Genomic DNA, 88,044 nt, shown 5'->3' on the forward strand with positions numbered 1-88,044 from the left:
GATCTCGACGCCGAAGACCCGCTGGGCAACAAAGCCTGAAGATGAGAGCGATACGGCAAAATGCCGGAAGTCGGCGGGAAGGTCTTCCGTGGCGGCAATCGTGATGCGTCTTGCCCCCGCTTCGATGCGGCGGCGGAAGATCACGGGCGCCTCGATCGACATGAAGTCGCCCTCGATCACAACAGCTACATCCACCGCAACCGGCAGCGCGACATCCGTCACCAGCGCCACTTCGCCGCCGGAATAAAATGGACGCTCGAAATGCATCGCGTCGAGAGCGGCTTCCATGGCCGCCGCGACGTCGCCTTTGACGGTCGTGGGCAAGACCTGTTCGGCAGTTGGGCCCCGGAGATAGTCGAGTTGGAAGAAGTAGCGTGCGTCACGCTCGGCGAGATCGTCGAACCAGATGCTGATCTCGTTGGCGCCGGCGACGAGATCGACCTCGAAATCCTGAGAAGCCTCGAGATTGCGCCCGTAGGGCGCCATCCAGCCGGCCTCTATCCCGTTGACGAACAAAACGGCGCCGCCGCAGGTGCGCAGCCGCAGCCGCGCCTGGCCGTCCGAGCCTGCATCGAGCACGGTACTTGCCCAGGTGGCGACCACGGTCGGGCGGAACCAGAAGCCCGACAGGTCGACACGGGGCGAGCCGAACGGAAGCCAAACACGGTCCGGCTCGAACACGCCCTGCGGCTCGGGCCGTTTCCCGCGGCGTTCGGCGGCAAACTCGGTTCGGCAGGGATATTCGTGCGGGATGAAATTCTTGTGCTTGGTCAGGAAGAAGAAGGGATCCATCTCCCCTTGCATCGGCTGATCCGCAACATCGTAGCGCTGCTCGGACGTCGTGCCGACGAGCCAGTAAACGACGGGGCCGCCGAGCGCGAGCGGCCGGCGCAGCGTAAGATCGTGCGTGATCGGTTCCACGGTGTTCATCGCAGCGTCTCAACGGGCACGGGCGACACGTCGTTATAGGCCTGGTTCTCGCCGGTCATACCCCAGACGAAGGCGTAGGGGCCGGTTCCGCTGCCCATATGGATCGACCAGGCCGGCGAGATGACACATTCGCCATTGGCCACGATCAGATGGCGGGTATTGTCCGGCCGTCCCATCAGATGGATTACCCGATCTTCCGCCGCGAGATCGAAATAGAGATAGGCTTCCATGCGCCGCTCATGCAGGTGAGGGGGCATGGTGTTCCAGACGCTGCCCGCAGCGAGATCCGTGATGCCCATCAGCAACAGACAGGAAGGCGCGACTTCCGGATGAATGTACATGCGCAATGTGCGCTTGTTGGCGCGTCGCTCCTCGCCGAGTTCGAGCGGCTTCGCCTCGGATTTCGTGATCAGCCGATGCTTGATGTCTGCGCCGGCCGGAACCGAGTTCATATAGAACCAGGCGGGGTGCGCGGCGCTGTCGCTTTCGAGCGTCACTTGCTTAGCGCCGCGCCCGACATAGAGCACATCGCGGTTGGCGAGCGCGAAGCGCTGCTGGTCGACGCTCACCGTTCCTGCGCCGCCGAGATTGGCGATGCCCATCTCGCGCGCGGTGAACAGATGAGGCGTGCCGACGTCCGCGCCATCGCCGAAACTCAGCGGCTCTCCGGTTGGGCACGCGCCGCCAACGATCATGCGGTCGACATGGGTGTAAGCGAAGGCGATACGGCCGGGCTCGAACAGCCGCTCCACCAGAAACTCGGCGCGCAGCCGCTCCGTTCCGTAGCCATCGATGTCGCCCGGACCGGCGCCGAAGAGAACGCGCATCGTCATGCCGCTGCCTCGTCAGCTTCGGCATGGATCATCCCCTCGGTGAGGCAGAGGATCGCCAGGGCCTGGCCGTAGCCGGTAGGCTGGATCGGGATGTCGCGGTAGAACTGGAGATCATGGCCCATGCGGGTGCCATAGGAAACGTTTCCGAGCACGCCGTTCTCGTCGATGCTGGCCAGCACCGCGTCGAGTGCGCGCCGGCCCGCTGGACCGCACGCCTTGGGCCCGAAGCCCAGGCGCGCAGCTTTCATGAGACCATAGCCGATGCCGGCGGTGGCCGACATCTCCTCATAGGAGGTCGGGTCATCGAGCAAAGTGTGCCATGCTCCCGATGGCGCCTGCAGGCGCAGCAGCGCTTCGATCTGCGCTTCCAGCACGCCGAGCAGATAGGCTTCGACTGGCTTGCCGACACCACCATTTTCGATCAGGTCGAGGATGCCGACCGTGATCCAGGCGTTGCCGCGGGCCCAGAGAGCGCCGGCAAAATTATGTCGGCCGGCAAATGTCCAGCCATGGAACCACAAGCCGGTTTTCGGGTCGGCGAGATAGCGCGCATGGACGAGGAACTGGCGAACAGCCTCGTCGATGCAAGCTTGCCGGCCGGCCGCGCGGCCGTGGAAAGCGAGGAACAGGCCGGCCATGAACAACGTGTCGTCCCACAATTCGTCGTCGTTGATTTTGTCTGAGACATTGTGCTGGAACCCGCCCTCGGGCGTGCGAGGCATGTCGCGAAGCAGCCTTTCGGCCCATTGGCAGAGAGGCGTTTCCCAGCGCTGGTCGCGTGTCTCGCCCCAGAGCAATGCCAGCGCCATCATCGGAGCGGTGGTGTTGATGTTCATCGGCGGCAGGCCCGCCCTTAAATGGCGCTCGTACCAATCTTCGATTGTCTTCAAGAGTTTCGGGTCGCGATTGTGCCGCCAGAGGCAAACGAGGCCGTAGAGGCCTACACCCTGCGGCCATTCCCAGGAATCGAAGCTGATGTAGTCGCCGGCCGTGCCGTCGAGGTTGGGCTCGTCGAAACGGCCGTCATGGCGCAGGCCGGTCATGCCGCGCACGAGCAGGTCGAGCTTTGAGCGCATATCTCTCATGGACGACGCCACCACTCCTCCCAAGTTTGCGCGATGTCGGGCAAATGGGTGCCACAGGAATTTTTATTGCGCAATCTGAAATTTTTTTGCAGCATGAAGGCCTGGTGAGGAAACAGCCTATGGTCGTCAAGGTCGAAAGCGGGAAGCGCGGCACGCCCAGCCGGCGCGTGCGGCTCGAAGACGTCGCCGCGCGCTGTGGCGTATCCGTCAGCACGGCGTCGCGGGCGCTTGCTGGCGGCAAGGGCGTGCGCGGTGACCTTCGGTCGACGATCATCGAAACCGCCAGGAAGTTGAACTACACGATCCCCACGTCGATCGCCGGCCGCAAGGTGATCCTCGCCGCAAGCAACGCTGCGAGGATCGACTATGGCCGCAACCAGTTCACCTTCTATGTGCTCGACGGACTGAACGAGCGCGCAAAAACTCTCGGTGTCGAGCTGGTGTCGCGCTCGATCGCCGACGCCGGTGAGCAGATCGCGCTGCTCAATGAGGCCAGGCAAGACAAGAGCGTCGTCGGTTGCCTGTTTCTGACGCTTGACGACGAGGCGGTGCTGACGCTGACCGGCGGTTTCGGCAAGCCGATCGTGCTCATAAACGGCGACGACCCGGCGATGCACCATTCGAGCCTGACGCCATGCAACCGCTCGGCGGCGCATCTCGCGACGCAGCACCTGCTCGACCTCGGCCACCGGCGCATCCTGTTCCTGATGCGACGCGGGCGGCGCACGATCGAGCGTCGCTTCGAGGGCTGGCAGGATGCACTGCGAGAGTGCGGCCTGGCGGCCGGCGACCTGGCCGTGGAGGTGGCGGATTGGCTGCCGGACCTTGCGGCGGAAGCGATTGCGCGGCGCATCGAGGCGCGTGGCCTCGATTTCACAGCCGTGCTCGCCGCGGGCGACAGTCTCGCTATCGGCGCGATGATGGCGATCCGGAAGTCGGGTTACGAGGTGCCTGCCGACGTGTCGGTCATGGGCATGGATGACCTTCCGCAGGCAGCTTTCCAAAACCCGCCCCTCACGACGATGCATATCCCGATGCGCGAGATCGGCGCGGCGTCGCTCGACCTCCTGCTCGCCGATCTCGGCGGGGACCTGCCGCCGCGCCGTATCGAATTCGCCTGCCATATCGTGCAACGCCAGTCGACCGGCCCGGTTCGCGCCTGAGACGTATGGTTCACACCGCTGTCCGGGCCAGGCCATCGCTACATCGGTGTGGCCACGTTCGAACCGTCTTCGAAGCGTCCGTAACCTCCGCCGAAGAAAAGCAGAGGTTCGCCGTCTCGCAAGGTCGCGGCGGTTACGCGGGCAACGACGATCAAATGGTCGCCGCCCTCATGCCCGGAGATCCGCACGCATTCGAACCGCGACAGGCAGTCACCCAGCAGCGGCACGCCGGCATCGTTCAGGTCGTGCGGGAGGCCGTCAAAGGCTTGACCGGCGCGAGCGAAGCGCTGGCTCAGCTCGATCTGCTCCGCGCCCAAGACATGAACCGCGAAATGCTCGCAACCAGCGAAGGCGGCAAAGCGCCTCGAATGCCGGCCGATCGACCAGAGCACGATCGGCGGGTCGAGGGACACCGATGCAAAGCTGTTCGCGGTGATGCCGACGGGACCATCAGGCGTCATCGTGGTGACGACGGTGATACCGGTCGCAAACCGGCCGAGCGCGTCGCGGAACTCGCGCTTGCGGTCGGGGCCGGGCACGAAGCTTTTCATCGGTTGCTGCTCGGGGTTGAGGAAGTGGTACATCAGGCGCCCTCCTGGCCAAGGGCTGCGGTGGAAGCTTCAATCTCGTTGACGCGCCTTCGCAGCATCATCATCGCCGCTCCCCGGTTCCGAGCGGAGTCGCCGGGGTGATTTCCGGCACCCGGCCATAGACATGCGGCAGCGAGCAGGTGTTGATGTTCGGCAGCACGCGCTTGCCGAAGGACAGGGCCTCGTCGAGATGCGGATAGCCGGAGAAGATGAAGGCGCGGATGCCCATTTTCCGGTATTCCTCGATCTCGCACATGACTTGATCGGTCGAGCCGACGATCGCGGCGCCGCAACCGGAGCGTGCGCGGCCAACGCCGGTCCACAGATGCCGCTCGACATAGCCTTGTGCGTCGGCGCCGGCGCGGTTCTTTGCCTGGTGCGCGACGCCCAGGGATGTCGCGTCCAGTGCGCGGCCGCGGATAACGCTGCCCTGCTCGTCATCGAGTTTCGAAATCAGTTCCTCGGCATATTCGCGGGCTTCGGCTTCGGTGTCGCGCACAATCACGTGGACGCGCAGGCCATAATCCAATGTGCGGCCATGGGCGGCTGCACGCTCGTGAACATCACGCATGCGGTGCGCCAACACGTCCTTCGCCTCCGGCCACATCAGATACACGTCACACTGTGCGCCGCAGAGTTCGAGCGCGTCGGGCGAATAGCCGCCGAAATAGAGTAGCGGCCCGCCATTCTGTTGGTAGGGCTTTGCGGGGTCGGCGGTTACTTTCCCGAATTGGTAGACCTCGCCCTGATGGTTGATTTCATCGCGCGTCCAGGCCTGACGCAGGATCTCGATGACCTCGCGCGAACGCTGATAGCGGAAGCGGCTGTCGGCGAGTTCGCCGGGAAAGTCGGAAGAGATGACGTTTACAGTCAATCTGCCCTTCAGCATGTGGTCGAGCGTTGCGAGCGTGCGCGCCAGCATGATCGGTTGCATTTCGCCGCAACGCACCGCCGCGAGAAGGTTGATCGCCGAGGTTATCGGAGCGCAGCCCGCCACGAAGGACAGAGTATCCTGGCCGACCTGATAGGACGAGGGGCACAGGATATTGCGAAAGGCCAGTCCTTCGGCTGTCTTGACGATATCGGAGCAGTGCTCCCAACTCGACCGCAGCGCGCCATCCGGTACGCCGAGATAGCGGAAATCATCGGAGCACAAAGCGGAAAACCACGACACTTCAGCAGCATCGAGATCTGCGGACGTCACCGGAACGACCGTCAATGTCGGCACTCCTCGTGGTCAGAGACTGGATTTCCCTGTTGCATATCATTCGTGTTTGTGTAGATCAATAGTGTATCAATTTTGCGTTGGAGACAATGTGACCACGTCCAGAAACGCCTATGCGCTTCCGATGCATCAGCAGGTCAGCGAAATGCTGATTCGCGAGATCGCGGCCGGGCGGATGATTGAGGGCGAAAAGCTTCCGCCGGAGCGCGACATGGCTGCGGGGCTCGGAATAGCGGTCGGTACTTTGCGCAAGGCGCTCGGCGATCTCGAGCGCAAGGGCTTGCTCAGTCGCATCCAGGGTTCCGGGAACTACGTACGTTCGCAACCTGACGTGGCCAGTGTCTATTCCATGTTCCGGCTGGAACTCCTGGAGGGAGGCGGGCTGCCGACGGCGCGCGTTCTGTCAGTCGATCGGCTGGCGAAACCGATGGACCTGCCGGTGTTCGGGTCGAGCAGCGAGGCCCATAGAATAAGGCGGCTGCGGAGCCTCAGCGGCAAGCCGGCGGCGCTGGAGGAGATCTGGCTCGACGGTGCCCGTGTGGAGACGGTTGCTATCGAAGAACTGTCGGATTCGCTCTATCTCTACTACCGCAAGGCGCTCGGCTTCTGGATCTTGCGTGCAGAGGACCGCGTCGGGGTCGGCCAGGTGCCGGGATGGGCGCTGCCAGAATTCGGCCTCGCGCCGGGCGCTGCCGCCGGCTTCATCGAGCGTACCGGCTGGATGCAGGACGGCGCCAGCGCGGAGTTTTCCAGGACCTGGTTTGATCATGGCGTCGCGCGCTATGTCGCGCGGCTGCGATAGGGAACGGATATGGCGAAGCACATTTCCTACGGCATCATCGGCTGCGGCATGATGGGGCAGGAGCATCTTCGCAATATCGCGCTGCTGCCCGATGTCGGCGTCGCGGCCATCTTCGAGCCCGACGCGACAATGCGCGCACGCATGGCAGGCCTCACCCCGCAAGCGTCGATCGCCGGCTCGGTCGCGGAGGTGGCGGCCGATCCGCGCGTCGACTGCCTGCTCGTCGCCAGTCCGAACTATGTGCATTTCGCACAGCTCAAGGAAATCGCCGCTATCCGTGCGCTGCCTATCCTGGTCGAGAAGCCGCTTTTCACCGATCCGGTCGACGCAGTCGCGGTGAAGGCGTTCGCCGCGACCTATACCGCACCAGTCTGGGTCGCGATGGAATACCGCTATATGCCGCCGGTCGCTCGATTCATCGAGCAGGCGCAGGACGCCACCGGTGGCATCCGGATGCTGACAATCCGCGAACATCGCTACCCGTTCCTGGACAAGGTGGCCCACTGGAACCGCTTCAACCGTCGATCGGGAGGCACGTTCGTCGAAAAATGCTGCCATTTCTTCGATCTCATGCGGCTAATCCTGAAATCGGAACCGGTAAGAATCATGGCGTCGGCCGGACAGGAAGTGAACCATCTCGACGAAAATTATGATGGCGAAACACCCGATATCTGGGATTGCGGCTACGTGCTGGTCGATTTCGCCAGCGGCGCGCGCGCCATGCTGGAACTGTGCATGTATGCAGAGGGCAGCCGCTATCAGGAGGAGATCAGCGCCGTCGGTGCGCGAGGTAAAGTCGAATGCCTGGTGCCGGGTCCCGGCCGCTTCTGGCCAGCCCATCTCGGCGCGGCGCCGACGCCGCAGTTGATCGTCAGCCCACGCTTTCCGCAGGGACCGTACACCGTCGAGATCCCGGTCGACCCGCAATTGTTGACGGCCGGCGATCACAACGGCTCGACTTTCTATCAACATCAGCGGTTCTGCGCCGCCCTGCGAGGCGAGGGCCCGGTCGAGGTGACGCTGGATGATGGCTGGAAAGCTGTCGCCATGGGTATGGCCGCACAATTGTCGGCAAACCAGGGCACGGCCATTTCCAACCCACTCGATGCCTGCGAGAGCGCAAGATCCACGGCGTGAGCCGCCTAGTGGGATCAGTCAACCCTTGCCTCCGATTGCCGCTATGGTTCTGACCAGCCTGTCCGCGACACAGGTCGATGCTCCAGCCGCCATGAGCATCTGCGGCAGGATCAACCATTCCAGCGTCCAGGCTGCACCGGAGCGCTCTTGCTCATGGATCAGCGCATGATGCATTCCCGACAATTGGACCGCGTTGTAGCGGGCAAGCGTCACCAGCATCTCGGCGTCGACGGGATTGCGCTTGTGCGCCATGGCGGACGACGAACCGCCGCCCGCCCTTTGCAGCTCGTCGCCTGCCTGCGCCATCAGCGCAATGTCCTGCCCGAACTTGCCGAGGCCGCCCGTCACAAGCGACAGCCAGTTGGCCAGCTCAGCGATGCGGTCGCGCTGGCTGTGCCATTGCGGCGCGTCGCCAAGGCTTAGCTGCCGGGCCAGCGCGGCACGGATGGCGGCCCCCTTGTCTGCGAACTTCTCGAGTGTCCCGGCGGCGCCGCCGAACTGGACGACGAGAATCGATCCTCGCACCAATTGAAGCCGCTCGTGGTGGCGCACCAGCGGTTCGCACCAGCTTGTGACGCGGTCGGCTACGGAAATCGGAATCGCTGCCTGCATTCGGGTTCGGGCCATCAGCGGGCGATCGCCAAACCGATGGCCGAGATCGGCGAAGGCGACCACCAGAGCCGAAAGCCGTTCTTCCAACAGGTCGATACAGGCGCGAATTCTCAGGATCATGGCCGTGTCGATCACGTCCTGGCTGGTCGCACCGAAATGCACATGCTCCGAATGCGGCTCTCCGACAGCATGCCTGATCTGCCGCACGAGTTCCGGCACCATGACGCCGTCGCGCGCCGTTGCGTCCCTCAGGGCCTGGATTTCCGGCCGGAAGTTGTCGAGGACGCGCCCGATGGCGCTTGCTGCAGCCGCCGGGACGATGCCGAGCGCACCTTCTGCGTCGGCGAGCGCCTTCTCGAATTGCAGCATCGTCGCAAGTTCGACCTCGACGCCGAGCAGCGTCGCCATCTTCTCATCGCCGAGAAGCCCGGACAGGAGGGGATTGTCGAATGCTGCGATCATATGTCGAAGAAGACCGTCTCGTTGATGCCCTGGAGATGAATGTCGAACTTGTAGATGTCGCCATCGCGCGGCGCGACCAGCGTTGACACGCGCTCTTTCTGCTCAATGCGCATCAGGACGGGATCCTCGGCGTTGGCGGTTTCCTCATCGCCGAAATACATACGGGTGTGAAGGCCAATGTTGATTCCACGCGCGACGATCCAGACCGTCAAATGCGGCGCCATCTTGCGGCCGTCAAAAAACGGCACGCGACCGGGTTTGATGGTTTCGAACAGGCATTCGCCCGTCGTCATGTCGGTGGGCAGCCGGCCCCAGCCGGTAAAGTTCGGGTCGGCGGAGCCGCGCAGATCCGAGGGCGAATTGTAGATGCCGGCGGCGTCCGCCTGCCAGATCTCCACAAGTGCGTCGTTCAGCGGCGAGCCGGCGCCGTCGATCACCCGGATATTGACCCTGATGCGTTCGCCCCTGGTCTTGTCGTTGACCATCGCGGTGCCAAGGTCGCGTTCAAAGACGCCCGAGATACCGGCAAAGTTGGGCGTCAGCCCGATATGGACATAGGGTCCCGCGGTCTGCGAGGCGCTTTCCTTCAGCCGGCCAAGAGCCTGGACCATCAGTTGCCCTCGATGCGGTTTTCGAACAGCGTCGAGCGGCGGCCGCGCAGTACAATGTCGAATTTGTATGCCCGCGCATCCATCGGTATCGTTGCCTCCATGTCGAGTGCGGCGGTGAGGCCTTCAATAGCGCGGCGGTCGTTGATGGTCCGCACGATCGGGCACCTCCAGATCATCGGGTCGCCCTCGAAATACATCTGGGTGATCAGGCGCTGCACGAAGCCGTACCCGAAGATCGAGAAATGGATGTGCGCTGGACGCCAGTCGTTGGGTCCGTTGGGCCAGGGATATGGCCCCGGCTGGATCGTGCGGAAACAATAGGAGCCATCCTCGCCGGTGATGGTGCGGCCGCAGCCGCCGAAGTTCGGGTCGAGTGGCGCGAGATAAGTCTCCTTCCTGTGTCGATAGCGTCCGCCGGCGTTGGCCTGCCATACCTCCAGCAACGCACCGGCGACGCCGATGCCGCGCTCGTCGAGCAGGCGGCCATAGACGAGGATGCGTGGCCCGATCGCGCTTTCGCCCCGCCCGGCAAAATTGTGTACGAGGTCATTGTCCAGTTCACCGAGAATACTTTGGCCGAAGACCGGCCCGGTAAGCTCCGACAGCGTGTTGTCGAGGGAAAGAAGCGGCCGTTGCGGCGAGCGCAGCACGGACGTCTTGTAGGCTGGCGTGAAGGCCGGCGGATGCCAGTTGCGGTCGCGCGGAAAGAAGGCGCCGATTTCCGGCGTGCGGTTGGCGGGAAAGCGCGACTTGGTCATGATTAGCCGGCTTGAGCGTCGATTTCGTCGAACGTCTTCCTGGCGATCTTCATCGCATGATTTGCCGCCGGTACCCCGGCATAGATTGCCACATGCAGCAGCGCCTCGCGTATGTCGTCGCGCGTCGCCCCGGTATTGACGCTGGCGCGGATATGTATCGCAACCTCTTCGTCCTGCTTCAGCGCGGCGAGCAGCGCGATGGTGATCATGGAACGCTCGCGCCTGGTGATGTTCGGCCGCGACCAGACGTGGCTCCATGCAGCCTCCGTGATCAGTTCCTGGAAAGGAATGTCGAATTCGGTCTTGGCCGCCTCTGCCCGGTCGACATGGGCGTCACCCAGCACCGAACGGCGCATCGCCATCCCTTCGACGTATCGGTCGCCGTGTCGTGGCTTGCTCATTTGCGCTCTCTTGGCATGTCGTTCAGGAAGCCACGGATCAGCCCGGCCAGCCTTTCCGGCTGCTCGACGCATGGGATGTGGCCCGCACCGGAGATGACCTCGAATCGTGCGGCGGGGATTGAGCGGGCCAGCGATTCCACCAGTTCAGGCGGCGTCGATCCGTCCTGATCGCCGACAATGCAGAGTGTCGGCACTTTGATCGCGGCGGTCGTCGCGGTGAAATCGGCGTCGCGGATAGCCGCGCAGGCAGCAGCGTAGCCGGCCGGATCCTGGCGCGTCAGCATCGTTTTATAACCCGCCAGTTCCTCGCCGCGATTCTTATGGAAATCCGGCGTGAACCATTTTCGCATCACGTCGTCGGCAAAGCTGGCGATGCCCTCCGACAGGGTCGCGTTGATGCGCTCGTTCCACATCTCGGCCGTACCGATTTTCGCTGCCGTATCGCAAAGGATCAATCCCTCGATCAAATCCGGCCGCGTCTTGTAAAGGCATTGCGCAATGACGCCGCCGATCGAAAGCCCGCAGATCACCGCGCGCTTTACGCCAAGATGGTCGAGCAGCCCTGCAAGGTCCGTCGCATGGGTCTCGATTGTTTGCGGCGCGCCACCCAGTTCGCTCAGGCCGTGTCCGCGCTTGTCGAACGCAACGGATGTACAGTCGTCGGCCAGCCTTCGCTCGACCTCGTTCCAGATGCGCATATCCGTGCCGAGCGAGTTGGCGAAGACGACCGTCGGCCTGCCAGTTTTGGGACGATGCCGGTAGTGGATCGTCGCGCCATTGATGCGAGCAAAGTTCATACTTGTCATAGCTTTGGCATTCCTTTGGGCCGCATCAGCCGTTTTTGCGCGGCGATGCGGAATGGTGCGTTCGGCGCACCATAGCCTGCATACGCGCCGCGCCGTTCAACGAACTCGATAATGAATCCCTCTCCGAATGTCGGCGCATAGAGCTGAAAAAATTCGCCGTTGTCGTCGCGGTCATAAAGGATGTTGTCCGAGCGTAACCGATCGGCGACTTCCGGATCCAGACCGAAGCGCGCTTCTACGTCGTCGTAGTAGTTCATCGATATCTGAAGCGGTTCGAAGCCGTTGGCCTGCAGCTTCGCCGCCGTCGCAAAGATGTCATCCGTCGCGAGTGCCAGATGCTGGACGCCGGAACCAAAGGTTTCGGCGATGAAATGGCCGGCCAGGGTGCGGTGACTCTCGGCGCCGTTCAGCGTGAGGCGGAAGCGCTTGTCCAGACCTTCGATGACCTGGCTGCGCACGAGGCCGGCCGGATCGACGATGTCGACCATCGGGGTCTTGGTCGTCCTGAAGATCGAGACATAGAACAGCAGCCAGCTCGGCATCTCCTCCTGTGCCATGGTCTGCCCGACATGATCGATACGGGTGAGGCCGACGCCATTGCCGGACCTTGCCGACGTGACCGGCGTGAACTCTATGTCCCAGACCTTCGCCAGGTCGGTCTTGGCATCGAGGAAGTAGATCAGTCCGCCGCCGACGCCGCGGATCGCCGGGATCGACAACTCGCCGGGCCCGACCCGCTGGTGAAAGATCTCCGCGCCCAGTGCCTCGGCGCGCGCCACCGTGGCGGCGGCGTCCTCGACCTTCAGGCCCATCGCGTATGCCGACGTGCCATGGACAACAAAGGAAGAATGGGCAAAGCCCTGCCGCTCGGTGTTGATGACGATATTGATCTCGCCCTGGCGGTAGAGCGTGACCTCCTTAGAGACGTGCCGACCGGCCTCGACAAAGCCGAGCATGCGCAACAGCGATCCAAGCTGTCCGGCGTCCTGGCGATCGGCCGCGAACTCGATGAACTCGACCCCTCCGACCCCGATGCGGTCGGGCATTGGCGGGATGGCCATGTCAAGTGCCGGTTCTTCACGCCGCACCTGGTCCATCAACCATACGAGCGAACGCCGTCCGTCGACGGAGATCGCCTTTGCCGACCCGCCACGGAACTGGTCGTTGAAAATCTCGAGCGACAGATAGCCGTCATAACCGGTTGCCGCGACCGCCTGCATGAACTGTCGCACCGGCAGATCGCCTTCGCCTGGCATGTTGCGGAAGTGCCGGCTCCAATAGAGCAAGTCCATGTCGATCAGCGGCGCGTCGGCGAGTTGGACAATGAAGATCTTGTCCGCGGGTATCGAACGGATCGAGCCGAGCTCAATCCTGCGGGCCAGCGTGTGGAAGGAATCGAGAACCAGCCCGACGTTCGGATGGTCGGTCCTGCGCACGATTTCCCAGGCATCGCGATGATCGTTGACGTGACGCCCCCAGGCCAATGCCTCGTAGCCGACGCGCAGACCGCGCCTGGCGGCGCGCTCGCCAAGCTCGCGAAAGTCCATGGCCGCCCGGTCGATCCCGCCAAGCGAGACCGGCGACACCGACGAGCATACGAGCATCAGATCGGTGCCGAGTTCCTGCATGACGTCGAACTTGCGCTCGGCACGATCGAAGGCGCGGTTGCGCTGCGGCTCCGGCAACCCCTCAAAATCCCTGAACGGCTGGAAGAGCGTTATGGTCAGACCTGTGTCACCAGCCATTCGGCCGACGTCGCGCGGCGAGCCGTCAAAGGCGAGGAAATCGTTCTCGAAGATTTCGACACCGTCGAAGCCCGCGGCGGAAATTGCCGCGAATTTCTCCGCCAGGTCACCGGCGATCGACACCGTCGCGATCGACGTCTTCAAACGCGCCTCCTCCCTGGTTTGTCGTGAACGAACCAGTTCGTACATAACTAAGGCAACGCTGGCAGCACCGCAAGTTTCGGCCGCTCAGCGTTCTGCGGGAGCTTCGTCCTTCGCGACAAAACGCAACAGCATCTCCACGCTGTTGCGTTTGAGCCGCTCGAGTTGTGCCGGCGCGCCGAAGTCGCGTCCGAAGATCATCGAAAAGGTGGTGCGATTGGAAACGTTGAAGAAGCACAGCGCGCTTACTTGCCAATGGAGTTCGATCGCGTCGAGTCCCGGCCGGAAGACCCCCTCTTCGACACCGCGTGAATAGATGCGAGAGATGTGGTCGATCGCCGTCACGTTCAGTTCGCGGATCGCATCCGATTGTTGGAGGTATTGGCCGTGATGGATGTTCTCGATCATCACCATGCGGATGAATTCCTCGTGTCGGTGATGGTGGTCGAACGTGAACTCCACGAGGCGCGTCAGTGCCGCCACGGGGGGCAGACCTTCGATATCAAGTTGAGCCTCGCCCTCGCGCACCTGACGATACGCGTTCTCGAGCGCGCGCAGGTAGAGGCCTTCTTTATCGCCAAAATAGTAGTAGATCATGCGCTTGCTGAAGCGTGTGCGCGCCGCAATCTCGTCTATGCGCGCGCCCGACAAACCGTTCAGGGCAAACTCCTTGGAGGCGATCTCCAGGATGTTGCGGCGCGTGCCCTCAGGGTCCTGGATACGCGTCGTGCTCGCGTCCGGCTTCGGCTTTCGTTCTTTCTTGATAACGGCCATGCAGTTTGAGTTCCCGCCCCGGCGCAGCCGGCATTTGACTAAACTAACCAGTTAGTACATCATTCGCAAATCGCGACCGGCTCATTTACCGGCGCGTTTGGCGTGAACACAAGGGCGATCCAGGAATTGCCGCATTTGGGCTGGGAGGCGGCCCGTACAGGGAGGAATTTCGGGAGATGGGCGACGACAGCCTTGTCGACCTCCTTTGCCGTCTTGCCGACGAGCACAAGGGCGCCGCCAGCGGCGACAGCGAAAAGGTCGTGATTGGCCTCGTCGGACGCGGTATTCAGTCCTCGCGCACTCCCGGCATGCACGAGCGTGAAGCCCGGCGCCTTGGCATCGGCTATTCGTACCTTTTGCTCGATTTCGACCGGCTCGGATTTCCGGACGCGGCGATCGGCGACTTGATCGCGGCGGCGGAAATTGCAGGCTTTCACGGCCTCAACGTCACGCATCCGTTTAAACAGGCTGTCATTCCCGTCCTCGATGCGCTGTCGCCGGAAGCGCGCGCGATAGGCGCGGTGAATACGGTCGTCTTTGCTGGCGGACGCAAGGAAGGCCACAACACCGACAGCTGGGGTTTCGCGGAGAGTTTTCGCGAGGCGATGACAGGCGCATCGATGGGCTGTGTCGCAATGTTCGGCGCCGGCGGAGCGGGCGCCGCAGTCGCAAACGCACTGATGGAAATGGGCGTTGGCCGGCTGTTCGTCCTCGACAGCCAACCCGGTCGCGCCTCGGATCTTGCGTCGCGGATGGGCGCCTTGTTCGGCGGTCGCGTCGAGACGTGGCCGGACCCGGCTGCAGCCGTGCGCATGGCAAACGGCATCGTCAACACGACGCCGGTGGGCATGGCGAAGTACCCCGGAACACCGTTCGACACGGCTCTTCTGACATCCGAAAAATGGGTCGCCGACATAATCTACTTTCCGACCGAAACAGAGTTGTTGGTGGCGGCCCGAACGATCGGCTGCAGAACGCTGCCGGGCACCGGCATGGCGATCTATCAGGCCGTCCGCGCGTTCGAACTCTTCACCGGGCGCAAGGCCGACCACCGCGCCATGGCAGATCATTTCGAGGCCGCCGCATGAAGGCAATGACGCCTATAACCATATGAAGACCATAGGGAGGAAATCGACATGAAAGCTGAAATGAACCGACGCCTGTTTATGGCCGCCGCCGGCGCACTCGCTGCCGCGACCGCCGTTCCCGCCTTCGCGCAGGACAAGCCGAAGCTGCGTTTCTCGGCCGTGTTCTCGGAACAGGACATCCGGGCCGAGATGATGAAAATGTTCGCCGACGCCATCAAGGACGACTTTGCCTTCGAGGGTTATTACGGCGGCAACCTGTTCAAGCAGGGCACCGAACTTGTCGCCATCCAGCGCGGCAACCTCGAGATGGGCAACGTCGCCCCGCAGGACATCTCCAAGCAGATTCCGGCATGGTCCATCGTCACCGCCGGCTACCTGTTCCGTGACGCCGCGCACGTGAATGCGTTCTTTGCCAGCGATGCCGGTGCGGAGCTGAAGAGGATGACCGAGGACCAGCTCGGCGTGAGGGTGCTCGGCCCTACCTATTTCGGCCTGCGCCAGGTCGGCCTGAAGCCGGACAAGGAAATCAAGACTCCCGCCGACATGGCAGGCATCAAGCTGCGTATGCCGGGTGGCGACGCCTGGCAATTCCTCGGCCAGGCGCTCGGTGCGAACCCTACGCCAATGGCCTATGCCGAGGTCTATACCGGCCTGCAGACAGGCGCAATCGACGGGCAGGACAATCCGTTGCCCAACGTCGAGAACATGAAATTCTACGAGGTCATGTCGCAGATCGTGCTTACCTCGCACCTTGTCGGCTTCGACCTTCTCAGCATCTCGAAAAAAGTGTGGGACGAGATGGGGGCCGAGAAGCAGGCAAAGGTCCAGGCCGCGGCGGACAAGGCGATCGACTTCTCGACAGAGAAACACCTGACGCGCGAGAAGGAACTCGTTGAAACATTCAAGGGCAAGGGCCTGAAGATCTACGAACCCGATGTCGCAGCATTCCGCAAGCATGTGCAGGAGCAATATCTTGCCTCCGACCTGGCCAAGGAATGGCCTGCCGGGATGGTCGACAAGATCAACGCGCTTTGACGCGACGAACGCGCCGGCCGGTCCGCTTGCGACCGGCTGGCCGGTTTGGCCAGACGCCCGTCAGGGAGGCATCATGAACCCGGGATTGAGAAAGGTGGGCGGCTGGCTCTACCGGCGCGCCGAGAACGCCATCGCCATCGCAATCGGCGCCATGTTCGCCGCGTTTCTGCTGCAGGTTGCTTTTCGCTACCTTCTCAACTGGCCGACCGGCTGGAGCAACGAGCTCACCGTCGTACTCTGGATCTGGGTTGTGCTGTTCGGCGCAGCGTTCGTCGTTCGTGAAGAAGAGGAAATCCGTTTTGATCTCCTCTACGCCACAGTCGGTCCGGACATCAGGCGGGTAATGACGCTTGCCTTCGCAATCGCTCTCGTCGCGCTCTATGGCTGGTCCTTTCCGGCCGTCTTCAGCTACGTGACCTTCATGAAGGTCGAGAGCACCGCCTACCTCAAGATACGCTTCGACTGGCTGTTCTCGATCTATCTCGTCTTCGTGGTCGCCGTGATCGCCCGTTACCTGTGGCTGGCGTGGCGTGCTCTGCGCGGCGAAGCACCGGCGGAATTTGACCCCACGAAAGCGAGTTCGGGCGTATGAATCTCGCGAGTCCGTTTTCGCTGTCAGTCGTTGCGATCACAGCGCTGGCCCTGCTTGGCCTGCCGATCGGTCACTCGGTGATCGCCGGGTCGATTCTCTATCTCTGGCTTGCAGGGCTCGACATGGGCACGTCGGCCGAGCAGCTCCTCAACGGGCTCTACACAAGCTATATTCTGCTTGCCGTACCGATGTTCATTCTCGCCGCGGAGTTGATGAACGCCGGGACAATGACCGACCGGCTGCTGCAATTCTGCAATGCCGTTGTCGGCCGTTTCCGCGGCGGCCTGGCGCAGGTCAACGTGCTGCAGTCGATCATCTTCGCCGGCATGTCCGGCTCGGCCATCGCCGACGCCGCGGGCACCGGCAAGATGATGCAGCAACTCATGACCAAGGATGGCAAGTACCCGGCGAGCTATGCCGCTGCGCTGACAGCCGTCACCTCCGTCATCGGCCCGATCATTCCTCCGTCGATTCCGCTGGTCATCTATGCGCTGATCTCGGATGCATCCATCGGCTACCTCTTCATTGCGGGTATCGTGCCGGGCCTTCTTCTCGCCCTGTCGCAGATGATCATCGTCGCCATCGACGCGCGCCGGAAGAACTTTCCGGTCGAGAAGCCGGTGCCGCTCAGGGAATTTCCGGGGATCACCTTGCGCGCATTTCCGGCGCTGATGCTGCCGGTCGTTCTGCTGGTCGGCATAAGGGGCGGCGTGATGACCCCGACCGAGGCCGCGGCGGTCGCCGCCGGCTACGCGCTGCTCATCTCGGTCGCGATCTATCGCAGCGTGACGCCGGGCCAACTCTACCATGCGCTTCTCAACAGCGCCCGCACCACGGCCTCGATCGGCATGCTCATCGCCGGCGCCCTGGTGTTCAACTACGTTGTCACGGTTGAGAACATTCCGCAGTCCCTGTCGGTGATCCTGAAGTCCTGGGATCTTTCGCCGATGGGTTTCCTGATCCTGGTCAACATCCTGCTGCTGATCCTAGGCTGCGTGCTGGAGGGCACGACTATCCTGCTGGTAATCGTACCGGTGCTGATTCCGACGGCGCAGGCGCTCGGTGTCGACATGGTGCATTTCGGCGTAATGGTCGTCGTCAACATCATGCTCGGGCTCGTCACCCCGCCCTACGGGTTGCTGCTGTTCATCATGACCCGCATCGCAGAGGTGCCGCTGCGCGACCTGGTGCACGATGTAATGCCGTTTCTCTACGCCATGATTGCCGCCCTGATGCTGATCACCTTCTTCCCATCGCTGGTGCTGTGGCTGCCGCGCCTGCTGGGCTATCAAGGATAGGACCATGACCAAGCCAATCTTCGTTCTCAACGGCCCCAATCTCAACCGGCTCGGCATGCGCGAGCCGGAGATCTATGGGCGGACGACACTCGCAGAAATCGAGCGGATGTGCCGTGACGCCGCCGGCGACCATCCGGTCCGTTTTCACCAGTCGAACATTGAGGGCGAAATCGTCAACTGGGTGCATGAGGCGATCGACGACGGCGCGGGCATTCTGATCAATCCCGCGGGTTTGAGTTTTGTTTCGATCCCGGTGCTCGATGCGCTCAAAATGTTTCCGGGCCCGATCGTCGAACTGCATATCTCGAACATCCATCGCCGCGAGGAGATCTATCATCGGTCGCTGGTATCGAAGGTCGCCACCGGCGTGATCGCGGGGCTCGGCGCCGCGGGCTATCCGCTCGCGATCCGCTGGCTCATGGACCAGGTAGACGGATAGTTTATCGCCATGCCTGAACCCTGTATCATCGCTGTTGCGATCACCGGCTCGCTGCCGCGCAAGGAAGACAATCCTGCGGTGCCGATCAGCGTGGCCGAACAGATCGAGTCGACCCAGGAAGCCTTTGAAGCAGGTGCGTCGCTGGTGCACATCCACGTGCGCAATGACGATCAGAGTTCATCGTCTGAACCAACGCGCTTCGCTGCCGTTCAGGCGGGGGTGCGTAGGCACTGCCCCGGCATGATCGTCCAGTTTTCGACCGGCGGGCGCGGTCGTGATCCTGCCGCGCGTGGCTCGGCGCTATATCTGAAGCCGGACATGGCCTCGCTCTCGACCGGTTCGGTCAACTTCCCATCCATCGTCTACGAGAACCATCCCGCCCTGATCGGTGATCTCGCAACCGCGATGAAGGCAAATGGCGTGCTGCCGGAGATCGAGATCTTCGACCTCTCGCACCTTCACGCTGCCAGGCGGCTGGCCGACGCGGAACTTTTGGGTGAGCGACCGCACATCCAGTTTGTCATGGGCGTGCAAAACGCAATGCCTGCGGAGGAGAGATTGCTCGATGTGCTCCTCAGGGAAGCGAAACTCCTGTTTCCACAGTCCACCTGGACAGCGGCCGGAATAGGACGCAACCAGACGATCGTAATGCAATGGGCGTTGGCGCGCGCAGCAGACGCAGTGCGCACCGGACTTGAGGATAATATCAGGATCACCAGGGAACGCCTGGCGCGCAGCAACGCCGAGCTTGTCGAACGCGCGGCGGCCTCAGTCGAGAAGTTTGGCCGGCGCGTGGCCACCGTCAACGAGGCGCGCCAAACGCTTGGTCTGGCGTCAGGATCGTAATTCCTGGGCCGCAACTTCCCCGCCTGGCCGCGTCTTCCCGATTTCACGGCTTTTCGGTTTGCTTGGCAATCCGTTCCAGAAGCGCTTCGCTGCCACCCGCCGCCCAGGTAGCGACATCGGCGGCGCGGCAACGCAAGTCGAGCGATGCCTTCTACACACAGCGAGAGCCGAGCACGGCAAAAAGTCCGCTGTCACCGAAATGCCCTTCACCGAAATACCCTTGCGCCGACACCACGGGATGGCGGCTGACGCTTCGCTCGTCTGCCCTGCCTGGCTCAACGCGGTCGCCGCAGCATCGGGACGAGCGTCGGCGATGAACCGATCTGGATCGCGCCGAGCGGTTCGAAGCCGTGGCGCTGGTAGAACGGAATGTTGCGCGGGTTCGAGGATTCCAGATAGGCGGGCGCGTGATCGCGATCGCACTGCGCGAGCGCGTACGCCATCAAGGCGTCGCCGTGACCTTCGCCCTGATGCGCCGGGTCGACGCCGATCGCGGGCAAGTACCAATGCGGTTCAGTCGGGTGGTACTTGGCCATTTGCTCGAATATAGCGGCGACTTCAGGGGCAAGGGAGGGCGCAACCGTGCTCTCGACAAGCGCACCAAGCCCTTCCTCGTCGGGATGCACACCGGGCGACAGCCACAGCGCCGTCCCGACATAGCCATCGGTGCAAAAGCCGCTTCCGTTTGAGAATGCCCTGGCCCCGAGCGCGCGGACCAGTCGCGGCATGGCCGCAAGGTACTGGTGTGCATGCGGCCAGGTCCATCGCGCCATGGGATCGGCTGCAAACGCCAGCACGATTGTTCCGATCGCCGGATCTTCATCGGCGGCGGCCATAATCCTCACTGTCGGCGATTTCATGCTGCCCTCCAAACGAAACCGCCACATCCAGCTGCCATGTTTCGCCTCCGGCATTGAGTTTAACGCCTGACGCAACAAGTTGTTTCGAGAAACGGAAAGGAAAATCCCCGAGGAAGGGGACAGAAGCGATGACGAAACACAAGACCGGAACACGGGAGGAATGGCTCGGAGCGAGGCTCGCACTGCTCGAGGCGGAGAAACGGCTCATGCGGCAGAGCGACGAACTGGCGCGACAGCGACAGGAGCTGCCCTGGGTTCGGATCGACAAGGAGTATCTGTTAGAGACCGAGGAGGGCAGCGCCTCGCTGGCCGACCTCTTCCAGGGGCGCTCGCAGCTGTTTGTCTATCATTTCATGTTCGGCTACGGATACCGGCTCACCGAGGAGCGCCAAGGATGCACCGGATGCTCCTTGATCGCCGATCACTTCGACTGCGTCATCCCCCACTTGAACGGCCGCGACATTCCCCTGGTTTGCGAATCGATCGCCCCGTTGCCGGAGATCCAGGACTACAAGCAGCAAATGGGCTGGCGCTTCCCGTGGGTTTCCTCGCTCGGGAGCGATTTCAAATACGACTTCGGCCCCGCCTTCACCGAAGAGCAGCAGAGAGACGGCGCCGACTACAACTATCAGCATGTCGACAGGGCCGAGCCGCAGAAGGAGGGAATGAGCGTCTTCGCGCTCCCGGACGGTGCCGTCTACCACACCTACTCGACCTACGCCCGTGGCACCGAGGCGTTTATGGGGGTCTACCGTTTCCTCGACCTGGCTCCGTGGGAAAGGAACGAGAACGGCCTCGAGTTCCCCCAGGCGTGGTGGCGCCGCCATGAGGAGTACGGCAATCGCTGAGTGTCATGGGCCCAACCGCGAATTACGGTGACAATGCACTATTTTCCTTTCTGCCTGTGCGCGTCTGTCCCTGCCGCCGGCCGGTTAGCCTGGCGGCATCTTCTCGAACGTCGTCAGCCCGGTTTCCATCTTGTCCCAGGGGAGGGCCCGGATACCGTAGGTCACCACGGTCGGATTGAACCGGCCTGGATCGTCAAGGCTTGCGGCATGGACCGTGATCGGGTCCGGCATGGCGGTGTACGTCAGGTAAACCGGGGTTCCGCAGACCGGGCAGAAGGAATGGATTTTGACATTTCCGTTGTCCGCCGCGACACGCCAGTCCGTCGTCGTGCCGGTGATCGCCACGTCCGCTCGCGACGCAAACGTCAGATAGGATCCATGACCGGTGCCGCTTCTTTTCTGGCAATCGCGGCATTGGCAGTGGTTTTCGAAGATCGGGGCTGCCTTTGCCTCGTAGCGGACCGCGCCGCACGCGCATCCGCCGGTGTACAGAGTGCTCATCTGCTCGGTCCTTTGTTCTGGGTCAGGCCGCCAGTTCCGACGCGCGCGGCCTGGCGAAGACATCGATCGCCTGACCCGTTTCGAGGAAGGATTTCAGGCTGGAGAGGACGATCGGCCAACCCTTTTTGATGCCGTTCGCCATGCCGCTGCCGGCTTCGAGGTCGTCATGGCTGACGGTCAGCCGGACCATGGCCTCGTATTCCTCGAGCTCGAAGGTCACCCGGCTGTAGCTCGTCGGATCGGACGCCTGCGAAGCGTTTGCCCAGGTGATGACGAGACGGGTCGGCGGCGACACCTCGACGACCTTGCCGACGAGCTCGACGGTCCGTTCGTCATCAGCGCGGATGTGCTGCCAGCTCGAGCCGGGCTTCCAGTCGGAGACGTTCTCGTGGCCCCAGTAGCGCCGTGCGAGGTCCGGTTTGGTTATGGCCTCGAACACCTTTCCCGGTGTCGAGACAATATAGGTCGTGTAAGTGAAGCTGATCGTTTCCCTGGTCATTGCTACGCTCCTTTTGTTTCGCGAGCATAGGTAGATGGGGAAACCGGGTTCGTGTGAGTGACAATCTTGTCGCGAATTGCATCTGATATGAAATGAGATGAAAAAGGTTGACGCATGACGCGCTGGCAGCTTGCTCATGGACGGTATCTCGATCTTGGCGCGCAATCGTTGCTGATGGGGATTTTGAACGTCACGCCGGACAGTTTCTCCGACGGCGGAGACTTCGACCGGCCGGAGCGGGCGCTGCAGCAGGCGCGGCGCATGATCGGCGAGGGCGCGGCGATCATCGATGTCGGCGGCGAATCCACTCGGCCCGGCGCCGGCGCCGTCTCGGCGCGCGAGGAACAAGCGCGCATCCTGCCGGTCATCGAGGCGCTGTCGTCCGACGGCGGCAGCCTGGTTTCGGTCGACACCTACAGGGCCGAGACGGCGCGGCTGGCGGTCGCCGCGGGCGCGCATATCGTCAACGACGTGCATGGCCTGCAGCGCGAACCAGACATCGCGCAGGTTGCGGCGGAAACCGGCGCCGGCCTGGTCATCATGCACACCGGGCGCGGCCGCGAAAAACTGGCGGATGTGATCGCCGACCAGTTCCTGTTCCTGAACAGATCGCTGGAGATCGCGCGCGACGCCGGCATCCCGGACGAGCGGATTGTGCTCGACCCCGGCTTCGCTTTCGCCAAGGACGGCGAGGAAAACCTCGAGCTCATGGCTCGCTTCGGTGAATTGCGCGCGCTCGGTTTTCCATTGCTCGTCGGCACGTCACGCAAGCGCCTTGCCCGTCACCTGGTCGGCGGAAGTGACGAGGGGCGAGACGTCGGCACAGCGGCAACAAGCGTCATCCTGCGGCTGAAGGGCGCTGCGATCTTTCGCGTGCACAACATTGCGGTCAATCGCGACGCACTGGCATTCGCCGACGCGGTGCGCGAGCGCGAGACCGGGGAAGAGATCAGGCGGGCTCGGTGACGACGCCGATCCGCCGATAGACGAATTGTTCGTCGTTCGAAGGAATTGCCGCAGCACGCTGGGCTTCGTCGATCAGCATGGCCATGCGCGCATGGATCGGCGATTTCGCGCAAGCCGGGTCCGTCGCGGCGGCGTCGCCGGCAATCGCCATCGCCTGGCAGCGACAACCGCCCCAGTCGATCTCACGCCGTTCGCAGCTGCGACAGGGCTGCTGCATCCAGTCGGTGCCGCGAAACGCGTTGAATGCCGGCGAATCGGTCCAGATTTCGGCCAGGCTGCGCGGGCCGAAACGCTCAAAACTGAGCGACGGGATGGTCTGTGCGGCATGGCATGGCAGCACGGTGCCGTCCGGCGCCACCATGAAGGCGTCGCGCGCCCAGCCGCCCATGCACGGCTTGGGATAGATGGCGAAATAATCCGGCGTGACGAAATCGATGTTCATGATGCCGGTGAGCCGTTCGCGCGCCGCCGCGACGATCTCCGCCTGACGGTCGACCGCAGCGCGCTCGGGCATCAGTTGATCGCGATTGGTCAGCGCCCAGCCGGCATACTGCACGTTGGCGATCTCGAGCCGCTCCGCGCCCAGAGAAAGCGCCAGGTCGATGAATTCCGGCACTTCCTCGATGTTGTGGCGATGGATCGGCGCGTTGATGGTAAGCGGCAGGCCGGCAGCGCGCGCGCGGCGTGCCGTCTCCAGCTTCTTTTCGTGGCCGCCTTTGTGATTGCCGATGCGGTCGGTGGTCGCCGGCCGTGCGCCTTGAAAGCTCAGCTGCAGATGGTCGAGCCCGGCTTCGGCAAACGCCTCGATGCGGCCTTCGGCAATGCCGACGCCGGCGGTGATCAGGTTGGTGTAGACGCCGCGCGCCGAAAGCCCGGCGATCAATTGCTCGAGGTCGCGGCGCAGCGTCGGTTCACCGCCCGACAGATGCACCTGGAGAACGCCGAGATCGGCAGCCTGCGAGAACAAGTCGAGCCAGGTCTGCGTATCGAGTTCGCGATTGGCCTTCAGCAATTCGAGCGGATTGGAGCAATACGGGCATTGCAGCGGGCAGCGATGCGTCAGTTCCGCCAGCATGCCGATCGGAGGGAGAAGGGGCTCGCTCATAGTTTTACCAGCAGCTTGTCCGACCATTCTTGCAGGAAGGCGACGACGTCGGCCGCCACGGCCTCCTGTTCGGCGTCATAATCCGCGGCAAGCTCGGCGATGATGTGGCCGACCGTGGACCGTCCATCGCAGCGGCGCAATATATCGAGGCTGATGTCGTTCGGCCAAAACACCTTTTCCGGCGAAAGCACGGCGAACGCCTGCCGCACGGGATCGTACTGTATGCGCACGTGCTTCGGCAGCGACGGCACCGATCGGGACGACACCAAAGCTCTTTCGCGCAGCGCCATCATTGGGCTGGCTCCGGACGGAAGGCGCCGGGCGGGATGTTTCCGGGCTCGCCATAGGCGTGTTGAAGCGCGTCGAGCATGGCCCACAGTATATCGCATTTGAACACCAGCGCATCGATCGCCTGCTGCTGGCGTTCCGCCGTGTCGGCATGGCCGAGCACGTAGGCGAGGGCGAAGTCGGCGTCGCGCGAGGCCTGTTCGGGCCGTCGGCTGAAATAGGCCAGCGTATCCTCGGTGATGTAATCGTATTTGGCCAGCATCGCCGGGACCCGTTCGCCGATGATGAGCGGCGAGAACATCTCGGTCAGCGACGATGCGACCGCCTCGAACAGCGTCCGGTTCGTGCAAAAGGCGAGGTAGGCGCCGACCGCGAAACGTGTCGCCGGCAGCGCCAGCCTTTCGCTCTTCACGTCATCGGCATCGAGGCCGAGCGAGGTCGCCAGATGCAGCCAGCGCGCGATGCCGCCGCTCCAACCGTCCTCGCCATCATGGTCCTCGATGCGTTTGCGCCAGGCGGCGCGAAACGCCGGGTCCTGCGCATGTGCGAGGATCATGGCGTCCTTGCGCGGGATGACGGCCTGGTAGCAATAGCGGTTCAGCGCCCAGGCCTGCATCTCGGTCCTCGACAGCGCACCGCTGGTCATCCTGTGGTGGAAAGGATGGCGGTTGTGATAGCGCTCGGCGCCGACCTGCCGCAGCACGGCTTCGAGCTCGCTGGAGGACAGGCCGTTCCTGGCCGCGTCGTGGAAATCACTCAAAATTCCATCTCCATCCCATCGCGGGCGACTTCCCAGCCAGCCGCTTTGACCGCTGCGTGCTCGGCCGAATTCTCGTCCAGAACCGGATTCGTGTTGTTGATGTGGACGAAGACACGGCGGCCGATCCCCACATCGGCCAGGCCGGCGATCGACCCCTCGTCTCCCGACATGGCCAGATGCCCCATGCGCGCACCGGTCTTTTGGCCGACGCCGGCGGCAATCATCTCGTCGTCGGTGTAGACCGTGCCATCGAACAGGACGCAGGCGGCATCGGCCAGGCGCGTGCGCAGGGCTGCATCGATGCGCGTGCAGCCTGGGATGTAGAAGACGGAGCCGTGACTGCCGGCACCGCCGATACGGACGCCGATCGTGTCGCCGGCGTCGGAACTGAAATTGGCTTCCGGCCGGCTTCTTCCCTCGAGATAGAGGGCTATCTTGCCGGGCACGGGAAAACTCTCGACAGTCACGCCGGTGTCGTGGCCGTCTGCGTCGCATATCGCCAGTTCTTCGGCCGGCGGCAAGATGCGTCGCGGCACGAGCGCTGGATCGAGGACATTGAAGATCGAGTTCGCTTCCAGCGTCGCCAGCACCTGTGTCGTTGCGTAGATGGCGAAGGGCTGCCGCTCACGCAGGCTGAGCAGGCCGGCGACATGATCGACATCGGCATTGGTCAGCACCACCGCGCGGATGGGCGTCGAACGCAACGGCGCATTCTGCGCCGGCTGCAATTCAGGCGTTTGCGCAATCTGCTGGCGGATATCGGGCGAGGCGTTGAAGAGAACCCAGCCGGCCCCATCCACTGAGGCGGCGATGCTTGATTGGGTTCGCGAATGCACGCCAGCCATCCCGGTGCGAGCCGCGCGGCTCAGGCGATAGTTGCAATTCCACTGCGGGAAGCCGCCGCCTGCCGCCGAGCCGATGATCTTCAAGCGCATTGCAATGCCCGCTCTGCGGCTTTTTCAACCAACAGCAAATTTTCGACCGCGAATGGCTTCGCGCCCGCATTGAACGCATCAAAGCCTTTCACGAAGACCTCGCGCGAGATGGCAGTGCGTGTCCCCGTTGCCGGGGACACGCACCTCTGCGGCCTACTTCTTGGGAGTAATTTCAGCAGGCAGATACCGCGAAATCTCGAAGCCCGCAGCAACTTGGCACATGGTCGGTTTTGTCCAGCTCTTCTTCATGGCATATCTCCTCTTCTACCAGCCCGAAGGGGCCGATCCTTTTCTCAGTCAACCATTGCTGGGCACCATTGCAATGGTTCGTCCATCAACTCTCAAAATGGACAAATGAAACGGCAGGTTCTGAAAAGTCGAAAAACAAGAAAATAACAATGCGCATGCTCAATTGCTAATCACATAAGGCTTCCTTTCCTCCAGCGGAAGGTTGGCACGTTCCCAGCCATCGGCGCCGGAGGGATACCAGATCACCGAACTGTAGCCCCATTCGATGGCCCGTTTCGCGGCGTTCCAAGACATCCAGCAATTCGTCATGCAATAGAACAGAATGGCACGCGACTTGTCGGGACCGGCTTCGGCCGCGAGGCCTTGGCGAAAATAGTTGGCGGTCTCCTCGGAGATAGCACCGTAACCGACATTGGCCAGCCAGGTGCTGCCTGGGATGTCCTTTCTGATCTTGGCTCTCCAAATCGTTCCCGCCGGCAAATTGGCCGGCTTCGGCGTGTTCGGCATGACGTCGAAGAACACGGCCTTCTTCTCCCGCCACAGCGCCTCCGCCTCCGCCGTCGTCACGACCTTCGCACCCTGCAGCGTCTGCGGCACCGGCGCCCGATAGTCGTCCATCCGGTAGCCGCCGGGCTCGGCGATATCGCCAGCCCACAACGGTTCGGTCAGACCGAGAAGGCTCGCGGCAACCAGCAAAATCGTCTCCTTTCCCTTCATGCGTTTCTCGTCATTGCGTGATCGGATTATCGTGTTCGTCGATCAGCGGCACATCGTAGTCCAGCAGGATCCTGGTGATCTCCGCCTGGTTTTCCCTGATCACCCGGTTGAGCGTCCGCTTCCATTCCTGGTCGGATGGACGCACGCCCATGGTGATGCGGTATGACATGCGCGAGCCGGTCTTTTCCTTCACCAGCGGAACGATCGTGAGATCGGCGCCGAGTTGCTTGGCATAGTAGCCTGCCATCGGTCCCCACATGACCGCCGCATCGATCTTGCCGGCGAGCATGTCCTTGATCATGACCTCCCCCATGGAGGGGGTGAGGCGGGTATCCACCGCCAGCGGATAGATTTTTGCCGTTCGCATGAGCTTGTTGGCGGCCATGTTGGCAGTCGGCGGTGTGCTTTCGACGACGCCGATCCGCTTGCCGGTGAGTTTCGGATCCTCGATGGTCTCGACGCCTTCCATGCCGTTGCCCTTCGGGTGCACCAGCACATAGGACGAGCGATAGTAGGCGTTGGTGTTCTGCACCAGTTCATCGCCCTGGGCATAGCCCATGATGATGTCGCATCGGTTGGCCGCCAGCGTGTTGCGCACGAAGCCGGCGACAAGAGGAAACCATGTATAGGCGACGGACTTTCGGCCGGTTTTCGCGGCGACCAGTTCGGCCAGCCGGTTTTCGAAGCCTTCGCCGCTCTCGTCGGTGAACGGCATGTTCGAAGGATCGGCGCAGACGCGCAGAATGTCTGGGTCGACCAGTTCGCCCGCGGCACCAAGGCCGGCGTCCTGCGCCTGGGCGTTGGCAGGCAGCAAGGCGAGTGCGCCGAGCATCGGCAGGACAAAACACAGCTTCAACGCGTCACGGCCAATCATATCATCCACCCATACAGGATGCTTCGGCATCCTTCGCTGCCTGTGGCTTGTCTGCTTTCTTCGGCGGCCTGCCGCGCGGCGCCGCACCGTCGGCGCGGGCACGCAGATAGACGTAGAGATCATCCATGTAGCAATAGACGTTCTTGTTGTCGCCAAAGGCAGGCATGACATTTTCCTTGCCGCCGCCGACATTCTTGCGGCCCTCGGCGACGATCGAGATGAAGGTGGCGTAATCCATTGTTTTCAGGCTGTTGAGCAGGGCCGGCGCATAGCTCGAACCGGTGCCGTCCGGTCCGTGACAGACATGGCAATCGGAGTGATACCGGCGGTAACCGCTGAACGTGTACCAGTCGACGGCTCCGTTTTCGATCTTGAAGGTCGGATTTCCCTCCGCGTCGAAATGCTTGCCGCCTTCTTCCGTCACCGCCTTGGCTTTTTCAGCGCTGTCCTGGGCATGCGCGAGGCTTGAACTTGCCAGAGGCAGCGCCAGGGCGAGAGCGGAAATTACAATGCGAACGGACATTCAGCTACTTCCTTGATTTCTTGATTTCGCCTGCACACGGTTTTGCTGTCGTGAAGCGGCATGGATCGATGTGGGTGCGCGGCGAAATTGAGAGCCCGGTCCTGGCTTCCCGGTGATCCGGGCTCTCGCTTTTCAAGCCTTGGTCTTCTCACAAGCCCGAGGCGTGCTCCCGTATATCAGTCCGGGAGGCCGAAGACGGTGAGCTGGCCACCCAGCGTCGTGTAGTCGGCAAGTGCTGCGTAGCCACCGACCGCGCCCAGACCAGCAGTCCCAACGACCGCAGCCTCATCGCCTTGCGCACGGCCCTGATCGACGGCGCCATGCCAGGCAGCGGCGTTGTCGGGCGAAAGCAGTCCGCCTGCCAGACCGATACCGGCCCATCCGCCGACGCCGGACAGAACGGCGATGTACTGCTTGCCGCCATGCTCGTAGGCCGTGATGTTGCCGATGATGCCGGACGGGGTCTTGAACTTGTAGAGTTCATTGCCGTCATGATCGACTGCCTTGATGTAGCCCTCGAGCGTGCCGTAGAAGACCACGTCGCCGTCGGTCGCCAGCGCGCCCGACCAGACCGAGAATTTCTCGGGCTTGGACCAGACGATCTCGCCCTTGGCAGCATCCCAGGCAATGAAGTTGCCCATGTGGTCGGCTCCAGGGGGAGGATACATCGACACGGTGGCGCCCACGTAAGGCTGACCGGCGGTGTAGCTCACCTTGTAGGGCTCATAGTCCATGCAGACATGGTTTGTCGGCACGTAGAACAGACCGGTCTTCGGCGAATAGGTCGCCGGCTGCTGGTCCTTGGTTCCAAGCGCGGCCGGGCAGATGCCCGTCGAGTTGGTGTCTTCGCCGTTCTGCTGGGTCGAATATTTGGCCACCACCTGCGGGCGGCCGTACTGGTCGCTGCTGGGGTCCATGTTGACTTCCGTCGCCCAGTTCACCGCCGGATCGTATTTCTTGGCGACGAGAAGCTCGCCATTGGCGCGATCCATGGTGTAGGCAAAGCCATTGCGGTCGAAATGCACCAGCACATCGCGCTTGGCGCCCTTGATGTCCATGCCGTCGACAAGGATCATCTCGTTGACGCCGTCATAATCCCACTCGTCATGCGGGGTCATCTGGTAAAGCCACTTGGCCATCCCGGTATCCGCATCGCGAGCCATGATCGTCATCGACCAGCGATTGTCGCCCGGCCTCTGGACCGGGTTCCAGGTCGATGGATTGCCGGTGCCGTAGTAGATCAGGTTAAGCTTGGGATCATAGGCGTACCATCCCCAAGTCGTGCCGCCACCGGTCTTCCACTGCTCGCCTTCCCAGGTGTTCGTGCCCGAGTCCGCGCCGACCGGTTTGCCGAGATGGGTGGTCTTTTCGGGATCGATCAGGGTTTCTGCATCGGGTCCCGTCGAATAGGCCCGCCAGGCAAGCTTGCCATCCGAAAGATTGTAGGCCGAGAGGTGGCCGCGAACACCATATTCGGCGCCGGAGATGCCGACGATAACCTTGTCCTTGACGACCACAGGCGCCGACGTGCCGGATTCGCCCTTTCCGCCGTCGATCTGATCGCCGTTCTTGACCGTCCAGACGACTTTGCCGGACTTGGCATCGAGCGCCACGACGGTGGTGTCGGCCTGGTTGAGGATGATCTTGCCGTCACCATAGGCAACGCCACGGTTGACCGTGTCGCAGCACATGATGCCAATAACATTCGGGTCTTGCTTGGGCTCGTATTTCCAGAGGATCTTTCCGTCATTCTTGAGATCGAGAGCATAGACGGTGTTGGGGAACGGCGCGTGGACATACATCACATCGCCGATGACCAGCGGCCCGCCTTCATGGCCGCGCAGCACGCCAGTGGAGAAGGTCCACTTGACCTGCAGGTTCTTCACATTGTCCTTGGTGATCTGGTTGAGCTTGGAAAAGCGGGTGTTGGCGTAGTCACCCGTCTGCATCACCCAGTCCTTGGGATTCTCGGCCATTTTCATCAGTTCTTCATTGGCCGACGTCATGTGGACCGCGCCGAACGACATGAGCGCCGCGGTCGTTAGTAGGTAGGCAGTTTTCGCTAATACACGCATCAAAGTCCTCCCAGGGTGCACAATGACGAATCGTCCGTTGAGCCCACCAGGGCTTGCCCAAGCGATTCATGTGGGGGAAGTATTTCCGGCAGCGTGTCACGACCTAAGCCGAATGAGCAGAGGGCACCGTTACTGCCCATCCCACCTGGCCTACGAAAGACTGTCGCCGCTCCCTAATTGACGGTGACGCCCTTGAAGCCGGAAACAGGATGAAGCTATGTCATCCCCAGAAGGAAGGCAAGAAAAATCACTTCCATCTATGTTGCACTGCAATATAGAGAAATAGATATGAAAAAATCCGGACTGAAAGCTATTGATCGACTGTGGATGAAGCGCGATTTATATAAGTGGTTCAGTTTTACGTATTTTTTGGGCGAAATGTATTGATTTTTATTTGGGAATATTCGCTGGATCGTATGATTTTAAGTATGCGCGCGTCGCTCCCTCTGGCGATAGTGGAGGAGACCTGAAATCAAGCTCAGCACCAGGATTCGGAGCCGATGTTCGTGCTGTCGGGGAGGCCTTTTGCCGGCCGGGACGGCCCTGTCCTTTGGTACTATATGGCCTGCATGAGAACTTGACGGGCGTGGCGACAGGAGGCCAACTGGTGCGGTGATCCGTCTCGATCCATTGGGCTCGATCTGTCACGTTCCGGGCCAATCGGAGGTTCCCCATGATCAGATATGTCGGCTTTTCGAGCTTGCCGCTGTTGCTCACGTCGGCCCTGGCCTTCGCCAATCCGGCCGGCGCCGCCTCAGATTATCCGACGGTGACGGTTGTCGACTATGTGCTCGGCTGCATGCAGACGAATGGCCAGACACGTCGGGCGCTGGAGAGCTGTTCCTGCTCGATCGACGTCATCGCCTCGATCCTTCCATTCGAGGATTATGAAAGGGCCGAGACCTTCAAGAGCATGTCGCTGACGACTGGGGAGCGTTCGGGACTGTTCCGCGAAAGCGCGCCGGCAAAAGCCGCAAGCACGGGACTGAAACGCGCGCAGGCGGAAGCCGACGTGCGCTGCTTTTAGACGCCGTGTAAGACCGCCGACGGCGGCTGCATGCGGATTCGAGGCTTCAAAGCCCCGTAGCCTCCAGCGGCCATTGATTGCGAAATACCTTGCCGTCCGTATCGATCGCTTCGACCTGGATTTGGCCAGTGCCGTGCGCGGTGAAATCGAACCGGAAATTGGGATCTTCCGAAATCGATATCCCCCCTTCCATCGACAGGATCAGCCGGTCTGCCTGCGAGACCGACAGTTTCTGAACGAAATGCGCGGGGATGAAATACTGGGTCAAGGGGTTGCGCTGCAGGCCCGAATTGTTCGGGTGGCGGATCATCAGCTGCAATTCCTGCGCCTTTGTCATCGTCTCTTGCGGCGGGAATTGGCGCAGCTTCATCTGTCCCATCGTTGCCATCGCTTCGTCCTGGTTCTTGAGCGCCGGGGCGGAGCATCCGCCTGACGCCTTGACGAAGGTCTGGGCCATGTGAAGCTCGCCGCCCTGCGTCTCTGCTATGGCACGCAGATAGGAATAGTCGTCGACGCGCACGCGCGTCGACAGATGTGTCACACCGGCGTCCTTGCCGATCTCGAACGTCGCCGCGACCGGCGCTGGATTGACGTCGATGATCAAGGTGACGGATTTGATGCCGGCGGGCGCCTTGGTCGGGTCGATATAGATGTCGACAGGCACGATGGCGGCATCCTGCGCCCGCTTCGGCGCCTCGATCCTGACGACGCCGCTATCGACCAGAATTGCCCGATCGCCGAACACGTCGCCTTTCAGATCCTGCCAGATCCTGTCCGAAGAGGCGGTTGTCTGCTGGGCGTTGGCGGCGCCGGAGGCGCCAAAGAGCGCGCCGATGGCCAGGATGATCGCGGCGAAGACGGCTGCCAGCGGCAAGCCGAGCTGCCGGCTCCGGTAAGCGTGGTTCTGCATTTCGATGCCTCTACCAATGTCAGAGAGGTGGTGCCCAGGCCGATGTCGAGGATAGACCCTTGACGATGCGTTGGCAAATCGATCCACAGCGCTTGTCGCTGTGATCTATTCCCATTCGAGTTCGGCAAAGGCGGCTGTTGCATTGCGCTCGTTGTATTCGTCGAACAGATGCCAATTGCTCCGTTCGCTTGCGCCGGCGGTCTTGACGGCGTCGCGGAGCGGCGTCCCGTCGGCGATCGCCTTGCGAATATCGCGCGCCAGAATTTCGAAATAGCGCCGCTCTCCCGTCAGCGCCGCCGGCCAGTCGGCCGGCACCGGGCCGTGACCCGGCACGGCGCGCACCGCGCCGATCGCGGCGAGCGCGTCCATCTGGCGGAGCCAGCCGAGCAGCGATCCGTCGAGCGTCGGCAAGGAACCGATGAAAACCAGATCGCCGGCAAACAGCGTGCGGGTCGCGCTATCGAAGACGGTCAGGTCGTTGTCGGTGTGAGCCGCCTTCCATGCCTGCAATTCGAGCACGCGTCCGCCAAGGTCGAGCTGCAGGCGATCGTCGACCAGCATCGTCGGCGGTATGATCTCGATCCCTTTGATAAGCGCGCCGCCGATCTGTTCGCGAAAGCTCTGCAGGTAGAAGGCGCCGCGCGCCTCGAGGGCACGCGGCAGATTGTGGTGGCCGACGATGGTGGCGCCGATCTGCCGGAACGCCGCGTTGCCGAAGACATGGTCGGGGTGCATGTGGGTGTTGATCAGGTAGCGGACCGGCTTGGCGCTTATCTTGCCTATTTCGGCGATGAGGGCGTTCGCCTCGATCAGGCTGCCGCCGCTGTCGATGACGGCGACGGCGTCGGCGCCGACGACGACGCCGAGGTTGGAGATCGCGCCCTGGTTGGCGGCGCTCATCAATTCATCGACGCCCTGGAAAGCGAAGACGCCGTCGGCGACTTTCCTGAGCTTGAATTCAAGGCCATAGGCTGCGGCGACAGCGGCCCGCCCGAGGCAACAGGGCAGCATCGCGGCGCTGACCGCGGTGCAGGCGAAGCCGTTCACAAGCTTGCGTCGTATCCTGTCGATCGGCATGGCTTCCTCCCAATTCCGAACTGTAAGGCGATCAGGCCACGCCCGGAAATTTTTGCTGGAACGACCGTAAAAGGTCGCTCATCACCTGTGGATTGCGATAGTGCCGCGGCAGCCTTACGTCGAACATGCCGAGCACATGGGCCGGCCGCTGCGCGAGCACGATGATGCGGTCCGACAGCATCAGGGCCTCGCGCAGATTGTGGGTTACCATCAGGGCGGTCGTGGGCCGCGCCGACCACACGGTCAAAAGCAGGTGCCGAAGCCGCTCGGCGGTCCGTTCGTCGAGTGAGGCAAAGGGTTCGTCCAGGAACAGCACCGCCGGTTCGGTGGCGAAGGCCCTGGCAAGCGCTGCCCTGCGTGCAAGGCCGAGCGAAAGCTCGGCCGGATAGAGCGAGCGCATGCCGGCGAGGCCGAGCGTGTCGAACAGCCCGTCAAGGTTCTTCGTTCTCAGGCTTTTCGGCAGCGCCAGCCTGACATTCTGCTCCACCGTCCGCCACGGCAGCAAGACCGGCTCCTGGAATACGGCGGCGATCCGGTTGGAGCCGCCTTCAGGCAGTTGGAACGAGCCGGAAAAGTCCTTGTCCAACCCAAGCAGGATGCGCAGCGTCGTGGTCTTGCCGCAGCCGGACGGCCCCAGCAAGCAGGCGAATTCGCCTTGCCGGACCTCGAAAGAAAGGTCCTGGAGCGCCGTGATCGAGACGCCTTGCGCGGACCTGAAAGTCTTTTCGGCGATGTCGACCCTAAGCGGGACGACGGCGCCAACGGGTTGCATGTCGTTCAACGGGCTGCACCAGAAAGAGTTCGATGACAAGCATCACCGCCACGAAAGCCAGGGTGTAGGCAAGGATGGCGGCGACGTCGAAGAGCTGGAAATAAAGATAGATCTGGAAGCCGACGCCGTTGGAGCGGCCGAGCAGCTCGACCACCAGGACGATCTTCCAGATGAGAGCGATGCCGGATCGTGAGGCGGCGGCAAGATAGGGCTGCAGTTGCGGCAGCAGGACATGGCGGGCGCGGTCGAGGAGACCGAAGCGGTAGACGGCGGCCATTTCGGCGTAACTCGGATCAAGCGCCCTGGCGCCCTCGCGCATCGTCACCACGACATTCGGGATCTTGTTGACGGCAACCGCGCCAATCGCCGCCGCTTCGTTGAGGCCGAACCAGATGTAGGCAAGCACTATGACCACCAGCGCGGGAATGTTGAGGAACAGAACCACCCAGGGAGCGAAGAACCGGTCTGCGCGGCGGTGGCTGCCGAGGAGGACGCCGATGACCGAGCCAACAACCATCGCGACGACATATGCCGCGGCAACCCGGCCGAGCGTCGCGCCGAGATGGTAGAAAAGTTCGCCGTTCGCCGCCTCTGCGAGCAGCACCTGCCAGACCATTCCCGGCCCTGGAAAGGCACGGCTCGGCCAGGCATTTGCCGCAAGGCCCCACAGCAGGCCAAGCCCGAGCAGAGAGGCCGCCACCGTCAGCACCGGTGTCAGCGCCGCTGCCAGGCCGGCTTGGCTGGACATGCCGGCCGCAGCGCCAGGCGGGCGATCGCCGGTGTCAGGTGCGCTCATTGCGGGGGTACCTGCCAGAACGTGCCGGGCGCCATCTCGGGCGCGCGGCCGACCAGCTTTTCGCCGCCGATCTCGGCCAGCACACGATAGAGCTTGCCGGCGTCGGCCGCATCCTCGGCGACCGGGCGTCTGGGAATGCCTTCGCGATAGCGGTCACGCAGTCTTGCCAGTTCCTCGCCTTGCGCGCGGATATCAGGCGCAAGGCGCAGCCACTCATCGTCGGATCGGGCCAGCAAGTCCTTGGACTGCGCCGAAGCCTTGATGAAGCCCGCGATAGCGTCCGGATGTTCGTTCGCCCATTTGTCATGAAAGACATAGCCGAGCGCCGATACGGCGCCCGAGGCCCCGAGCGCTCTCGCCGCAGCGTCGGCGCCGATCAGCCGACGAAAGCCGTTGGCCTCGAGGCGGGCGCAAAAATGCCAGAAATTGAGCACCGCATCGAGCTCGCCCTGCATCGCCTTTTCCGAAATCAGCGGCGGCGCGCCAAAGACGATGTCGCTGGTTGCCGGCAGGTCGAGGCCGTGATCGCGTCTGGCCAGCGCCTGGATCAGCAGCCAGCTTTTATCGAGAGGTCCGCCGGCGACGCCGAGCTTTTTTTCCCTGAGATCGGAGATCGTGCGGATCGGCGCTCCCTCCTTCACCATGATCGCCCCGACGGCGGTCGAATAGGGGACCAATGTGAGGTCGACGCCTTCGGAGCGCTGGCGCGAGACCCACAGCCAGTCGGAGACGATCATGTCGATCGCGCCGGCCAGCAAGGCGACGTTGGTTGCATCCTCGCCGGCGAAATCGACGACCTCCAGATCGATACCGTTGGCTCCGTCGAATCTGTGGTGCTTCAGCGTGTCAAGAGCCCAGCTCACGGTGCCGAATTTCAGCACACCGATGCGAATCCTGTTCGTGGCGAATGAGGGCTTTGGGACAAGCGCCGCGGCCGTTCCAAGAGCCGCCAGCCGGAGCGTTCCTCGACGCGAAATCATGATGATGTCTCCTCCCGGGGCCATAACGGGCCGGGGCGCCGATCAGATCGCACGGTCTTTGTTCGGCAAAGCGCATTTCCAGCGCTTGACCTTGAGGGTCGGGTGATCCGGCGCCCATTTCGCGATTTCGGTGGGCGCCAGCATCATGCATTGGAACAGAGAACCGCGGCTCTCGAAATAGAGATGTTCGTCTCGGCAATTGCCCGGATTGGCAATCAGGCAAACCGTCAAGATGAGGTCGACCATATCCATTCAGCACCTCTTGCGCGCTTGAAGACGCCCGCTTTGGCGAAATCCGGCCCGATCCGCGAGCCTGGACAAAATCACCAGCTGCCGGAGTCCCGAGGTGCCCATGGAAAACCGGAATGGTTTGAGGCTACGCGTTCGCCAGATGGCCGTCAACAACGGCGAATGGATTGGGTCTACCGGAGCCGAGTTGAAACTACCTGCAAGACAATCGAGTCCGTTTGCGCTGCCCCTCATTGCCCTGCCGGGCATTTCTCCCCGTATAGTGACGGGGAGAAAGACGCCTTTGCAAATGATTTCGCCAATCTCCAGCGTCGCAGAAGGGCGCCGACGGTGCGGCCAGCCCCCTTCGCCCCGTCACTCTAGGAGAAGGTGCCGGCAGGCGGGTGAGGGGCAGCGCCGACGTCGACAGTCGCCAATACGACTTGGACGCGCCCTTGTCTGAATGATCTGCATGGTTGACATCGCTCATCTGCCGGGTAGCTTCCAGGGTGCAGGCGCTGCAACTCCACAAGGGAGACGTTTTCGCTCTGCATAAAACGATGCATGCCGATGATCAGACAAAGGCATGCGCTAATCGTCCAGGGCACCTTGACGATCAATGAGGAAATGCCATGCGTGCAGTCGCATTTTTCGCCGTCGTGTCCGTTGCGACGTTTATTACAAACCAATCGCAGGCACAGGATGCCGCGGCGGGTGAGAAGGTCTTCGCCAAGTGCAAGGCCTGCCACGTCGTCGACGAGGACAAGAACAAGATCGGCCCGTCATTGAGCGGCGTTATCGGCCGGACGGCCGGCACGCATCCGGGGTTCAAATATTCCAAACCGATGGCCGAGGCGGGCAAATCCGGCGTCAAATGGGACGAAGCCACGCTGACGAATTATCTTCGCGACCCGAAGGGCATGATCAAAGGTACGAAGATGGCGTTTCCCGGTCTCAAGAAGGACGAGGATCTCGCCAACGTCATCGCCTATCTGAAGCAATACTCCAAATAACCCGGTTTTTCCGTAGAAGTAACGCGACTTCGCCGGCCGTTCGCAAACTGCGTTCGGCCGGCGCCCGCACTGGTTGGCGCCGGTCAAGCGGCGTCTTGCAGCCTGCGCATGGCGGAAGGCAGGTCGAGCAGGCCGTCGCAAACCAGGTCGGCGCCAAGCGCTTCAACGGCAATTTGGGTGTAGCCGCCACGCAGCAGGATAGCCGGCATGCCGGCGGCGCGGGCGGCGGCCACGTCGGCGCCGCTGTCTCCGACCATCAGTGCGTCACGAGGCTCGACCTGAAGCTGGTCGAGCGCCAGTAGCAGAGCGTCGGGCGCCGGTTTCAGGCAAGTTACCGCGTCTCCGCCGACGATCGCGCCGAGATGCTCCGTCAGCCCGAAATGCAGCAGGATTTCGCGAGCCGCCAGCTGCGGCTTGTTGGTCACCACGCCCATCGCTATTCCGCTCAAGTGGAAGTGGGTGAGAACCTCCCTGACACCAGGCATCAGTGTCGTCAGGCCGGTCAGATGCCTGCGGTAGATCGGCGCCATGGCACGGTTGGCTTCATCGAGCGCGCAGCCGAGGAGCGGCGCGCCGGATGCCGCGAAGGCTCGCTCGATCAGTTTCCTGACGCCGCCGCCGATCATCGCCCTGACCTGTTCCAGGCGCAGCGGCGACAGATCGCGGCCGGCCAGCAGCTCGTTGACGGCGGCGGTTATATCGGGCGCCGAATCGACCAGCGTGCCGTCGAGATCGAACAGGATCGCTTTTGGCGATCGAAACCGCCTGCCTGCGCCGACGTTCATGCAGCATCCTTCCACTTGATCGAGCAGCCGATCGAAGCGATCTGGTCCAGCGGTCCGTCGCCGGTTCGGGCAATCTGCCTCATCGCCTCGAAAAGGTCGCGTCTCAGTCCGGGCGGCCCGGCGTCGCGCCGCGCCGCGTCCAGCCGGCCGCGATATTGCAGCGTCAATTCGCTGTTGAACCCGAAGAAATCCGGAGTGCAAACGGCTCCATAGGCACGCGCCACCGTCTGGCGCTCGTCGTGGAGGTAGGGGAAAGTGAAGCCGTTCGCCCTGGCGAAGAGCTTCATGTTGTCGAAGGAATCATCGGGATAGGCGTCGGCATCGTTGGAGCTGATCGCGACAAAGCCGATGCCTTCGGGCTTGAGGTCGCTGGCATCGCGGACGATGCGTGAAATCACCGCCTTCACATAAGGGCAGTGGTTGCAGATGAAGGCCACCACCAGCCCGTTCGGGCCGGCATGGCTGAAGATCGAATGCGATTTGCCGTCGACACCGGGCAAGACGGCATCGATGGCTTGCCAGCCGAAATCGCAGACAGGTGGGATTGCCCCCATGTCGTCCTCCGATGAAATGGTTTACGCGGCTTTCCGGATCGCGCCGTCGGCTGCCTGCCTGATGGCGCCGATATTGGCGCGATAGGCCGCCTCGCTGCCGCCCTTGAAGATGGCCGAGCCGGCGACCAGCACATTGGCGCCGGCCGCGGTGACCAGCGGGGCGGTCTCGGGGGTGATGCCGCCGTCGATCTCGATGTCGATCGGGCGATTGCCGATCAGCGCCTTGACCCGCCTGACCTTTTCGACGACCGCCGGAATGAAAGCCTGGCCGCCGAAACCCGGATTGACCGTCATCAGAAGCACCAGATCGAGCCGGTCGAGCACATATTCGATGACGCTTTCCGGCGTCGACGGGTTCAGCGACACGCCGGCCTTCTTGCCGAGATTCCTGATCGCCTGCAGCGAACGGTCGAGATGCGGCCCGGCCTCGGCGTGCACGGTGATGATGTCGCAGCCGGCATCGGCGAAGGCGGCGAGATAGGCGTCGGCCGGCGCGATCATCAGGTGACAGTCGAAGACCTTGTCGGTTCGGTCACGGATCGCCTTGATCACCGGCGGACCGAAGGTGATGTTGGGCACGAAATGACCGTCCATCACGTCGAGATGGATCCAGTCGGCGCCCGCCCGGACGACTGCTTCGACCTCGTCGCCGAGCCGCGAGAAATCCGCAGAAAGCACCGAGGGGGCGATGATTGTCTTGGTACCCATGGTCGGCTCCCATTCTGTCTTGCGTTCGATCGCTGCACGCCAACCGGCGTCTTGTCAGCGCGGCTTCGTCTCCGGTTCGCCTTCGAGCTTGCCTTCCGCGAACACGCGGCTGCCGCGAATATCGGATTCTTCAATGGTGATAAGGTCGGTCTTCGTCAATGCCCGGTCGCGCGACGTGAAAAGCCGGTTGGCCTGGCGAAGCCGCGCCCGGTCGAGCCCATTGCGGACCGAGCGAGCGTTGGAGAAATGCGGCAGCCGCATGCGGATCGGCAGATACTCTTCGAGCGCCTTGGCCGCCGCCTCGCTGAGACGGTAATTCTGTTCCGCCAGCATGATCTCGGCGATCGATTTGAGCTCGCCGACGCCGTAGTCGGGAAAATCGAGGTGGTGGGCGATGCGCGAGCGCATACCGGGATTGCTGTTGAAGAAGCGGTCCATCTTGTCCTTGTAACCGGCAAGAATCACAACCAGATCGTCACGGTTGTTTTCCATGCATTGCAGCAGGATCTCGATCGATTCCTGGCCGTAGTCACGTTCGTTCTCGGGCTTGTAGAGATAGTAGGCCTCGTCGATGAAAAGCACCCCGCCCATGGCGCGCTTGATCACTTCGCGGGTTTTGGGCGCGGTGTGGCCGACATACTGGCCGACGAGATCGTCTCGCGTCACTGCGACCATGTGGCCTTCGCGGACATAGCCGAGACGATGCAGGATTTCGGCCATCCTGAGCGCCACGGTGGTCTTTCCGGTGCCGGGGTTTCCGGTGAAGTTCATGTGCAGGGTCGGCGCGCCCGAGGTCAGGCCGAACTTGCGGCGAAGCCGGTCGACCAGGAGCAGCGCCGCGATCTCGCGGATGCGGGTCTTGATGGGCTTCAGGCCAACGAGTTCGCGGTCGAGCTTGCCCAGCACCTCATCGATGTTGGACGCCTCGAACTCGGCCTGCAGATCGACCGGCGCGTCCGGCGCGGCAGTGCCCTTTGCTATCGCGTCCAGCATGGTTTCGGCTAGCTCCGCTCGCCTTCGGGCCTGTCGGTCGCATAAGGCACGATCGAATAGCCCTGGCTGCGGCCGTCGCGCTCCTGGCGCAGCAGCCGGAACCCGGGTTCGTTGGGCGGCCGGTTGACGATGAACGACATGCGCGGCGCTTCCCAGCCCTTGCTCGAATCGAAGGCGGTGACCCGGACATACATGTTGGGCATGGCTTTCCGGCAATTGTTGACTTCAAGCAGGATGCCCGCCGGGTCCTTCAGGTCGAACATCGGGTTGCCGTACATTTCCCAATAGGTGTTTCGCGGATGCGGATCGTCCGTGTACTCGACGCTGACCGCCCAGTGGTTTTTCAGCGCGTATTTGATCTGCGCCGAAATCTGCTCATCGGTCAGGTCGGGCAGGAACGAAAACTGTCCCTGCGTGACCTTGTTTCCCGGATTGGTCATCATGGCGACGGTTCCTTTCGTCTAGAAGCTGGGCGTTGCGGTTGGCACGAAGTCGGCCGTGTCGGTTGATTCGTAGTTGAAGGTGACGTCCTTCCATGTCTCCAGGGCAGCTTTCAGCGGCGTGCACCATCTGGCCGCCTGTTCGAGGATTTTGGTGCCCTCGCGCAGATAGTCGCGGCCCTCGTTGCGGGCGAGGATCATCGCCTCCAACGCGACGCGATTGGCCGTCGCGCCGGCCTGGATGCCGTCCGGATGGCCGATCGTGCCGCCGCCGAACTGCAGGACGACGTCCTCGCCGAGATAATGGATCAGCTGGTGCATCTGGCCGGCATGGATGCCACCCGAGGCGACGGGCATCACCTTGTTGAGCGAGGCCCAGTCCTGGTCGAAGAACAGCCCGGTTTCGAGGTTCTGCGGCGTGCGCTCCTCGCGCAGCGTGTCATAGAAACCCTTGATCATCAGCGGGTCGCCTTCCAGCTTGCCGACAACGGTACCGGCATGGATGTGGTCGACGCCGGCCATCCGCATCCATTTGCAGATGACGCGAAAATTCATGCCGTGGTTCTTCTGGCGCGAATAGGTCGAGTTGCCGGCGCGGTGCAGGTGCAGGATCATGTCGTTGCGGCGTGCCCATTTGGCCATCGACTGGATCGCCGTGTAGCCGATGACCAGGTCGATCATGACGATGCAGGAGCCAAGCTGTTTTGCGAATTCGGCGCGCTCGTACATCTCCTCCATCGTGCCGGCGGTGACGTTGAGATAATGGCCCTTGACCTCGCCGGTGGCGGCCGACGCCTTGTTCACGGCCTCCATGCAGTAGAGGAAGCGGTCGCGCCAGTGCATGAACGGCTGTGAGTTGATGTTCTCGTCGTCCTTGACGAAGTCGAGGCCACCCTTCAGCGCCTCGTAGACGACGCGGCCATAGTTGCGGCCTGACAGGCCAAGCTTCGGCTTCGTCGTCGCGCCGAGCAGCGGCCGGCCGAACTTGTCGAGCCGCTCGCGTTCCACCACGATGCCGGTCGCCGGGCCCTGGAAGGTCTTCAGGTAAGCCACCGGGATGCGCATGTCCTCGAGCCGCAAGGCCTTGACTGCCTTGAAGCCGAACACGTTGCCGATGATCGATGCGGTCAGGTTGGCGATTGAGCCCGGCTCGAACAGGTCGAGGTCGTAGGCGATGTAGGCGAAGTACTGCTGCTCGGTCTTGGTGCCGGGACCGGTGTTCGGCACCGGCTCGGATCTGAACGCCTTGGCGCGGTAGAGCTCGCAGGCGGTCAGCCTGTCGGTCCACACCACGGTCCATGTCGCGGTGGAGGATTCACCGGCGATGGCGGCCGCCGCCTCCTCGTGGTCGACGCCTGGCTGCGGCGTGATCCGAAACATGGCGATCAGGTCGGTCTCCTTGGGCCGGTAGTCCGGCTCCCAGTAGCCCATCTTCTTGTAGGGGATGACGCCCGACTTGTAGCGTTCCTTGCCTTCCTTGAGCGTGCCAGCTGACGGCATGTCGATCTTGTTCATGACAGGTCTCCTGTTTGCCGCTCAGGCGGCTTTCGCGGTTGCGATTTGCGGGTCGAGTTTTCCCGCGGCATAACGTTTGGCCATCTCGTCCATGGCGATGACCCTGATCTTCGAGGCGTTGCCCGCGGTGCCGAAGCGCTCGAAACGATCGCGGCAAAGGTCGCGCAGGGCATCCATGGCGGGTTTCAGGAATTTGCGCGGATCGAATTCGCGCGGGTCCTCCGTCGCGACTCGGCGGAACTGCCCGGCCATGGCCATGCGGCAATCGGTGTCGATGTTGACCTTGCGCACGCCGTACCGGATGCCGCGCTCGATCTCCTCGACCGGAACGCCAAAGGTCTGGGGCATCTCGCCGCCATATCGGTTGATGACGTCCTGCAGTTCCTGCGGCACCGAGGAAGAGCCATGCATGACCAGATGCGTGTTGGGCAGCTTTTCGTGGATCGCCTCGATCACCTGCATGGCGAGGATGCCGCCGTCCGGCTTGCGGCTGAATTTGTAGGCGCCGTGCGAGGTGCCGCAGGCGATCGCCAGCGCGTCGACCTGGGTGGCGGTGACGAAGTCGACCGCCTGATCGGGATCGGTCAAAAGCTGGTCGTGCGAAAGCGCGCCTTCGGCGCCGTGGCCGTCCTCGGCCTCGCCCTGGCCGGTTTCCAGCGAGCCGAGCACGCCAAGCTCGCCTTCGACCGAAGCGCCGACCCAATGCGCCATGCGTGCGACACGTTCGGTGATGGCGACGTTGTAGTCGTAGCTCGCCGGCGTCTTGGCATCCGCCATCAACGAGCCGTCCATCATCACCGAGGTGAAGCCGTGGCGTATCGCCGAAAGGCAGGTGGCTTCGTTGTTGCCGTGGTCCTGATGGATGCAGAGCGGAATGGCCGGATGCATTTCGGTCAACGCCTCCATCATCTTGGCCAGCATGATGTCGTTGGCATAGGAGCGGGCGCCGCGCGAGGCCTGGATGATGACCGGCGCGTCGCAGGCCCTGGCCGCCTCCATGATGGCAAGGCCCTGTTCCATGTTGTTGATGTTGAATGCCGGAACGCCATAGCCGTGCTCGGCGGCATGGTCGAGAAGCTGGCGAAGGGTGATGCGGGCCATTTTGGGGTCCTTCCTAGATGAGCTTCAGCGCCGCTGCGGCGACGGCTTCGGGCGTGATGTCAAAATGCCGGTAGAGATCCGGGGCAGGGGCGCTGGCGCCGAAACCGGCCATGCCGACGAAAGCACCGGTGTCGCCGATCCAGCGGTCCCAGCCGAGCCGTGCTGCGGCTTCGACGGCGACGCGCGGCGCCGAGCCGAGGACCGCCTTGCGGGTGTCGGCATCCTGTTCCTCGAACAGCTCCCAGCACGGCATCGAGACGACGGCGGCGGCGATGCCGTGCTCGGTCTCCAGCCGTTCGGCGGCGGCAACGGCGATCTCGACCTCCGAGCCGGTGGCGATCAGCGTCACGGCGCGGTGCCCGGCCGGCTCGCGCAGGACATAGGCGCCCCGGCTGGACAGGTTCTCTTCGCTATCTGTGTGGCGCAGCATCGGCAGGTTCTGCCGCGAGAGCACCAGCACGCTCGGCCGGTTCTTGCTCTTCAGCGCCAACTCCCAGCACTCCGCCGTTTCGATGATGTCGGCCGGACGGAAGACGTTGAGGTTGGGCGTCGCCCGCAGCATCGCCAGGTGCTCGATCGGCTGATGGGTCGGGCCGTCCTCGCCGAGACCGATGGAATCATGGGTCATCACATAGATGACGCGCTGGCCCATCAGCGCCGACAGCCGCATCGCGCCGCGCGCATAGTCGGCGAAGCACAGGAAGGTGCCGCCATAAGGCACGAAGCCGCCATGCAGCGCGATGCCGTTCATGGCCGCAGCCATGCCGTGCTCGCGGATGCCGTAGTGGATGTAGCGGCCGGCATAGGCACCAGGCGCTATGCGATCCATGCCCTTGGTGATCGTCAGGTTCGAATGCGTCAGGTCTGCGGAGCCGCCGACGGTCAGCTCGGTTGCGGCGTTGATGGCGCCGAGCGCCATTTCGGAGGCTTTTCGCGTTGCGACCTTGGTCGCCTTTTCGACATGCTCCTTGCGGAAAGCGCCGAGCGCTTCGAAGACCGCGTCGGGCAGGGTGCCGGCGACCGCACTCTCGAAGGCCTGGCGCTGCGGCGAGGCGGCAAGCCGCTGCTCCCAGGCGTGCCGCGCCGCTTGCCCGCGCTCGGCAGTTTCGCGCCAGGCAAACAGGATGTCGTCCGGCACCTCGAACGGCACGCAGGCCCAGCCGATGTTCTCGCGCGTCGCGGCGATCTCGGCATCGCCCAGCGGCGCGCCATGCGTCTTTTCCGAGCCGCCCAGATTGGGCGCGCCCTTGCCGATCACCGTGCGACAGGCGATCAGCGACGGCCGATCCGACTGCTGCGCCGCTTCGATTGCCGCAGCGACGGCTTCCGTGTCGTGGCCGTCCACCGACTGCACATGCCATCCGGCGGCTTCGAACCGAGCCGGCTGGTCCATCGATGTCGACAGCGACGTCGGTCCGTCGATCGAGATCGCATTGTCGTCCCAGAAGACGATCAGCCGGGCGAGCTTCAGGTGACCGGCAAGGTCGATCGCCTCGTGGCTGATGCCTTCCTGCAGGCAGCCGTCGCCGGCGATCGCGTAGGTGAAATGATCGACGAGATCGGCGCCGTGGCGGGCAGCAAGCATGCGCTCGGCCAGCGCCATGCCGACCGCGGTCGAGATGCCTTGTCCAAGCGGACCGGTCGTCGTCTCGATGCCAAGCGCATGGCCATATTCGGGATGTCCGGCGGTGCGGCTGCCCAGCTGGCGAAACCGCTGCAATTGCTCGATCGGCATGTCTTCGTAGCCGAGCAGGTAGTGCAGCGCATATTGCAGCATCGAGCCGTGCCCGGCCGAAAGTACGAAGCGGTCGCGATCGGGCCAGTTGGGCGCCGACGGATCGATGTTGATGAAGCGGCCGAACAGCACCGTCGCAACGTCGGCCATGCCCATCGGCATGCCCGGATGACCGGAATTGGCCTTTTGGACGCTGTCCATCGCCAGTGCGCGAATGGCGTTCGCCATGTCGCGCTCCGAGACGGCGGCGACGGGCTTCAGGGCTGCTGCTTGGCTGTTCATGGCGTCCTCCTCACGACACACGGTTCTTGCGTTCGATCAATTGCAGGATGAGCGGCGTCAGGATCAGCTGCATGGCAAGATCGAGCTTGTTGCCTGGCACCACTATGGAATTCGGCCGCGACATGAACGAGTCGTGGATCATCGAAAGCAGGTAGGGGAAATCGATGCCGCGGGGATTGGCGAAGCGGATGACCAGCATCGATTCGTCGGGCGTCGGGATCCAGCGGGCGATGAACGGGTTGGACGTGTCGACGATCGGCACGCGCTGGAAGTTGATGGCGGTCTGCGAGAACTGCGGGACGATGTAGCGGACATAATCCGGCATGCGGCGCAGGATGACGTCCATCACCGCCTCGGTGGAATAGCCGCGGGTTGCCCGGTCGCGATGGATCTTCTGGATCCATTCGAGATTGATGACCGGCACCACGCCGATCCTGAGGTCGGCATGCCTGGCCAAGTCTATCTTGTCGGTGACGACGCAGCCATGCAGGCCCTCGTAGAACAGCAGGTCGCTCGGCGGGAATTCGCGCCATTCGGTGAATTGTCCCGGTGGCGTACCGTACTGCTTCTCCTCGTCCTCGTCGTGGATGTAGGTGCGGGTCTTTCCGGTTCCGCGGCGGCCGTATTCCTCAAACACCTCTTCGAGGATTGCGAGCTCGTTGGCCTCGGCATGGAAGTGGGTGAAGTTCGGATTGCCCGCCTTCTCCTCCTCGGCCACCTTGACCTTCATCGTGGCGCGGTCGTAGCGGTGAAAGGCATCGCCCTCGATGAAGGCGGCGTCGATGTTCTCGCGCCGGAAGATCAGCTCGAAGATGCGCTTGACCGAGGTGGTGCCGGCGCCCGACGACCCGGTGATGGTGATGATGGGGTGCTTTGCCGACATGATGCTCAGGCCCTGAACAGGCCGCGGCGGCTGAACAGCGGCGCACGCTCGCCGATCGCGCTGGGCTCGGTGTGGTAGCGGGTGATGCGCGCGACCTCGCGCGCCGATCCGAACACCACGGGCACGCGCTGGTGCAGGCCCTCGGGCTCGATTTCGAGGATGCGGGTGATGGTGTCGGTGGCGGCGCCGCCTGCCTGTTCGATGAGATAGGCGATCGGGTTGGCCTCATAGACGAGGCGCAGCCGTCCCTGGCGGTAACCCTTGCGCTTGTCGCCTGGATACAGGAACACGCCGCCGCGCATCAGTATGCGGTAGCAGTCGGCGACGAGGGATGCGATCCAGCGCATGTTGAAGTCCTTTCCGCGTGGGCCTTCAGTGCCTTCGAGGCAGTCGTCAATGTAGAGCCGTACCGCCTCGTCCCAATGCCGGTAGTTGGCGGCGTTGATGGCGAACTCCTGGGTACGCTGCGGGATGATCCGGCTCTCGTAAGCCTGGACGAAGGTGCCGAGCCTGGTCGAGAGAACGAAGACATGCGTGCCGCTGCCGAGCGACAGAACCAGCGCCAGCTGCGGCCCGTAGATGAAGAAACCGGCGCCCAGCTGGTTCACGCCTGGCTGCAAAAAAGAGGCGGCCGGATTTTCGTCCGGCGCGCCAGTTGCAGGGAGGAGCGAGAAGATCGTTCCGATCGACACGTTGGTGTCGATGTTGGAAGAGCCGTCGAGCGGGTCGATGGCGATGGCGAGAGGCGCCTGGCTGTCGAGCAGGACCGGCTGCTCCAGTTCCTCGGAGGCGTAGAGCGCGACCGGAGCGTGGCGCATGGCGTCGAGGAAGATGTCATCGGCGAAGATGTCGAGATCCTTCTGGATGTCGCCGTCGGCATTGGCGCTGCGGGTCCCGGCAAAGGCGGTGCCGAGCACCCCCTGATTGATGGTGTTGCGGACCTTGGTGGCGGCCTGCGTCAGCTGACGGACGGTCGCGACGACTGCCGAACGCAGTTCGTCGGGTGGGCCGAGATAGGAATTCAAAAATGCGTCGAGCGTTGCCGCTGGCATCGTAACCTCCCGATCCAGCCGCAAACTCCTCCGGCCGGATTGGGGAATGAGAACAAACTGCCATGGATAAGTAAAATTCAATAACTTTACTTTCGTGCTAAAAAAAATTTAGTATGGCGCATGAGAAACCTCACGCTCAAGCAATTCAAGACCGTCCAGGCCATCATCAGCCATGGAAAAATCGTTAGCGCGGCCAAGGTGTTAGGCTTGTCTCCTCCAGCGGTGACGATCCAGTTGCGGCAGGTCGAGGAGGAGTTCCAGCTGGCCTTGTTCGACCGGACGTCGGACGGCATGCGTCCGACTGCCGCAGGTCTGGCCTTCGTCGAGACGGCGCAGGCGATCGAGGAGCGGCTTCGCCTGCTCGAAGACAAGATGGATGCGATCAAGGGCGTGCGTATCGGCAGCTTGCGGCTCGGCGTCGTTTCCACCGCCAAATATTTCGCGCCGCGGCTGATGGCCGGCTTCATGAAGGAACATCCCGACATCGACATGCGGCTCGCCATCGGCAACCGCGCCGAAACCATCGGCAGTCTGAAGAACCACGACATCGACGTCGCGCTGATGGGACGCCCGGCGAGGGAAGTTCCGGTGCGTGCCTCGGTCTTCGGCGATCACCCGCTGGTCATCATCGCGCCGCCCGACCACCCGCTGGCGTCGGCGCGCGAGATATCCAAGGAGCGGATCGCCGAAGAGCATTTCCTGATCCGCGAGCCGGGCTCCGGCACGCGCATCTCGCTGGAAATATTCCTCAGCGACGTGCCCGGCCGCATCGACGATCTCGGCGTCGAGATGGGCTCGAACGAGACGATCAAGCAGGCGGTGATGGCCGGGCTCGGCATCGCCTTCATCTCTGCCCACACCATCGCCGCCGAAACCGAAGCCGGCCGGCTGGTCATCCTCGACGTGGTCGGCATGCCGATCCGCCGGCAATGGTTTTCGGTGATGCGCAGCGATCACGCGATCTCGCCGGCGATGGCGACGTTCCACGATTTCCTGATGCGCAAGGGCGCGATGTACCTGCCGCTGTTCGGCAAGCTCTATCCGCACGAACGACCGAACATTGGAGGTCGCGCCTGAATTGAGGGCGGAATGCGTCTCTGGCAGCCACCTGCCAGGGCGGCTAGTTCGATTTGCCGAGGGCTTTCAGGACAAAGCGAATCTGCGTGCGTAGGCCCGCTTCGGTGTCTTCGCCGTGTTGAACGCAGTGCTCGATCAGAATCGGGTGGAAGAACGGCGTGAACGCGGCGTTGACCGCACGCGCCGCTTCTGCCGGGTCCTCGACCTTGAGTTCGCCCGCCTCGGTCCCCTCGCGAATGATCGCCTCAAGGATTTCCAACATTCGCCCGACATGCGCCTTGATGACCGCCCGATTCTCGCGCAGGGCGGCGACGATCAAGTAGTGCATGCTTCTTTCCTTGATCAATTTCGTCTTGTTGTGCTGGTGAACGGCGGTCAGGAGCCGGTCGAGTTTCTCCAAGGCCGGCGCGTTGGTGCGTGCGATCGCAACGGCGATGTCCGCGACCTCGTTCACGACCTGCCTGCAGATGGATTCGTTGATTGCATCCCTGGAGGAAAAGAAACGGTAGACGTTCGCCCGGCTCATGCCGAGTTCGGAGGCGATGTCGGCTACCGACGTCTTATGGTAGCCGATGCGGCGAAAATGCGCCTCCGCCACCTCCAGGATGCGAGCGCGCCTCGTCGGGATCCGTTCGCGTTCCGACCGGATGATTCATGGATGTCTCCAGAACTGATGATGGATCTGCCGGGCTCGCCCTGGACGATCATTTTGCAAGCGGTAAGGTCGTGCGACTGGCCCTGCGTATGTTCAGGCAAAGCCAGCGGCGAAATCTTGATCCGCCTGCTCGACAACACGGCCCTATTCAGCAGCAATTGCCGTGTGCATTTCCAGTTCCTCCGCCGCGCCCTCACGGACCTCGTCAGCAGTCGGCTTGATGCCGAACCACGCGGCGTAGAGCGCGGGAAGGAAGAGCAGGATCAGCACCGTGCCAACCGCCGTGCCGCCGATCAGCGTATAGGCCATCGATCCCCAGAAGACGGAGTGCGTGAGCGGGATGAAGGCCAGCACAGCGGCGAGTGCCGTCAGGATCACGGGCCTCGTGCGTTGCACCGTCGCCTCGATCACGGCGTGGTAGTCGTCAAGGCCGGCAGCACGGTTCTCCTTGATCTGTTCGGTCAGGATCAGCGTGTTGCGCATCAGGATGCCGGCCAAGCCTATCATGCCCAGAATGGCGTTGAATCCGAAGGGCTGGTTGAAGGTGAGCAGCATCGGCACCACGCCGACAAGACCAAGCGGCGCCGTCAGCATCACCATGGACATCGTTGAGAAGGATCGTACCTGCAGCATGATAACAATCAGCATGGCGGCTATCATTGCCGGAAAGACTTTAGCCAGCGCGGTGTTGGCCTTTTCAGCCTCCTCGATCGATCCGCCCAGTTCGATGCGATAGCCGGCCGGAAGGGATGCAATCAGCGGCTGAAGGGCCTTCACGATCTCCTTGGAAACCTCTGGAGGCTGAGTCGCTTCGTTGATATCCGAGCGGATCGTGATGACAGGCGTGCGATCACGGCGCTTCATGATCGGCTCTTCCAGACGGATTTCCGAATGGCCGATCTGGTCGAGCGGAATCGGGCGACCGTCCCGGCTCATCAGTGAGAAATCCGCCAAACGTGTCGGATCCAGCCGCTCGCCGCCGGCGCTGCGTGCGACGATGGGGACGTTGCGGATGTCCTCGCGAACCTGCGTAACGGGGATGCCGGTGAGCAAGAACTGGAGTTGCTGGCCCACCTCTGCCGGCGACAGGCCGATGAGGTTCAGTCGATCCTGATCCGGGACGAAGCGGAGCACGGGTGTGCGATTGCCCCAATCGCGGTTGGCCTGACGCACGTCCGGGACGCCCCGCATGATGTCGAGGGCCTTCTCGGATATGCTGTAGAGTTGCGCGGGCTCAGGTCCGATAATCCGGAACTCGACCGGGAATGGCGTGTAGGGGCCGAACACGACTTGCGTGACGCGGACATTGGCCTCGGGTGCAAGCCCCTCTGCCACCGCCTCGCGGAGGCGGTGCTTCAACACCTCACGCGCCTCGGCGTCCTGGGTCAGCACGACGATCTTGGCGAAGGCAGGATCAGGCAGTTCCGGCGCCATTGCGAAAAAGAAGCGGGGTGCGCCCTGACCGACATAGCTCGTGACGATCTTGGCCTCGGCTTGGTCGTCCAGCCAGCCTTCGAGCTTCTCGACCGTAGCGGTCGTCGTCTCGATGCTGGTGCCTTCAGGCAGGCGAACCTCCACCAGCACTTCGGGGCGGTCGGATGTCGGGAAGAACTGCTGTTTGAGAGAGCCCATGCCGACAACGGAAAGCACGAAGGCGATGCCAACGATACCGCTGATCATGAACTTGTGGCGCACGGCGAAGGTGATGAGCCGCCGCAAGCGCCGATAATTGGGTGTGTCATAGATCGCGTGGTGACCGCCTTCGACCGGTTTGATCGCGGGCAGCATCTTGACGCCGAGGTAAGGTGTGAAGACCACCGCGACGATCCAGGAGACGATGAGGGCGAACCCTACGACCCAAAAGATGTTGCCGGCGTATTCGCCGGCCGTCGAGCGCGCGAAGCCCACCGGCAGGAAGCCGGCGATCGTCACGAGCGTTCCGGACAGCATCGGCGCCGCAGTGTGGCTCCACGCATAGGCCGCCGCCTTGATGCGGTCCATGCCTTCTTCCATTTTCACCACCATCACCTCGATGGCAATGATGGCGTCGTCCACGAGAAGACCGAGCGCCAGGATGAGGGCGCCGAGCGTGATGCGGTCGAAGAACCGGCCGGTCTCCAGCATGATGAGGAACACGACGGCAAGCGTCAGAGGGACGGCAGCCGCCACCACGATGCCGACGCGCCAGCCGAGGCTCAACAGGCTCACCAAGAGCACCACACCGAGCGCCATCGCAAACTTCATCATGAATTCGTCGACCGCAGAGGTGATGTTGACGGCCTGGTCGGTCACCTTGTCGAGCGTCATCCCGAGTGGCAGTGTCTGTGCGATGGCTGCTGTCCTGTCCTCCAGCGCCTTGCCGAGCGCGAGACCATCCCAGCCCTCCTGCATGACAGCCGCGAGCATGATGGTGGGCTCACCCTGACGTCGAATGAGGTAGGTGGGGGGATCTTCATAGCCGCGCCGGACTTCGGCGATATCTGAGAGCTTCAGCGTCCGCCCCGCAGCGGCAATCGGCGTGTCGGCGATCGCCTGAACGCTGTCATAAGCGCCGTCCACCCGGATGAAGACCCGCGGCCCCTGGGTGTCGATCGAGCCTGCCGGCGTGAGGGTGTTCTGCCGCTGCAAGGCGGCGACGATGTCCTGTGCCGACACGCCGAGGGTGGCCAGCTTGGCGTAGGAAAACTCGACGAATATCTGTTCGGGACGTTCACCAAGGATGTTGATCTTCTTGACGCCGGGCACGTGCAGGAGGTCTTGGCGGATCGCCTCGGCCTGTCTCGCCAACTCACGCATCGGCATGCCCTTGGCCTTCAGCGCGTAAAGGGCGAAGCTTACATCCGAATATTCGTCGTTGACGAAGGGCCCGAAGACGCCGGACGGCAGGTTGCGGGCTTCATCCCCGAGCTTCTTGCGAGCCTGGTAGAACTCCTCCTGCACGACAGATGGCGGTGTGCTGTCCTTCAGCGTGACCGTCATATACGCGTAACCCGGCCGTGTGGTCGTCTCGACCCGGTCGTACCAGGTCATCTCCTGAAGCCGCTTCTCCAACGGTTCGGCGACGAGGTCCTGCATCTCGCGCGCCGTTGCGCCCGGCCATACCGTCGTGACCGTCAGGGTCTTGATGGTGAAGTTGGGGTCCTCCGCCCGCCCGAGCATGACGAAAGCGTAGGCGCCGGCGGCCACCAGCAGGAGGATGAAGAACAGTGTAACGGCGCGTTCGCGAACGGCGATCGCGGAGAGATTTAGGTTCATCATCAGTTGCCCCTGCTTTCGGACGCAGTCCTGACGCGAGCGCCCTCCTGCAGGAGATGGGCGCCGAGCGAAACAATCGGATTGCTGGAGTTCAGTCCGGAGACCACAGCGGTTTCGCTGGTCACACGAACAAGCTTGACAGGCTGAAACTGTACGGTCGAGGTGGCGTTGTCCAGGACCCAAACGCCTGTCTTCTTGCCGTTATCGAGCACGGCTCCCAGCGGCACCTGGACTTCCCGCTGGCGTGCCTGGCCCGCAAGCCGAATGGTTACCGTCGCGCCAAGCGGTGCTGCCGCGGCCTCACCGTCGAGCACATAACGGGCCTCATAGGTACGGGTCTGGGCATCGGCGGAGTTCGATAATTGCCGGAGATGTGCCGTGTAACGACGCCCATCGCCGCCATACACGCTGGCCTCGGCCGCCGACCCAATCGCCGGCCGGATCGTTTCGGGAAGCGCGACCACCGCTTCGCGGGAGCCGGCCTTGGCGATCCGGGCCACTGTCTGGCCGGCGGAGATGACCTGCCCCGGCTCGCCAAGCGTTTCGACCACCGTTCCATCCGCGTCGGCCAGCAGGACCGCGTAGATCGCTTCGTTCTCGGCGACCCGTGCTTCGGCTTCGGCGGCGGCGAGTTGCGCCTCGGCCGTATCGACCGCGGCCTTCGCCTGCTCGTAGCGCTGTCGGGGGACCCATCCATCCCTAAGCAAACTGGCGTATCGCCGTTCATCCGGTTCCGTCTGAACGACTGTTGCGCGCGCTGCGGCAACGGCGTTGCGCTTCGCCGTGAGCGCGAGGCGAAGGTCGGTGTCGTCGATGCGCATCAGTGGCTGACCAGCTTTGACCTCCTGACCCACATCCACGAGCCGCTCCACGATTTTGCCGGGGACACGAAAGCCGAGATCGCTCTGCACCCTCGCCCCGACAATGCCGGTAAAGCCGCGTTCGGATCCGGTCACCGGCGCTGCCGTCACCACTCTGACGATCGGCGGTTCCTGCCTCGGGTCGCTACGGCGGAGGCTCCCTGCGTAGGAATGGCAAGTGTGGCGAATGCCGCCGCTCCTGACATCGCGATCAGCACGCCCCCCAGCACAACAGCGGGTCTCTTTTTCACGTTCGTCGCCTCTCAAGAAAGATTGCGTTTGACCTTTACATCGGCCCGACGGACGCGAACCCAGCAGCACGCAGGCTGCCGTCTGCAAGGCGGGTCGGTGCATTGGCATCGGCGCGCATGCCGGTCTCGGACGACACTGTCACCTCCTCGCCGGACCGCGAGAACGCGTAGAGCGGGCCGCGGTGGCCGGGCATCGAAAATGCCACGGAGTCGCCGTCGGCGAGGCCCATGACGACGCGCTGCGGATCGCCGCCGGTCTTCGGCGCGAAGGTGGCGGTGACCTCCAGGAGGCCGCCTTCGGCCGGGACGTAATAGACGACCATGTCGAGGTGTCCCTCGTGCAGGCTGCCGGCTTCGATCGGGCGTCCTATGGTGGCTTCCTCGGCAAACGCCGGGGCGGCAACAAACAGCGCGGCCAGAACGGAGGCGCTCAGGGTTTTGCGGATCATCTCGTATCTCCTTCGTTTTAGATTGCGTTCGAACTCTATAACTGAGTTAGATTACGAATGCAATCTAAGAAATGAAAATTTATGATGCATGTGAGTCGCATGGCGCATCGCGCAGACAGAATGGAGGGCTGCCCGATTGACGCGCTCGGTTCGGATGCCGCCGGGCAGGGCGCCGACGTGAGGCATCATTCGAGGCCGGGGATCAGGGAATATTCTGGGACGCTCGGTAGCTGGGTTGGCGAGGGCAGGGGCAAGGAGCCCAGCTGCAAGGCCATTCTCTCGACAATATTCGGCGCGGTGCTCCTCTCGCGACCGTCAACGACGAGCGGCTGTCGAAGCGGTTCCCGCAAGCGGCCGCCGAGAGCGCGCGGTGCTCGAAACAGAACCAGTGCGGCGTCTGCCTTGGCTTGGCAAAGCCCCATCCTGCATTCTTGTCGCAACCTGGATGCTCGCACCTATGGTGCTGAATGCTTGGGCGCGTGACGCTGGGCAAGGCTACCCGGCACAACATGCTCCTCAATGGCCGCCAAGACAGGTTGGTTTTATAGAGATAGATAGGAAATAGATGGCGCGAGCCTCTGAATTAAATTTTGCGATACCGCCAAATTGATAACCGCATCCGTCTTCTTCTACGTAATGTTTGCCGACGTCGTAAAAATTGAAATACAGTTTACAAGTATCGTGACTTACACATGGCGTCCCAGAAAATTCCCCGTCATTTAGGTTTGCTGTGAAGGTCGTTTCAATCGAACTTCTTACGCATTTCGCAATAGAGCCATACGCACAAGGCTCAGAGGATTCGAAAATTTTGTCGGGATATATTGTGCAAAACCTGTCGTTTTTTAACATCTCACTGCCATCTGCAGCCACGGACCGAGGCTCTCCGCCTTTTGATGAGCAATACTCTGTGATCCTTCGAATGTAACCGCCAGAGTCGCTCAAAGTGGAATGAGAGACAGTCGCGGGAAAACTCGTCCCGCTAGCCAGATGAGAGAGTGCGACAAGGATGACCCGGAACATTTGAGATATCCCTCTTCAGGCAGATAGTGCCACACATCTGGATAACAGAGCAAAATGTATAGAAGATCACGTTGCTCGAGGTTCACCCCGAGAATCCTCCTAAGCGGTTGATGATCCACAAGCCGATGAAGATCGACGGCAAGATCCATTGGCACACCAAGCGATTCCGGGCTGACACGCAGACCCGAACCTGACCATCACATCTAAGCCCAAGAGCACGGGAGCAGTTAGGATATTTGGAATAGGTGTTTCGGTCGGGTAGGCTGCCGCCCTTGACGATCAGGTCAAAAACTCATCTTTCGACCATAGACGTTCCAATCAAGTTGCCGTTGCGCCGAGCGCCTATGTCCAATGCGGATTGCACTTCCTGATCGATCTGCTCCCGCCGCGCCATGAACCAATTCTTAGCGCCTGGATAGTCAGCCGCCGATACGCTGGAGTCCGAAAAACCTAGCGTATTTTGGGACAAGGCAAGGATATCTTGCTGCCCCAATACCACGAAAAGAGCGACACGTGTTTCGGCGGAATTGGTCTCAAGCCATCTGGCGACCCCGATACCGACCATATTGTTCTGTAGGTCTTTCATGATTTCCAAGGTCGTGTCAGGCTTTCCGCGTTTCACGTAGAGTTCAGCAAATTCATTGACCAGTCCACACCGGACGACCATCTCTTCGGCTATTGCCTCCGAAAGCCCGAGAAGCCTCAGTCCGGAATAGAGATAGGAAGACGCTGAAGCATGCTTGAGGGCGTTGCGATAGGTCCCGTCAAGACCTTGCTCAGTCACGATCCGGCGGACGCTCACTTCGAACCAGCTGTAAAAAGCGAGCGGCGGCAAAGCGATCAGGAGCGCCAGCGCTAAGAGCTTCCTCATCTTACGATGCCGTCAAAACTCATCTTTCGCCTTTCTGGTAAGGGATCATCAGCGCTTTCGGATAAACGCGTGGCGCGCCAGGCTTAACGACCTCAACCCAGAGGCCTGGCTCACCTACGTGCTTGCCCGCATTCCCGACGGTCATCCAATCAACCGGATCGACGAACTGCTGCCGTGGAACCGGTCCCAGAGGCTCCCAGCTTGACGAGCTCATTCATCATTGGCTCGGCGCGAATGAATCAAGCGCGACACGCATCTGTTCCATCGACTGCGGTCCGCCATGCCCTTCGGATTCCACGATGTTCAAGCGGCTTGCCGGCCATATCCGATGGAGACGCCAGGCCGTTATTGCTGGCCCGCTAATGTCGCGGCGACCATGAACCAGAACGGCGGGAATATGTCCAATTGCGGAGACGCCGCGGAGTATCTCCTTTCCATTCTGAAGAAATCCGTCGTTCGACCAGTAGTGCGTGACAAGGGTCGCGAAAGCCAAGCCCTGTTCTTCGTCAAAGCGACGGTCAATCGGCACCCAGTTCGGATCAAGCGAGATGTGCGTCGACTCCCAATCGTTCCAGGCACGTGCTGCCCTTAGCCGATCCTCAATGTCCCCAGTGGCAAGCCGTCGCGCATAGGCCTCCACGATGCGCTCCCCATCGCGCCTAGCGGAGGCCTGCTCAAACCGTTGCCAGGCTTCGGGAAAGATGCGGCCAACCCTTTCGGTGATCCAATTGACCTCCTCCCGGCTTGTCGTCGTTCTGCGACGAGCACCAGTTCCGAGACTCTATCTGGATGCGCTTGGGCATAAGCGAGCGCAAGGGTCGTCCCCCAGGACACGCCCGACACTAGCCACGTGTCGATGCCGAGGTGTCTTCTGACCGCTTCGATGTCCCCGATGAGCGACTGTGTCGTGTTGCGGTGCAGTTCGCCGAGAGCGTCGGTGATACGGGGGCGGCTTCGGCCGCATCCGCGCTGATTGATCCCCACAATGCGATATTTTTGCGGGTCGAAGCGACGGCGATAGCTGCCCGAGCCAGGAGCGCTGCCGGGGCCGCCATGCAGATAGAGAGCGGGCTTCCCGTCGGGATTGCCCGATACTTCCCAATAAATTTCATTTCCGTCGGCGACGCTGAGAAGCCCAGTATCGAACGGATCGATCGGAGGGTTCATATTTTCGGTCATGGCGTGGTTCGATATACCAACACGAGAGATCTTCAACGGGGGCTAACTTTGCAACGGGTCCGAACCGGGCTTTTCACGATCGGTTCCTTTCGCGTCCGACGCCGAACGAAAAGAGAACATTTAGTCAAGCAGCCTGTCAGCACAGAACCTTGCACGCTATCTTGAATTGATCATCCGATTCGACGGGCGGGGAGATCCATGTGCAACGATTACGAGCAGCATATCGCCTGGGCGGAATATTGCCGGATGATGCAATCGCTGGCACTCAACATCCCCAGCCATCAGACCGAGCTTGATCTGCCGCAGGCGGATGACATCCGGATCAACGATCCCGCCCCCTGTAATGCGCTCCGCCGGCGACACTATTGAACTGGTTTCGATGACGTTCGGATTTCCGCAAACGGGACCAAAGGGCGGACCCCTATTCAACTTCCGTTCTGAGGGCCGTCAATTCGGCGGCAGCAAGCGTTGCGTTGCTCCGGCGTCTGCGTTCTTCGAATTCACGGGAACGAAGTATCCCAAAGCGAAACACAGGTTCGCGCTTAATGGCTCCCCGTTTATGGCGATCGCTGCGTTGTGGAAAGAAGGCGCCGGCAACAAGCCGCCCACGTTCACCATGACGACTGAGCCGGGGCCGGACGTGGCTCCTTACCACAACCGACAAGTCGTTGTGCTCCAGCCGGAGGACTGGGCAGCCTGGATCCACCTAACAAAGCCCGAAGCTGAACTTTTGCGACCGTTGCCGAGAGGTCGCCTGACAGGCCCGCTGACTGCGCTTCTGCTAGCCTACAATTGGTTCGGCGACAGCCTCTTCGAGGCCAGTTGCCGCCTGGGCGGCAAGACCGCGGGCCGCTGCTTGTGAATCGTAGAATTCCTCAAGCGCATAGACCTTGCCCCACCGCAGCGTGAATACGTGGAGACCACTGTTGACGTAGGAGGCGTCGCCATTGAGCAGCGTCGCGGTGCCGTCCCACTGGGCAAATACGGTGGTATGCCACGGCCAGCCCGTCACCCAGACATGGTTGACCGTGAGATGGAGATTGGGCAGGACGCGGCCGAGGCGCTCAAACCAGCGGCGCACGGCCTGCTTGTCGTGGCGCTCACCACCAAGCGCGTGGTCACCGGAAACGCGGTGATGGACATGCGGCACGAGTGCTTTCACCGCCTCATCCCAGCGATGGTTGTTGACGTGGTCGAAGCTCTGCCGGATCGATTTCTCGACGATTTGACTGTATAGCATTTGACCTCTCCTCCAAATTGGATTGCGTTCGTACTCTATATCTGTTATAGATGTCGAACGCAAGCTAATTTAAGGAGGTCTACATGCGTGTGAGTCGCATTCAGGCGGCGGAAAACCGCGAAACCGTGATCAATGTGGCAAGCCGGCTTTTTCGGGAGCGCGGCTTTGACGGCATCGGCCTCAAAGACCTGATGCAGGCTGCCGGGCTGACCCAGGGCGCGTTCTACAAGCAGTTCGCCTCCAAGGACGATTTGGCGGTGCAGGCGTCGAGGCGGGCGATGGAGAGCGCCACGCTGCGCTGGTCGGCCGCGACTGCGGCAAAATCCGAGGATCCGCTTGGCGCGGTGATCGCATTCTACCTCAGCATGGGCCATCGCGGAGAAAAGATGGACGGCTGCCCGATTGTCGCGCTCGGCTCGGATGCCGCCAGACAGGGCAGCGAGGTGAAAGCGTCGTTCGAAGCCGGGATCAAGGAGCATCTCGAAATCCTCGGCCGTTTCATTGCCGACGCCAAAGCTGAGGAGCCCGACAGAAAGGCCATGGCCATTCTCTCGACGATGGTCGGCGCGCTGATGCTGTCGCGCGTCGTCAACGATCCGGATCTCGCCCAAGCCTTCCTGGACGCGGCGACCGGCCAGGTTCGCGAAGCAGCCGGCGCTTGAACGGCGTGCGTAGGGCTGGCGACGCAGCCAACTCGATAGGAAAGCAGATGCGACGGATTGTTGTTACGGGCATGGGAGCGGTCACGCCCCTTGCTGCCGATGTCGAAGCGTCGTGGTCGCGGCTGCTGGCCGGTCGCTCGGGCATCCGCAGGCTTCCGGACGATGTGGTGGCAGACCTCCCGGCCAAGATCGGCGGGGTGGTTCCCTCGCTGGAAGACGATCCGGAGGCTGGTTTCGATCCGGATGCCGTGCTGGCGCCAAAAGACCAGCGCAAGGTAGATCGGTTCATCATCTTCGGGCTCGCCGCTGCACAAGAGGCCCTGGCGCAAGCAGGGTGGGCGCCTGTCTCGGAAGCCGATCGCCTGCGCACGGCCACCATCATCGCGTCCGGCATCGGCGGCTTCCCCGCCATCACCGAGGCGGTGCGCACGGTCGACCAGCGCGGCGTCCGCCGCCTGTCGCCGTTTACGGTGCCGTCCTTCCTGGTGAACCTCGCGGCGGGCCACATCTCGATCCGCCATGGCTTCAAGGGGCCGCTCGGCGCGCCGGTGACGGCGTGCGCGGCCGGCATCCAGGCGATCGGCGATGCGGCTCGCCTCATCCGCGCCAACGAGGCCGATATCGCCGTGTGCGGCGGAACGGAAGCCTGCATGAACATCGTCAGTCTCGGTGGTTTTGCTGCCGCACGCTCTCTTTCAACCGGCTTCAACTGGGCGCCGGCTCAGGCGTCACGGCCGTTCGACGTGTCGCGGGACGGCTTCGTCATGGGCGAAGGAGCCGGCGTGCTGGTCATCGAGGAACTGAGCCACGCGCTGGCGCGCGGCGCGAAACCGCTCGCCGAGCTCGTCGGCTACGGCACGACGGCGGATGCTCATCACGTCACCTCCGGTCCCGAGGATGGCGACGGGGCGCGCCGAGCCATGCAGGTCGCGCTGGCCCAGGCCGGCATTTCGCCGCGTGAGGTTCGCCACCTCAATGCGCACGCGACCTCGACGCCGGTCGGTGATCTCGGGGAAATGGCGGCGATCAAAACACTCTTCGGCGCAGATTCCACCATCGCCGTCAGCGCAACCAAATCGGCGACCGGACATTTGCTTGGAGCCGCCGGCGGGCTTGGAGCCATCTTCGCAATCCTGGCGCTCAGGGATCAGGTGGCGCCGCCAACCCTCAATCTGGGCGCGCCGGATCCAGCCGGCGACGGCATCGACTTCGTCGCAAACCAGGCCCGGCCGATGACAATGGACTACGCGATCTCAAACGGCTTCGGCTTTGGCGGCGTCAACGCCAGCGCGCTGTTCCGGCGCTGGACGGACGAACTCGCCGGTGCGAACGCCAGAGGCGTTCATAACTGATGCCTCCGACCTTTCGTGCTTCTCCCACGCCAATCCAAAATCAATCCAACCCAAAGAAAGAAATGATTTCCATGAACAAGACCAATCCTGGCGTCGCCCTGGTGACGGGGGCGTCCTCCGGCATCGGGCGCGCGACGGCCATAGCGTTGCAAAGCGCCGGTTTCCGCGTGTTCGGCACCAGCCGTCGCGCAGCCGCCAAAAACTCTGACGGCCTGACCATGCTGGTCTGTGACGTGACCGATGACGCGTCGGTGGCGAAACTGGTCGATGACGTGCTGGCCGAGACCGGGCGCATCGACCTGCTCGTCAACAATGCCGGCATGGGTCTGTTTGGTGGCGCGGAAGAGTCGTCAATGGTCCAGGCTCAGGCACTGTTCGATGTGAACGTCTTCGGCGTGCTCCGCGTGACCAACGCGATCCTGCCGATAATGCGCCGTCAAGGCAAGGGTAGAATCGTCAATCTGAGTTCGGTGCAGGGGTTCATCCCAGCTCCCTATTTCGCGCTTTATGCGTCGACCAAACATGCCATCGAAGGCTATTCCGAATCGCTCGACCATGAACTGCGCCCGTTCGGGATTCGCGTTGCATTGGTCGAACCCGCTTATACCCGCACGTCCTTTGAAGATAATCTCGCCAGGCCGGACCAGTTGCTGGATATCTATGACGCTGCGCGCGCTGGCATGAACGCAGTCGTGCGGAAAGCAATGGAAAAAGGCGATTCGCCCGAATTGGTCGCCAAGACCGTTTTGGCGGCTGCGACCGATCCCGTTCCGAAGAGGCGCTATGCTGCGGGAAAAATGGCGCGCCAGGTCAGTCTCCTGCGCCGTTTCGTCCCCGCATCCGCATTTGACAAGAGCCTGCGCAAGCAGAACGGGCTGCCGGTCTGACGACATCGAAGACACTCCGTGAAAATCGGAATCATCGGCCCTGGAAACGTCGGCGCCGCATTGGCGCAGCGCAACCTGAAGCAATTGCCTAGAACGCCCGGCGGTTGTTGGTGTTAGATAAGCGATATGTTATATTGCAGTGCGAAAGATTGGGGGCCACGTCCTTTCACACCCGTAAGCGATCTGTATGTGCGACCCCTGCAGTCTTGTCGGTATCTCGGAAACCTCCCGGGCATGGGGTTCGGGAATTCGATGGGGGTAATGGGGCAATGCTTTACACGCTGGTTATGATGGTCTGCCTGACGGATGTGCCGCAGACCTGTGAACAACGCGAGCAGATGGTGGACGGCCTGGCGATGAACCCAGGGACCGCCTTCATGCAGGCGCAGCCGCTGGTAGCCCAGTGGATCGAGACGCATCCCGGTTATTTCGTGCAGCGCTGGCGCGTGCTGCCCGGCCGGGGAACGTGAGATCCGCTGCGGAGATAGAGGTTCTACTTCTTTGCGGCGAGAGTTTCCGAGACGGCCTTGGACAATTGATAAAGCCGCTGCTCGATGATCGTCGGCACTTCACAGACGTAAGTCAGTGATTGGACGCGTTCATTGAAAATTCGCGTTGCGAATTTCAGCTGTTCGGTGCGCCGTTCGATGTCGTCGGGATTCGCATCCGGCTTTGCCCGCAACGCATCGACGTCGGACGCTGCCTTGCGCAAGGCGGCGGCCATTTCGAGCTGCTTGTGGGCGTACCGGGAAATGCCTGAGATCACCTGCGAACGCTCGGCGTCCATGTGATCGAACATGCCTTGCACCAGCATTGCCATCTTCGGCGCAAGCTGCTCGGCCGGCAGCGAGGCGGCGAAATCCTTGATTTTCTTCTGGGCTTCGGCAAGCGGCATCCGCCGGGCCGCCACCTCCTCGACCAGGGTGGAGACGGCAGGGTCCTTCGAAAAATCCTTCGCCGCTGGCGGAAGCTCCGGCCCGTTCCAGATCTGGCCGAGCGAGAGTTGCGGCACCTTGCGCTGTATGCAGGGCCAGTCCGGATCGGTATTCGCTGCCCTGGCGTTCATGCTCGGCGTCAGCATGGCAACCACAGCCAGGCTGCGAACAAGGCTCATTCGTGCCATCAGCCATTTCCTCCGGTGTCATGTTTGCGGGTCACCAGGCCGCGCGAAGGGTCGTAGGCGATGATGGCGGCGGCAAGGAACAGAACAGTGCAGGCGGCAACGACGCCCAGCGACAGCCACTCGATCTGGCCGTAGAAGGCGAAGCGGATCAGTTCGACCGCATAGGTGAACGGATTGGCGAGGCAGATCTTGTGGAGCAGCGGGCTCGCCTCCTGGATGCGCCACAACGGATAGAGCGCCGGCGAGGCGAAATAGCCGGGAAAGATGACGAAGTTCATGATGCCGGCGAAATTTTCGAGCTGCTTGATCATCGACGACAAAAGCATGCCGAGCGCGCAAAGCATCATGCCCGACAGGAACAGCGCCGGCAGCACCATGAGATAGCCGATCGGCGGCGCCTTGACGCCCCAGAACCAGGCAACGATCAGGAACGCATAGACCTGCGCGATCGATACGGAGACGCCGGCGAGCATCTTCGACACCAGCAGGAACCAGCGCGGGAAGGGGCTGACCAAAAGGGTGCGCATGTTGCCCATCTCGCGGTCATAAACCATCGACAGCGAAGACTGCATGCCTGAGAACAGCAGGATCATGCCGCACAGCCCCGGCGTGATGTAGACCTCGTAGAGCACGTAGGTCTTGTAGGGCGGGATGATCGACACGCCGAGCACCTGCCGGAATCCGGCGGCAAAGATGAACAGCCAGATGAGCGGCCGAACCAGCGAGGATATGAAGCGCTCGCGCTGGTGCAGGAAGCGCAGGCACTCCCGCAGGACGACGCCCTTGAGGCAAATGAGATAGTGGCGCAGGCCGAATTTTTCGAACTTCGCCGGGATGATGCCGGCGACTTTTTCAGGCATTGAAGGAGCGCTCATGGCGATTTCTCCGCGGTGCCGGCCGTCTCGATGCGGCTGAGCCTGGAAAAGGCGTCGCGGATCGAGCCGGCGCCGCTCGTCCTGACGACATCGGCCACCTTGCCCTTTGCGACCAGTTCGCCCTGCCGCAGCACGACGACATGGTCGCCGTCGTCAACCTCGTCGATCAGATGCGTTGCCCACAGCACGCCGATCCCCTCGGTTTCGACGAGCTTGCGGATAGTGGCGAGAATGCCGGCGCGCGACTGGATGTCGAGACCGACCGTCGCCTCATCGAGCAGCAGCAGCGACGGGCGGTGGAGCAGCGCCCTGGCGATCTCGATGCGCCGCATCTGGCCGCCGGAAAGGCTGCGTGCCTTGTCATGCTGCCGACCCGGCATGTCGACGATATCGAGCAGCGCGGCAATGCGCTCCCGGGACTCGCGTCCGCCGATGCCATGCAGCGCGGCGTGGTAGGAGAGGTTCTGGTGAACGCTGAGATCGAGGTCGAGCGTGCGCGCCTGGAACACGATGCCGACACGCCTGAGCGCCTCGCCGGAGGCGCGGCTGACGTCATGGCCGAAGATGCGGATCGACCCGCGGCGCGTGTCGTAAAGGTGGCTGATCAGCGAGAACAGCGTTGTCTTTCCTGCGCCGTTGAGACCGAGAAGCACGGTGAACGTCGCCGGCGCGATCGAGAACGAGACGTCGCTGAGCGCCCGCTTCGAACCATAGGAATGGCTGACAGCGGCGACGTCGAGCGCCGCCACCTGATCTCCCGGTCCGTTTGTCCTCACATGCTGCACGCCGGTCGGCTCCCTTGTCGTCGACAATAGTCTGGCCCAAGTCTAGCCCACGGGGCGCGATCGCGCAGGTCCTGCTTTTCAAACCTTACTTGATCGTGATCGTGCCCTTCATGCCCTTGTCGGCGAGGTCGGGCACCGACCATGTGTAGATGCCGGGCCTCACGGTGGTGAACTGTACCTGGATGGTGCCGTCGGCGTCGAATTCGAGCCATGCGGGTGCGCCGTTCATGTGCACCTCGAGGTCGTTGATGACGATCTGGTTGTTCCACACATTGCGGAACAGGTCGGTGTGGAATTTGTACTCCAGCCCGCCGGCCGCGGTGATCTTCCAGCGATAGCCCTGGCCGGCGATCAGCTCAAAATCCTTCTGGTTGGCGGTGAACTGGTCTTCCTTGCTGCCGAGGATAAGTTCCGGCACGTCCTTGCTGGCCCGGGTCGCCTTCTCGGCTTTCGGACTGGCCTCCGTGCTGGCCGCTCCGGCGGCGGCGTCATCGTCATCGCCGTCCTGCGCCGAGACCTGGCCCTGGGTGAGCGCCATGCCCACCAGCGCGGCGAAAGCGACTGCCCGAAATTTCCGCATGATTTCCTGCCCTTCTGCTGTTTTTCTGTCGGCTTGATTCACTTGGTTTATTCAACGGTTCATTTGGCGGAATTCAATTGGGCGAGACGACGACGCCCCACGGCAGCGCGCCGACGGTCACCGACTGCACCGGCTCGTCGGTCGCCACGTCAATGAAGGTGATGTCGTTCGACACGCCGTTGGTCGAGATGATGGTCTTCTGGTCCGGGGTGAAAGCAAGCTGCCAGACGCGTTGGCCGACCAGCACATATTTCTCGACCTCGTATGTCTGCGTGTTGACCACCGCGACGCGGTTGGCCGGTCCGAGCGCCACATAGGCTTTCTTGCCGTCGGCGGTGATGCGCACACCGACCGGCTGGATGGATTCGGGCCTCAGGCCGGCAACCTCGAAGGTGATCTTCTGGACGACTTCGCGCGTTTGATTGTCGATCACCGAAACCGTGCCACCGATCTCGGCGCTCACCCAGGCCTGCTTGCCGTCGGGCGTGAACTCGACGAAGCGCGGACGCGTGTCAACCAGCACGTTGTCGGTGATCTCGTGCGTCGACGTGTCGATGAAATGCGCCATGTTCGTCGTTTCCGACGTGTTGACCATGGTCTTTCCGTCCGGGCTGACACCCATCCCCTCCGGTTCGACGCCGACCGGGATTTCCGCCAGCACCTTCTTGCCCTCGATGTCGATGACGGTGACGAGATTGTCGTCCTCATTGGCGACATAGAGCGTCTTGCCGTCAGGCGACAGCACGAACAGCTCCGGGTCGGGCCCGGAAGGCAAGGTGTCGACGATCTCCAGCGACGCCGTGTCGATGACCTCGATCGAATCATCGTCGCTGGCGCAGAGATAAATGTGCTTGCCGTCGTGCGAGATGGTGATGCCGCGCGGACGCTGCCCGACATTGACGGTCTTCACCACCTGCATCGTCGCGGTGTCGACCACGGTCATCGTGTTGTCTTTCTCGTTGGAGACATAGGCCATGTAGGCCGACGCCGGACCGGCCATGAAGCAGGTCGCAACTATGGCGAGTGCGCAAGCTCGTCTCTGCACTGAAATTCCTCCCGAACTTTTCTACTTAAGCACGCATTTTGTTTCCGGCTCATCGACCCCGAGCGTATCGAGCTCCGACAGCTGGTGCAAAAATCCCTCCTGCGGCGATGTCGAGACGACCGACCTGGTGTCGCCGAGGAAGATCGGCTGCCGCAACTGCTGGTTCCATTTGCGGAAGGTCAGTTTCTGCCCTTTGAAGGCGGCGATCGAAAAATCGTCGGAGCGGATGAAATCGGCCATCTTGCGCGGGTCGGCGCCCTGCGTGCGGGTCGCCGCCTCGCCGAGGATGCGCACCGCGGTCCACGCCGCCATGTCCTTCGACACCATGCGGCGGCCGTTTGCCTTGGCGAAGCGGTTCTGGATCTGGGTGCCGCCCCATTGCTCGCTGGCCGGATGCCAGGCCAAGGGGGTGAGGCCGGCGGTGCCGGCGACCGGCCGCGCCATCCAGGTGCGGAACGGAACGTAGGTGCCGAACACCTCGCTTTCGTCGGCGACCAGCAGCACATCGTGCTCCGGCAGGTCCTGGGTGAAGACAGGCATCTGCCGCTGGATCTGGACGACGCCGGAATCGGTCCGCCGCGCCGTGCCGGTATCCTCGAACAGTTTTTCGCCGACGATCTCGCCGCCGAAGCGCGTCGCCGCCCGGCGCAGCGCCTCGGCAAAAAGCTGGTCGCGCTCGTGCGAGCCGTAGATCAGCACCCAGCGCCGCCATTGCTTCCAGATGAGATACTGCGCCAGCCCGTCGGCCAGCATGCTGCGCGTCGGGATGGTGTGGAAGATGCTGGCGCGGCATTCCTCCTCGCGAAGACTGTCGTCGGTGGCGCCAGCGTTGAAGATCAAAACGCCGTTGTCGCGGGCAAAATCGGCGATCGACAGCAACTGCCTGGCCGAGAGGTCTGCGACCACATAGCGGTTGCCTTTGGCGATCATCTCCTGGAAGGCCGGGACGACATCGGAATCCGGCTTCACCTCGGTCACGTCGAGGCTGAATTTCTGGCCGAGGAAGCTGCCGGTCGTGTTGTTGTCGGCAATCGCCACATTGCCGCCGGCGACACCTTCATCGCGCGGCGGGACGTCGAGCACCGACAAGGCCAGCTGCGGCGCATAGGCGCGCAAATAGCCTATCTTGATCTCGATTACTTTTTTTTCCGGCTTGGCCGTTGCGGTCGGCTGCTTGCCCGTCGCTTCCTGGGCGAGCGCGCCCGGAACGTTGACGGTCAGGGAAAAAAAGCACAAAAAGGCCGCCAGAGTGCCCGGCACCGCGCTCGTCATCGATAAAATTACCCGTTCTTGCGCTAAAGTCCGATTGTTGTCGGAGCGGCGCGAAGTCAAGGTGCCCGTGATGAGCTTAGCTGACCCGCAAATTTTATCAAACCCTGAAAGTGGACTTCTCACGTCTGCTTTAGTGCCATGCCTGCTCGCCCGAACGGCGACCGAGCGGATTTCGGTATTCGGGCCCAAAAGCGTCCTTTTCCTCATGCCGGAGAAAGTCCGTCAATGACCAGAATGCTGGCCAGCGTCACCGGCGTCGACGAGGCGGAGATCGCGCTTTCAGGCGGTGCCGACATCGTCGATCTGAAGGATCCGAAGGCGGGAGCGCTGGGCGCGGTGTCCACGCAGATCATCCGCCGGACGATTTCGCTGATCGCCGGCCGGGCGCCGTTCAGTGCGGTCTGCGGCGACCTGCCGATGGAACCCGAGACCATCCGCGCCAGGGCTGAAGAGATCGCCGCAACCGGCGTCGATTACGTCAAGGTAGGTTTTTTTCCGTCGGCAAATGTCGCGGCTTGTGCGGCAGCGCTCGCGCCGCTCGCCGCGCGAACGAAACTGATCGCGGTGCTTTTCGCCGACCTGGCGCCGGATTTCGAGCTTCTGCCGATGCTTGCCAAACATCGCTTCCATGGCGCCATGGTCGACACTGCCAACAAGGCCAACGGGCGGCTGCTCGACCATCTGCCGCCCGAGCGTATCCCGGGATTCATCGATCGAGCGAAATCGCTCGGCCTCATGGTTGGGCTGAGCGGATCGCTGGAAGCCCCTGATATTCCACGCCTGCTGCCCTTCGCTCCCGATTTTCTCGGCTTTCGCGGGGCGCTGTGCGGCGATTCCGGCCGCGTGGGTTCGATCAGCGCCGAGGCAATTGCGCAGATCCGCGAACTGATCCCGGAAACATCCCGGGCCGGCGGCGCGTCGAGCATCGACTACCGCCTCCTGGCGGCGAGGGGCTATTCGCCGGGCACCGACCCGGCACTGGGCACCGACAAGATCTTCGTGCGGGACTTTGTCCTGCCGGTCCAGATCGGCGCCTACAGTTTTGAGCACGGCCATACTCAAAAAGTGCGTTTCGACGTGACCGCCGACGTACTGCAGGTCACCGACCATCCCGAAGACATGCGCCATGTGTTCTCCTACGACATCATCATGGACGGCATTCGCACCATTGTTGCGCGGGGCCACGTCCAGCTTAGCGAGGCCCTGGCCGAGCAGGTGGCGACCTACATCCTGGAGAACCCGCGTGTCGTGCGGGTCACGGTAAGGGTGGAAAAACTCGAACTCGGCCCAGGCGGCGTCGGCGTCGAGATCGAACGCAAGCGCCAATCGGCAGGCCGCGGCGTTGCCTCCGGCCCTGCCGGCCGAAAAGACCCAGGCGCTGTTTCCCGGCCGCGACAGGAAAGGCCCGACGCCGTCAGGCGAGCCGTCGTCAAGCCGTCCGTCGTCAAGCTTGGCGGCAGCACCGTCCATGCGGCGGAACTGGAAAGCTGGATCGCGGCGCTGGCGGGTTCCAAGCTGCCGATCGTCATCGTGCCCGGCGGCGGCCTGTTCGCCGACCAGGTGCGCGAGACGCAGATTTACATGGATTTTTCCGACACCGCCGCCCACGCCATGGCGATCCTCGCCATGGAGCAGTTCGCCCAGGTCATCCTCGACCGTGACGAAAGGCTGGCGCCGGCACGGTCGCTGGAAGAAATGGGGCGGGCGCTGGACGCGGGGAAGATCCCGGTGTGGCTGCCGTCGTCATTGGCGCTGCCGGCGCCGGACATTCCGGCGTCCTGGGATGTTACCTCCGATTCCCTTGCCGCCTGGCTTGCCGGCAAGCTCGGCGCGAACGCGCTGCTCTTGATCAAGCAGACCGGCGCCTTCTCCGGCAGCGACACGATCGACAGCCTGGCGGTCAGAGGCATCGTCGACGCCGGCTTCGCCGCCATGCTGCCCGACGGTGTCGATGTCCACCTCGCCGGCCCGAAAGATGCCGCCGAGGCCGGGGCGCTGCTCGCGGCGGGTAATCTGCCCGGCATTGCGATCGCGGCTTCGATCCGGTCGGCAAGCAAAGCAGGGTAGGCGATGGCGACGCTGCATACGCCGCGCTGGGCATGGGTTTTGACTGGTTCCGGTCATTTTTTTACGGAGAGTTTTGCACTCATCCACCAGATCGAGCATTGCGATGTCTTTGTGTCGAAAGCCGCCAACGAAGTGCTGCGCATGTACAAGCTCAAGCTCGATTTCCCGGAGACGACGCGCGTGCTGCACGACAAGACGGCGAGCGCGATCCCGGTCGGCGAATTCTATCACGGCGTCTATCATACGGTGGTGGTGGCGCCGGCCAGCTCCAACACGGTCGCCAAATGCGTGCACGGCATTTCTGACACGCTCGCCACCAACGTCTTTGCCCAGGCCGGAAAATGCCGGGTGCCGGCCATCGTCTTTGCCTGCGACACCGCGCCGGAACTCGAAACCAAGGCGCCGCATGGGCTGGTCAAGGTCTATCCGCGCAGCATCGACCTGGAGAATACCAACCAGCTGAAGAGTTTTGAGCGAACCCAGGTGGTCGAGTCGCTTGCCGATCTCGAAGCCTCGGTCAGGCGGCGCCACGCCGAACTCGCAAGCCATGGCTGAGCGGCTGGTCTTTCTTACCGGCCATCTGGCCAAGGTCCGGCTGGAAAGGCTGCTGGCCGGACTGGGCGAAACCGAATTTGCCTGGGAGATCATCGACATCGGCGTCAAGGTCGCGGCGCTGATGAGCGAAGACATCATCAAGCGGCGACTCAGCCTGGCAGGCGGCACCGACCGCGTCATCCTGCCCGGCCGCTATCGCGGCGACATCGAGCATCTGTCGAACCATTTCGGCGTGCCCTTCGTCCGCGGGCCCGACGAGATCGCCGATCTGCCGGCCTTTCTCGGCCGGGCGGGCGAGCCGCCTGACCTTTCGCGTCACGACATGCGCATCTTCGCCGAAATCGTCGATGCGCCGATGCTGTCGGTCGAGGCGCTGGTGGCGAGAGCACGGACGCTGGCCGCGGCCGGCGCCGATATCATCGATCTCGGCTGCCTGCCGGAAACACCGTTTCCGTTGCTGGACGAGGCGGTGCGCGAGCTGAAGGCACAGGGATTTCTGGTCAGCGTCGATTCCGCCAGCACCGACGAACTGTCGATCGGCGCAGGCGCCGGTGCGGACTACCTTCTCAGCCTCGATGAGAACACGCTGCCGCTGGCCTTCGACCACAAGGCCGTGCCAGTGCTGATCCCGGCCACGCCCGGTGACCTGGATTCGCTTGGCCGGGCCATCGAAGCGGCAAAGAAGGCCGGCGTCGGCTTCCTCGCCGATCCGGTGCTTGATCCGATCCATTTCGGCTTTGCCGCCTCGCTTGGGCGTTTCATCGAGGCGCGACGCCGCTGGCCTGAGGTCGAGCTGCTGATGGGGACAGGCAATCTCACCGAATTGACCGACGCCGACAGTTCCGGCGTCACCGCGGTTCTGGCCGGGCTCTGCTCGGAACTTCAGATCCGAAACGTGCTTGCCGTGCATGTCAGCCCGCATACGCTGCGAACGATCGAGGAGCACGACATTGCCCGCCGCATCCTGTTTGCCGCCAAGAGTGACGGTGCGCTGCCGCGGAGTTATCATCCAGGGCTGCTGCAGGTTCACGATCGCAAGCCGTTCACCGCCTCGACCGAGGATATCGCAGCCCTCGCGGCCGAGGTGCGTGACACCAACTTCCGCATCATGACCGCGGAGGACGGCATCCATGTTTTCAACGGCAAGGGGCACGCGGTTGCCACGGATGCGTTCGAACTCTTTGCCGGGCTTGGCGTTGAGGCGGATGGAGCACACGCGTTCTATCTCGGCGCCGAACTGATGAAGGCCGAGATCGCGTGGCGCCTCGGCAAGCGCTATGTGCAGGACGAGCCGCTCGCATGGGGCGTTGCCGCGCCGGCTCCCGAAACCGACCGCAGCCGCCTTGCCGAAGCGGGCCACACGCTTCGCGCGAAGAAAGATCGCTGAACCATGCCATTCATTCGCGAATCGATCATCACCACCGTCAGCAAAGCCGGGGGCGTCCACATCGCGCCGATCGGCATTATCGCCGAGAAGGACGGCTGGGTCATCGCCCCGTTCCGGCCGTCGATCACGCTCGACAATCTCGCCGAAGTGCCGTTCGCCATCGCCAATTACACCGATGACGTCCGCATCTTTGCCGGCTGCCTGACTGGCCGCAAGCATTGGCCGACCGTTGCCGTCGACGGGTGTCCGGTGCCGCGTCTCGCAGCGGCGCTCGCGCATTCGGTCCTCGAAGTCGAAACTGTCGACGACGATGCCATGCGGCCTCGCCATTTCTGCCGCGTGGTGCGGGAGGAAACGCATGCGCCGTTCACCGGCTTCAACCGCGCCAAGGCGGCGGTGCTGGAACTGGCCATCCTGGTCAGCCGGCTCGGCATGCTGCCGGGCGACAAGATCGAGGCGGAAATCGCCTACCTTTCGATTGCCATCGAAAAGACCGCGGGCGAGGGCGAAAAAGAAGCCTGGGGCTGGCTGATACAGCGGGTCGGCGATCACCTTGCGGCCGAGGATGCCAGCGGCGAGGATGCGCGGGGCTGAACCGGATATGCTGAACCTGGGTAAGCGTCCGGGCCGACGTGGTTTAGCGTGGTACACGGTGGCGCTGATCTCAAACGGCGGTGTTCGACCCTTTGCGGTCATTGAGCCCGGTATGGACGATGACCGGAATGGGGCCCGGATTATAAGAAGCGGCCCTTCAGCCCCCCGCGGGTACCGACGCGATCTGACCTCAATCCGACCATTCCCGCCGCACGATGCCGCCCGAAAGCCGACATTCAAAGGATCCAGCGGCCAAGCGCAGGTTGCCGGAACCGACTCATGAGTGCGCGCGCCGTTTATCCAATCATGTGAGCCACTGGCATGCCCCCAACGCCGGGCTTGGCCATCAATTCGCAATGAGGTCAGAGATCGAGGCAAACGGTGCCTAGCGGCCGGCTGCAGCAAGCCAGCACATAACCAGCCGCCTTCTCTTCAAGGCTGAGTCCTCCAAGGTCGTCGATCACGACGTCACCTGAGAGCTTGACCGTCCGACAGGTTCCGCAAATGCCCTGCTGGCATGCGGTAGGGATGTAGAGGCCGCTATTGCGCGCCGCATCGAGCAGAGTCTCTCCAGGCGCACACAGGTGCTCCACGCCAGACCGGGCGAAACGGACACAAGTCGGGCCAGCGGCAGCCGATTGAGGAGCCATCGAATTGCCCACGGCGCCGCCGAAACTTTCCTCGTGATACTGGGAGGGTGCGATGCCGATCTCCGCGACACAGGCCCGAACCGTCTGCATAAACGGCTCGGGGCCGCAAACGTAAGACGTGCGCTGGTGAAGGTCCGGAGCCAGCCGCAAGAGCATGGGGCCGTCGATGCGACCGAAAAGGCCCTGCCACGCCGAACCTTCCTGGCTGCAGATGAAGCTTACATCGACATTGGAGAATCGCGCGGCGAGCGCCTCCAACTCGGAGCGGAAGGCGATGTCGTCCGCCGTCCGAGCGCAGTGAATGAAACGGATGTCATGGCCAGATGCCCGGTCGGTTAGCGCCCGCAGCATCGACATAACGGGAGTGATGCCGCTGCCGCCCGAAAGGAAAAGCGGCTTCTCGGATGGTAGATCGTCGAAGTTGAAACGTCCGACCGGCCCTTCGATTTCAATGTTGTGGCCCGGCCGGAGATTGTCGTGAAGCCAGTTGGAAACAAGCCCGCCCTTCACCCGCTTCACCGTGATCTGCAGGTCGAGCGGTCGAGTCGGCGGCGACGACACCGAGTACGGTCTCGTTACCCGGGTGCCGTCGATTGTCAGGTTCAGGACTAAATACTGGCCTGCACTAAAGCTGAACATGTGGCCAGAAGCAGCTGAAAAGACGAATGTCTTAACGTCGTGTATCTCATCGATGACGCGCCGGCAGCGCACGAACTGTCTTGAGCTCTCCGCCCATTGCCGTTGACGCAGCGCTGGAGCGAAATCGGTGGCCGAAAAGGGAGCGTGCGCGTTCATGATTGGACTCTCCTTGACCCGACCAGAATGGCAGCCGGGATACTTTCAAAAAAGCGGCAGATGTCGGCTTTACAATCGGATATTTCGATCTAGCTTTCCATGGACATAACGGCCAGATGGAGCGCGCGAATCCCTCTACGGATGATCGGCTCGTGCTTGCGGCGCGCCAAAATAGCGGTGTGAACCGGCTGCTGAAGCGCGGGCGCGCCCTCGACCACAAAAGACGGCCGCTCGGCGGTATACCGCCGAGCATCGTCACTGCGCATATAGCAAGTGCCACCCATGCGCCGCAGCATCGCTTCGGCGAGGGTTTCCGAGCCCATCGAAAGACGGCCTATCGCCAATTGCGGCAGCGCCTCGGCGTGGGTTTTTTCAAGCGCGACCGTGTAGCCCGGCCGGATGTACATATCCGCGTTGACCTCCGACAGGATCCTGGCCGTCGTAGACACCATCACATATTCTTCAACCATGAGAGGATCGTAGGAGATTTCAGGGAGGTATCGGGGCGCGTAAACCACAGCAATATCGAGGTTTCCCAAGCTCAAGTCGGAAATCATCTGCGGCGAGTAGTCGGACTCTACGTGAATTGACGATTTCGGCAGCACCTGGAACAGAGTTTCCACCCAACCCGGCAATATCGATCGCGTCATCCCGACCTGCGCAGCGACGCGCAAGGTGCCCTCGAACCGGTTGAATGCCCGAACGTCATGGCGGGCCTGAGACCATGTCGACAGCATCGCGCGCGCATAGGCTTCGAAACGTCGCCCCGCCGCGGTCGGTTCGGCGCCGGCGCGTCCCCTCAGGAAGAGCTCCGAACCGATGGCCTGCTCTAGGTTCCTGATGCGGGTACTGACCGTCGACTGCGTAACCCCAAGACGATCGGCCGTACGGTTGAAATTTCGCGACTCCATAATGTCGAGAAAGGTCTCAATGTGATCCAGCTGCATGTGGCCTCGCGATCGAAAAATCCGATCGTATTACCTCAGATCACAAGCTTGATCAAATAATTCCCAAGGCGGAAGCTGCGGTTGAAGAAGCCGGCTGGGTTAGCCGGCCTGCCGCGCCAGGGGAGTTGGTTAGGGTGTTCATAGTCGATTGCGATTGTCACAATTACTGGTCGAGCGCTACGGTGCTCGAGCCATATCTTTCCGGCGTCTGGAAAGACATGTTCACAGAAGGCGAAAAAACTGGTCCGAGAGGCGCCTTCCCCCACGGTCACCGTCCGTGGTTTCACCCGCAGGATTTCTCCCGGAAGGACGTCAGGCCCGAGACGGAGGCCGACAACTATCTCGTCATGAAAGAAAAGCACCTCGACAAATACAATGTCGGAGCCGCTATCCTCACCGGCGACGAGCCGATCGAAGCCTCCACGCTGGCCAATCCCTATTACGCAAGTGCACTGGTCAGCGCCTATAACGACTACCAAATCGCCGAATGGCTTCCCAAAGACAGTCGTTTTATGGGCTCCATCATCATCGCGCCGCAGGATCCGAAGCTCGCAGCAGCCGAGATCCGCCGCCTCGGCAACCATCCGCGTATGGTGCAGGTTCTGGCCTCCCAGGGCTCGGTCAAACCCTACGGTGATCCGTTCTACCATCCCATTTTCGAGGCTTGCGCCGAAGTCGGGCTGCCATTCGCGATCCACCTGGGCGGCCATGGCGGCATCAACTGGAACGCGGTGGCACCGGCTCCCACGACCTTCTTCTGGGAGACGCACGCTATTCTTCACATGTCGGCCTTGTCGCATGTGGCAAGCATGATCGCGCATGGCGTTTTCGAAAAATGGCCGGACCTGTATTTCGTGATCATCGAGTGCGGTGTGGCCTGGGTTCCATCGGTATTATGGCGTCTGGACGCAGATTACAAAGCGCTGCGCAAGGAAACGCCGTGGCTGAAGATGCTGCCCTCGGAGTATTGCCGGCGCAATATCCGCTTTTCCACGCAGCCGCTGGAGCAGCCCGCGAACATACAGCATCTCTGGTCCACTCTCGAAGCGATGGACGGCGAGAACACGCTGATGTTTGCCTCCGACTACCCGCATTGGGATTATGACGATGCCAACACGCTGCACATCCCGCCTGCCTGGAGGAGCAAGATCATGGGGTTGAATGCGCTCGAGGTCTATAAACGCATTCCCCGCACGCAAGCGGCTAATGCCGCCTGACGGGAGCAGACAATGGCTGAGAAAACATACATTTGCCGGGTCGACGAAATCGAGACCGGAACTCCCTACATCGCTAAAATCCGCAGCCTTTCAGTCGGGGTTTTCCGCATCGGAGATTCATTCCATGCCTTGCTGAACGTTTGTCCGCACCGAGGCGCTCCGCTTTGCGAGGGACCGCAATGCGGAACCACGGCGCCGGTCGACCAAGCGCAGTTCATCTATCACCGCGAGAACGAGATCGTGCGCTGCGCCTGGCACGGTTGGGAATTCGACATAAAAACCGGTGCGGCCCTGGTCGATCCGGGCGTACGTGCCCGAACATTCCCGGTCACGGTGGAAGCTGGTGAAATCTATGTAACGGCGTAAGATTTGTGTCGAAAACGCTGAAAATCGAAAGGAGGCAAATCGGCTGAATCCGCCAGATCTGCTCGATAATGCCAACAACAAGAATGCGGGAAATCCGCAATGGGAGGAAGCAGTGTCAGAATCTGAATATAAACTCCGCCTGGCGCAAAACCTGATCGGCCGCGGCAAGGTTTCGCGCCGTGATTTCATCCAGCTCGGGCTGGCGGCCGGCCTGACGGTCGCCGCCGGCGACAAGCTCTTCGTGACCGTGGCGCGGGCGGAACCGCAGCGGGGCGGCTTCGCCAAGCTCGGCATGGCACATGGCGCGACGACGGATTCGATCGATCCGGCCGGCTATCTCGACACCTTCACGCAAACCGCCTTTTCGGGTGCCATGTCCAACAGCCTGACCGAGGTCGACGCGAAAGGCAGCATCCAACCGGACCTTGCCGAGAGCTTCGAGACCTCGGACGACGCGACGACATGGGTCTTCAAGCTGCGCAAAGGTGCGACCTTCCACAACGGCAAGACCGTAACAGCGGACGACGTGGTCGCCTCGATGCAATACCACATGGGAGTCGACACCAAATCGGCGGCGAAGTCGCTGCTGGAATCGGTGACCAATATCAAGGCGGACGGTCCGGAAACGATCGTTTTTAAACTAAACAGCGGCAATGCAGACTTTCCCTATATCATGAGCGACTATCACCTTGTCGTCATGCCTGCCAAGGACGGAAAGGCGGACTGGGAATCGGGCGTCCGGACCGGTGCCTTCGTGCTTGAGAACTTTCAGCCCGGCGTCTCGGCCAAGCTCAAGCGCAATCCCAACTACTTCAAGAACGGCAAACCCTATTTTGACGAGGTGGAGTTTATCGCCATCACGGACCTCGCAGCGCGTATGGCGGCGCTGTCAACCGGCGAGGTGGATTATATCGGCCGCGCCGACCTGAAAACGCTCGGTATGCTGAAGCGCAAGCCGAATATCGAAATCCTCGAGGTCACCGGATACGGCCATTACACGCTGCCGATGAACGTGACGGTGGCGCCATTCGACAACCCCGATGTGCGCATGGCGTTGAAATGGGCCATCGATCGCGAGGAAATCGCGCAGAAGATCTTCCTTGGCCATGCAACCGTCGGAAATGACAACCCGATCGCACCGGCGATCAAGTTCGCCATCAATCCGGAGCCGCAGCACAAGTTCGATCCGGAAAAGGCGCGCTTCCATCTGAAAAAAGCGGGAATCGAAAATCTCAAGGTCGACCTTTCCGTCGCCGACGCCGCTTTCGCCGGCGCCGTGGACGCAGCCGCCCTCATCCGCGAGACGGCGGCCCAATGCGGCATCGATGTCAATGTGGTGCGCGAGGCCGAGGACGCCTATTGGGACAATGTCTGGCTCAAGAAACCGTGGTGCGCCTCCTATTGGAGCGGTCGTGCAACGGCCGACTGGATGTTCACGCAGGCCTACTCGGCCGATTCCAGCTGGAACGACACGTTCTGGAAAAATCCTCGCTTTAACGAACTGCTGATCCAGGCACGCGCGGAGACCGACGAGGCCAAGCGCTCCGCGATGTATGCAGAAATGCAGCAGTTGACGCATGACGACGGCGGCGCCATCGTCCTGGTATTCAACAATTTTGTCAGCGCCAAGTCCAAGAAACTGGCGCATGGCGAGGTGGCGCCGAACTGGGAGAATGACGGACTGAAGATGGCCGAGCGCTGGTGGATAGCCACCGCGTGACGTTCGCCAGGCGAACTGCCCGCGGCGCGGGCGGTTCGCTGTTTTCAGGGGAAAGGCTCGAAGGTACCGTCCATGAACCCGGTCGTTAGAACGGTTCTGCAGCGCCTGGGCCTTGGCCTGATCACGCTCTTCATCGTCTCGATCATCATATTTTCGGCGATTGCCATGCTTCCGGGCGATTTCGCCAAGGCGATGCTTGGGCAATCTGCGACGCCCGAGACGGTCGCTGCCTTCCAGCGCGAGATCGGCATCGATCGTCCGCCGGTCGAGCGCTATTTCGCCTGGGTCGGACAGATCGTGCAGGGGGATTTCGGCTCTTCCTTCGCAAGCCGCACCGGCTACCGGCGCACGGTCGCCGAGATCATTGCGCCCCGGCTCTACAACACGATGTTCCTCGCCGTGATGACCGCCCTTATAGCGGTCCCTCTCGCGCTGGGACTCGGCATTCTCGCCGCTCTCTATCGCAACAGCTGGTTCGACCGTGTGGTGAACACGGTGACGCTGACGACGATTTCGTTCCCCGAATTCTTCGTCGCCTATATGCTGGCCTATCTCATCATCTCGCGCGACACGTTCATCGGAACCGAATTTGCACAATCCCTACCCGAGTGGCTCGCGTCTTCGATCAACTGGGTCCTGAACCTGGTTCCCAAATTTCCGACACTGGCGAATATCAGCGACCAAACGCCGTTCTGGGAGCACGTCTGGCGCGCAGCGCTGCCGTCCATCACCCTGACGCTGGTGATTGTTGCCCATATGATGCGTATGACGCGAGCGGCGATTATCAACATGCTGGCAAGCCCCTATATCGACATGGCGCGGCTCAAGGGAATGTCGCCAATGGCAATCGTCCTCAGACACGCCCTGCCTAATGCCTGGGCGCCCATCGTCACGGTAATTGCTTTCAACCTCGCTTATCTCATCGTCGGCGTGGTCGTGGTCGAGGTAGTGTTCGTCTATCCCGGCATCGGCCAATTGATGGTCGATGCGGTGAAGTCGAGGGATGTTCCGGTCGTGCAAGCCTGCGCCTTGATTTTCGCGGCAACCTACATCCTGCTCAACCTGACCGCCGACATCATTTCCATCGCCACCAATCCGAGGCTTTTGCACCCGCGATGACCAGTATCGAACACGCCGTGGCGGTTCCGAGACAAAGGCGCACGCGCGCCTCGCGGGTAAAAACCGCACTCAGAAAGGCTCCCTTCAGCGCCTGGTTCGGCATCGTGGTCATCCTTGGCTATGTCTTCGTCGCGCTGTCGGCGCCCTGGATAGCGCCCTACGGGGAAACGCAGGTTTTCAGCGAAGCCTTCGCGCCCTGGAGCCAGGAATTCATCGTCGGGACCGACCAACTCGGCCGCGACGTGCTCACCCGGCTGATCTATGGCGCGCGCAATACGGTCGGCATCGCTCTCGCGACTACGCTTCTGTCCTTCGCGGTCGGCGTCACTCTAGGCTTGCTGGCCGCGATGTACCGGGGTTGGCTCGACCAAATTTTGTCACGCGCGGTAGACGTGCTGATGTCGATCCCGAGCCTCATCTTCGCGCTGGTGTTGCTATCCATCTTCGGTTCCTCGGTCACCAGCCTGATCCTCATCATCGCCCTGCTCGATTCAACCCGCGTATTTCGGCTGGCGCGTGCGGTCGGGCTGAATGTTGCCGTCATGGAATATGTCGAAGCCGCGCAACTGCGTGGCGAAGGGCCGAGATGGATTCTGACTAAGGAGATCCTGCCCAACGTGCTGCCGCCGCTGATCGCGGAATTCGGTCTGCGCTTCTGTTTCGTTTTCCTCACCATCGCCGCGCTCTCCTTTCTCGGCGTCGGCATCCAGCCCCCGACAGCCGACTGGGGCTCGATGGTGCGGGAAAACGCCACCCTCATCACCTATGGCGACATTACTCCGCTCTTGCCGGCAGGCGCGATCGCCCTTCTCACGGTTTCTGTGAATTTCGTTGTCGATTGGTTCCTGCACACGACAAGCGGGTTGCGCGATGAAAAGTAAGGATTCTGGCCCACGCGAAAAGGGAACGAAACTCCTCAGCGTTCGCGACCTTCACGTCGAAGGGTTTTCCGACGAGCGCTGGCACCCGATCGTTCGCGGTGTGGATCTCTCGCTAAAGCGCGGTGAGGTTCTCGGCCTCATAGGCGAGTCCGGCGCCGGAAAATCCACCATTGGGCTTGCCGCGATGGGATATGCCAAGCCAGGTTGCCGGATAACGCAAGGATCGATCCTGTTCGACGGGATCGACCTCCTCGCCATGAGCGAAACCGCACGGCGGCGGCTCAGAGGCTCGCGCATCGCCTATGTCGCGCAAAGCGCGGCCGCCTCCTTCAACCCGGCCCACCGGCTCCTCGATCAGACCGTCGAAACGGTCGTGGCGCACGGGATCGCCAGTCGCGAGGCAGCGAATCGGGATGCCATCGAACTTTACCGGCGTCTTCACCTGCCGGATCCGGACAGCATCGGCTTCCGCTATCCTCACCAGGTCTCCGGAGGGCAGTTGCAGCGGGCAATGACCGCGATGGCGATGGCCTGCCGGCCCGACCTGATCATCTTCGACGAGCCGACGACGGCGCTCGACGTGACCACACAGGTGGAGGTCCTCGCCTCGATCCGCAAGATTGTCGAAGAGTTCAACACTGCCGCGATCTACGTCACGCATGATCTGGCGGTGGTTGCGCAGATGGCGGACCGGATCATGGTTCTGCGCCATGGCCGTACTGTGGAGGAGGCCGAAACACGCCAGATGCTTGCGGCGCCGGCCGAAGACTATACGAGGACGCTCTGGGCGGTGCGAAAGCTAGCCAAACCCGAAGTGCCGGCCGCGGACCATCTGCTCACGATCGATAACATCACCGCCGCCTACGCAGGGAAAGTCAAGGTTCTGCAGGATGTATCGATCAAGGTGCCGCGCGGACGGACGGTAGCGGTCGTCGGTGAATCTGGTTCCGGTAAATCAACGCTCGCCCGCGTCATCACCGGCCTGCTGCCGCCGGTCTCGGGCTCGATCTCATTTGCGGGGCATCGTTTGCCAAGAACACTGAAAGAGAGGCCCAAAGACATTCTGCGCCGCATCCAGATGATCTATCAGATGCCTGACAACGCGCTCAATCCGCGTCAGACCGTCGAGGAGGTCATCTCCCGGCCACTCGAGTTCTATCTCGGCCTCAAAGGGGCGGCGTGCGACCGCCGCGTTGGCGAACTCATGCACATGATCGAGATGGACGAAAGCTTCCTCGACCGTTTGCCGGGCGAACTCTCGGGCGGTCAGAAGCAGCGCATCTGCATTGCCCGGGCGCTGGCTGCTAATCCGGAGCTCATCATCTGCGACGAGGTGACCTCGGCCCTCGACCAGATCGTACAGGAAGAGATCCTGAAGCTTCTTATGCGGCTCCAACAAGAATTCGGAGTCAGCTACATTTTCATCACGCACGACATCGCGACGGTGCGGGCAATCGCAGACGAAATTGTCGTCATGCATCAAGGCAAAGTCGTCGAGCAGGGGCTCAAGACCGAAATCCTGACGCCGCCGCATGCTCCGTATACCGAACTGCTTCTCTCCTCCGTGCCGGAGATGGATCCAGACTGGCTGACGAAGCTGCTGGAAACCCGGGAGCGCAAGCGGGTCGGCGCGGCGAACTGAATCCCAACGTATTGACCGCTTGGCTCCAGTTCTCGCGCGAACGTCGGTTATGCCGCAACCGCGACGTCCAGAATGGTCGCAACAATGTCTGCTTTCAGGCAGTAGCAACGGCCATCTCAATGGTCGAAGTGAGGCGATCCACGCCGGCTAACTCGTGAACCACGCGGCATGCTGCCGGTGCACGAGTGGGGCCAATGATCGAAAGTCTCATGCCGCGTTGATAACTCAGCTGGAACTAAAGACGCCACCCGCCATGCCCCAACCCGCCGCGGTTGATGTCGTTCGACCAGCCATCTTGCTGGTCGGGCTCTTAGTCGTATTGGCACTCGTGGTGGGCCACTAGAGCCCCGATGATGCCACGATGCAACAGCAGCTAGGACCGGCCATATTTGTTACGAATGGTGTCGATGTCGGATTGATCGCCCCGGCCTCGTCGTTCCAGAAAATGAAGGAGCAACGATATGTCTGAAAAGGAAGTCTTGTCTGTCATCCGGGGCCAGGAAGACGCAACTGCCAAGGGGGACGCCCGCGCCAACGTCGATGCCATGGACCCGGATGTCGTGGTTTTCGATCTGCCGCCGCCGCTTGCCTATCGAGGCGAACAGGCACGCGACATCGAAGGGATAAATGCTTGGTTTGCAACTTGGCGCAACGGCGTCACCGTTCACATGGCTGACCCGCAGCTCATGATCGACGGCGATCTTGCAGTGGCCTTCGGGCTGTCGCGCATGACTGGCATCAAGACCGATGGCACAAAGGTCGACTCCTGGAGCCGGCGAACCATCGTGCTAAGGCGCATCGCCGGTTCTTGGAAAATCATCCACGAACATGCCAGCTTCCCTATGGCAATGGACGGAAGTGGGCGCGCTGTGACGGATCTCTTGCCGTAGTTCCGGAACGCCTAACGTCCTCAACAGGGATGTCGGCTTTCACGCGGCAAGGGTTCGTAGTTGAACGGTCGATTTGGCGGCGCGTTGCTGACAGTCAGCCTTGCGGCCGTTGGCGGACTTGCGGCTTAGAGGCTGAATGTCAGAAGCGTTCGGGAGCCTATATCCGTTCCCAAAATCGCACATTGAGCGCAACCAGCGGTTCTGACCCTAAGCTGCCGTTTCACCTTGGAAGTTCGGGCCGGGTGGGACAGCGGACGTTCCGCGATATCCAAGTCAGATCTTGCAGGAAAATGACAAATGCCCGGAAGCAGTCGATCCTGGGTCGATCATGTCCTTGTCTGATCAGGGATTATGATGACATCGCTGCGTCGGCCGCCTCGGCGGCGCGCCGCCTCAACAGGGCATGTTCCCGCCTGTTGCCCGCCAGCGCCGCGGCTGCTTCGAACGCGGCGCGCGCCTCCTCGTAGCGGCCGAGCTTGTGGAGGAGGTCGCCGCGAACGCTCGGCAGCAGGTGATAGCCTTTGAGCGCCGGCTCGCGCGCAAGGCGGTCTACGATCGCCAGCGCCACTTCTGGCCCCTCGGCCATGCCGACGGCAACCGCGCGGTTGAGGCCAATGATTGGCGAGCGCACGACAGCCGCCAGTTCCGCATAAAGTCCGGCGATGCGCGACCAGTCGGTATCGCCCGCTGTCCTCGCCTGGGCGTGGCAGGCGATAATCGTCGCCTGGAGGACGTAAATGCCGCCGGCTCCGCCTAATTCGCGTGCTCGCCCGAGCGCCTGCATCCCGCGCCGGATCTGGAGCTGGTCCCAGAGTGCGCGGTTCTGGTCCAGCATGAGGATTGGCTCGCCCCCTGCATCAGTACGCGCCGCCGTGCGCGAGGCGTTCAGCTTCATCAGAGCGAGCAGTCCATGGGCTTCGGGCTCGTGCGGCACGATGGAGGTGAGCCCGCGGCCCATGCGAAGCGCTTCATTGCAGAGCTGGGGGCGCAGCCAGTCCTCGCCGCTCGCCGCGGTGTAGCCTTCGTTGAAGATGAGGTAGACGACCTCCAGCACCGAGGAGAGCCGCTTTGAGAGCTCCTCGCCGCTTGGGGTCTCGTAGGCCAGCCCCGATTCCGAAAGAGTCCGCTTCGCGCGCACGATGCGCTGGGCGATTGTCGCCTCCGGCAGCAGGAAGGCCCTGGCGATCTCCTGTGTTGTCAGGCCGCAGATCATCCGCAGTGCCAGCGCCGCGCGCGCCTCGCGCGATAGTCGCGGGTGACAGGCGGTGAAGATGAGCCGAAGCAGTTCATCGCCTATGTCGTCGTCCAGGGCCGAGTCGAGGTCGGGCATGGCCTGCTGCTCCTCCTCCATATCCCAGGCGATAATGTCGTGCTTGCGCTCGAGCATCCGGCTGCGGCGCAGATGATCCAGGGCCCGGCGCTTGGCGGTCGCCATCAGCCAGGCGCCGGGTTTTTCCGGAACGCCTGTGGCGGGCCACCACTCAAGGGCGGCCAGCAGGGCTTCCTGCGTCAAATCCTCGGCCAACGGCACATCGCGCAGCATCCTCGCCAGACTGGTGATCAGCCGGGGCTGCTCGATCCGCCACACGGCGAGGATCGTGCGATGGGCGTCGGCGACCGTCATGGCCGCCGACCGCGTCTGCAGGAACGTCGCCTCAAGGGCCGGCAAACGCGCGGACCTCGCACGTGCCCTCCCAATCCGGCATGAAATCCTTGTGGAGCTGCATGAACTCGACCGCCGATGCCACAGCCTCTTCCTTGTTCCGGAACTCCATGATCGCGTAGCCGCCGATGACCTCCTTCGCCTCGACGAACGGGCCATCGATGACGCTGAGCTTCCCTCGGCGATGCGCACCTGCGCGCCCATCGCGACCGGCGTGAGCCCGCCCATGTCGACCATGCGGCCGGCCTTGATTTCCCGGTCGGCGAGCTTGTTCATCGCCTCGATGAGTTCCGCCGTTGGCGGTCCGGCGTGGGCGGAAGTGACGAACGACATGAAGCGCATTTGAGAACTCCTCCTGAGGCGAGCCGCGGACGTGGTGGCCGCTGAACAGTCTCGCTAATAAGTCGACGAACCAGCCCCCGGCGGATCGACATGCGCTTTGAATAAATCACGCCCGGGCTCTAAAGACGATGGGCGAGTGAACAGGGTCGATTGACCAACCCCATCTAACGTCCAACGTCGTGAGTTCCGTTGCCGCGTTATTTTGGCGCCTAGGAGGCTGGTACTAACTTCCGCCAAGGGCTCGACTTCCGCCGTTGGACGTCCGTCAATTTAACGGTCGGTTCTGACCCATTCGAGACCTTCATTCTCGGCGTTGCGAATGGCAGCAACGCGCCTAATCTCAGCCGTTCGTCGACGCTCAGCTCGATCCCGAATCCCGCCTTTCGCTCAGTCGTTGTGATGGGCTCGAGTCAATACGTGCAATCCAATGGATTGGCGGCTATCCGCCGGCATGATCCCGCCGCAGGAGCGAAGTCCGCCTCACGCAAGAAACGCGCCGGCCGATGAAGGCTGAGTTGCATTCGAACCAACGGCCGCTTGATGAACAGTCGAGATCTCTACCGGTGAGCTATCGGGGAGCTGCTGATACCAAATTCAACTTAATTTCGGATTGGGCTATAAGGCACTTGCCGAATATGGTGGCGACGTGCTTGCCGCCCTATTTCACCAAAGACGGGCCCGCCGGAATGAAGGCCAGCTGTCGGGGACCGGCAGGGAGCCAGTCAGCGACTGACGTTGGGTCGTTTGCCGGAATGCCGCCGTCGAGGAACGAGAAGGCACTGGCTGGGTGTTGATGGCCACATCGGGAGGTGAACCCATGGAACCGCGCGCCAAGAAACAGGAGAACCTTTCCCGACTCGAACGGGCCGCGCAACAGACTGCTGACCCAAAAACTATGGAACAGAAGGCGAAAAAGCCCGAGGAAAAATTCCGCTTCAGCCTACGCAAGGAAGACGTCTGGTGGACGGTTGGTTTCGCTGCCGCTGCCTTGCTGCTTTTTGGCATCCAAGTCCTGATCAATTGGCGCTTAGAATGGCTTGACGCGCCTTTGCGCGTTCGCGTGCTGAACTACGTCAGGGGCGGCCTTCTCATTTTCGTTATGCTGACCGTTGCGAATGTTATCGAAGTCTTTCTCATTGGCCGAATTCCCAATCGTGTTTCGCGCTTCAACTTGCAACGCATTTTTCGATTAGTCGTCGTCGTCGCCATCGTCTTCGTGGCCATTTCAGTCTTATTTGTGAACTGGTACACTGCGGTTGTTTCACTCGGCCTGATTTCACTGATTCTCGGCTTTGCCCTGCAAATGCCGATCTCCAGTTTCATCGCGTGGATTTATATTTTGGCCAGGGCGCCTTATCGCGTTGGCGACCGCATTCGCATCGGCGATGCCCATGGCGATGTCATTGATGTCAGCTATCTCGACACGACATTATGGGAATTCGGCGGCGAACATCTTTGGACCGATCATCCGAGCGGACGCGTCATCAAGTTTCCGAACTCCACCGTGTTTGACACGCCGGTCTTCAACTATTCCTGGCCGCTGTTTCCCTATGTCTGGAATGAAATCAAGTTCCAGCTCGCTTATGAAAGCGATCTGGAATTCGTAGCGAAAACCATGAGAGAGGTCGTCGACGAGCAGATCGGCGACATCATGAGCCAGAAGGTGAAGGTCTATAAGCACATCCTGTCGCAAACGCCGGTGGACGAACTCGAAGTGAAGGAGCATCCCGTGGTTCATTTTCGCGTCAGTGAAAACACCTGGCTCGAGGCCATCGTGCGTTACCTCGTGCCGCCGAAGGAAGCGGGGCGCACCAAAACACGCTTGATCAAGGAAATGCTGGCGCGAATGAATGCAAAACCCGATCGCGTGCTGTTTCCGAAGAGCAATTTGAGGTGAACTTCCTCAGGCCACGCCGCGCGGAGCCACCCCGCCCGCATCGCGGCAGGCTGATGCATCTGGAGCGCCTATGATGAAGCCGACCGGATCCACCGAGGCAGTGAGGATCGAGGACCTTGACGACGCGGGGCTGGTTGAACACGCGCGACAGCGTGACCCCGCCGCATTCTGGTTAATCATCAAGCGTCACAATCAGCGGCTTCACCGGGTCGCCCGCGCCGTCCTGAACGACGACACCGAGGCCGAGGACGTACTTCAGGAGACCTATATCCACGCCTTCACCCATCTGGCCGAATTCCGCGCGGAGGCGCAGCTGTCGACCTGGCTCACCCGGATCGCGCTGAATGAGGCGCTGGGACGCCGCCGGAAAAGGCGGCCCACCGTCGACGTGAAAGCCATCGAGGGCATGGTCGCTCCGTTCAGCGCCCACAAGCCTGATCCCGAAGAGGCGGCCGCTCTCGCTGAAATCCGCAACCTCCTGGAGCGAGCCGTCGGTGGCTTGCCAGAGCCCTTTCGCATCGTCTTTGTCATGCGAGACGTCGAGGAAATGAGCATTGAGGAAACGGCTTTTCTCTTGGCATTGCGACCTCAGACGGTGAGCACCCGTCTTTATCGCGCACGCCGGCTGCTCCGCGAGGCGCTGCGGGAAAAGCTCGCCACCGTGTTCACGGATACGTTTCTCTTCGCTGGCGCCCGTTGTGACCGCCTCGCGCAATCAGTCTTAGACCGGCTCGCAATCCGCCTGGTTCGAAAGGATACTCATCCGTTGAACACGGCGACTGAGCGCACGTAGACGCCGTCCATGCCGAGATTACGCCGGCTCCTTTCGCGGGGATGTTGTAGCGGGACGCGGGAATATTTTGGCGGCCCGGACCATCTAATCATCAGGCAAATGCACTCGGCGCCGCGGTGCTGACAGCGGCGTTGAATCAACAAACATAGGAGACCGCCATGCAGGGCGCACTTCACCTATCCCGGCGTCAGTCGCTTCAGGGACTTGTCGTACTCGGTGCCGGAGCGGCACTCGGCGGAATCGCACGGTCTTCTCCGGTATTGGCACAGGACATATCGGACGAGGACATTTTCCGCTTTGCGCTCAACCTCGAATATATGGAGGCTGAATACTACCTCCGCGGCACCACCGGAAAAGGCATCGACGCAGCCGATGCCGGTTCGAAACCAGGTGACGTCGTTGGCGGCAAGCAAGTCTCCTTCGAGACGCCCGCCATCGGCGAATTCATGCAGGAAGTCGCCGAAAACGAACTCGCGCACGTTCGCTTCTACCGCAAGACGCTTGGAGCCAACGCCGTCGACCGGCCGGCGATCGATTTCGATGCGGGGTTCAAGGCGGTTGCGGAGGCAGCTGGTCTCGGTGCGGACTTCGACCCCTTCGGCAACGAAACGAACTTCGTTCTCGGCGGGATGTTGTTCGAGGATGTCGGCGTCACCGCCTATGCCGGTGCTGCGACAGTTCTGAAAAACAAGGACTTCCTCGCCGCCGCCGCAGGCATCCTGGCGGTCGAGGCCTACCACATGGGAATGGCGCGATCGACGCTATACCGGAAGGGAGAGGAAGCCTGGAAGGCCGCCAACGCCGTCTCCGATGCCCGCGACAAAATCGACGGATCGGAAGACAAGGACCAGGGAATCCAGGTGGACGGAAAAGCAAACATCGTTCCGTCGACGCCCGATGCGATCGCCTTCACCAGAACGCCACAGGAGGTGCTCCGGATCGTCTATCTCAGCGACAAGGACGGAGTGAGCAAGGGCGGCTTTTATCCGGAAGGGATGAACGGCACGCTCAAGAGCACCTGAGCCAACTGCGACGAGGGCTGCTCTTGGAGAAAGACCATGAGTAAAGATGATGATGTGAACCACGGATCGGCAGCTTCAAGCCGAGCGCTGTCTCGCCGCAATTTCCTGAAAGTCTCTGTGACCGGTGCGGCGATTGCCAGCGCCGGCGGCCTTTCAGCCTGTATGACTGGACCGATGGCGGCCGGAAAGACAACCAAGGCGCTGGCGCTGTACCAGGACACCCCAAATCGTGGCCCACGCTGCGGTGGGTGTACTCACTTCCGAGAGCCAAACGGGTGCGAGATCGTTGCCGGTGCAATCAGCCCAAATGGCTGGTGCCGTTTCCACGAGCCGCTGCCGGCTTGATGCAACAAATTGCCGTCTCCCGCCTTATGTCTCTGGCGGGAGCAACGCGACGTCAGCTTCCACGTCCAGAGCGGACGTTGGCCGGCCGGCGGTAAGGCGTGTGCCTAGGGTCATGGGCGTGAATTCGTTCTCGGAGAGCGAACGTCCGCATTGGGTCGATCAGCGGAATGGTCGCTTGTCTGTAACTTCGTCCCGAAAGCGGAAGGGCAGGTTTCGTGAAGAGTTTCGGGCGCCGGCAGGCGTACGAAAGTCCCCGAGGAAGGAACCCGCGGGCCACAGGCGATGGCTAT

The 88,044-nt window shown here is 62.1% G+C and carries 90 protein-coding genes and 3 pseudogenes (1 of these 93 only partly in view); 36 read left to right on the forward strand and 57 right to left on the reverse strand.

Annotated features, from left to right (window positions below; all coding sequences use genetic code 11):
* The 3 genes in view from AC0L2M_RS07135 to bglB are tightly spaced (each overlapping or abutting the next) and all read right to left on the reverse strand, a layout consistent with a single transcriptional unit that may run on beyond the window.
* Positions 1-930: the start of a hypothetical protein gene (locus AC0L2M_RS07135; protein WP_473531651.1), read on the reverse strand. 1,596 nt of this gene lie to the left of the window's left edge; only the first 930 of its 2,526 coding nucleotides appear in the window; the start codon lies at positions 928-930; the stop codon falls past the left edge of the window.
* Entirely contained in the window at positions 927-1,763 is an 837-nt protein-coding gene (gene kduI, locus AC0L2M_RS07140) for a 5-dehydro-4-deoxy-D-glucuronate isomerase (protein ID WP_473477739.1), read from the reverse strand. The genes AC0L2M_RS07135 and kduI overlap by 4 nt, the downstream gene beginning before the upstream one ends.
* A complete protein-coding gene (gene bglB, locus AC0L2M_RS07145; protein ID WP_031254343.1) occupies positions 1,760-2,848 on the reverse strand; it encodes a beta-galactosidase BglB in 1,089 nt (362 codons plus the stop codon). Before bglB ends, kduI begins: the two co-directional genes overlap by 4 nt.
* A 119-nt stretch (positions 2,849-2,967) precedes the next feature.
* Here bglB and AC0L2M_RS07150 point away from each other — a divergent pair, with 119 nt between their 5' ends.
* Positions 2,968-4,011 carry a LacI family DNA-binding transcriptional regulator gene (locus tag AC0L2M_RS07150; protein ID WP_023797644.1) on the forward strand — a complete coding sequence of 348 codons (1,044 nt, stop codon included), beginning with the start codon at positions 2,968-2,970 and terminating at the stop codon, positions 4,009-4,011.
* A gap of 38 nt (positions 4,012-4,049) precedes the next feature.
* Here the strand turns inward: AC0L2M_RS07150 and AC0L2M_RS07155 are convergent, their stop codons facing one another.
* Both AC0L2M_RS07155 and AC0L2M_RS07160 read right to left on the reverse strand, forming a co-directional pair.
* Complete coding sequence (locus AC0L2M_RS07155) at positions 4,050-4,595, reverse strand: flavin reductase family protein (protein WP_023797645.1); 546 nt, start codon at positions 4,593-4,595, stop codon at positions 4,050-4,052.
* A 67-nt stretch (positions 4,596-4,662) separates the two neighbouring features.
* On the reverse strand, positions 4,663-5,820 hold the full coding sequence (locus AC0L2M_RS07160; protein WP_473534451.1) for an LLM class flavin-dependent oxidoreductase: 1,158 nt from the start codon (positions 5,818-5,820) through the stop codon (positions 4,663-4,665).
* 130 nt (positions 5,821-5,950) lie between these two features.
* On the opposite strand from AC0L2M_RS07160, the gene AC0L2M_RS07165 reads away from it, so the two are divergent.
* Positions 5,951-6,628, forward strand: coding sequence for a GntR family transcriptional regulator (locus AC0L2M_RS07165; protein WP_031254346.1), 678 nt, complete (start codon positions 5,951-5,953; stop codon positions 6,626-6,628).
* 9 nt (positions 6,629-6,637) lie between these two features.
* Positions 6,638-7,765, forward strand: coding sequence for a Gfo/Idh/MocA family protein (locus AC0L2M_RS07170; protein WP_287171266.1), 1,128 nt, complete (start codon positions 6,638-6,640; stop codon positions 7,763-7,765).
* Positions 7,766-7,783: 18 nt separating this feature from the next.
* Here the strand turns inward: AC0L2M_RS07170 and AC0L2M_RS07175 are convergent, their stop codons facing one another.
* The 7 genes from AC0L2M_RS07175 to AC0L2M_RS07205 form a co-directional block, all read right to left on the reverse strand.
* Positions 7,784-8,839: a 3-carboxy-cis,cis-muconate cycloisomerase gene (locus tag AC0L2M_RS07175; RefSeq protein WP_287171265.1), complete on the reverse strand. Its 1,056-nt coding sequence runs from the start codon at positions 8,837-8,839 to the stop codon at positions 7,784-7,786.
* Positions 8,836-9,450 (reverse strand): protocatechuate 3,4-dioxygenase subunit alpha, encoded by a 615-nt coding sequence (pcaG, locus tag AC0L2M_RS07180; RefSeq protein WP_287171264.1) that lies wholly within the window; start codon positions 9,448-9,450, stop codon positions 8,836-8,838. Before pcaG ends, AC0L2M_RS07175 begins: the two co-directional genes overlap by 4 nt.
* Complete coding sequence (gene pcaH, locus AC0L2M_RS07185; RefSeq protein WP_287171263.1) at positions 9,450-10,208, reverse strand: protocatechuate 3,4-dioxygenase subunit beta; 759 nt, start codon at positions 10,206-10,208, stop codon at positions 9,450-9,452. Before pcaH ends, pcaG begins: the two co-directional genes overlap by 1 nt.
* A 2-nt stretch (positions 10,209-10,210) precedes the next feature.
* Positions 10,211-10,609, reverse strand: coding sequence for a 4-carboxymuconolactone decarboxylase (gene pcaC, locus AC0L2M_RS07190; protein WP_287171262.1), 399 nt, complete (start codon positions 10,607-10,609; stop codon positions 10,211-10,213).
* Complete coding sequence (gene pcaD, locus AC0L2M_RS07195; protein WP_287171345.1) at positions 10,606-11,406, reverse strand: 3-oxoadipate enol-lactonase; 801 nt, start codon at positions 11,404-11,406, stop codon at positions 10,606-10,608. The genes pcaC and pcaD overlap by 4 nt, the downstream gene beginning before the upstream one ends.
* A gap of 5 nt (positions 11,407-11,411) precedes the next feature.
* On the reverse strand, positions 11,412-13,304 hold the full coding sequence (locus AC0L2M_RS07200; RefSeq protein ID WP_473534452.1) for a bifunctional sugar phosphate isomerase/epimerase/4-hydroxyphenylpyruvate dioxygenase family protein: 1,893 nt from the start codon (positions 13,302-13,304) through the stop codon (positions 11,412-11,414).
* Positions 13,305-13,388: 84 nt separating this feature from the next.
* Positions 13,389-14,075 carry a TetR/AcrR family transcriptional regulator gene (locus AC0L2M_RS07205; protein WP_128166363.1) on the reverse strand — a complete coding sequence of 229 codons (687 nt, stop codon included), beginning with the start codon at positions 14,073-14,075 and terminating at the stop codon, positions 13,389-13,391.
* Positions 14,076-14,251: 176 nt separating this feature from the next.
* Between AC0L2M_RS07205 and AC0L2M_RS07210 the strand changes: the two genes are divergently transcribed.
* The 6 genes from AC0L2M_RS07210 (at position 14,252) to AC0L2M_RS07235 (ending at position 19,373) form a co-directional block, all read left to right on the forward strand.
* Positions 14,252-15,163 carry a shikimate dehydrogenase gene (locus AC0L2M_RS07210; RefSeq protein WP_473534453.1) on the forward strand — a complete coding sequence of 304 codons (912 nt, stop codon included), beginning with the start codon at positions 14,252-14,254 and terminating at the stop codon, positions 15,161-15,163.
* 48 nt (positions 15,164-15,211) lie between these two features.
* Positions 15,212-16,198: a TRAP transporter substrate-binding protein DctP gene (gene dctP, locus AC0L2M_RS07215; RefSeq protein WP_287171256.1), complete on the forward strand. Its 987-nt coding sequence runs from the start codon at positions 15,212-15,214 to the stop codon at positions 16,196-16,198.
* Between the two features lie 73 nt (positions 16,199-16,271).
* Positions 16,272-16,790 carry a TRAP transporter small permease gene (locus tag AC0L2M_RS07220; RefSeq protein WP_091595709.1) on the forward strand — a complete coding sequence of 173 codons (519 nt, stop codon included), beginning with the start codon at positions 16,272-16,274 and terminating at the stop codon, positions 16,788-16,790.
* Entirely contained in the window at positions 16,787-18,088 is a 1,302-nt protein-coding gene (locus tag AC0L2M_RS07225) for a TRAP transporter large permease (RefSeq protein WP_473534454.1), read from the forward strand. Before AC0L2M_RS07220 ends, AC0L2M_RS07225 begins: the two co-directional genes overlap by 4 nt.
* A gap of 4 nt (positions 18,089-18,092) precedes the next feature.
* Entirely contained in the window at positions 18,093-18,527 is a 435-nt protein-coding gene (locus AC0L2M_RS07230; protein WP_473534455.1) for a type II 3-dehydroquinate dehydratase, read from the forward strand.
* A gap of 9 nt (positions 18,528-18,536) precedes the next feature.
* On the forward strand, positions 18,537-19,373 hold the full coding sequence (locus AC0L2M_RS07235) for a 3-oxoadipate:acetyl-CoA acetyltransferase (RefSeq protein ID WP_473534456.1): 837 nt from the start codon (positions 18,537-18,539) through the stop codon (positions 19,371-19,373).
* Positions 19,374-19,648: 275 nt separating this feature from the next.
* Here the strand turns inward: AC0L2M_RS07235 and AC0L2M_RS07240 are convergent, their stop codons facing one another.
* Positions 19,649-20,233, reverse strand: a complete 585-nt coding sequence (locus AC0L2M_RS07240; RefSeq protein WP_473534497.1) for a GNAT family N-acetyltransferase — start codon at positions 20,231-20,233, stop codon at positions 19,649-19,651.
* A gap of 128 nt (positions 20,234-20,361) precedes the next feature.
* Between AC0L2M_RS07240 and AC0L2M_RS07245 the strand changes: the two genes are divergently transcribed.
* A complete protein-coding gene (locus tag AC0L2M_RS07245; protein ID WP_473534457.1) occupies positions 20,362-21,081 on the forward strand; it encodes a DUF899 domain-containing protein in 720 nt (239 codons plus the stop codon).
* An 84-nt stretch (positions 21,082-21,165) separates the two neighbouring features.
* On the opposite strand, the gene AC0L2M_RS07250 is transcribed toward AC0L2M_RS07245, so the two are convergent.
* Positions 21,166-21,582 carry a GFA family protein gene (locus AC0L2M_RS07250; RefSeq protein ID WP_287259086.1) on the reverse strand — a complete coding sequence of 139 codons (417 nt, stop codon included), beginning with the start codon at positions 21,580-21,582 and terminating at the stop codon, positions 21,166-21,168.
* Positions 21,583-21,604: 22 nt separating this feature from the next.
* Positions 21,605-22,081, reverse strand: coding sequence for an SRPBCC family protein (locus tag AC0L2M_RS07255; RefSeq protein WP_473534458.1), 477 nt, complete (start codon positions 22,079-22,081; stop codon positions 21,605-21,607).
* Positions 22,082-22,195: 114 nt separating this feature from the next.
* On the opposite strand from AC0L2M_RS07255, the gene folP reads away from it, so the two are divergent.
* Positions 22,196-23,047 carry a dihydropteroate synthase gene (gene folP / locus AC0L2M_RS07260; protein ID WP_473534459.1) on the forward strand — a complete coding sequence of 284 codons (852 nt, stop codon included), beginning with the start codon at positions 22,196-22,198 and terminating at the stop codon, positions 23,045-23,047.
* On the opposite strand, the gene pqqE is transcribed toward folP, so the two are convergent.
* The 4 genes from pqqE to pqqB are packed head-to-tail and all read right to left on the reverse strand — an operon-like array spanning position 23,031 to position 26,135.
* Positions 23,031-24,152 carry a pyrroloquinoline quinone biosynthesis protein PqqE gene (gene pqqE / locus AC0L2M_RS07265; RefSeq protein WP_128173354.1) on the reverse strand — a complete coding sequence of 374 codons (1,122 nt, stop codon included), beginning with the start codon at positions 24,150-24,152 and terminating at the stop codon, positions 23,031-23,033. The two genes, folP and pqqE, sit on opposite strands and share 17 nt — an antisense overlap.
* Positions 24,149-24,445, reverse strand: a complete 297-nt coding sequence (pqqD, locus tag AC0L2M_RS07270; protein WP_023797669.1) for a pyrroloquinoline quinone biosynthesis peptide chaperone PqqD — start codon at positions 24,443-24,445, stop codon at positions 24,149-24,151. The genes pqqE and pqqD overlap by 4 nt, the downstream gene beginning before the upstream one ends.
* Positions 24,442-25,200, reverse strand: coding sequence for a pyrroloquinoline-quinone synthase PqqC (gene pqqC / locus AC0L2M_RS07275; RefSeq protein WP_023797670.1), 759 nt, complete (start codon positions 25,198-25,200; stop codon positions 24,442-24,444). Before pqqC ends, pqqD begins: the two co-directional genes overlap by 4 nt.
* Positions 25,197-26,135 carry a pyrroloquinoline quinone biosynthesis protein PqqB gene (gene pqqB, locus AC0L2M_RS07280; RefSeq protein WP_473534460.1) on the reverse strand — a complete coding sequence of 313 codons (939 nt, stop codon included), beginning with the start codon at positions 26,133-26,135 and terminating at the stop codon, positions 25,197-25,199. The genes pqqC and pqqB overlap by 4 nt, the downstream gene beginning before the upstream one ends.
* 220 nt (positions 26,136-26,355) lie before the next feature.
* Between pqqB and AC0L2M_RS07285 the strand changes: the two genes are divergently transcribed.
* A complete protein-coding gene (locus tag AC0L2M_RS07285) occupies positions 26,356-26,493 on the forward strand; it encodes a hypothetical protein (RefSeq protein WP_473534461.1) in 138 nt (45 codons plus the stop codon).
* 50 nt (positions 26,494-26,543) lie between these two features.
* Here the strand turns inward: AC0L2M_RS07285 and AC0L2M_RS07290 are convergent, their stop codons facing one another.
* The 4 genes from AC0L2M_RS07290 to AC0L2M_RS07305 form a co-directional block, all read right to left on the reverse strand.
* Positions 26,544-27,101 (reverse strand): PQQ-dependent catabolism-associated CXXCW motif protein, encoded by a 558-nt coding sequence (locus AC0L2M_RS07290; RefSeq protein WP_473534462.1) that lies wholly within the window; start codon positions 27,099-27,101, stop codon positions 26,544-26,546.
* A 10-nt stretch (positions 27,102-27,111) separates the two neighbouring features.
* Positions 27,112-27,975: a quinoprotein dehydrogenase-associated putative ABC transporter substrate-binding protein gene (locus AC0L2M_RS07295; RefSeq protein WP_473534463.1), complete on the reverse strand. Its 864-nt coding sequence runs from the start codon at positions 27,973-27,975 to the stop codon at positions 27,112-27,114.
* 1 nt (position 27,976) lies between these two features.
* Positions 27,977-28,498 carry a c-type cytochrome, methanol metabolism-related gene (locus AC0L2M_RS07300; RefSeq protein WP_023797676.1) on the reverse strand — a complete coding sequence of 174 codons (522 nt, stop codon included), beginning with the start codon at positions 28,496-28,498 and terminating at the stop codon, positions 27,977-27,979.
* Between the two features lie 176 nt (positions 28,499-28,674).
* Complete coding sequence (locus tag AC0L2M_RS07305; protein ID WP_353685229.1) at positions 28,675-30,573, reverse strand: methanol/ethanol family PQQ-dependent dehydrogenase; 1,899 nt, start codon at positions 30,571-30,573, stop codon at positions 28,675-28,677.
* 673 nt (positions 30,574-31,246) lie between these two features.
* Between AC0L2M_RS07305 and AC0L2M_RS07310 the strand changes: the two genes are divergently transcribed.
* Positions 31,247-31,600 (forward strand): hypothetical protein, encoded by a 354-nt coding sequence (locus tag AC0L2M_RS07310; protein ID WP_023797678.1) that lies wholly within the window; start codon positions 31,247-31,249, stop codon positions 31,598-31,600.
* A gap of 46 nt (positions 31,601-31,646) precedes the next feature.
* On the opposite strand, the gene AC0L2M_RS07315 is transcribed toward AC0L2M_RS07310, so the two are convergent.
* The 6 genes from AC0L2M_RS07315 to AC0L2M_RS07340 form a co-directional block, all read right to left on the reverse strand.
* Complete coding sequence (locus AC0L2M_RS07315; protein ID WP_287225661.1) at positions 31,647-32,510, reverse strand: quinoprotein dehydrogenase-associated SoxYZ-like carrier; 864 nt, start codon at positions 32,508-32,510, stop codon at positions 31,647-31,649.
* A gap of 105 nt (positions 32,511-32,615) precedes the next feature.
* Complete coding sequence (locus tag AC0L2M_RS07320; RefSeq protein WP_473534464.1) at positions 32,616-33,587, reverse strand: quinoprotein relay system zinc metallohydrolase 2; 972 nt, start codon at positions 33,585-33,587, stop codon at positions 32,616-32,618.
* Between the two features lie 31 nt (positions 33,588-33,618).
* Positions 33,619-34,359, reverse strand: coding sequence for an ABC transporter ATP-binding protein (locus AC0L2M_RS07325; RefSeq protein WP_036261082.1), 741 nt, complete (start codon positions 34,357-34,359; stop codon positions 33,619-33,621).
* A complete protein-coding gene (locus AC0L2M_RS07330) occupies positions 34,328-35,107 on the reverse strand; it encodes an ABC transporter permease (protein WP_473534498.1) in 780 nt (259 codons plus the stop codon). Before AC0L2M_RS07330 ends, AC0L2M_RS07325 begins: the two co-directional genes overlap by 32 nt.
* A gap of 44 nt (positions 35,108-35,151) precedes the next feature.
* Entirely contained in the window at positions 35,152-36,138 is a 987-nt protein-coding gene (locus AC0L2M_RS07335) for an ABC transporter substrate-binding protein (RefSeq protein ID WP_473534499.1), read from the reverse strand.
* Positions 36,139-36,177: 39 nt separating this feature from the next.
* Complete coding sequence (locus AC0L2M_RS07340; RefSeq protein WP_473534465.1) at positions 36,178-36,387, reverse strand: hypothetical protein; 210 nt, start codon at positions 36,385-36,387, stop codon at positions 36,178-36,180.
* A 608-nt stretch (positions 36,388-36,995) separates the two neighbouring features.
* On the opposite strand from AC0L2M_RS07340, the gene AC0L2M_RS07345 reads away from it, so the two are divergent.
* The gene (locus AC0L2M_RS07345; protein ID WP_027151302.1) at positions 36,996-37,376 is read left to right on the forward strand and encodes a c-type cytochrome; all 381 of its coding nucleotides are present in this window, start codon (positions 36,996-36,998) and stop codon (positions 37,374-37,376) included.
* An 83-nt stretch (positions 37,377-37,459) separates the two neighbouring features.
* Here the strand turns inward: AC0L2M_RS07345 and gph are convergent, their stop codons facing one another.
* Genes gph through AC0L2M_RS07395 form a run of 10 tightly spaced genes read right to left on the reverse strand, consistent with a single transcriptional unit; the run spans position 37,460 to position 47,424 of the window.
* A complete protein-coding gene (gph, locus tag AC0L2M_RS07350; RefSeq protein ID WP_473534466.1) occupies positions 37,460-38,161 on the reverse strand; it encodes a phosphoglycolate phosphatase in 702 nt (233 codons plus the stop codon).
* Positions 38,158-38,715, reverse strand: coding sequence for a thioredoxin family protein (locus AC0L2M_RS07355; RefSeq protein ID WP_473534467.1), 558 nt, complete (start codon positions 38,713-38,715; stop codon positions 38,158-38,160). Before AC0L2M_RS07355 ends, gph begins: the two co-directional genes overlap by 4 nt.
* Before the next feature lie 21 nt (positions 38,716-38,736).
* A complete protein-coding gene (gene rpe, locus AC0L2M_RS07360) occupies positions 38,737-39,423 on the reverse strand; it encodes a ribulose-phosphate 3-epimerase (protein WP_023797688.1) in 687 nt (228 codons plus the stop codon).
* 54 nt (positions 39,424-39,477) lie between these two features.
* Positions 39,478-40,416, reverse strand: coding sequence for a CbbX protein (cbbX, locus tag AC0L2M_RS07365; RefSeq protein WP_023797689.1), 939 nt, complete (start codon positions 40,414-40,416; stop codon positions 39,478-39,480).
* 8 nt (positions 40,417-40,424) lie between these two features.
* Complete coding sequence (locus tag AC0L2M_RS07370) at positions 40,425-40,859, reverse strand: ribulose bisphosphate carboxylase small subunit (RefSeq protein ID WP_023797690.1); 435 nt, start codon at positions 40,857-40,859, stop codon at positions 40,425-40,427.
* 18 nt (positions 40,860-40,877) lie between these two features.
* Positions 40,878-42,371: a ribulose-bisphosphate carboxylase large subunit gene (locus AC0L2M_RS07375; protein WP_023797691.1), complete on the reverse strand. Its 1,494-nt coding sequence runs from the start codon at positions 42,369-42,371 to the stop codon at positions 40,878-40,880.
* A 21-nt stretch (positions 42,372-42,392) separates the two neighbouring features.
* Positions 42,393-43,472, reverse strand: coding sequence for a class II fructose-bisphosphate aldolase (gene fba, locus AC0L2M_RS07380; RefSeq protein ID WP_287076246.1), 1,080 nt, complete (start codon positions 43,470-43,472; stop codon positions 42,393-42,395).
* Positions 43,473-43,485: 13 nt separating this feature from the next.
* Positions 43,486-45,489, reverse strand: a complete 2,004-nt coding sequence (tkt, locus tag AC0L2M_RS07385) for a transketolase (protein ID WP_473534468.1) — start codon at positions 45,487-45,489, stop codon at positions 43,486-43,488.
* A gap of 10 nt (positions 45,490-45,499) precedes the next feature.
* Positions 45,500-46,372 carry a phosphoribulokinase gene (locus AC0L2M_RS07390; protein ID WP_023797694.1) on the reverse strand — a complete coding sequence of 291 codons (873 nt, stop codon included), beginning with the start codon at positions 46,370-46,372 and terminating at the stop codon, positions 45,500-45,502.
* Positions 46,373-46,377: 5 nt separating this feature from the next.
* Positions 46,378-47,424, reverse strand: a complete 1,047-nt coding sequence (locus AC0L2M_RS07395; protein ID WP_287375813.1) for a class 1 fructose-bisphosphatase — start codon at positions 47,422-47,424, stop codon at positions 46,378-46,380.
* Positions 47,425-47,544: 120 nt separating this feature from the next.
* Here AC0L2M_RS07395 and AC0L2M_RS07400 point away from each other — a divergent pair, with 120 nt between their 5' ends.
* Positions 47,545-48,501, forward strand: a complete 957-nt coding sequence (locus AC0L2M_RS07400; RefSeq protein ID WP_473534469.1) for a LysR family transcriptional regulator — start codon at positions 47,545-47,547, stop codon at positions 48,499-48,501.
* 43 nt (positions 48,502-48,544) lie between these two features.
* Here the strand turns inward: AC0L2M_RS07400 and AC0L2M_RS07405 are convergent, their stop codons facing one another.
* The 5 genes and pseudogenes from AC0L2M_RS07405 to AC0L2M_RS07425 all read right to left on the reverse strand — a co-directional run bounded on the left by AC0L2M_RS07405 (position 48,545) and on the right by AC0L2M_RS07425 (position 55,862).
* Positions 48,545-49,099 (reverse strand): TetR/AcrR family transcriptional regulator, encoded by a 555-nt coding sequence (locus AC0L2M_RS07405; protein ID WP_473534470.1) that lies wholly within the window; start codon positions 49,097-49,099, stop codon positions 48,545-48,547.
* A 201-nt stretch (positions 49,100-49,300) separates the two neighbouring features.
* Entirely contained in the window at positions 49,301-52,411 is a 3,111-nt protein-coding gene (locus AC0L2M_RS07410; RefSeq protein WP_473534500.1) for an efflux RND transporter permease subunit, read from the reverse strand.
* Positions 52,412-52,413: 2 nt separating this feature from the next.
* Positions 52,414-53,477: pseudogene (locus tag AC0L2M_RS07415) on the reverse strand (efflux RND transporter periplasmic adaptor subunit).
* 80 nt (positions 53,478-53,557) lie between these two features.
* Positions 53,558-53,971 (reverse strand): hypothetical protein, encoded by a 414-nt coding sequence (locus AC0L2M_RS07420; protein WP_473534471.1) that lies wholly within the window; start codon positions 53,969-53,971, stop codon positions 53,558-53,560.
* Positions 53,972-55,283: 1,312 nt separating this feature from the next.
* Positions 55,284-55,862 (reverse strand): hypothetical protein, encoded by a 579-nt coding sequence (locus AC0L2M_RS07425; protein ID WP_473534472.1) that lies wholly within the window; start codon positions 55,860-55,862, stop codon positions 55,284-55,286.
* 76 nt (positions 55,863-55,938) lie between these two features.
* Between AC0L2M_RS07425 and AC0L2M_RS07430 the strand changes: the two are divergent.
* Positions 55,939-56,067 (forward strand): annotated as a pseudogene (locus tag AC0L2M_RS07430) (transposase domain-containing protein); the annotation flags it as partial.
* Between the two features lie 12 nt (positions 56,068-56,079).
* On the opposite strand, the gene AC0L2M_RS07435 reads toward AC0L2M_RS07430, so the two are convergent.
* A complete protein-coding gene (locus AC0L2M_RS07435; protein WP_473534473.1) occupies positions 56,080-56,502 on the reverse strand; it encodes an alpha/beta hydrolase family protein in 423 nt (140 codons plus the stop codon).
* Entirely contained in the window at positions 56,451-57,041 is a 591-nt protein-coding gene (locus AC0L2M_RS07440; protein WP_473534474.1) for an alpha/beta fold hydrolase, read from the reverse strand. Before AC0L2M_RS07440 ends, AC0L2M_RS07435 begins: the two co-directional genes overlap by 52 nt.
* Before the next feature lie 198 nt (positions 57,042-57,239).
* Here AC0L2M_RS07440 and AC0L2M_RS07445 point away from each other — a divergent pair.
* A pseudogene (locus AC0L2M_RS07445) lies at positions 57,240-57,903 on the forward strand (SOS response-associated peptidase family protein).
* Here AC0L2M_RS07445 and AC0L2M_RS07450 read toward each other — a convergent pair.
* Positions 57,823-58,281: a nuclear transport factor 2 family protein gene (locus tag AC0L2M_RS07450; protein WP_023797705.1), complete on the reverse strand. Its 459-nt coding sequence runs from the start codon at positions 58,279-58,281 to the stop codon at positions 57,823-57,825. The pseudogene AC0L2M_RS07445 and the gene AC0L2M_RS07450 overlap by 81 nt on opposite strands.
* Positions 58,282-58,364: 83 nt before the next feature.
* Here AC0L2M_RS07450 and AC0L2M_RS07455 point away from each other — a divergent pair, with 83 nt between their 5' ends.
* The 4 genes from AC0L2M_RS07455 (at position 58,365) to AC0L2M_RS07470 (ending at position 61,652) form a co-directional block, all read left to right on the forward strand.
* Positions 58,365-58,943 (forward strand): TetR/AcrR family transcriptional regulator, encoded by a 579-nt coding sequence (locus AC0L2M_RS07455; RefSeq protein WP_023797706.1) that lies wholly within the window; start codon positions 58,365-58,367, stop codon positions 58,941-58,943.
* A 47-nt stretch (positions 58,944-58,990) separates the two neighbouring features.
* Entirely contained in the window at positions 58,991-60,295 is a 1,305-nt protein-coding gene (gene fabF, locus AC0L2M_RS07460) for a beta-ketoacyl-ACP synthase II (protein WP_473534475.1), read from the forward strand.
* Between the two features lie 71 nt (positions 60,296-60,366).
* Positions 60,367-61,182, forward strand: coding sequence for an oxidoreductase (locus AC0L2M_RS07465; protein ID WP_128166436.1), 816 nt, complete (start codon positions 60,367-60,369; stop codon positions 61,180-61,182).
* Between the two features lie 269 nt (positions 61,183-61,451).
* Entirely contained in the window at positions 61,452-61,652 is a 201-nt protein-coding gene (locus AC0L2M_RS07470) for a hypothetical protein (protein WP_023797709.1), read from the forward strand.
* A gap of 23 nt (positions 61,653-61,675) precedes the next feature.
* On the opposite strand, the gene AC0L2M_RS07475 is transcribed toward AC0L2M_RS07470, so the two are convergent.
* From AC0L2M_RS07475 to AC0L2M_RS07500, 6 genes are all read right to left on the reverse strand, one after another.
* Positions 61,676-62,305, reverse strand: a complete 630-nt coding sequence (locus AC0L2M_RS07475; protein ID WP_473534476.1) for a hypothetical protein — start codon at positions 62,303-62,305, stop codon at positions 61,676-61,678.
* Positions 62,305-63,180 (reverse strand): ABC transporter permease, encoded by an 876-nt coding sequence (locus tag AC0L2M_RS07480; RefSeq protein WP_473534477.1) that lies wholly within the window; start codon positions 63,178-63,180, stop codon positions 62,305-62,307. The genes AC0L2M_RS07475 and AC0L2M_RS07480 overlap by 1 nt, the downstream gene beginning before the upstream one ends.
* Entirely contained in the window at positions 63,177-63,965 is a 789-nt protein-coding gene (locus AC0L2M_RS07485) for an ATP-binding cassette domain-containing protein (protein ID WP_473534478.1), read from the reverse strand. Before AC0L2M_RS07485 ends, AC0L2M_RS07480 begins: the two co-directional genes overlap by 4 nt.
* An 85-nt stretch (positions 63,966-64,050) precedes the next feature.
* On the reverse strand, positions 64,051-64,545 hold the full coding sequence (locus AC0L2M_RS07490; RefSeq protein WP_091596883.1) for a cupredoxin domain-containing protein: 495 nt from the start codon (positions 64,543-64,545) through the stop codon (positions 64,051-64,053).
* Between the two features lie 73 nt (positions 64,546-64,618).
* The gene (locus tag AC0L2M_RS07495; RefSeq protein ID WP_051407716.1) at positions 64,619-65,545 is read right to left on the reverse strand and encodes a YVTN family beta-propeller repeat protein; all 927 of its coding nucleotides are present in this window, start codon (positions 65,543-65,545) and stop codon (positions 64,619-64,621) included.
* Positions 65,546-65,611: 66 nt separating this feature from the next.
* Positions 65,612-66,862, reverse strand: a complete 1,251-nt coding sequence (locus AC0L2M_RS07500; protein ID WP_473534479.1) for an ABC transporter substrate-binding protein — start codon at positions 66,860-66,862, stop codon at positions 65,612-65,614.
* Positions 66,863-67,087: 225 nt separating this feature from the next.
* On the opposite strand from AC0L2M_RS07500, the gene AC0L2M_RS07505 reads away from it, so the two are divergent.
* From AC0L2M_RS07505 to AC0L2M_RS07520, 4 genes are read left to right on the forward strand one after another with little or no spacing between them, the layout of a single operon-like run.
* The gene (locus AC0L2M_RS07505; RefSeq protein ID WP_473534480.1) at positions 67,088-68,929 is read left to right on the forward strand and encodes a (5-formylfuran-3-yl)methyl phosphate synthase; all 1,842 of its coding nucleotides are present in this window, start codon (positions 67,088-67,090) and stop codon (positions 68,927-68,929) included.
* Positions 68,930-68,932: 3 nt separating this feature from the next.
* Positions 68,933-69,484: a flavoprotein gene (locus AC0L2M_RS07510; protein WP_473477642.1), complete on the forward strand. Its 552-nt coding sequence runs from the start codon at positions 68,933-68,935 to the stop codon at positions 69,482-69,484.
* On the forward strand, positions 69,477-70,871 hold the full coding sequence (locus tag AC0L2M_RS07515) for a DUF6513 domain-containing protein (protein ID WP_473534481.1): 1,395 nt from the start codon (positions 69,477-69,479) through the stop codon (positions 70,869-70,871). Before AC0L2M_RS07510 ends, AC0L2M_RS07515 begins: the two co-directional genes overlap by 8 nt.
* 3 nt (positions 70,872-70,874) lie before the next feature.
* Positions 70,875-71,465, forward strand: coding sequence for a DUF447 domain-containing protein (locus AC0L2M_RS07520; RefSeq protein ID WP_287225701.1), 591 nt, complete (start codon positions 70,875-70,877; stop codon positions 71,463-71,465).
* 362 nt (positions 71,466-71,827) lie between these two features.
* On the opposite strand, the gene AC0L2M_RS07525 is transcribed toward AC0L2M_RS07520, so the two are convergent.
* Together AC0L2M_RS07525 and AC0L2M_RS07530 are read right to left on the reverse strand one after the other, a co-directional pair.
* On the reverse strand, positions 71,828-72,910 hold the full coding sequence (locus AC0L2M_RS07525) for an FAD-binding oxidoreductase (protein WP_473534482.1): 1,083 nt from the start codon (positions 72,908-72,910) through the stop codon (positions 71,828-71,830).
* An 89-nt stretch (positions 72,911-72,999) separates the two neighbouring features.
* Positions 73,000-73,857, reverse strand: coding sequence for a LysR family transcriptional regulator (locus tag AC0L2M_RS07530; protein ID WP_473534483.1), 858 nt, complete (start codon positions 73,855-73,857; stop codon positions 73,000-73,002).
* A 134-nt stretch (positions 73,858-73,991) separates the two neighbouring features.
* Here AC0L2M_RS07530 and AC0L2M_RS07535 point away from each other — a divergent pair, with 134 nt between their 5' ends.
* The 7 genes from AC0L2M_RS07535 (at position 73,992) to AC0L2M_RS07565 (ending at position 81,692) form a co-directional block, all read left to right on the forward strand.
* Positions 73,992-75,074 (forward strand): amidohydrolase family protein, encoded by a 1,083-nt coding sequence (locus AC0L2M_RS07535; RefSeq protein WP_031254382.1) that lies wholly within the window; start codon positions 73,992-73,994, stop codon positions 75,072-75,074.
* A 12-nt stretch (positions 75,075-75,086) separates the two neighbouring features.
* A complete protein-coding gene (locus AC0L2M_RS07540; protein WP_023797723.1) occupies positions 75,087-75,440 on the forward strand; it encodes a Rieske (2Fe-2S) protein in 354 nt (117 codons plus the stop codon).
* 112 nt (positions 75,441-75,552) lie between these two features.
* A complete protein-coding gene (locus AC0L2M_RS07545; RefSeq protein WP_128166468.1) occupies positions 75,553-77,160 on the forward strand; it encodes an ABC transporter substrate-binding protein in 1,608 nt (535 codons plus the stop codon).
* A 72-nt stretch (positions 77,161-77,232) separates the two neighbouring features.
* Positions 77,233-78,279 carry an ABC transporter permease gene (locus AC0L2M_RS07550; protein ID WP_023797725.1) on the forward strand — a complete coding sequence of 349 codons (1,047 nt, stop codon included), beginning with the start codon at positions 77,233-77,235 and terminating at the stop codon, positions 78,277-78,279.
* Positions 78,276-79,160: an ABC transporter permease gene (locus AC0L2M_RS07555; RefSeq protein ID WP_023797726.1), complete on the forward strand. Its 885-nt coding sequence runs from the start codon at positions 78,276-78,278 to the stop codon at positions 79,158-79,160. The genes AC0L2M_RS07550 and AC0L2M_RS07555 overlap by 4 nt, the downstream gene beginning before the upstream one ends.
* Positions 79,150-80,802 (forward strand): ABC transporter ATP-binding protein, encoded by a 1,653-nt coding sequence (locus AC0L2M_RS07560; RefSeq protein ID WP_023797727.1) that lies wholly within the window; start codon positions 79,150-79,152, stop codon positions 80,800-80,802. Before AC0L2M_RS07555 ends, AC0L2M_RS07560 begins: the two co-directional genes overlap by 11 nt.
* Before the next feature lie 461 nt (positions 80,803-81,263).
* Complete coding sequence (locus AC0L2M_RS07565; RefSeq protein WP_236377519.1) at positions 81,264-81,692, forward strand: YybH family protein; 429 nt, start codon at positions 81,264-81,266, stop codon at positions 81,690-81,692.
* A 349-nt stretch (positions 81,693-82,041) separates the two neighbouring features.
* Here the strand turns inward: AC0L2M_RS07565 and AC0L2M_RS07570 are convergent, their stop codons facing one another.
* Together AC0L2M_RS07570 and AC0L2M_RS07575 are read right to left on the reverse strand one after the other, a co-directional pair.
* Positions 82,042-83,316, reverse strand: coding sequence for an RNA polymerase sigma factor (locus AC0L2M_RS07570; protein WP_473534484.1), 1,275 nt, complete (start codon positions 83,314-83,316; stop codon positions 82,042-82,044).
* 31 nt (positions 83,317-83,347) lie between these two features.
* Entirely contained in the window at positions 83,348-83,800 is a 453-nt protein-coding gene (locus AC0L2M_RS07575) for a YciI family protein (RefSeq protein ID WP_473534501.1), read from the reverse strand.
* A gap of 714 nt (positions 83,801-84,514) precedes the next feature.
* Between AC0L2M_RS07575 and AC0L2M_RS07580 the strand changes: the two genes are divergently transcribed.
* The 4 genes from AC0L2M_RS07580 to AC0L2M_RS07595 all read left to right on the forward strand — a co-directional run bounded on the left by AC0L2M_RS07580 (position 84,515) and on the right by AC0L2M_RS07595 (position 87,754).
* Positions 84,515-85,594 (forward strand): mechanosensitive ion channel family protein, encoded by a 1,080-nt coding sequence (locus AC0L2M_RS07580; protein WP_128173321.1) that lies wholly within the window; start codon positions 84,515-84,517, stop codon positions 85,592-85,594.
* A gap of 70 nt (positions 85,595-85,664) precedes the next feature.
* Entirely contained in the window at positions 85,665-86,387 is a 723-nt protein-coding gene (locus AC0L2M_RS07585; RefSeq protein ID WP_128173320.1) for an RNA polymerase sigma factor, read from the forward strand.
* A gap of 158 nt (positions 86,388-86,545) precedes the next feature.
* Entirely contained in the window at positions 86,546-87,409 is an 864-nt protein-coding gene (locus AC0L2M_RS07590) for a ferritin-like domain-containing protein (RefSeq protein ID WP_128173319.1), read from the forward strand.
* 36 nt (positions 87,410-87,445) lie between these two features.
* A complete protein-coding gene (locus tag AC0L2M_RS07595; RefSeq protein ID WP_128173318.1) occupies positions 87,446-87,754 on the forward strand; it encodes a twin-arginine translocation signal domain-containing protein in 309 nt (102 codons plus the stop codon).
* Positions 87,755-88,044: the final 290 nt, after the last annotated feature.

It is taken from the genome of Mesorhizobium sp. WSM4806, from assembly GCF_055811635.1.

Excerpts from the sequence above, each read along its gene's own strand:
- kduI (WP_473477739.1), bottom strand. The coding sequence starts at position 1,763 with ATGACGATGCGCGTTCTCTTCGGCGCCGGTCCGGGCGACATCGATGGC.
- bglB (WP_031254343.1), bottom strand. The coding sequence starts at position 2,848 with ATGAGAGATATGCGCTCAAAGCTCGACCTGCTCGTGCGCGGCATGACC.
- AC0L2M_RS07150 (WP_023797644.1), top strand. The coding sequence starts at position 2,968 with ATGGTCGTCAAGGTCGAAAGCGGGAAGCGCGGCACGCCCAGCCGGCGC.
- AC0L2M_RS07155 (WP_023797645.1), bottom strand. The coding sequence starts at position 4,595 with ATGTACCACTTCCTCAACCCCGAGCAGCAACCGATGAAAAGCTTCGTG.
- AC0L2M_RS07165 (WP_031254346.1), top strand. The coding sequence starts at position 5,951 with ATGCATCAGCAGGTCAGCGAAATGCTGATTCGCGAGATCGCGGCCGGG.
- AC0L2M_RS07170 (WP_287171266.1), top strand. The coding sequence starts at position 6,638 with ATGGCGAAGCACATTTCCTACGGCATCATCGGCTGCGGCATGATGGGG.
- AC0L2M_RS07175 (WP_287171265.1), bottom strand. The coding sequence starts at position 8,839 with ATGATCGCAGCATTCGACAATCCCCTCCTGTCCGGGCTTCTCGGCGAT.
- pcaG (WP_287171264.1), bottom strand. The coding sequence starts at position 9,450 with ATGGTCCAGGCTCTTGGCCGGCTGAAGGAAAGCGCCTCGCAGACCGCG.
- pcaH (WP_287171263.1), bottom strand. The coding sequence starts at position 10,208 with ATGACCAAGTCGCGCTTTCCCGCCAACCGCACGCCGGAAATCGGCGCC.
- pcaC (WP_287171262.1), bottom strand. The coding sequence starts at position 10,609 with ATGAGCAAGCCACGACACGGCGACCGATACGTCGAAGGGATGGCGATG.
- pcaD (WP_287171345.1), bottom strand. The coding sequence starts at position 11,406 with ATGAACTTTGCTCGCATCAATGGCGCGACGATCCACTACCGGCATCGT.
- AC0L2M_RS07205 (WP_128166363.1), bottom strand. The coding sequence starts at position 14,075 with ATGGCCGTTATCAAGAAAGAACGAAAGCCGAAGCCGGACGCGAGCACG.
- AC0L2M_RS07210 (WP_473534453.1), top strand. The coding sequence starts at position 14,252 with ATGGGCGACGACAGCCTTGTCGACCTCCTTTGCCGTCTTGCCGACGAG.
- dctP (WP_287171256.1), top strand. The coding sequence starts at position 15,212 with ATGAAAGCTGAAATGAACCGACGCCTGTTTATGGCCGCCGCCGGCGCA.
- AC0L2M_RS07220 (WP_091595709.1), top strand. The coding sequence starts at position 16,272 with ATGAACCCGGGATTGAGAAAGGTGGGCGGCTGGCTCTACCGGCGCGCC.
- AC0L2M_RS07225 (WP_473534454.1), top strand. The coding sequence starts at position 16,787 with ATGAATCTCGCGAGTCCGTTTTCGCTGTCAGTCGTTGCGATCACAGCG.
- AC0L2M_RS07230 (WP_473534455.1), top strand. The coding sequence starts at position 18,093 with ATGACCAAGCCAATCTTCGTTCTCAACGGCCCCAATCTCAACCGGCTC.
- AC0L2M_RS07235 (WP_473534456.1), top strand. The coding sequence starts at position 18,537 with ATGCCTGAACCCTGTATCATCGCTGTTGCGATCACCGGCTCGCTGCCG.
- AC0L2M_RS07240 (WP_473534497.1), bottom strand. The coding sequence starts at position 20,233 with ATGAAATCGCCGACAGTGAGGATTATGGCCGCCGCCGATGAAGATCCG.
- AC0L2M_RS07245 (WP_473534457.1), top strand. The coding sequence starts at position 20,362 with ATGACGAAACACAAGACCGGAACACGGGAGGAATGGCTCGGAGCGAGG.
- AC0L2M_RS07250 (WP_287259086.1), bottom strand. The coding sequence starts at position 21,582 with ATGAGCACTCTGTACACCGGCGGATGCGCGTGCGGCGCGGTCCGCTAC.
- AC0L2M_RS07255 (WP_473534458.1), bottom strand. The coding sequence starts at position 22,081 with ATGACCAGGGAAACGATCAGCTTCACTTACACGACCTATATTGTCTCG.
- folP (WP_473534459.1), top strand. The coding sequence starts at position 22,196 with ATGACGCGCTGGCAGCTTGCTCATGGACGGTATCTCGATCTTGGCGCG.
- pqqE (WP_128173354.1), bottom strand. The coding sequence starts at position 24,152 with ATGAGCGAGCCCCTTCTCCCTCCGATCGGCATGCTGGCGGAACTGACG.
- pqqD (WP_023797669.1), bottom strand. The coding sequence starts at position 24,445 with ATGATGGCGCTGCGCGAAAGAGCTTTGGTGTCGTCCCGATCGGTGCCG.
- pqqB (WP_473534460.1), bottom strand. The coding sequence starts at position 26,135 with ATGCGCTTGAAGATCATCGGCTCGGCGGCAGGCGGCGGCTTCCCGCAG.
- AC0L2M_RS07285 (WP_473534461.1), top strand. The coding sequence starts at position 26,356 with ATGGTCGGTTTTGTCCAGCTCTTCTTCATGGCATATCTCCTCTTCTAC.
- AC0L2M_RS07290 (WP_473534462.1), bottom strand. The coding sequence starts at position 27,101 with ATGAAGGGAAAGGAGACGATTTTGCTGGTTGCCGCGAGCCTTCTCGGT.
- AC0L2M_RS07295 (WP_473534463.1), bottom strand. The coding sequence starts at position 27,975 with ATGATTGGCCGTGACGCGTTGAAGCTGTGTTTTGTCCTGCCGATGCTC.
- AC0L2M_RS07300 (WP_023797676.1), bottom strand. The coding sequence starts at position 28,498 with ATGTCCGTTCGCATTGTAATTTCCGCTCTCGCCCTGGCGCTGCCTCTG.
- AC0L2M_RS07305 (WP_353685229.1), bottom strand. The coding sequence starts at position 30,573 with ATGCGTGTATTAGCGAAAACTGCCTACCTACTAACGACCGCGGCGCTC.
- AC0L2M_RS07310 (WP_023797678.1), top strand. The coding sequence starts at position 31,247 with ATGATCAGATATGTCGGCTTTTCGAGCTTGCCGCTGTTGCTCACGTCG.
- AC0L2M_RS07315 (WP_287225661.1), bottom strand. The coding sequence starts at position 32,510 with ATGCAGAACCACGCTTACCGGAGCCGGCAGCTCGGCTTGCCGCTGGCA.
- AC0L2M_RS07320 (WP_473534464.1), bottom strand. The coding sequence starts at position 33,587 with ATGCCGATCGACAGGATACGACGCAAGCTTGTGAACGGCTTCGCCTGC.
- AC0L2M_RS07325 (WP_036261082.1), bottom strand. The coding sequence starts at position 34,359 with ATGCAACCCGTTGGCGCCGTCGTCCCGCTTAGGGTCGACATCGCCGAA.
- AC0L2M_RS07330 (WP_473534498.1), bottom strand. The coding sequence starts at position 35,107 with ATGTCCAGCCAAGCCGGCCTGGCAGCGGCGCTGACACCGGTGCTGACG.
- AC0L2M_RS07340 (WP_473534465.1), bottom strand. The coding sequence starts at position 36,387 with ATGGATATGGTCGACCTCATCTTGACGGTTTGCCTGATTGCCAATCCG.
- AC0L2M_RS07345 (WP_027151302.1), top strand. The coding sequence starts at position 36,996 with ATGCGTGCAGTCGCATTTTTCGCCGTCGTGTCCGTTGCGACGTTTATT.
- gph (WP_473534466.1), bottom strand. The coding sequence starts at position 38,161 with ATGAACGTCGGCGCAGGCAGGCGGTTTCGATCGCCAAAAGCGATCCTG.
- AC0L2M_RS07355 (WP_473534467.1), bottom strand. The coding sequence starts at position 38,715 with ATGGGGGCAATCCCACCTGTCTGCGATTTCGGCTGGCAAGCCATCGAT.
- rpe (WP_023797688.1), bottom strand. The coding sequence starts at position 39,423 with ATGGGTACCAAGACAATCATCGCCCCCTCGGTGCTTTCTGCGGATTTC.
- cbbX (WP_023797689.1), bottom strand. The coding sequence starts at position 40,416 with ATGCTGGACGCGATAGCAAAGGGCACTGCCGCGCCGGACGCGCCGGTC.
- AC0L2M_RS07370 (WP_023797690.1), bottom strand. The coding sequence starts at position 40,859 with ATGATGACCAATCCGGGAAACAAGGTCACGCAGGGACAGTTTTCGTTC.
- AC0L2M_RS07375 (WP_023797691.1), bottom strand. The coding sequence starts at position 42,371 with ATGAACAAGATCGACATGCCGTCAGCTGGCACGCTCAAGGAAGGCAAG.
- fba (WP_287076246.1), bottom strand. The coding sequence starts at position 43,472 with ATGGCCCGCATCACCCTTCGCCAGCTTCTCGACCATGCCGCCGAGCAC.
- tkt (WP_473534468.1), bottom strand. The coding sequence starts at position 45,489 with ATGAACAGCCAAGCAGCAGCCCTGAAGCCCGTCGCCGCCGTCTCGGAG.
- AC0L2M_RS07390 (WP_023797694.1), bottom strand. The coding sequence starts at position 46,372 with ATGTCGGCAAAGCACCCCATCATCACCATCACCGGGTCGTCGGGCGCC.
- AC0L2M_RS07395 (WP_287375813.1), bottom strand. The coding sequence starts at position 47,424 with ATGCCAGCGGCAACGCTCGACGCATTTTTGAATTCCTATCTCGGCCCA.
- AC0L2M_RS07400 (WP_473534469.1), top strand. The coding sequence starts at position 47,545 with ATGAGAAACCTCACGCTCAAGCAATTCAAGACCGTCCAGGCCATCATC.
- AC0L2M_RS07410 (WP_473534500.1), bottom strand. The coding sequence starts at position 52,411 with ATGAACCTAAATCTCTCCGCGATCGCCGTTCGCGAACGCGCCGTTACA.
- AC0L2M_RS07420 (WP_473534471.1), bottom strand. The coding sequence starts at position 53,971 with ATGATCCGCAAAACCCTGAGCGCCTCCGTTCTGGCCGCGCTGTTTGTT.
- AC0L2M_RS07425 (WP_473534472.1), bottom strand. The coding sequence starts at position 55,862 with ATGAGGAAGCTCTTAGCGCTGGCGCTCCTGATCGCTTTGCCGCCGCTC.
- AC0L2M_RS07440 (WP_473534474.1), bottom strand. The coding sequence starts at position 57,041 with ATGACCGAAAATATGAACCCTCCGATCGATCCGTTCGATACTGGGCTT.
- AC0L2M_RS07450 (WP_023797705.1), bottom strand. The coding sequence starts at position 58,281 with ATGCTATACAGTCAAATCGTCGAGAAATCGATCCGGCAGAGCTTCGAC.
- AC0L2M_RS07455 (WP_023797706.1), top strand. The coding sequence starts at position 58,365 with ATGCGTGTGAGTCGCATTCAGGCGGCGGAAAACCGCGAAACCGTGATC.
- fabF (WP_473534475.1), top strand. The coding sequence starts at position 58,991 with ATGCGACGGATTGTTGTTACGGGCATGGGAGCGGTCACGCCCCTTGCT.
- AC0L2M_RS07465 (WP_128166436.1), top strand. The coding sequence starts at position 60,367 with ATGAACAAGACCAATCCTGGCGTCGCCCTGGTGACGGGGGCGTCCTCC.
- AC0L2M_RS07470 (WP_023797709.1), top strand. The coding sequence starts at position 61,452 with ATGCTTTACACGCTGGTTATGATGGTCTGCCTGACGGATGTGCCGCAG.
- AC0L2M_RS07475 (WP_473534476.1), bottom strand. The coding sequence starts at position 62,305 with ATGGCACGAATGAGCCTTGTTCGCAGCCTGGCTGTGGTTGCCATGCTG.
- AC0L2M_RS07480 (WP_473534477.1), bottom strand. The coding sequence starts at position 63,180 with ATGAGCGCTCCTTCAATGCCTGAAAAAGTCGCCGGCATCATCCCGGCG.
- AC0L2M_RS07490 (WP_091596883.1), bottom strand. The coding sequence starts at position 64,545 with ATGCGGAAATTTCGGGCAGTCGCTTTCGCCGCGCTGGTGGGCATGGCG.
- AC0L2M_RS07495 (WP_051407716.1), bottom strand. The coding sequence starts at position 65,545 with ATGGCCGGTCCGGCGTCGGCCTACATGGCCTATGTCTCCAACGAGAAA.
- AC0L2M_RS07500 (WP_473534479.1), bottom strand. The coding sequence starts at position 66,862 with ATGACGAGCGCGGTGCCGGGCACTCTGGCGGCCTTTTTGTGCTTTTTT.
- AC0L2M_RS07505 (WP_473534480.1), top strand. The coding sequence starts at position 67,088 with ATGACCAGAATGCTGGCCAGCGTCACCGGCGTCGACGAGGCGGAGATC.
- AC0L2M_RS07510 (WP_473477642.1), top strand. The coding sequence starts at position 68,933 with ATGGCGACGCTGCATACGCCGCGCTGGGCATGGGTTTTGACTGGTTCC.
- AC0L2M_RS07515 (WP_473534481.1), top strand. The coding sequence starts at position 69,477 with ATGGCTGAGCGGCTGGTCTTTCTTACCGGCCATCTGGCCAAGGTCCGG.
- AC0L2M_RS07520 (WP_287225701.1), top strand. The coding sequence starts at position 70,875 with ATGCCATTCATTCGCGAATCGATCATCACCACCGTCAGCAAAGCCGGG.
- AC0L2M_RS07525 (WP_473534482.1), bottom strand. The coding sequence starts at position 72,910 with ATGAACGCGCACGCTCCCTTTTCGGCCACCGATTTCGCTCCAGCGCTG.
- AC0L2M_RS07530 (WP_473534483.1), bottom strand. The coding sequence starts at position 73,857 with ATGCAGCTGGATCACATTGAGACCTTTCTCGACATTATGGAGTCGCGA.
- AC0L2M_RS07540 (WP_023797723.1), top strand. The coding sequence starts at position 75,087 with ATGGCTGAGAAAACATACATTTGCCGGGTCGACGAAATCGAGACCGGA.
- AC0L2M_RS07550 (WP_023797725.1), top strand. The coding sequence starts at position 77,233 with ATGAACCCGGTCGTTAGAACGGTTCTGCAGCGCCTGGGCCTTGGCCTG.
- AC0L2M_RS07555 (WP_023797726.1), top strand. The coding sequence starts at position 78,276 with ATGACCAGTATCGAACACGCCGTGGCGGTTCCGAGACAAAGGCGCACG.
- AC0L2M_RS07560 (WP_023797727.1), top strand. The coding sequence starts at position 79,150 with ATGAAAAGTAAGGATTCTGGCCCACGCGAAAAGGGAACGAAACTCCTC.
- AC0L2M_RS07565 (WP_236377519.1), top strand. The coding sequence starts at position 81,264 with ATGTCTGAAAAGGAAGTCTTGTCTGTCATCCGGGGCCAGGAAGACGCA.
- AC0L2M_RS07570 (WP_473534484.1), bottom strand. The coding sequence starts at position 83,316 with ATGACGGTCGCCGACGCCCATCGCACGATCCTCGCCGTGTGGCGGATC.
- AC0L2M_RS07580 (WP_128173321.1), top strand. The coding sequence starts at position 84,515 with ATGGAACCGCGCGCCAAGAAACAGGAGAACCTTTCCCGACTCGAACGG.
- AC0L2M_RS07585 (WP_128173320.1), top strand. The coding sequence starts at position 85,665 with ATGATGAAGCCGACCGGATCCACCGAGGCAGTGAGGATCGAGGACCTT.
- AC0L2M_RS07590 (WP_128173319.1), top strand. The coding sequence starts at position 86,546 with ATGCAGGGCGCACTTCACCTATCCCGGCGTCAGTCGCTTCAGGGACTT.
- AC0L2M_RS07595 (WP_128173318.1), top strand. The coding sequence starts at position 87,446 with ATGAGTAAAGATGATGATGTGAACCACGGATCGGCAGCTTCAAGCCGA.